This is a genomic window from Paenibacillus sp. FSL H7-0942, from assembly GCF_045040715.1.
GTDB classification, from domain to species: Bacteria; Bacillota; Bacilli; order Paenibacillales; family Paenibacillaceae; genus Paenibacillus; species Paenibacillus amylolyticus.
Genome location: NZ_CP150279.1, coordinates 807,398 through 922,740, shown reverse-complemented (window position 1 = coordinate 922,740; position 115,343 = coordinate 807,398). Strand labels below are relative to the sequence as shown.

96 protein-coding genes, 3 rRNA genes and 2 riboswitches (1 of these 101 cut by a window edge) are annotated in these 115,343 nt (G+C 46.5%); of the genes, 26 read left to right on the top strand and 73 right to left on the bottom strand.

The features are described from left to right. The first annotated feature begins 270 nt into the window (after window positions 1-270). Together MHI48_RS04230 and MHI48_RS04225 are read left to right on the top strand one after the other, a co-directional pair. Window positions 271-1,434 carry a glycoside hydrolase family 27 protein gene (locus MHI48_RS04230; protein ID WP_036606020.1) on the top strand — a complete coding sequence of 388 codons (1,164 nt, stop codon included), beginning with the start codon at window positions 271-273 and terminating at the stop codon, window positions 1,432-1,434. Continuing rightward, complete coding sequence (locus MHI48_RS04225; protein WP_074093540.1) at window positions 1,435-1,638, top strand: hypothetical protein; 204 nt, start codon at window positions 1,435-1,437, stop codon at window positions 1,636-1,638. It begins immediately after the preceding gene. Window positions 1,639-1,640: 2 nt separating this feature from the next. Here the strand turns inward: MHI48_RS04225 and MHI48_RS04220 are convergent, their stop codons facing one another. Next, complete coding sequence (locus MHI48_RS04220; RefSeq protein ID WP_405143135.1) at window positions 1,641-2,450, bottom strand: AraC family transcriptional regulator; 810 nt, start codon at window positions 2,448-2,450, stop codon at window positions 1,641-1,643. Window positions 2,451-2,531: 81 nt separating this feature from the next. Between MHI48_RS04220 and MHI48_RS04215 the strand changes: the two genes are divergently transcribed. Next, complete coding sequence (locus MHI48_RS04215) at window positions 2,532-4,067, top strand: carboxylesterase/lipase family protein (RefSeq protein WP_405143133.1); 1,536 nt, start codon at window positions 2,532-2,534, stop codon at window positions 4,065-4,067. 194 nt (window positions 4,068-4,261) lie between these two features. Here MHI48_RS04215 and MHI48_RS04210 read toward each other — a convergent pair whose 3' ends face one another. Continuing rightward, window positions 4,262-5,605 (bottom strand): histidine kinase dimerization/phospho-acceptor domain-containing protein, encoded by a 1,344-nt coding sequence (locus MHI48_RS04210; RefSeq protein WP_405143131.1) that lies wholly within the window; start codon window positions 5,603-5,605, stop codon window positions 4,262-4,264. After that, on the bottom strand, window positions 5,598-6,290 hold the full coding sequence (locus MHI48_RS04205; protein ID WP_017690627.1) for a response regulator transcription factor: 693 nt from the start codon (window positions 6,288-6,290) through the stop codon (window positions 5,598-5,600). The genes MHI48_RS04210 and MHI48_RS04205 overlap by 8 nt, the downstream gene beginning before the upstream one ends. 183 nt (window positions 6,291-6,473) lie before the next feature. Between MHI48_RS04205 and MHI48_RS04200 the strand changes: the two genes are divergently transcribed. Continuing rightward, entirely contained in the window at window positions 6,474-7,217 is a 744-nt protein-coding gene (locus MHI48_RS04200) for a TVP38/TMEM64 family protein (RefSeq protein WP_405143129.1), read from the top strand. 44 nt (window positions 7,218-7,261) lie between these two features. Continuing rightward, window positions 7,262-7,840 (top strand): GNAT family N-acetyltransferase, encoded by a 579-nt coding sequence (locus tag MHI48_RS04195; RefSeq protein WP_405143127.1) that lies wholly within the window; start codon window positions 7,262-7,264, stop codon window positions 7,838-7,840. A gap of 197 nt (window positions 7,841-8,037) precedes the next feature. On the opposite strand, the gene MHI48_RS04190 is transcribed toward MHI48_RS04195, so the two are convergent. Together MHI48_RS04190 and MHI48_RS04185 are read right to left on the bottom strand one after the other, a co-directional pair. Then, complete coding sequence (locus tag MHI48_RS04190; protein ID WP_076253801.1) at window positions 8,038-9,204, bottom strand: cobalamin-independent methionine synthase II family protein; 1,167 nt, start codon at window positions 9,202-9,204, stop codon at window positions 8,038-8,040. A gap of 170 nt (window positions 9,205-9,374) precedes the next feature. Continuing rightward, complete coding sequence (locus MHI48_RS04185; RefSeq protein ID WP_076329552.1) at window positions 9,375-9,944, bottom strand: hypothetical protein; 570 nt, start codon at window positions 9,942-9,944, stop codon at window positions 9,375-9,377. Window positions 9,945-10,196: 252 nt separating this feature from the next. Here MHI48_RS04185 and MHI48_RS04180 point away from each other — a divergent pair, with 252 nt between their 5' ends. Then, a complete protein-coding gene (locus MHI48_RS04180) occupies window positions 10,197-11,252 on the top strand; it encodes an ankyrin repeat domain-containing protein (protein ID WP_405143124.1) in 1,056 nt (351 codons plus the stop codon). 95 nt (window positions 11,253-11,347) lie between these two features. Here MHI48_RS04180 and MHI48_RS04175 read toward each other — a convergent pair whose 3' ends face one another. Further along, the gene (locus MHI48_RS04175) at window positions 11,348-12,322 is read right to left on the bottom strand and encodes a tRNA-dihydrouridine synthase (RefSeq protein WP_076329554.1); all 975 of its coding nucleotides are present in this window, start codon (window positions 12,320-12,322) and stop codon (window positions 11,348-11,350) included. A 383-nt stretch (window positions 12,323-12,705) separates the two neighbouring features. On the opposite strand from MHI48_RS04175, the gene MHI48_RS04170 reads away from it, so the two are divergent. The 3 genes from MHI48_RS04170 (at window position 12,706) to MHI48_RS04160 (ending at window position 16,112) form a co-directional block, all read left to right on the top strand. Then, window positions 12,706-12,912 carry a DUF2536 family protein gene (locus tag MHI48_RS04170; protein ID WP_076329555.1) on the top strand — a complete coding sequence of 69 codons (207 nt, stop codon included), beginning with the start codon at window positions 12,706-12,708 and terminating at the stop codon, window positions 12,910-12,912. A 267-nt stretch (window positions 12,913-13,179) separates the two neighbouring features. Further along, complete coding sequence (locus MHI48_RS04165) at window positions 13,180-14,061, top strand: GNAT family N-acetyltransferase (RefSeq protein WP_405143121.1); 882 nt, start codon at window positions 13,180-13,182, stop codon at window positions 14,059-14,061. A gap of 284 nt (window positions 14,062-14,345) precedes the next feature. Further along, the gene (locus MHI48_RS04160) at window positions 14,346-16,112 is read left to right on the top strand and encodes a leucine-rich repeat domain-containing protein (protein WP_405143119.1); all 1,767 of its coding nucleotides are present in this window, start codon (window positions 14,346-14,348) and stop codon (window positions 16,110-16,112) included. A 109-nt stretch (window positions 16,113-16,221) separates the two neighbouring features. Here the strand turns inward: MHI48_RS04160 and MHI48_RS04155 are convergent, their stop codons facing one another. Then, window positions 16,222-16,803 carry a TetR/AcrR family transcriptional regulator gene (locus MHI48_RS04155; RefSeq protein WP_017690637.1) on the bottom strand — a complete coding sequence of 194 codons (582 nt, stop codon included), beginning with the start codon at window positions 16,801-16,803 and terminating at the stop codon, window positions 16,222-16,224. A gap of 149 nt (window positions 16,804-16,952) precedes the next feature. Here MHI48_RS04155 and MHI48_RS04150 point away from each other — a divergent pair, with 149 nt between their 5' ends. Then, entirely contained in the window at window positions 16,953-17,894 is a 942-nt protein-coding gene (locus tag MHI48_RS04150; protein ID WP_047840529.1) for a ketopantoate reductase family protein, read from the top strand. 317 nt (window positions 17,895-18,211) lie between these two features. Here MHI48_RS04150 and MHI48_RS04145 read toward each other — a convergent pair whose 3' ends face one another. The 17 genes from MHI48_RS04145 to MHI48_RS04065 form a co-directional block, all read right to left on the bottom strand. Then, a complete protein-coding gene (locus MHI48_RS04145; RefSeq protein ID WP_405143117.1) occupies window positions 18,212-19,246 on the bottom strand; it encodes a hypothetical protein in 1,035 nt (344 codons plus the stop codon). A gap of 46 nt (window positions 19,247-19,292) precedes the next feature. Next, a complete protein-coding gene (locus tag MHI48_RS04140) occupies window positions 19,293-20,246 on the bottom strand; it encodes a class I SAM-dependent methyltransferase (RefSeq protein WP_051446948.1) in 954 nt (317 codons plus the stop codon). Window positions 20,247-20,251: 5 nt separating this feature from the next. Then, window positions 20,252-21,100: an FkbM family methyltransferase gene (locus MHI48_RS04135; RefSeq protein ID WP_405143114.1), complete on the bottom strand. Its 849-nt coding sequence runs from the start codon at window positions 21,098-21,100 to the stop codon at window positions 20,252-20,254. A gap of 40 nt (window positions 21,101-21,140) precedes the next feature. Then, window positions 21,141-21,953, bottom strand: a complete 813-nt coding sequence (locus tag MHI48_RS04130) for an ABC transporter permease (RefSeq protein ID WP_017690645.1) — start codon at window positions 21,951-21,953, stop codon at window positions 21,141-21,143. A 4-nt stretch (window positions 21,954-21,957) separates the two neighbouring features. Beyond that, window positions 21,958-22,767 carry an ABC-2 family transporter protein gene (locus MHI48_RS04125; protein WP_017690646.1) on the bottom strand — a complete coding sequence of 270 codons (810 nt, stop codon included), beginning with the start codon at window positions 22,765-22,767 and terminating at the stop codon, window positions 21,958-21,960. Beyond that, window positions 22,745-23,749, bottom strand: a complete 1,005-nt coding sequence (locus tag MHI48_RS04120) for an ATP-binding cassette domain-containing protein (RefSeq protein WP_100526342.1) — start codon at window positions 23,747-23,749, stop codon at window positions 22,745-22,747. Before MHI48_RS04120 ends, MHI48_RS04125 begins: the two co-directional genes overlap by 23 nt. 32 nt (window positions 23,750-23,781) lie before the next feature. Continuing rightward, window positions 23,782-24,960, bottom strand: a complete 1,179-nt coding sequence (locus MHI48_RS04115) for a radical SAM/SPASM domain-containing protein (protein WP_036668361.1) — start codon at window positions 24,958-24,960, stop codon at window positions 23,782-23,784. A 42-nt stretch (window positions 24,961-25,002) separates the two neighbouring features. Then, complete coding sequence (locus MHI48_RS04110) at window positions 25,003-26,097, bottom strand: SPASM domain-containing protein (protein ID WP_405143111.1); 1,095 nt, start codon at window positions 26,095-26,097, stop codon at window positions 25,003-25,005. A gap of 27 nt (window positions 26,098-26,124) precedes the next feature. Further along, complete coding sequence (locus MHI48_RS04105; RefSeq protein ID WP_211083131.1) at window positions 26,125-27,240, bottom strand: UDP-glucuronosyltransferase; 1,116 nt, start codon at window positions 27,238-27,240, stop codon at window positions 26,125-26,127. A 44-nt stretch (window positions 27,241-27,284) separates the two neighbouring features. Next, window positions 27,285-28,643, bottom strand: coding sequence for a hypothetical protein (locus tag MHI48_RS04100; protein WP_405143109.1), 1,359 nt, complete (start codon window positions 28,641-28,643; stop codon window positions 27,285-27,287). Next, window positions 28,640-28,891 carry an acyl carrier protein gene (locus tag MHI48_RS04095; RefSeq protein WP_036668367.1) on the bottom strand — a complete coding sequence of 84 codons (252 nt, stop codon included), beginning with the start codon at window positions 28,889-28,891 and terminating at the stop codon, window positions 28,640-28,642. Before MHI48_RS04095 ends, MHI48_RS04100 begins: the two co-directional genes overlap by 4 nt. A gap of 21 nt (window positions 28,892-28,912) precedes the next feature. Further along, window positions 28,913-29,833, bottom strand: a complete 921-nt coding sequence (locus MHI48_RS04090; protein ID WP_340907622.1) for an NAD-dependent epimerase/dehydratase family protein — start codon at window positions 29,831-29,833, stop codon at window positions 28,913-28,915. A gap of 389 nt (window positions 29,834-30,222) precedes the next feature. Continuing rightward, a complete protein-coding gene (locus tag MHI48_RS04085) occupies window positions 30,223-31,278 on the bottom strand; it encodes a hypothetical protein (protein WP_405143107.1) in 1,056 nt (351 codons plus the stop codon). A 49-nt stretch (window positions 31,279-31,327) separates the two neighbouring features. Continuing rightward, window positions 31,328-32,818 carry a class I adenylate-forming enzyme family protein gene (locus MHI48_RS04080; RefSeq protein ID WP_405144579.1) on the bottom strand — a complete coding sequence of 497 codons (1,491 nt, stop codon included), beginning with the start codon at window positions 32,816-32,818 and terminating at the stop codon, window positions 31,328-31,330. Then, complete coding sequence (locus tag MHI48_RS04075) at window positions 32,818-33,033, bottom strand: phosphopantetheine-binding protein (RefSeq protein ID WP_405143105.1); 216 nt, start codon at window positions 33,031-33,033, stop codon at window positions 32,818-32,820. The genes MHI48_RS04080 and MHI48_RS04075 overlap by 1 nt, the downstream gene beginning before the upstream one ends. Window positions 33,034-34,424: 1,391 nt before the next feature. Beyond that, entirely contained in the window at window positions 34,425-36,206 is a 1,782-nt protein-coding gene (gene rlmD, locus MHI48_RS04070; protein ID WP_405143103.1) for a 23S rRNA (uracil(1939)-C(5))-methyltransferase RlmD, read from the bottom strand. Between the two features lie 541 nt (window positions 36,207-36,747). Further along, window positions 36,748-37,629, bottom strand: a complete 882-nt coding sequence (locus MHI48_RS04065) for a diacylglycerol kinase (RefSeq protein ID WP_353883967.1) — start codon at window positions 37,627-37,629, stop codon at window positions 36,748-36,750. Between the two features lie 525 nt (window positions 37,630-38,154). Here MHI48_RS04065 and MHI48_RS04060 point away from each other — a divergent pair. After that, complete coding sequence (locus MHI48_RS04060) at window positions 38,155-38,871, top strand: NPP1 family protein (protein ID WP_405143101.1); 717 nt, start codon at window positions 38,155-38,157, stop codon at window positions 38,869-38,871. Between the two features lie 94 nt (window positions 38,872-38,965). Here the strand turns inward: MHI48_RS04060 and MHI48_RS04055 are convergent, their stop codons facing one another. Continuing rightward, window positions 38,966-39,382, bottom strand: a complete 417-nt coding sequence (locus MHI48_RS04055) for a DUF4395 domain-containing protein (RefSeq protein ID WP_017690661.1) — start codon at window positions 39,380-39,382, stop codon at window positions 38,966-38,968. Between the two features lie 71 nt (window positions 39,383-39,453). Then, on the bottom strand, window positions 39,454-40,380 hold the full coding sequence (locus MHI48_RS04050) for a ketopantoate reductase family protein (RefSeq protein WP_405143098.1): 927 nt from the start codon (window positions 40,378-40,380) through the stop codon (window positions 39,454-39,456). Window positions 40,381-40,548: 168 nt separating this feature from the next. Between MHI48_RS04050 and MHI48_RS04045 the strand changes: the two genes are divergently transcribed. Next, complete coding sequence (locus MHI48_RS04045) at window positions 40,549-41,118, top strand: TetR/AcrR family transcriptional regulator (protein ID WP_100526328.1); 570 nt, start codon at window positions 40,549-40,551, stop codon at window positions 41,116-41,118. Window positions 41,119-41,263: 145 nt separating this feature from the next. On the opposite strand, the gene MHI48_RS04040 is transcribed toward MHI48_RS04045, so the two are convergent. Both MHI48_RS04040 and MHI48_RS04035 read right to left on the bottom strand, forming a co-directional pair. Further along, window positions 41,264-42,049, bottom strand: coding sequence for a CbiX/SirB N-terminal domain-containing protein (locus tag MHI48_RS04040; protein WP_341343782.1), 786 nt, complete (start codon window positions 42,047-42,049; stop codon window positions 41,264-41,266). 1 nt (window position 42,050) lies between these two features. Next, window positions 42,051-42,341 (bottom strand): YerC/YecD family TrpR-related protein, encoded by a 291-nt coding sequence (locus MHI48_RS04035; protein ID WP_017690665.1) that lies wholly within the window; start codon window positions 42,339-42,341, stop codon window positions 42,051-42,053. A 454-nt stretch (window positions 42,342-42,795) separates the two neighbouring features. Here MHI48_RS04035 and MHI48_RS04030 point away from each other — a divergent pair, with 454 nt between their 5' ends. Both MHI48_RS04030 and MHI48_RS04025 read left to right on the top strand, forming a co-directional pair. Further along, the gene (locus MHI48_RS04030) at window positions 42,796-43,434 is read left to right on the top strand and encodes a tyrosine protein kinase (protein WP_405143096.1); all 639 of its coding nucleotides are present in this window, start codon (window positions 42,796-42,798) and stop codon (window positions 43,432-43,434) included. Window positions 43,435-43,567: 133 nt separating this feature from the next. Further along, window positions 43,568-44,656 carry a DNA alkylation repair protein gene (locus MHI48_RS04025; protein WP_405143094.1) on the top strand — a complete coding sequence of 363 codons (1,089 nt, stop codon included), beginning with the start codon at window positions 43,568-43,570 and terminating at the stop codon, window positions 44,654-44,656. A 394-nt stretch (window positions 44,657-45,050) separates the two neighbouring features. On the opposite strand, the gene MHI48_RS04020 is transcribed toward MHI48_RS04025, so the two are convergent. The 5 genes from MHI48_RS04020 to MHI48_RS04000 form a co-directional block, all read right to left on the bottom strand. Continuing rightward, complete coding sequence (locus MHI48_RS04020; RefSeq protein ID WP_076329570.1) at window positions 45,051-45,512, bottom strand: DIP1984 family protein; 462 nt, start codon at window positions 45,510-45,512, stop codon at window positions 45,051-45,053. A gap of 128 nt (window positions 45,513-45,640) precedes the next feature. Further along, window positions 45,641-46,600: a magnesium/cobalt transporter CorA gene (gene corA, locus MHI48_RS04015; protein ID WP_036668386.1), complete on the bottom strand. Its 960-nt coding sequence runs from the start codon at window positions 46,598-46,600 to the stop codon at window positions 45,641-45,643. 349 nt (window positions 46,601-46,949) lie between these two features. Then, the gene (locus MHI48_RS04010) at window positions 46,950-47,939 is read right to left on the bottom strand and encodes an inorganic phosphate transporter (RefSeq protein ID WP_036606054.1); all 990 of its coding nucleotides are present in this window, start codon (window positions 47,937-47,939) and stop codon (window positions 46,950-46,952) included. A 14-nt stretch (window positions 47,940-47,953) separates the two neighbouring features. Further along, a complete protein-coding gene (locus tag MHI48_RS04005) occupies window positions 47,954-48,574 on the bottom strand; it encodes a DUF47 domain-containing protein (protein WP_017690670.1) in 621 nt (206 codons plus the stop codon). A 317-nt stretch (window positions 48,575-48,891) separates the two neighbouring features. Continuing rightward, complete coding sequence (locus MHI48_RS04000; RefSeq protein ID WP_405143091.1) at window positions 48,892-49,965, bottom strand: DUF3048 domain-containing protein; 1,074 nt, start codon at window positions 49,963-49,965, stop codon at window positions 48,892-48,894. Window positions 49,966-50,303: 338 nt separating this feature from the next. On the opposite strand from MHI48_RS04000, the gene MHI48_RS03995 reads away from it, so the two are divergent. Both MHI48_RS03995 and MHI48_RS03990 read left to right on the top strand, forming a co-directional pair. After that, window positions 50,304-50,846 (top strand): DoxX family protein, encoded by a 543-nt coding sequence (locus MHI48_RS03995; protein WP_036606056.1) that lies wholly within the window; start codon window positions 50,304-50,306, stop codon window positions 50,844-50,846. A 156-nt stretch (window positions 50,847-51,002) separates the two neighbouring features. Then, window positions 51,003-51,215 carry a hypothetical protein gene (locus tag MHI48_RS03990; RefSeq protein ID WP_017690673.1) on the top strand — a complete coding sequence of 71 codons (213 nt, stop codon included), beginning with the start codon at window positions 51,003-51,005 and terminating at the stop codon, window positions 51,213-51,215. A 173-nt stretch (window positions 51,216-51,388) separates the two neighbouring features. On the opposite strand, the gene MHI48_RS03985 is transcribed toward MHI48_RS03990, so the two are convergent. The 3 genes from MHI48_RS03985 to MHI48_RS03975 form a co-directional block, all read right to left on the bottom strand. Then, a complete protein-coding gene (locus tag MHI48_RS03985) occupies window positions 51,389-52,174 on the bottom strand; it encodes a class III extradiol ring-cleavage dioxygenase (RefSeq protein WP_100526323.1) in 786 nt (261 codons plus the stop codon). 103 nt (window positions 52,175-52,277) lie between these two features. Next, complete coding sequence (locus MHI48_RS03980; protein ID WP_405143088.1) at window positions 52,278-53,108, bottom strand: alpha/beta hydrolase; 831 nt, start codon at window positions 53,106-53,108, stop codon at window positions 52,278-52,280. A 254-nt stretch (window positions 53,109-53,362) separates the two neighbouring features. Further along, window positions 53,363-53,596, bottom strand: a complete 234-nt coding sequence (locus tag MHI48_RS03975) for a hypothetical protein (protein WP_405143086.1) — start codon at window positions 53,594-53,596, stop codon at window positions 53,363-53,365. Between the two features lie 412 nt (window positions 53,597-54,008). On the opposite strand from MHI48_RS03975, the gene MHI48_RS03970 reads away from it, so the two are divergent. Continuing rightward, window positions 54,009-54,821: a DUF1129 family protein gene (locus MHI48_RS03970; protein ID WP_405143084.1), complete on the top strand. Its 813-nt coding sequence runs from the start codon at window positions 54,009-54,011 to the stop codon at window positions 54,819-54,821. A gap of 25 nt (window positions 54,822-54,846) precedes the next feature. Here MHI48_RS03970 and MHI48_RS03965 read toward each other — a convergent pair whose 3' ends face one another. Both MHI48_RS03965 and MHI48_RS03960 read right to left on the bottom strand, forming a co-directional pair. Then, a complete protein-coding gene (locus MHI48_RS03965) occupies window positions 54,847-55,752 on the bottom strand; it encodes an AraC family transcriptional regulator (RefSeq protein ID WP_405143082.1) in 906 nt (301 codons plus the stop codon). Window positions 55,753-56,078: 326 nt separating this feature from the next. Continuing rightward, window positions 56,079-59,246, bottom strand: coding sequence for a stalk domain-containing protein (locus tag MHI48_RS03960; RefSeq protein WP_405143080.1), 3,168 nt, complete (start codon window positions 59,244-59,246; stop codon window positions 56,079-56,081). A 316-nt stretch (window positions 59,247-59,562) separates the two neighbouring features. Between MHI48_RS03960 and MHI48_RS03955 the strand changes: the two genes are divergently transcribed. After that, window positions 59,563-60,531, top strand: a complete 969-nt coding sequence (locus MHI48_RS03955) for a hypothetical protein (RefSeq protein ID WP_405143078.1) — start codon at window positions 59,563-59,565, stop codon at window positions 60,529-60,531. Between the two features lie 155 nt (window positions 60,532-60,686). On the opposite strand, the gene MHI48_RS03950 is transcribed toward MHI48_RS03955, so the two are convergent. From MHI48_RS03950 to MHI48_RS03835, 24 genes are all read right to left on the bottom strand, one after another. Further along, entirely contained in the window at window positions 60,687-61,289 is a 603-nt protein-coding gene (locus MHI48_RS03950; RefSeq protein ID WP_339189872.1) for a GNAT family N-acetyltransferase, read from the bottom strand. Beyond that, complete coding sequence (gene ilvA / locus MHI48_RS03945) at window positions 61,289-62,581, bottom strand: threonine ammonia-lyase IlvA (protein WP_036606060.1); 1,293 nt, start codon at window positions 62,579-62,581, stop codon at window positions 61,289-61,291. The genes MHI48_RS03950 and ilvA overlap by 1 nt, the downstream gene beginning before the upstream one ends. 63 nt (window positions 62,582-62,644) lie before the next feature. Beyond that, window positions 62,645-63,535, bottom strand: coding sequence for an alpha/beta fold hydrolase (locus MHI48_RS03940; RefSeq protein ID WP_405143076.1), 891 nt, complete (start codon window positions 63,533-63,535; stop codon window positions 62,645-62,647). Between the two features lie 364 nt (window positions 63,536-63,899). Beyond that, window positions 63,900-66,191 carry a beta-glucosidase gene (locus tag MHI48_RS03935; RefSeq protein ID WP_076329574.1) on the bottom strand — a complete coding sequence of 764 codons (2,292 nt, stop codon included), beginning with the start codon at window positions 66,189-66,191 and terminating at the stop codon, window positions 63,900-63,902. Window positions 66,192-66,408: 217 nt separating this feature from the next. Beyond that, the gene (locus MHI48_RS03930) at window positions 66,409-67,014 is read right to left on the bottom strand and encodes an alpha/beta hydrolase (RefSeq protein WP_047840587.1); all 606 of its coding nucleotides are present in this window, start codon (window positions 67,012-67,014) and stop codon (window positions 66,409-66,411) included. Between the two features lie 14 nt (window positions 67,015-67,028). Then, the gene (locus tag MHI48_RS03925; RefSeq protein WP_036668391.1) at window positions 67,029-67,979 is read right to left on the bottom strand and encodes a ring-cleaving dioxygenase; all 951 of its coding nucleotides are present in this window, start codon (window positions 67,977-67,979) and stop codon (window positions 67,029-67,031) included. Between the two features lie 398 nt (window positions 67,980-68,377). Continuing rightward, a complete protein-coding gene (locus MHI48_RS03920) occupies window positions 68,378-69,460 on the bottom strand; it encodes a hemolysin family protein (RefSeq protein WP_036606063.1) in 1,083 nt (360 codons plus the stop codon). Window positions 69,461-69,744: 284 nt separating this feature from the next. Further along, window positions 69,745-71,082, bottom strand: coding sequence for a hemolysin family protein (locus MHI48_RS03915; RefSeq protein WP_100526316.1), 1,338 nt, complete (start codon window positions 71,080-71,082; stop codon window positions 69,745-69,747). Window positions 71,083-71,801: 719 nt separating this feature from the next. Continuing rightward, window positions 71,802-73,067: a phosphoribosylamine--glycine ligase gene (gene purD, locus MHI48_RS03910; protein ID WP_405143072.1), complete on the bottom strand. Its 1,266-nt coding sequence runs from the start codon at window positions 73,065-73,067 to the stop codon at window positions 71,802-71,804. A 128-nt stretch (window positions 73,068-73,195) separates the two neighbouring features. Further along, window positions 73,196-74,743: a bifunctional phosphoribosylaminoimidazolecarboxamide formyltransferase/IMP cyclohydrolase gene (purH, locus tag MHI48_RS03905; RefSeq protein ID WP_036606066.1), complete on the bottom strand. Its 1,548-nt coding sequence runs from the start codon at window positions 74,741-74,743 to the stop codon at window positions 73,196-73,198. A 294-nt stretch (window positions 74,744-75,037) separates the two neighbouring features. Continuing rightward, window positions 75,038-75,655 (bottom strand): phosphoribosylglycinamide formyltransferase, encoded by a 618-nt coding sequence (gene purN / locus MHI48_RS03900; protein ID WP_405143070.1) that lies wholly within the window; start codon window positions 75,653-75,655, stop codon window positions 75,038-75,040. Continuing rightward, window positions 75,655-76,695: a phosphoribosylformylglycinamidine cyclo-ligase gene (gene purM, locus MHI48_RS03895; RefSeq protein WP_405143068.1), complete on the bottom strand. Its 1,041-nt coding sequence runs from the start codon at window positions 76,693-76,695 to the stop codon at window positions 75,655-75,657. Before purM ends, purN begins: the two co-directional genes overlap by 1 nt. A 517-nt stretch (window positions 76,696-77,212) precedes the next feature. After that, window positions 77,213-78,691, bottom strand: coding sequence for an amidophosphoribosyltransferase (purF, locus tag MHI48_RS03890; RefSeq protein ID WP_036606069.1), 1,479 nt, complete (start codon window positions 78,689-78,691; stop codon window positions 77,213-77,215). Continuing rightward, complete coding sequence (gene purL, locus MHI48_RS03885) at window positions 78,676-80,919, bottom strand: phosphoribosylformylglycinamidine synthase subunit PurL (protein ID WP_036668395.1); 2,244 nt, start codon at window positions 80,917-80,919, stop codon at window positions 78,676-78,678. The genes purF and purL overlap by 16 nt, the downstream gene beginning before the upstream one ends. After that, a complete protein-coding gene (purQ, locus tag MHI48_RS03880; RefSeq protein WP_036606071.1) occupies window positions 80,897-81,586 on the bottom strand; it encodes a phosphoribosylformylglycinamidine synthase subunit PurQ in 690 nt (229 codons plus the stop codon). The genes purL and purQ overlap by 23 nt, the downstream gene beginning before the upstream one ends. Window positions 81,587-81,590: 4 nt before the next feature. Beyond that, complete coding sequence (purS, locus tag MHI48_RS03875; protein WP_017690695.1) at window positions 81,591-81,836, bottom strand: phosphoribosylformylglycinamidine synthase subunit PurS; 246 nt, start codon at window positions 81,834-81,836, stop codon at window positions 81,591-81,593. 587 nt (window positions 81,837-82,423) lie between these two features. After that, complete coding sequence (locus tag MHI48_RS03870) at window positions 82,424-83,296, bottom strand: phosphoribosylaminoimidazolesuccinocarboxamide synthase (protein WP_340388949.1); 873 nt, start codon at window positions 83,294-83,296, stop codon at window positions 82,424-82,426. 253 nt (window positions 83,297-83,549) lie between these two features. Then, a complete protein-coding gene (gene purB / locus MHI48_RS03865) occupies window positions 83,550-84,848 on the bottom strand; it encodes an adenylosuccinate lyase (protein WP_047840491.1) in 1,299 nt (432 codons plus the stop codon). Further along, window positions 84,845-86,047, bottom strand: coding sequence for a 5-(carboxyamino)imidazole ribonucleotide synthase (purK, locus tag MHI48_RS03860; protein ID WP_405143065.1), 1,203 nt, complete (start codon window positions 86,045-86,047; stop codon window positions 84,845-84,847). The genes purB and purK overlap by 4 nt, the downstream gene beginning before the upstream one ends. Then, complete coding sequence (gene purE / locus MHI48_RS03855; protein ID WP_076320045.1) at window positions 86,044-86,529, bottom strand: 5-(carboxyamino)imidazole ribonucleotide mutase; 486 nt, start codon at window positions 86,527-86,529, stop codon at window positions 86,044-86,046. Before purE ends, purK begins: the two co-directional genes overlap by 4 nt. A 194-nt stretch (window positions 86,530-86,723) precedes the next feature. Next, window positions 86,724-86,825: riboswitch (purine riboswitch) on the bottom strand. A 270-nt stretch (window positions 86,826-87,095) separates the two neighbouring features. Further along, window positions 87,096-87,530, bottom strand: a complete 435-nt coding sequence (locus MHI48_RS03850; protein WP_047840488.1) for a universal stress protein — start codon at window positions 87,528-87,530, stop codon at window positions 87,096-87,098. Between the two features lie 222 nt (window positions 87,531-87,752). Continuing rightward, on the bottom strand, window positions 87,753-88,016 hold the full coding sequence (locus MHI48_RS03845) for a DUF1294 domain-containing protein (RefSeq protein WP_017690702.1): 264 nt from the start codon (window positions 88,014-88,016) through the stop codon (window positions 87,753-87,755). A 126-nt stretch (window positions 88,017-88,142) separates the two neighbouring features. Continuing rightward, window positions 88,143-88,280, bottom strand: a complete 138-nt coding sequence (locus tag MHI48_RS03840; protein ID WP_340019206.1) for a hypothetical protein — start codon at window positions 88,278-88,280, stop codon at window positions 88,143-88,145. Between the two features lie 74 nt (window positions 88,281-88,354). Then, complete coding sequence (locus MHI48_RS03835) at window positions 88,355-90,484, bottom strand: DNA topoisomerase III (protein WP_405143062.1); 2,130 nt, start codon at window positions 90,482-90,484, stop codon at window positions 88,355-88,357. Between the two features lie 370 nt (window positions 90,485-90,854). On the opposite strand from MHI48_RS03835, the gene MHI48_RS03830 reads away from it, so the two are divergent. Next, the gene (locus MHI48_RS03830; protein ID WP_405143060.1) at window positions 90,855-92,789 is read left to right on the top strand and encodes an amidase family protein; all 1,935 of its coding nucleotides are present in this window, start codon (window positions 90,855-90,857) and stop codon (window positions 92,787-92,789) included. Between the two features lie 174 nt (window positions 92,790-92,963). On the opposite strand, the gene MHI48_RS03825 is transcribed toward MHI48_RS03830, so the two are convergent. Beyond that, complete coding sequence (locus MHI48_RS03825) at window positions 92,964-93,971, bottom strand: ketoacyl-ACP synthase III (protein ID WP_405143058.1); 1,008 nt, start codon at window positions 93,969-93,971, stop codon at window positions 92,964-92,966. A gap of 302 nt (window positions 93,972-94,273) precedes the next feature. On the opposite strand from MHI48_RS03825, the gene MHI48_RS03820 reads away from it, so the two are divergent. After that, entirely contained in the window at window positions 94,274-94,828 is a 555-nt protein-coding gene (locus MHI48_RS03820) for an NADPH-dependent FMN reductase (protein ID WP_036668406.1), read from the top strand. A gap of 183 nt (window positions 94,829-95,011) precedes the next feature. On the opposite strand, the gene rrf is transcribed toward MHI48_RS03820, so the two are convergent. From rrf to guaA, 6 genes are all read right to left on the bottom strand, one after another. Beyond that, window positions 95,012-95,127: ribosomal RNA gene (gene rrf, locus MHI48_RS03815) — 5S ribosomal RNA — on the bottom strand. A gap of 78 nt (window positions 95,128-95,205) precedes the next feature. Then, window positions 95,206-98,131: ribosomal RNA gene (locus MHI48_RS03810) — 23S ribosomal RNA — on the bottom strand. A 369-nt stretch (window positions 98,132-98,500) separates the two neighbouring features. Then, window positions 98,501-100,053: ribosomal RNA gene (locus MHI48_RS03805) — 16S ribosomal RNA — on the bottom strand. The 16S, 23S and 5S rRNA genes sit together here, the layout of an rRNA operon. Before the next feature lie 760 nt (window positions 100,054-100,813). After that, complete coding sequence (locus tag MHI48_RS03800) at window positions 100,814-102,190, bottom strand: NCS2 family permease (protein ID WP_076320372.1); 1,377 nt, start codon at window positions 102,188-102,190, stop codon at window positions 100,814-100,816. Between the two features lie 170 nt (window positions 102,191-102,360). Continuing rightward, a riboswitch (purine riboswitch) is annotated at window positions 102,361-102,460 on the bottom strand. Window positions 102,461-102,861: 401 nt separating this feature from the next. After that, window positions 102,862-103,113, bottom strand: coding sequence for a hypothetical protein (locus MHI48_RS03795; RefSeq protein WP_133387496.1), 252 nt, complete (start codon window positions 103,111-103,113; stop codon window positions 102,862-102,864). Window positions 103,114-103,356: 243 nt separating this feature from the next. Continuing rightward, window positions 103,357-104,895, bottom strand: a complete 1,539-nt coding sequence (gene guaA, locus MHI48_RS03790) for a glutamine-hydrolyzing GMP synthase (RefSeq protein WP_036668199.1) — start codon at window positions 104,893-104,895, stop codon at window positions 103,357-103,359. 174 nt (window positions 104,896-105,069) lie between these two features. Here guaA and MHI48_RS03785 point away from each other — a divergent pair, with 174 nt between their 5' ends. Next, window positions 105,070-105,264, top strand: a complete 195-nt coding sequence (locus MHI48_RS03785; protein ID WP_405143055.1) for a hypothetical protein — start codon at window positions 105,070-105,072, stop codon at window positions 105,262-105,264. Window positions 105,265-105,274: 10 nt separating this feature from the next. On the opposite strand, the gene MHI48_RS03780 is transcribed toward MHI48_RS03785, so the two are convergent. The 4 genes from MHI48_RS03780 to MHI48_RS03765 all read right to left on the bottom strand — a co-directional run bounded on the left by MHI48_RS03780 (window position 105,275) and on the right by MHI48_RS03765 (window position 111,280). After that, window positions 105,275-107,638: a transglutaminase family protein gene (locus MHI48_RS03780; protein WP_076320369.1), complete on the bottom strand. Its 2,364-nt coding sequence runs from the start codon at window positions 107,636-107,638 to the stop codon at window positions 105,275-105,277. Further along, window positions 107,625-108,890, bottom strand: a complete 1,266-nt coding sequence (locus MHI48_RS03775) for a DUF58 domain-containing protein (RefSeq protein WP_076320368.1) — start codon at window positions 108,888-108,890, stop codon at window positions 107,625-107,627. The genes MHI48_RS03780 and MHI48_RS03775 overlap by 14 nt, the downstream gene beginning before the upstream one ends. Further along, window positions 108,887-109,876 carry a MoxR family ATPase gene (locus MHI48_RS03770; protein ID WP_076320367.1) on the bottom strand — a complete coding sequence of 330 codons (990 nt, stop codon included), beginning with the start codon at window positions 109,874-109,876 and terminating at the stop codon, window positions 108,887-108,889. The genes MHI48_RS03775 and MHI48_RS03770 overlap by 4 nt, the downstream gene beginning before the upstream one ends. 102 nt (window positions 109,877-109,978) lie before the next feature. Beyond that, window positions 109,979-111,280 (bottom strand): polysaccharide deacetylase, encoded by a 1,302-nt coding sequence (locus tag MHI48_RS03765; protein ID WP_076320366.1) that lies wholly within the window; start codon window positions 111,278-111,280, stop codon window positions 109,979-109,981. 240 nt (window positions 111,281-111,520) lie between these two features. Here MHI48_RS03765 and MHI48_RS03760 point away from each other — a divergent pair, with 240 nt between their 5' ends. The 5 genes from MHI48_RS03760 to MHI48_RS03740 form a co-directional block, all read left to right on the top strand. Beyond that, complete coding sequence (locus MHI48_RS03760; RefSeq protein ID WP_100526765.1) at window positions 111,521-112,168, top strand: DedA family protein; 648 nt, start codon at window positions 111,521-111,523, stop codon at window positions 112,166-112,168. A 133-nt stretch (window positions 112,169-112,301) separates the two neighbouring features. Then, the gene (locus MHI48_RS03755; RefSeq protein WP_405143052.1) at window positions 112,302-113,816 is read left to right on the top strand and encodes a spore germination protein; all 1,515 of its coding nucleotides are present in this window, start codon (window positions 112,302-112,304) and stop codon (window positions 113,814-113,816) included. 20 nt (window positions 113,817-113,836) lie between these two features. Further along, entirely contained in the window at window positions 113,837-115,039 is a 1,203-nt protein-coding gene (locus MHI48_RS03750) for a Ger(x)C family spore germination protein (RefSeq protein WP_127550914.1), read from the top strand. A gap of 6 nt (window positions 115,040-115,045) precedes the next feature. Then, on the top strand, window positions 115,046-115,282 hold the full coding sequence (locus MHI48_RS03745) for a hypothetical protein (protein ID WP_047841432.1): 237 nt from the start codon (window positions 115,046-115,048) through the stop codon (window positions 115,280-115,282). Window positions 115,283-115,300: 18 nt separating this feature from the next. Beyond that, window positions 115,301-115,343: the 5' portion of an endospore germination permease gene (locus MHI48_RS03740; RefSeq protein ID WP_340019195.1), read on the top strand. Its footprint extends 1,082 nt past the window's final position; only the first 43 of its 1,125 coding nucleotides appear in the window; it begins with the start codon at window positions 115,301-115,303; its stop codon lies off the right edge, out of view.

The window sequence follows — 115,343 nt, the reverse complement described above, 5'->3', positions numbered from 1 at the left end:
TCATAACTTCTATACCATTGTTTTGCACAGATCCCTGAAAAGATAGATATAACTTCTTCGCAGACAGACATTTCTCCTTTCTTATGCTTCTACTGGCAACTTCTGAATACCTGCCGAGGGCCTGATTGGAAAGAGCTGATTCCCCCAGCACAAGCAGAGCAACATATGTCCATGTCCAAGCAACGTTAAGCTATGGCAGGAAACGTCGCTCATCGTTTATGTTCAGTTTAGTGTTGTTAACAAAACCGAGATGAGGAAGGATGCGAGAGCATGAGCAACAATCAAGTGTTAGGCTTTGCCCCTGCCCTAGGCTGGAATTCGTGGAATACCTTTACGTGGGATATTAACGAACAATTAATTCGGGATGTCGCTGATGTGTTTGTATCGGAAGGTTATCTGGCCGCTGGTTACGAGTATATTGTCATTGATGATTGCTGGAGCCTGAAGGAACGGGATGCGAGCGGTAATCTAGTGGCTGACCCGGATAAATTCCCGAGTGGAATGAGAGCGCTTTCTGATTATATCCATAGCAAAGGACTAAAATTCGGCATGTATTCATGCGTGGGTACGCATACATGTGCCGGGTATCCAGGCAGCTTCGAGCATGAATTCCAGGATGCTGCCCTTTTTGCCGAATGGGGCGTTGATTATTTGAAGTATGATTACTGCTTCAAGCCGCGCCATATCTCAGGAGAGCTGCTGTACAAACGGATGAGTCTTGCGCTCAAAAACTGCGGACGCGATATCCTGTTCTCCGCCTGCAACTGGGGAGCCGACGACGTATACGATTGGATTCGGGAATCGGGCGCTCATATGTACCGTTCTACCGGCGATATCCGTGACAATTGGGATTCAGTGAAGGAACTTGCCCTGTCTCAATTGGGCAAACAAAGCTACACCGGCTCCTTCTGCCATAACGACATGGATATGCTGATTGTAGGTATGTACGGTGGAAGCAACAATGATTATATTGGTAGCATCGGCGGATGCAACGACATCGAATATAAAACCCACTTCTCTCTCTGGTCCATGATGGGTTCCCCATTAATGATCGGATGTGACGTGCGCAAGGCTAACCAGATCACAAAAGATATTCTCCTGAATCCTGACCTGATCGCTATCAATCAGGATGTAGAAGCGCGCGGAGCTTACCGCATCAAACCAGAACCGCAATGGTTTCACACAGACGATGTATTTATGCTGGTGAAGGTACTCACAGATGGTGATCTAGCTATTGGTTTCTTCAACCTGAGTGACAGCCAGCGGGAATTGTCTTTGCAGTTTTGGGATATGGGTCTGCCTTACGCTGCCGGTTATGCGCTGTCCCTGTATGACTGCTGGGAACATCAAGAGCTTGGCGTATTCCGTGAACGCTTCGCTCCCGTTGTCGCAGCACATGATTGCCTCGTCGTCCGGGCCAAACTGGTGAAATAGATGGCTCAACATCGCCTGTGCACCTCCTGTCAGGTCCCGCTATCTTCAGACGATGTGGGCATCTACCTCAAATTGATCTCGCGCTCTGCCCAGCAATTTCTGTGCATTGATTGTATAGGAGTGAAGCTGAACTGTGGACGTGAGCCTATTGAGAAGCTGATCCGTTATTTCCGAGAGTCCGGGAACTGCGCCCTGTTCCGTTAACGTTATGCCTTGGTCCCGTACAGCATCATGTACGATGTTGGCGTGTGTGAAGTTGCTTTCTTAAATACTTTGGAAAAATATAACGGATCATTGTAGCCGACAGAATAAGCTACCGATTGAATCGGCAGGCCCGACGTTTTCAACAGTTCACAGGCGCGCTCGATTCGGCAGGATGTAATATACTCCAAAACAGACTTGCCGGTTGCTGCCTTAAACAGACGAAACAAATAACTGCGCTCCAGATTAACTGCCTTTACGATCTCGGTGACGGTCAATGTTGGCTTCCAGTAGTTCTGCTCGATGTACTTTCTCGCCAGCCAGACATAATCCTTGGCGTCCACCTGCGGCTCTTTCGGATAATGCTCCATATAGTAGGAGAGCAGCAGACGCAAACGTGCATCCGCCCGCAGTAATTCATAAGATGATGCACCCGCGTTCCAGGCAAGGTGGAAAAAAGGCTGCAATGTCTCCGGCGAGACCGTCACCACGGGTTGTACCTCTGAGAGCTGTGTCAGCCCCAGCAACCGCCCGGCATCCTCACCGCTAAACTCCACCCAGACGTACTCCCATGGATCTTGCGGGTCTGGATAATAGTAAATCTCCTTTTGCGGAAATATGATAAAGCTTTCCCCCATAACGAGCCGAAAAACGCGGCCGCCCGTCTCCAGCGTCCCTTGGCCGCGGATAATATAGTGCAGCGCATAAACGTCACGCACGCCTGGCCCCCATTGGTGAGGGTTAGCTGGCTTGTGACCACCGCTGATAAAATACAAATTACTGGCTCTACTGCTCTCATGCCAAATCGGATTCAACCTTGATTCCCCCTTTCTAATGCCACGTTGATCAGATGCTCGGTAACGCTTACATGCTAAATTCAGAGAGGAGAATGTTGTATGCTTAGAATGGTTACGGTAGAACATGGACAAGTGCAAGGACTGCCCGCGGCGGACCCGCGGATTACCAGCTTCAAGGGAATTCCTTTTGCCGCACCTCCTGTAGGTGAGAACCGCTGGCGCGCTCCGCAGCCGCAGTCGAACTGGGAAGGTGTACTGCAAGCTTTTGATTTTGCCCCCATCTCCATGCAAGCCCCAACAGTCATCGATGATAACAATATCTATACCCGCGAATGGGCCGTTGATCCCGACCTGCCCATGGACGAGGATTGTCTGTATCTGAATGTCTGGACACCCGCCAAGCGTACGGACGAGAAGTTGCCTGTTTTTGTCTGGTATTTTGGCGGGGGCCTGCAAGTCGGCCATACGGCCGAAATGGAATTTGATGGCGAGCGAATCGCTCGTAGAGGTATTGTCGTTGTGACGATTAATTATCGGCTGAATGCCTTTGGCTTCCTGTGCCATCCTGAGATTAGTGCCGAATCCCCACATGCACCCGCCAACTTTGGTCATCTTGATCAGCAAGCAGGTACACAGTGGGTCAAACGTAACATTGCCGCCTTTGGCGGTGATCCAGAACAGATCACCATCGGCGGACAGTCGGCAGGCGGAGGAAGTGTACTCAGCCAGATGACCTCTCCTCAAAATAAAGGCTTGTTCCAGCGAGCCGTCATCATGAGCGGTATAGCTACCGAGTTGTACCCGAAGGTCCGCGTGCCTTCTGTCCGCTCCACACTAAGGGATGCAGAGCAAGCAGGGGTTGAATTTTTCGGCTTCCTGGGCGTATCTTCCCTGGCTGAGGCGAGACAACTGGATGCTGAATATCTCCGTGACAAAGCACTCGAATACAAAAGCTTCTGGGGAACCGTCATCGACGAACAATTCTGCGCAGGCGATCCGTTTACTCGTTTTGTTCAGCAGGAGCGCGAGGCGATCCCCGTAATGCTGGGGCATACGTCTTCCGAATTTTGGACTCGTCCCGCCGCAGCCAATCTGGAAGAACTGAAGCAGATGGCTGTGGAGCTATTTGGCGAGGATGCTCCTGCCTTTTTGCAACTATGTGAGGCTGATTCCGGCCAAATCGAACATGCTCTGCAACAAGCATCGGTCCGCATGATCCAACATGCCATTCTGCTCGCCATCCGCGCGAACAGCGGTCATCCGTCTGAAACGCCTCTCTACTATTATAACTTCGACGCCGAGATTCCGGGCTGGGATCAGCCAGGTACTTTTCACTCCGTTGATCTGTGGTTTTTCTTCGAAACACTTGCCAAATGCTGGCGGCCTTTCACAGGCAAGCATTATGATCTGGCTCGCCAGATGTGTAATTACTTATCCAACTTTATTGCTACAGGTGACCCAAACGGTTCGGACTCCACCGGAAAGCTGATGCCTCATTGGACTCCTTGTACTACAGAACAGCCGTATCTCATGGAATTTGGCGATCAGGCTCAATTACAGCAGGCTGAGCCCGGACCGATGCTCGCGTTTCTAATTGAACAATATTTCAAGAAACAGAATGCACCTGTTGTTTAAAACATAAGGCTTCCCCTCTCGCGATATATGTAAGAGCCATGCTGTCGCATGGCTCTTTTTGTATAGTGTGAATGGTAGAGCGATGTTCTTTCGCCTATGCCTATTTAGCCAGTTGCCCCACTACAGAAGCCTAAGGTAACAATCAGGCAGCCAAAGGAATCCCACGAACATTCAGCATCATTCCAAGAGATTCGTTATATATGAGTCTGTGTTGGTTTGTTGATGATGACAGGTAGCATAATCTGTAGTGAAAAGGTATCTTCTTCCTGCGACACCGTCAACGTCCCGTTATGCTGCTGGATCATTTTCTGACAACTAACGAGCCCAATTTCGTTGCTATCTTTCTTTTTACCAACATGTTTAATCTTATTCTCCACCGCAAGAATGACCCATTGTTGCTTCAAAGAAATCTGGATATGAACGGGATGCCCTGGATCGGCGTATTTTCGAATATTTGAAAATATGTTATCCATTACGCGACGCATAGCGACCAGATTGATTTCCAGCAAAAACTCCTCATGATGTGCATCTGTCTGAACCTGCACGTCTATATCGTCCAAAACCACTAATTGCTCATCTATAAGTTGATCGATAAGTGCTCTGCCCTCATACATTTCAAATTCTACTTCCTCTTCTTCAGCGGCAGAGGATACCGTAAAATATTCGAATAGTTTGTCTGACAGCACTTTGATCTGATAGGCCTTCTCCCGGCTATTATGAATATACTGCAACAGATCCTCATGTGTCTTATATTTGTTAAGCTCTATGATATCCATATATCCTAATAGAATCGTGAGTGGCGTTCGCAAATCATGGGAAATCGCCGTGATCAATTCACGGTTGGCCATCCTGACCCTCTCCTCGCTGCCCAGCCGCTCCACAAATGATTTTCTCATCTCGTCAATACTCTGGGCCAGAGATGACAGTTCATCCTTTCCCGATATCGTAATCGAATAATCCAAATTTCCACCTTCGAGTATTTTGATCTCTTGTTCAAGCACGCCAATATAAGACGTTTTCTTATTAATCATCAGTAGAAAGGAAACAATGAACACAATTGCTGCTATGAAAACACCAATAATCAGAATGAGGTTGTAATATTGATACTCATAAAAGCTAACCAAGTATATCTGGGCATCCTGATCCGCAAAATGGATGGTGGTGATGGGTATTTTCGATGGCACGAATTGAGTTAACAACTCTTCATTGATGGCAGGATCAATCTCCGTGTTGGAGGAAAATATCAATTTGTCTTTTGCAAAAATATACAGATTTAAGTAGCGCTCATGTCTTATCCAAGCAGACAATTGCTCATGATCACGGGTTGACACGTTCTGGTTATCCACAAATGCTTCGAATCGATCAAGCGCATCTTGCTGCCTGTTCTCTACAAAAGTGGATTTGCTTAAATAACTATCCAATAGAGTCTCGCCAACAACTTGTAAAATAACGAGTGCACTTATGGAAATAACCAAAGAAATGACAACCGCCAGAACCAGTTTAATCTTCAGCTTTTTTCCGATTAATAATCTATTCAATTTTGTACCCCTTCCCCCAAACGGTCTTCACATATTTAGGGTTCTGCGGGTCATCCTCCAGTTTGCCTCTCAAATTACGAATATGAACCATGACCGTGTTATTACACGTATAAAAGTAGGGTTGCCCCCAAACACTCTCATATATATTTTCTGCCGAGAATACCTTTCGTCGCTTCTTAGCCAACAGCAGCAAGATCTGGTATTCAATTTCAGTTAGAGCAATCTCCTTCTCTCCAACAAACACAGCTTTTGAATCCTGATGGACGGTAAGATCCTTAACGATAATTTGGTCCTGTTCTTCGGTCTTCTCCTTGCCCCGATAAACATAATACCTTCGCAGTAAAGCCTTCACCCTCGAAACGAGTTCTGTATAGGAAAAGGGTTTGGACAAAAAGTCATCACTGCCTGAGGAAAAGGCCAATTGTTTGTCAGAATCCTGCGTTTTCGCTGTGAGAAACAGGATCGGTGCACTTGTTTTTTCACGAATCTCCAGACAAGCCTTCAGCCCCGATTTATTGGGCATCATCATATCCAAAATAATGAGATCCGTCTCTTCGTTCACTTTATCAATCGCATCTTGACCATCTATCGCTTCAATCACTTCATAATTCTCACTCTCTAACAAAATTCTTACAATTTCACGAATTTCACTGTTATCATCAGCAATTAGAATTTTCTTGCTCATCTGATCCCTCCGTCTAATTTCAGTATAATATGCGCTATTAGCGACTACCAGCAAATACAATCGACTTAAGAATTCTTCAGAAGTTATGTAGGTATCTCTTAATAATTTCGTCTTATACTGTAAATATGTAGAAGTTATTAGACAAAGGGGTCGTCAGGTATGCCACAAACTTCGAAAAAAGTAATGATTAACATATTGTTGGGTCTGTTCATCATGTTGTCCATTGGTCTACTGGTGTATTATTCTCCTGCCCTTATTAAAATCATGTCTTCCATGGACAACTTCAGAGCGTATATTCATTCAACAGGCCATTGGGGTCCGGTCATGTTTATTTTATTCCAGATTCTTCAGATCGTGGTTGCACCCATTCCAGGAGAAGTGGTACAGATTGCAGGCGGTTATATCTATGGGGTTACACTTGGGTCCTTGTATACTACAATAGGTTTGATTATAGGCTCAGCGATTGCTTTTTATTTTACTCGTTTTATCGGTCGCGCTTATATTTCACGGCTAATGCAAAAGAAAAATAATAAGTGGATGTCGTTAATTCATGATGAGAAGAAGTTCTCCGCTTTTTTATTCATCTTTTTCGTAATTCCCGGCTTGCCCAAAGACATGCTTGTATTTGTCGCCGCACTTACATCGATTAGTTCGTTTAGATTCTTCACGATCCTTATCGTCGGTCGTCTGCCGTGGATCATCGCATCTACCGTTGTAGGGTCCACAATTCATATGCAACAATACACAATCGCCATTATTATTTCTGTTATCGCTGTAATCGGGTTTGTACTCGGTTATATCTATAGGGAGAAATTGGTGGGATTGTTCTCCCGGTCAGACAGTACCAAAGCCAAAACCAAACCCAAGGCTATACCCAGTTATAGTACGAATAGGGAGTCTCGTAAAATAAAAAGAGATACAACATGAACAAAGCCAATCTATTGATATGAAAACCGGAGGTATATCATCTTATGCAAATACTTAAAACCAATCGATTAATCCTGAGAAATTTCACCGTAACGGACGCAGCCGGACTGTTGGAATACACAGCAAATCCCAGAGTGAATTGTTTTATGGATCAACGAATTTCAACGTTGGAAGACGCTGCGGCAGAGGTCGCAAAAAGAAGCAGTGACGATTCCCACATCGCAGTCTGTCTGAAAGACAGTAACGAGTTGATCGGTGAGCTGTTTGGTATGAGGGAAGATCGGGATTCCGATACGGATAAAGATTCGAATTCAGATACGTATAGTATTGGTTGGAACTTTAATGGCAGCTATGAAGGGAAAGGGTACGCCAGTGAGAGCGCCAATGCCTTCATCGAAAATCTCTTTATGGAACAGGGAATTAGAAGACTGTACGCCTATGTCGAGGATGATAACTTCCGTTCTCAGAAACTGTGTGAGAAGCTGGGCATGCGCCGGGAAGGTCTTTTTTTGGAGTTCATTTCATTTGTCAAAAATGAGGACGGCACACCGAAATACGAGAATACGTATCAATATGCTTTGTTGAAAAAGGAATGGCTGGCACAGCGTGAATCGCAGAAATAAAGAATGACAAGCCCCATCATTAGTTTAAAAAAGTTATAGAAATGAGAACGTACCTATACGTATACGTACGTTCCACAACAAATACGGCGGCTTCTCACTGGATAGATTCCAGAGGAAAAGTCGCCGTTTCATTATCGCACAGAACACTATTGATCGAGCAATGTATTTATAAGGTCACAATACATTTAGCTTGAATTCTAGACGGTGCTGCCCCAATATTGCTTGGCGATCTTCTGACCTTGGTCAATCTTCGCCCATTGCTGAGCTTCACTTAATTCGTTACCGCCATCGCAGGATGCAAAGCCGCATTGGTGAGACAGCAGCAGCCGATCCTTATCGATAATTTTGGATGCTTCGTCCAACAAACGGACAACGCGTGCTTCATCATCGAGTGTACTCGTTTTGGATGACAACAGACCCAGTACAATTTCCGTTTCAGGTCTATCCTTGAACACTTCCAGAGCTTCAATTGAACCCGCACGATCATCATCCCACTCCAGGAAGAAACGGTCATACTTCAATTGCTTCAGGAACAGATTCGCAATTTTGGCATACGATCCACCACCCATGTTGCGGGAATCATAATTGCCGCGGCAGTTATGTGTCCACATTTTCAAGCCAAGGCTATGACCAAAGTCAATCACGGTATTATTAATATCAATGAATTCGGTAGCAAGTCCCTTTACTTCATCTTGATTAATATTTTCCCCTGTAAAAGGAGAGTTCGGGTTGTCGTCTGCAAACAATTCCCACAAACAATCATCGAATTGCAGAATTTTACCGCCCACTGCAGCGAATTCCTCCACGAATTCCTTATACGCGATCACAAGACCCTCTTTGAGTTCCTGTATGTTTTGATATACAGCATCCGTTCCACCAATGTTATCTGACCAGGAAAGCTCACCGAAAATATGGGAAGGAGACGGTACGCAAAGTTTCGTTTGTTGCTCGCCAGCCGTGTCTTGCAGTTGTTGGAACAGTTGAATGAAATGATGGTTCTTTCCACTCAATTTATCAGTGATGCGCAATCCAATATCTTTGCGTGTTTCATATTTCGAAGTTCCGTCCACATCTCTGAAAAAATAGCCGTGATCCGCGATGTAACGCTTCACTCCGCCAAATCCCCATACAAAGTCCAGATGCCACATCGATTTGGAGAATTCGCCATCGGTAACCACGGACAAGTTATGTTCGATTTCCTTTGCGACAACTTGTTTGATTGCCTCTGTCTCACACTTCTCATATCCTTCGTAGTTTTCATAGAACGGATATTGGATATCATCATTATGTTCAATTTGTGTTTTATATTTCAGCAGCTCATCCGGCCGCAATAAACTTCCTACGATCTGGAACTTATCAGTCATGTAAAAAACCCCCTTGTTGTATACAATGATCATATCACGCTGAGAGCAGTTAGAAGGGATACTAAAAAACCATAACTGGTTATAGTTAAAAGCTATATCCACTTATTAGACAGATTTCAGTGAAACCGTCACCGACACAGTGTACCTCTATCCGTGAACGTTATTCAATTTCACACCGTACGACGACGCAGTTCATAAAAATACTGAACGGCTGGATGCTTTAATTTGACCTGCTCCGACATGTTTAGAATTCGCTTTTTGCCAACTCGTCTGTCCATTAAAGCCAGAATATTAAACAAGATATCCTTGCTCTCCAGATTATCCTCTATAGAAGTGGATAAATACGTCGTAGCTGCAACGGTAAAATTCGATTTACTGAGTGCGGTCTGAGTCAACAAAAGCTCTTTGGCATGTACGGAGATTTTTCTACTTCTTGCCATGACTTGAAGACGATCCTCGGGAATGGGTCCTTTGGAATCTTTTCTGATAGCTTCAATCTCTTCATCGCTCACAGGAATCATGATCTCCGGGTCGCTCTTGATCTCCTGCTCTGACTGATACCATCGGATTGGGGTTGTAGTATCACTCATGTTGAGTACATTCTTTTTATCTACAGTAATATAACAATTGCCTGATTTATCAGGTGAATAGCTATAGCTGGTAGCACGGTACTCCACCCTTCCAACTAACGCAGGACTAAGAAAACTCTCCAGTTGTTGCTTCAATTTACTCCAGGACATAGATCCTCCTATTATCAAAAGCCTACCGCATGAATTGCGGCGATCATTTCAAATATTTTTCAATCCGTCTCCAGTATCAACATTCATCTAAATTATAACATAGCAAACCAAATGGATGATGGAAGAAACCCAGTTATTGGTTTTAAAATCCCCTATGTGATAAAATTGCAGAAAATTATCTACTTACTATTGAATCGTCATAGCCTACCATTGGAACATACGGTGTTATTCACAAAGGAGAGGAAGAGTGTAATGGCTACGAAGAAAGCAACCTTACCTGCTCATATGGAAAAACTCGTTAAAGATAATGATATCGCTACCGTAAAAGAGGTTTTCGAGCAATACGAATGGGATGCACGTGGGGGTTATAGCAAAGGTACGGCCCTCAGCTTTCGGCATATTTCGGATGAATTGGTCCGCTGGCTGGTAGCGCAAGGAGCAGACATTAATGCACGCGACAAATATCAACGCACTCCTTTACATGCCCATGCCTCACACTGGTCAGGAAATGTACCCCTGTTCCTTGAATTAGGTGCGGATCTGGACGCTGTGGATTACCAAAATGAAACACCGTTACATGCAGCGGTCAATGGGTATCGAACCAAAGTGGTTCAAGAGTTGGTAAACCAAGGCGCTACTATTAACGTAGAAAATAAACAGGGAAATACGCCATTAGCTAAGGGGTTAGCCAATTGCAGGAATAGCGATATAGTCAGTATGTCGAAAATTTCAGCAATTCTGCTGGATGCTGGTGCAGCAGTCACCTCGGAAATGAAAGAGTCTGTGAAGCGGATCGGTAAGGATTTTGAATTCGTCCGTGAGAAGTTCAATAAGGACAAGGTCGATGAAGTTTCAGACGCGCTGATCAAACTGTACCCGTTATTTGATGTCGAGCCGGTAGCGAATCGGATCATGCACGATGGGACTACCCCCATTCAGGTAAAGACAACCACTTGGACCAAACAGCACCAAGAGCTGTGGGAATATCTCATTCCGGCCCAAGGCCACGCTCAAACGGTGCAGGGAGAGGTCATCCGCATAACAGGACGTGTATCCCATGAAGTATTGGATAATGGCGGTGGAAACTGGGATGCGGAGTATCGCAAGATGCTGGATGCACTGATTCGTCACCTGGGCTCTGGTGCGCCACTCGCCCCCGCACTTCTCCAAGAGGCAGCAGACTTGGTCAGCAGACTTCACAATGGATACGATTTTGATGCGCCTGCCAGATTATCCGAGTTGGCTGTGTTATGGGTACTTGCCAATCCTCAGCCGGTCGCTATGGAGAAGCCTGTGTATACGCGTTAAACAGCAAAGCAAAAAAAGAAGCGGGAGAGTTACCGCTTCTTTTTTTGCTATTAATCTACCTGAATCATACTCCGTATCCATGATTACGTCTTACTCTACTCCACCTGTTCATTACTTTCAAACTCATTGAGCAATTCGCGTACTTTAGAAGTGGTTTTGGCGTTCATCAAGCTGTTTCTCAGCTCACTAGCACCGCGGAAGCCACGAACATAGATTTTGAAAAACCGGGCCAGCGGGCTGAACGAACGCGGTTCAAGCTCGGAATATTGATCATGTAGATCCAAATGCAGCCTTAGCAGATCAAGCAATTCCTTACTGCTGTGTTCCTTCGGCTCCTTCTCAAAAGCAAACGGATTCTGGAAAATACCGCGTCCAATCATAATGCCATCCACGCCATATTGCTCAGCTAGTCTCAGGCCTGTCTCACGGTCAGGAATATCCCCGTTAATCGTCAGCAGTGTATTAGGAGCTATCTCATCCCGCAGTTTTTTAATCTCTGGAATCAGTTCCCAGTGAGCGTCTACTTTGCTCATTTCTTCTCTCGTACGCAGGTGAATGGACAGATTCACGATGTCTTGCTGCAAAATATGAGTTAACCAGTCGCGCCATTCATCGACCTCAGTAAATCCGAGACGCGTTTTTACACTGACCGGCAGCCCCCCGGCTTTCGCCGCCTGAATGATCTCCGCCGCAAGGGCTGGCCGGCAGATCAATCCACTTCCTTTTCCATTCTCGGCTACATTCGCTACCGGACAACCCATATTGATATCGATGCCTTTAAAGCCTTCTTTCGCCATACCGATACTCATCTCACGAAAGAATTCCGGTTTATCTCCCCAGATATGAGCCACAATCGGCTGTTCGTCCGCTGTAAAAGTCAGACGCCCGCGCACACTATGGTGCCCCTCCGGGTGACAATAACTCTCTGTATTCGCAAACTCCGTAAAAAACACATCCGGTCTGCCCGCTTCACTTACGACGTGCCGAAACACAACATCCGTCACATCTTCCATAGGTGCCAGTATAAAAAATGGTCGTGGCAATTCACGCCAAAAGTTTTCCTTTGTCATCTCAAAAGCTCCTCTATACCTTCCAGGACGGTCTCTGTCCTCATTAATAGTTAAATAGTAAAACTCGTAACTCATGCATCTGCTTGCCTATCATTTACATGATCATTCGCAGTTTCGTTGCAATTCACATTATGCTGTCCTTGCTTCTTCACTTATACCATGCAAATGAACTTCCTTCAAACAGCAGTATCTGTTATTACTTCCATTAGATCTTCAGATTAATGGAAGTTCGATGATCTCAAAATTGCCCTTTCCCGATTTTATCACGTCTTTATTAGCTTTTCAGCCCGATTGCACTTGCCGAACTGGAAAAGCTCCTCTAAAATGAAGCTCGACAGGCTTTTAACCTGCAAATCGAGATTTTAAGGAGGCCTGAATGATATATGGAAATTTCACTGGATATGATCAAAGACAAAGTCGAATGCTTGCAGGCTTATGACTTCCGTGAACTGGAACGAGCGATCGAAGAACGAATCGGAATGAACAAAGCATTAATGCTGCGCGTGAAACAAGTTCAACATCAAGTAACGTTTGACCCTTTTCGCAACAAGATGTTATATAGTGCAATCGTGCATTTTGCCGTAAATTAATGGACCAAGATTTTCAATAGTGAAAAACAGTTCACTGACGCAATTGCATTTAAGCATATCCTATAAAGCATGCAAAAAAGAAGACGCGAATTCGCTCGCGTCTCTTTCCATATCAAACTCCACTTTCTCTTGTTACAAATCTTGCTTAACCAACAACAACTTATAAGCAGAATTTCACCTGTAATCATACTTTACATAGTTAAATACGGGATCGTACCACTTTCCACTATACAAACAGTCACTTTTGAGGATTAAGGGGGTAATACCATGCAAGAATTAATATTTATGAAGAATTATAAAAACAATGAAGTACTGCGCAAGAGTTTTTTCGAGCTTGCTATCAACACGTTTGAGATCAATTTTGAAGATTGGTATCAACAAGGATACTGGGGCGAGCGTTACATCCCTTATTCATATGTCGATGGAGACCAGGTTATTGCCAACGTTTCTGTTAACATCCTTGAGCTCATCATTCACGGTGAGAAGAAAAAAGCGATTCAAATCGGCACGGTGATGACACATCCTGATTATCGGGGGAAAGGACTCTCTACACGTTTAATGAATAAAGTTTTAGAGGAGTACGAGAACATGTACGATTACATGTACCTTTTTGCCAATGAATCGGTGCTTGATTTTTACCCCAAATTCGGGTTTAAGCCTGTGGAAGAACACCTTTTTTCAATGAATTATACGGTAAAAAAATCACCTGAGCCTGCGAACATCCGAAAACTAAATGTAACTAACGCGGAGGATTTACGTCTTATTCAAAAATTGGCATCGGAAAGATTGCCTGTTTCTCAGCATTTCGCAACCCATCATGCTCAAGGAATACTCATGTTTTATTGCCTGAATGTCTTTAGTGATGACATTTATTACTTGGAAAACGAAAACGTCATTGTTATTTATCAGAAAGAAGACAATCATATTGAGCTCTTCGACGTTGTTAGCTTAAACGAAATGAATATGAAAGATATCTTGGATAAGATTGCAGATGAAGATACAGAGAAAGTAACCTTTCATTTCACTCCAGATGCAACAGATGATATCGTTCTAAAAAGTTCGATCACCAATGAAGGTTTATTTGTAAGAACTCATGGTGAACATCTCTACCCTGTGCACGTTAAACATCCGATTACATCTATTGCTTGATGATTTATTTAATAAGACCTACCACCTGACCATATTAAAAAAAGATCAAAAAGGAGCAGGATTCCCCTGCTCCTTCGTTATGTGAAACTTCTTTCTCTCATCAAACGTAAATTCACAAGGTATAATGAAATCAAATGACCGTTCAGCATGATCTTATGACCATCATAATGAAGGAGGGGACATTCGTGGCGTTTATCCCGCTAAACTGCCCCAATTGCAACGGAAGAATTGAATACAAGAAGGATGAGGTTTTAAAGTGTCCCTATTGTGAAACAGAACTTTTATTGAAGCAAAATCATGTCTATTACGTAGACCAGACCATTAATCATTACCACGGAACACCCCCTAAAGCACCGCTGAAGCAGACTGCCTACGTAAAGGTAATGCTGATACTGATGTTAGTCCTAACTGGCGCGATCGGTACATATTTTTATTATAGTAATAGCCCCACCCATCCAAAAACAGAAGCCAATCTGTCTGTGCGAAAGATGCCCGAAAGCGAGGTTCTGCTCTCATTTTTGCGAGATATCTTCGATAAAGGGTCCGCCTTGCCAACAGAGGAGGAATTGGCTCGTATTCGCTATTTAACCGTAGAGCATTCGGAGAATGATCAGTGGAAGTTTACATATAGCCTCTCCGATCCCTTCAGCGATGAACAGGCCGAGAAGATCACTTATATTACTCAGGACAAGAAACTGAATAGCCAGCGGATTGATCAGCGAGATTTTGAAGCTTTTAAGGGACTGACGGCATTGGACCTGACGAATACCTATGAAATATCCCAGACGGACCAAACCACTCTGGCCCATATGCCGGGATTAAAAAGTTATGCTGGCGCTTTTAACGAATCCTTCAGTACATTTTCGGGCTACTTTGGCGACAAGTCTAAAATTACGGAGCTTACCACTCAGCTTCGCAGCAATCAGGAATTGGCTATGTTGCTGGAATTCCCCAATCTGAACTCTTTATCCATTACCTATGTGGATGAGTCCGTAACAGATTTTCACTTGTTAAACCAATTGCCAATCAAGTCCCTGTCGCTCACCTTTGTCGATGAACTCGGATGGTTGTCGTCCATGACCGGGTTATCATCCTTGTCTATACAGTACAGTGAAACCACAGACCTGCAGCCGCTGTATGCCTTGACCCAGCTTCAGGAGCTTCAGTTGTCCTATTTAACGAATGTAAAGTCCATCGACTTTGTGCAAAATATGCCTGCTCTACAAACGTTAGATATTGAAAATGTAAACTTCTCCAGTCTGGAGCGCTTGACCGGCAAAAACTCTATTACTACACTACGCCTGGCTTCTCTAAGTGAGCTTGGCTCCGTAAAGGCCATAAACAGTCTGCCCTCTTTGCGGGAATTAACGTTGTCCGGCTACTACGAGAATGCGGAAGCGCTGACACTGCCTAAAGTAGAGCGAGTGGAAATTCCAAGCTCCTTTCTCCCCGGGCTAAAGGCCCCGGCTACAACCAGTCTGACACTCCGTGGCGGAAGTGGGGAATTGAACTTGGCTGCGCTGGGGAAATTCCCGAAACTGGAGCAACTCTCGCTCTGGGAGATCGATGAAATAACCCGTCTTGCCACCCTGGACGGCTTGTCCCGCCTAGAGACTTTAAACATTTACGACTCGTCACTGTTCAAGGAAAGCGATGCCCTATTTCGTTTGAAGCAAGTGAAATCTTTGGTGTGCTCCGAGTGTAGGCTGAACTTTGAACAAAAGGCGGCCGCGGAGAACAGCGTACTTGAACATTTGATCTTAAACCAGTCATATTTTAGCATGAACAATACCTCTGTTACTGAAATTGATCAAATGATGCCTTACTTTGCCAAAATGTCCGCTCTACGTTCCTTCACTCTGCAAGACAGCAACTTGGCTTCTCTCGAATTCATGAGTAACTGGCAGGCCATAGAAGAGCTTCATCTCGAGAACAATGCCATTTCCAATATCGAGACCCTAAGCCAGCTGCCTGATCTGAAAAAGGTATATCTATCCGGTAATTCCGTACAAAACAAATCCGTGCTTGGTGCGGGTGTGCATGTGTATTAGACTACTATAATTAATGGATGATATTGAAACAAAGACAAGAAGGGGTTCGAGAATTATGTATAAATTCTCGAACCCCTTCTGTTTATGTTTAGCTTTCTAACCATCATCGCTACACTCCAGAACGCTGCGGATTGACCGTGCCAAAGATATGATACGGTGTTATCCCCTTTGAAAATAGACTATCGATCAGTTTGATCAATTCCTCCGACGATAGATCTTTGTCGTTGCGTATCCAAAGACGAAACATAGATATTAATGTTGAAATGTAAAACTCAATGATATATGGTGCCAAGACATCATCTGTTGGAAAATCCACAATCAATCGCTCAAAGGGAATTTCTCTTTTCAAGCGTTCCACAAAATGAACAGAACCATAGTCGCCCAATATAGCTTTAAGAACTGAAATCTCCTCTGCATTTTCTAAGCATTGAAGTGCATCTTGAATAGTATGTGTAGAAAACTCTCTGCCTGCCATTTCCTCCTTAATGGATTTCAAAATACGCTCTTCAACGCAGTCCAACAACTCATAGATATCTGTAAAGTATTGATAAAATGTACTCCGATTATATCCTGATTGGTTAGCAATCTCTTGAATAGATATTTTTTCGATGGGTTTTTGGCTATATAAATCGCAGAATACATTTATGAATGTCTGCCTTGTTTTGTCCGTAATTTCAGGTTGCTTTTTCATTATTTGCCTCCGTTTGCTGTTCGATCAATTATCCGACAGATATTAAAAATCTGATGGTTGATGACCGTATAGTGAATCAATACAATAATATTATACAACACGTTGTTGGATCATCAACAAGGATGAATATTGATTATTAGGAGGCTAAGATGAGAATTTTATTTTTCGGTAGAGGTGTAATATCAACCCAATACGCGTGGGCTTTCGAAAAGGCAGGCCACACCGTTGAGTTTTACGTTAGAAAAGGGAGAAAAGAAACCTTCGGAAGTCATATAGCGCTTGAAATGTGGGACGCACGAAGAGCGAAACGGTTAATCAAGGAAAACTGGAAAGTCAAGCTGCATGAGGAGATAAGCCCAAATTACGATCTTATTATTGCGAGTGTCAACACGAAACAACTTCCCGAAGCAGCACAATTACTATCGACTACCGCGGGTAACACCCCGATCCTTATTTTCAATAATATTTGGCAGGATTTAAAATCATCGATCTTGCCCTTGTCTATGAACAATGTTGTCTTTGGTTTCCCAGGAGCAGGAGGCGGCATTGAGGACAATAAGCTTAGGGGCGGCTTCTTAAAAACGATATTTCTGGAAAAACCACGTGTAGGCACGGAACAGATAAACAACAAGGTCAAAGAACTATTTGAAAGCGCCCATTTTAAAATCAATTGGATAAAGGATATGCAAAGCTGGCTATGGAATCACTTTGCCGTGAATGCGGCGATGGAGACCGAGGTGTTAAAACGGGGAAGTTTTCCAGCACTTATGAATCATCGTGACTCATTCGCAAATGTTGGTAAGAATATGCGGGAAATGGCACCTGTACTTAAAGCAAGAGGCGCAAAGATGGACGCGATTACTCTACTGTTGACCAAAATTCCATCAGCACTTCTCGGCACGCTGTTTAACAAGGTTATTTTTGCAAAGGGTAACTTACCGCGACTTTTCATTGAATACAACAATAGTAAAGCCGGTTTTGCAGTACTTGAAGTTGTGAGAGAAGCAAAAAAGTTAGGTATACCTTCACCACGTCTTACTGCGGCATTTGCAAACACTGAGCAACAACACAAAGCTATTGAAAAAGGATAAACTGGAAAACTTGATATTGTTCAGACCAACATCAACTCTACTAATGGTTATAACAACTATAGCCCGAGCTTTAGAAGCTTCGGGCAAAGTAATTTATTAAAACAGGTAAATGTAGCTTCAAAACACTACACCCTAACCAACATCGCTACACTCTCCACATGACTAGTGTGCTGTAACAAAATCAAAACAAAAAACGGCATCTCTGCCGTTTGTGTTTAAAGTGTTGATGCAGACGGCGGCGGTTTTCATACGATGAAAAGACACTTGCACAGTATGCCTGTTGATGTGGCTCAGTTCTAGCAATATTAGATGTGATTTTACCTGAAAGCCTTTAACATTAAAAATAATTGATTATGAAAATGTACTTCATTCGTATATATTTTTGTAAATAAACCAATGCACTTGTCTATGATTTCCCCAGTGAACTTTTGGGACATGATGGCTTTATTCGAATAGATCCTTACTGTCTTCCAGTCATGAATAATTTGGTCCAATAACGGGTCAAGCGTATGTTTTGCATTGATATGATCAATGTTGTACTTATAGAGAGTATTTAACCTGTATTTCTCAGAACATTTTCTATAAATAGTACTGCTCAGTGTTTCTATAATCGTTTCATTTTTTATAATGAGCTCGTAATTTTCTGCCAACAACAGTATATTATTCAAACTTTCCGTTATTTCATTTTGATACCTGCACATATTTTCTACGAATGTATTGATGGTTGTGTGTGCTAAATTCTTATTGTTCAAGATCTCATGATTACCGTGGGACACTAGCGCATATTCCCAAAAGTAGTCTGGCATCTTTACGTGTTCCGAAGTCATACATGACCATTTAAATTCTGAAAATGGCAGAGAATATTGTCTGTATTCTGTGATATCATCAACCGTATATATTTCCTCGTTCGTAAGATTGAAGCCATAGACAAAAACAGGGTGCAGTCCATGTTTTTTGTTATAGTAAAAGTCTCTCCCGCGTTGATAAAATAAATCAATAAATATGGAAATCGGATGACCACTTGAAATAGAGTTTATGATCTCATCTTGTAACGTATCTAGTTCAGGGGATTTTTTACGAATAGAGATCCCCATTTCCTCAAGGATCTGATCTCCCTCCTCAAGATCCAACACCTCTAACTTGAAATATCCTCTTGTTTGTATTTTTTGTTTATCAAATCTATAAATACTAATAACATTATTCAAAATCGGCAACTCATCTTTTTTAAAATATCTGGCAAGCGTTAACAACAAATTGTAGCCGCAATTAAAATAAGGAAAATTATGATGAGGATACATTTTTGTCATGCCGTCGAAGGGCTGAAAGGTGTCCAGGGAAATAATTTCTTCCATAAAATATTTCTCCTATACTAAAATTATTGTTGATATTACGGCTATATTACCTCTTAACAAGGTTCATCATACGGTATTGCCGCGTTCCAGCCTTCATCTCTTCATATTTCTTTGAGCCGGGCAATGCGATGAATTCATTGATATCTCCAATATTCGTGCTCGCTTTGGCGTTGCTCGCAATCCCTTGTGTACCAGTACGCTGCTTCGCACTCTCATCACATGATAGAAGAACATTCGAAGTCACATCCTGATTGCGGATTACAGACAGGCCTGCTTCCTCTAACAGCCTGATGTTCTGCGCTACCTGATCTCCCAGCATCAGCTCCGTATACAGAAATACGCCGCCAACTCTCATTATCCGGTACACCTCTTCATAGAATCGTGATCGGTTCGGATAGGCATGTGCGGATTCTATATTTAACACCACATCGAAACTCTCGTCTGCAAACGGTATATTCTCCGCATCGCCGACGAGGTACAAAGATTCACCCCCTCGGGATTTGGCATTGCAATAGGCAATATTCGCCGGGCAGATGTCGAGACCGACAATAGACAGCGGCTTGAAATATTTAGACAGAGCTGCTATGTTCCCTCCCCTGCCGCATCCGATGTCGATCACCTGCCGCTCCCGAATCGCCGTCCTGCCCACTGTCTCAAGCAGCAGCTTGACCGAGTTTCTATTCCATGCATCGTCGGGCTCGATCACCGCATGTTGCTCATTCCCGTGCGGGACGTAACCATAATTTAAGAAGGTGGCGAATCGGCCTATACCGGACAGCGCAAGAGAGTGCGAAATCTCGCTATAATCCCGAATTTCAGCCTCTTTCCGGTTCCATTCGGAAGGGTGGACAAACTGCTCACGCCGGTCGAGCATCGATACATAACGGTCATCGTTCGTATATACCGCATCGCAGCTGCAGCATTGCAGCAATGCCTCCGACTGGACCAGCACGCCCTTGCAGCTGGAGCATACCAACCTTGCATGTAGGTGTTGTAGCATGACTATCACCCAGCCGACGTATGCATTTGATTCAACGCGTACACATTATAGTAATTTGGGATATTCAAATCTTCGTAGTAATCAATCACGGCATAGAAGCCGTTGGTTTGGAAGATGTTCTCGAGCCTGCTGATCTGCTCTCCGTCCAGTCCGTGTACCTCCATTACAATTTGCCTGATTTTGCTCCAATCTTCCGGTTCGATTCCTTCCAGCACCTCGAACTCACTTTTTTCCACGTCGATTTTGAGAAGATCAATTTGGTTCAGATCATAAAAACGGATCATTTCGGAGATCGTAGTTAGCTTGCAACGATAGATTTGTTCATTCAGAAGCTTCGGCGACATAAGATGATCGACAAAGCGGTTTAGCATTCGCCGGTCAGCGAAATTATCTTCGTAATGGTTGATTAACCCGTATCGGAGATCTTGATCGTGGTTCTCCCTGTATTTGATCTGGACAGAGTCCGTGGACATCGTAGGAAAATAGGCAAACTCCGCTTCCTTGATCTCATTGGAAAGCCCGACGTTAACCGTCGTTACGCGAGGCAGCGAGCTCGTATTCATCTTCAAGAGTTTAAACGTCGGAGGCAGTGGCTCAAAGGCATACACCCTGCAGTCGCTCTTGCTGCTGACATATAGGCTGAACATGCCGATATTAGCCCCGACGTCCAGGACCGTGCCATGATCCGGAAGCGTAATACCGTGCTTGAAATACATCTCCTTGTGGAAAATCTCGTTGTAGAGAAACTCGGTCTCGCCATCGTTATTTTGATAGATTTCAATCCCGTTGTGTAGCTGTTTCTTTGTAATGGCCTCTATCTGCAATGGATGACGCTCATGCTCCGTCCTGCTCATTCAATTCACCTTCTCAACAATTTGTTTGTAGGGCATTTCTCTAACTGCTGGCGCTTTCATAGCGTTTGACGGCCAGCTTCCAGAACAGCCTGACCACTAGAAGCGATATAACGGGAGCTACAAAAATCCATATCCCAAGGAACAAGTCCAATCGATCAATCAAATAAACCGACGGCATGTTGGTGATGAACAAGATCGGCACGACATACAGCCCAATTCTCCGCAGCCATTTGGGGTATATGTACATCGGCATATTGTTTAAATCCCAACATTTGTCGAGTATTTCGAAGATCGAACCGGACTTCACCGTCCAGAAGGCAAGGATTTGCGGAAGTAGAAGCACCGAATAAGTCACGATCGTGCTACTCAAGATCACGCCGATATATCCGGCCACGTGGATCAAGCTTGGCTCGATGTCAAGACGCCGCCAAGCCAGTACGATCATCGTGATCCCGGCGATCAGGTTCGGGATCGGAAACGCGAAGTTAACGTGCCGGAATGAAATCATGAACTGCAGCGAAAGCGGCTTCGTCATATACAAGTCCAGCGTCCCGTTGCGGATATGGCCGGCGAATCTATAAAAGTTATCCATAAACAGTCCTGTATAGATTGCGATCATAATCGTATAGGTCCCCGTGAAGATCAACATCTGGTCAGGAGAAATGCCATTGATTTCGATCCCGAGCTGGAAAACGAACAAGATATAGATCAGCTTGGAAAACAGAAATACGGTCTCCATGATCAAACCGGAGTAGAAATTTGCTTTATATTCCATGTAACCGACCAAGCTGTTTTTTGCAAAAATAAAGAACATACGTACATGCTTCCGAAACTCCGTCAAGCTGATACTCACAGATCTAACCTCCAACGGCTACATATTTCCTCATCCCGGAATCCCACGACAACTTCGAAATCATCATAAGCACAATTACCCAGACCGCTTGTAAGAGGAGTCCGCGCACGATTTCATGAATCGCCATGCTCCCATTGATGATGTTAACCGGGAAGAATACGACATATTGAAACGGTAAATAGCTGGAGATTCTGGCAAACGTATCTCCGAAAATATTAAGCGGAAAGATGGCACCACTTAGCAGATAGACGCCTTGATTGAACGCGATATAAACGCCCCAAACCTCGGTAATGATGAACGCGAGAGCACTAATCGAATAAAAAAGCAGGAAGTTGATGAGCAGTCCGAATAGAATGCTGACCAGGAACATAACAATCTGCACCCCTCTAAGCTGAAACCCCCAAATCTGAGTAAAAACGATCATCAGTATGACGAATAAGACAAGGACGACCCCGATCTGAACCGTTTTCCCACCGAAAAAATTGCATATCCGATAGCTGAAATAATGAATGGGCTGAGCGATAAATTTGCTCAGTCCACCCGTCTTGATATCATTCGCGATTTCCCCTTCAAAGCCGGCAGAAACCAGCTTGGAGACGACGCCGGACAACACGGAATAAATGATGATCTGTGAATAAGTATAGCCATTAATAATCTCTTGCGGCGAACTGCGAAACACGGCCGTCCAGAGGAAGCATTGGACGAGAATGATGAAGCCGCCGCTGATGATACTCATAAAGAAATCGGTCCGATACTCCATCGCATTCTGAAGCGCAAGGATGTACGTCCTTTTATACTTCTGTAAGGCTTTCATGTCTGACCCCATCTTTCTGATACAAGCTTTCGATGCCTCGCTCGACAGGTATATCTTCAACTGTGAAATCGAGGATCGGGAACCGGTCCAGCATCATCTTGGAAAGCCGCTGAAGGTCATGCTTATCGATCTCCATGACGGCATTCATGCCGTCATGTTGCATGATAGCGCCATAGTCGCTTAGCGCTTGCCTCGGCACTTCGTCCGTAAATTGCAGCTTGATGATCTTTTTTGCATGAAACAGCTCGTTCACACGCCGAAGATCGCCGTCGTATACGATCTTCCCTTGATTGATGATGATTGTTCGTTTGCATAAATCCTCAATATCCGCCATATAGTGGCTTGTCAGAATGACCGTTGCTTTCGTCTGCTGGTTATAATACTTCAGGAACTCCCGAATGCGCTTCTGCGAAATCAGATCGAGTCCGATTGTAGGCTCATCCAGAAAAATCACCTTAGGCCGGTGGATGAGCGACGCAATTAGCTCCATCTTCATCCGTTCCCCCAGCGAAAGCCTACGTACCTGAATATTGAGCAGATCTTTAACATCAAGTATCTCCGTAAGCTCATCCAGGACAAGGTTGTAGGGCTTATCCTCGACCTCATAAATGCATTTGTTCAGGTACAACGATTCGTTCGCCGGTAAATCCCACCACAACTGCGATTTCTGCCCCATCACGATCGAGAACTGCATCTTGAATTCTTTTTTTCGCTCCCAAGGGACATAGCCTAATACCGTCGCTTGCCCGCTTGTCGGATACAAGATGCCGGACAGCATCTTAAGCGTAGTTGTTTTGCCGGAACCATTCGGGCCTAAGAACCCGACCATCTCGCCTTGCTCGATTAAAAGTGATATCTCGCTAACCGCTTCTTTGATCAGTGATTTCCGCTTCACTAAATTTTTTAGCGATTTTTTGAACCCCAATTCTTTTTCGTAGTAATTGAAGCTTTTGGATAAGCGTTCCACTTGGATAATGCTCACTGGTTCACCTCATTTATGCTCATGTAGAATAGTTAAACACCGTGCAAATGCAAGACACTGCACTTGGAACATGCCGGTGTCAGTCGTTCATCCATCATTTCCCTTATCCTTCTGTAGGTCATGCCGTGCCATAATTCCTGTACGGACGCTTCATTTAATTTGCCGATCTCAAACTCCTTGAAAAATTTGCATGCAACAATCGTTCCATCGGGCGTAATATCCATCCGGTTCGAGAGAGCCAGACACTTCTTGTTCATCGTGCCTTTACTCTTCACCTCTTTGCCGAGCACGAAATCTTCGATCTGGTCATAATCCAGATTCGGCTGGTAGCGTAAACGCATTTTCCAGACCCGATTATTCACCCGGTCCAACTCGCTCATCAAAGCAGGGATACGCTCCGGATCGAGCTTGTAGTTAAAGGCGTGCCAGCTTCGTTCGCCCTTGTGCTCGCTCGCCGGAAGGAAGTCGAACTTCTGGTCAAAGTAATCGTCCATTCCCTGCGTGCATTCGTCCGAGATGTACCACGGGAAGCAGACCATGACCATATCTACACCGACGTCCTCCAGAAATTCCAGCAGATCGTAAAGCTTGTCGGTCATAGCATCGTTAACGACGGTATGGATCGTAATTTTGCCCCTGAATCGGTTTTCCTTGCGCAGCTGGACTAGCATCCGAATAGCATCTATCGCCTTGTTGAATACCCCTTTGCCGCGAAGCGCATCATTCTCTTCTTCGAATCCATCAAGTGCAATGAGCAGCTCCAGATTGTCGGAGATTCTCAGCAAGGCGTCCAGCTTTCGCTCGATCAGCATCGCGTTCGTGCAGATCGTCGTCTCGCGAGGATGGGCTTCAAGTAAATCGGCCAAACGGTCGAAATGGCTGTATACGAGCGGCTCGCCGCCCCAGATATAGAGTCTCGACTTGGCTGGTTCCGTCTCAAGGATCAGCTTCTCCAGCAGCCCGTAGTCGAGCTGTTCCCGCTGCTGCTCCGGTGTCATAAAGTGATGGTATCCGGTGTCGTTCCATTGATAGCAATGCTTGCAGCGCAAGTTGCATTGGTTCGTGAGTTTAATCCCGACCGACTCTGGCAACGGTGTCGCGTAACCCGCTATTTTCTCCATGTTCCGCTTTGTTTCCACCGTATTCTTGATAGTACGTTTCAATATTTGCAAATCCTTTGGGGAATGTTTAATCTCTGATTTTGGATTCATATCAACACACCCTTCTTAAACTTATTAGGTTATTCACATGAATCAATAGATATAATACCTTGAACAAGCCGTACAAATCGGAAGCATATTTTTTTTCATATACGCGCGATAATCTTTGTACTTGTCACTACTCCAGATATCCAGCAAACTCTCTTCGTTCACGTTGCCGAAGGTCAAATCATAGAAGGCATGGCAGGGCGAAACGTCGCCCCTTGCCGTAATCTCCGCATAAACCCATGGAAGGGAGCACCGATTTCGTTTATCAGCCATCTGATGGAATTGCCCCGAGAAATAGTTACTCAAATTTTGTTCATCTATCGTCTTCGGATAGGTGATCACATGGATGCGGTTTTTCAAGCAATACGCTTTAACATTATTGAGCTGTCTCGTCAATTCCGGAATATCGATCTGGCTGAACGAACTGGTGTCCCGCCAGACCATCCCCTTGGCATAAGGAGCTTCATGCACGTCGAATTTGTCACTAAGAACCTCCACATATTGGGCATACTGCTCTTCCGTTGCATAGAGCTGCACTTCCATGCTGATATGGTCCAACATCGACAAGTCGATATGCTTAAAGAAAAATTCCTCAACGTACATATAGTTCAAGGGCGTAATGATAAAGGATACACCCATTTTCGGAAATTGCTTGCCCTTGCTTTCCCGAAGCTCATAAAGCTTCTCGATCCCCTTGATTACTTTCTTGAATACGCCTTTGCCTCTCTGCCTATCGTTGATTTCCTCAGGGCCGTCGAGCGACATCCAGATCTTATTTGGAGCAGTCTCGACAAGCATCTCGGCATGCTGCTCAAGCAATGTGCCGTTCGTGGGGAAGTCCGCTTTACTTCCATAGTGATTGATCATGGCGAGAATGTCGCTCAGCCAAGGGTACATCAGCGGCTCGCCGCCGAAGAAATCGTAATACGGCTTGCCCGGGCTGCACTCGACGATGATCTTTTTAATGAGATCCGGATCCAGATGCGCTAACGTTTTTTTGCTTTTGTAGGGCCCTTCGAGTCCCCACTCATAGCACATCTTGCATCGTAAATTACACTCCTCCAACAGCTGCATGACGATCCATCTCGGATAGCTTGTCTTTGTCTTATCTTGGACGACACTCAATTTGTTTACACTCATCGCATAACCCCCTCTGCCATTGGAATCTTACCCCTTCGTTAACGCGACTCTCGCACAATAATGATCCACATAATTCGTCCGTTCTCCGGGTCTGTTCATGATCGCTTGATGCATCTCCCTAAGGACCTCTACGGAAAAATCCATCTCCCGCCACTTCTCGTAGCGTATTCCGAACCCCAGTGATTCCCACAATTCCAAATTGCTAAGCTCGTGACTTCCGAACGGCTCCAGCAGAATAAGAGGGGTTTCGGATGCAAGCGAGTCGATTAATGTGCCCGCTCCCGGCTTGGCCACGATAGCCATCGCCTCCGAAGCGATATCGAATAACCAATGATGATCAACCTCAGCGGCGTATGACTTCGTGTCTTCTCCCGTTATTTCGATGTATGGCGGAAACTCGTGCAGGCCGTTCGCACTCTTCACCCATGCACACCATTCCGGATCATTCATCCAATATCGGTGATCGGGATCGGGCTTCGCTTCCTTCCAATCGTAAGCTACGATATCAAGCCCATAGTTATGGCCGGCAAGCTCTGGAATTGTACTTTGATAAGTGCCCATCCCCCAGCCGCCGCCATGAACAACAAGCCGCCGCTTCCTTGAGTCGAAGGGCAGTGGCGTACGATGAAGAACTGGGATTTCGCATCGAATCTCCATCTTGTCAGTGTCATAGAGACAAGCATTGTAATAATACTCGTCATAGCGAGAGTGAAACTTCTTCAAGCTCTTCCAAGACGGGGCCAGATCTGAATCGACGTAGAGCAGGTCTACATGAATTCGATTCGGCAGCATCTTCTCCCTATACAAATCCAGAATATAGATCCAGTGTCCGGATAACGATATGAATTCGTACCGGTCTTCCGCTTTCCACGCCTCCAGCAATAGCTCGACCTGGGCATAATCAATGCTGTTGCGTATATCCATCGGCATTCGGGCCGATAAATTGGCAAGTGCGAAATTATTGTGGTAAGCCTTTCTGCTGTCTACAATATGTTCCATCTTGTCTTGCTCCAAATAGCTTTCGAACACGAGCACTTCCGTCGCGATATCCCTTTTCTCGAAATCACTTGCAGCTAACAGACCGGGAATATAGAAACCCAGACCGAAACCCGAGCATAGAATCGTCACTTTCCGCTTACCCATAAAATTTCTTCCTCCATTCATGGCTTTAAGCGCTTCGGACTGCATCAGCGGGCGATCTTGAAGGATAACGACGACAGCACCTCCTTAACCTTAGCGGTCAATCGTTCGTTATCCCATTCCCCCTGGATCAACGAATAATATAATCTGCCTTTCACCTGCTTATTCCGGATCCCCTTGCACTCGCTGACGACTTTGTTAATAAGGAGCGTATTCGCGCTTAACGGTAAAATACCGAATCCTCGATCAGGCTTATATAGAACACCCTCGCGGTCCAGCGATTCAAGCAATTGATCGAATGATACATCGCATGCAAACTGTAAAGTCGCATGCGTCATGCTCCCGGCCGTGTCGTGCTTCTTCAGGTAGCGGTCAACGTAATGCTTGATCAGACTCATCGATCTTCTTGCATTCACCTCAACAATCGGAACGATGCGGCCGTCTGTCAACAGCATAGAATCGACGCATACGTCGCCGTGATAACCCGACAGATAAAGCTCGCGAGCCGCCCGTTTCATTACATCAAAATACTTCGCTTCCTGCAGCATATGAAGCAACCTATCGTCTGCTGTATAGGAGCCTTGGTAAGCGAAATTGTGATTGACCAACTGCTGCACTGAGATATGTCGGTAAGTACCGTCCGAATCGATGTGGAATTGGCAAGAAAAATCCAATTCCTTGCGGAGGAACGGCTCAATAATAAACCGAACCGTTTTTCCCTTGCTGCACTGATCGGCGACATAGGATGTGACTCGCTGCAAAATCGCTTCCGACTCGATCAGCAAATTCCCTTTCCCGGATACCCCAAACTCATCTTTGATCAGGAAGGGTCCTTGATTCAGCAAAGTCAAGCCGCTTGCCAGCAGCTCTTCGGGAGAATAGACCGTCTGGCTGTCACACCGAAGATCAAGGCGACGGTTCAATTCGGTTGAATACAGCTTCGAATTGACAGTCTGAACCGTTTCGATAGCTGGAAAATCCTGTTCCAGCCCGTAACGCGCTGCAGTACGATCTACCCCCGGAATGACGGCAAAGGGCGACAACCGGGCGCCGTCCAGCAAGTAGAGATCCATGTCACCCATTCGATCGGCTGATGTGAGCAGGTCGAATATATTGGCGGTTCTGCCTACGCTTCCTACATCAGGACTCTCGAGATCGGTTGAATTGGAAAGAAATTTAAATCCGATCTCATGCAAATACTCTTTATGGCAAACGTTCATTCGATAGCGAGTAATGAGCTTATCCTGCGCCTCGCAAAATGGGAAGAGCAGCTCATCCATGGCCATCACGATATTCTCCATTTCAGGATCGTGAAACGACGGCAGTTTGGCTAGATTAGGGTCGCGCCAGAAGCGTTCCGCGTCAAATGTCCCGATAATGAGCTCGAACTTGCGTCTATCGTTCATACAGGCGCTGTTTTCTGCAGCTCCGAGATATAATTGCAGAAGGTCGTTACCGACTCCATAAGATTGAAGTCGAATTGTTCAAAATCGATTTCAATACCGAAACGCTCTTCCACCTGTAGTACAAAAGTAATTAGCTGTAAAGAGTCCAATCCCCCGTCTTCCATGATGTTCGAATGCTCGTTCAAACTGTTTGCCAGTTGGGCGTCTTCCTTGATTTCGCATATCATCGCTATGATCTGTTCTTGCATAGGTACCTCCCGTTTAATGGATTATTGACCCTGGTAATAGTGGATCGTTCTAGTGAGTGCATCATGCAAACTGATCGCCGGTTCCCAGTCCATAATCGTCCTTGAAATGGTAATATCCGGCTTCCTTCTCCTTGGATCGTCTTCCGGCAGCGGGAGAAACTCTAACTGCGCGTTGGACTTCATTAGCTCCTTCAATATTTGGGCGACTTCAAGTATGGTGACTTCCTCCGGATTCCCCAAATTGACTGGCTGTTCATACGTGGTGCTCAGCAGTCTCACAATCCCTTCCAGCAAATCGTCGATATACTGAAAGCTCCTCGTCTGTCTGCCGTCGCCATAAATCGTAAGGTTTTGCTTGGACATGATTTCATTAATGAAATTGGTAATCACGCGTCCGTCATGTAAATCCATCTTCGGACCGAATGTATTGAAGATCCGAATGACCCTTACCGGTATACCGTATTTCCTGTTCATCCAGTAGGTGATCGCCTCTGCATACCGCTTCGCTTCGTTGTAGCAGCTTCTTGCTCCAACCGAATTCACGTTGCCATAGTAGCTTTCCGGCTGAGGATGAACAGTGGGGTTACCGTAAATCTCGCTTGTTGAAGCCAAGAAGAACGCAGCCTGCTTTTCTTTGGCCAGATACAGCAGATGCATCGTCCCTTCGCTGTTGACCCTCATCGTTTCGATCGGATAGGACAGATATTTGGGCGGACTGGCAGGACTGGCAAAATGCATCACCCAATCGACAGGGCCTTCAATTGCGAGCGGATAAATGACGTCATGCTCGATAAACTTGAAATTTGGCGACCGTAAGAGATTGTCTATGTTGACAGTAGACCCGGTCAGAAAATTATCGACGCCGATAACGGTATGGCCTTCCCGCAGCAGCCTCTCGGCGAGGTTGGAACCGATGAAGCCTGCGACTCCTGTTAATACAATGAATATTATGATCCCCCCCCTTGCTTAAGGTTTGTGAAACCACTATTAATTCAATCGAACAGATATGGTTCTATGCATGAGTCACAAGATGTTGGGTTAAATACTAGGAGAGATTCTTGAGGTGAGTGGATCCGTTGTGGTTGTGCCGGAAAAAGCGCTTAAAGCAATGCGGATCGTTGAAAGACAAGAAAGCAATAGGCTGTCAGCAAACGGAATCTTTAAGACAAGAGCAACGGTTTGGCTTACTCAACACGCTGTCTCCCAACGATTATAATCCCGGCATCACTCCTTCCATAAATATGCCCGGATCACCACGGGCTTCGCGCTAAAGCTTCTATTCGGGTGCAAGGAAGAGATATCCACAACTGACATCATCTGCTCCCTCAACATTACTGAATAACTACCTTCTTCAGCCATCGTTCAAGGAATATGGATTCTTCATTTTCTATATTCGTAATCAGCGTTTGTAAACTTTCGGAAATACTCGTATCCTTTGTCAAATTATATTTAATCGCTAGATTCACAAGGATTTTTGCTTTAAGTTCAATAGCTGTGAATTCATCTATATGCTCTTGATTTAATTCAATTAAATGCTGATTATCGTACAAGTACTTGAATCTTAGCGTCATTATCTTCTTATGATCATAAATTAAATGAAAGGGTCTTATATCAAGCATAACCTTATGTTCCAATGTCTCTTTCGCATAATTTAATAGAGTTGTGTATATTTGCATGCCGAAGTCAAGATTATCCCTGTCGCCCCCGTAGTTAAACATCTCCCAATACTCCGGCGTTTTGTTAGTGAAATAATTTCTTATCGAATTCACTAGGGTATCTGCACTGAATTTATCCTGATTTTGATCATTGAATGTATACAGATAAACCATTTCTCTAAGGTAATCATGATTGGTTGTTAGATGATTTTTGTCGAACGCAAGATTGAAATCATTAAATGATATCTCAGCCTGACTATACACCCCGTTCTTAAAAAAATCGGAAACATACAACATCTCTCTATCCAAATCATAGCCGTAAACAAATATGTCATGATGCAATTGAAGTTTATTGTAGCGATCGCTTAGGGGCACGTAGAAATAATTGATCATGGTGTGGACATAGTTATTAGCATTAATATTTTCTACAATAAAATGAATAACAGAGTCCCATTTAGTTGTTACAGTATCTCTATGTATCTTTTGAGTAGTAATCCATTTGCACGCATCCGAAGGCCGCAGCTCATAAGTCAGAGGGAAATAAAAATCTCCCCAATGATGTTTATAATCTTTGTTAATAAACAATTGGATATAATTGCTAAATATCCATGGGTGTGCGCACTCGTAATGGGTAAGTATGGACAAGAGATGAGCATGTTGCGTATAGGTTGTAATCATCGGATAACTGACCGGCAATATTTTTCTGCCTAACGTTTGAGTTGAATTCTTCAACCTTTCGTTCACCCCTGGTTATCTGGTTAAATAGCTTAAGGATTTCGAATCAGTATATCTCATTTAGCAATAAGCGCTTCGTGCTTGCCCTGTCCAGTTTTCCTGTTTTTGTTTTTGGAATGTTATCGATAATCCTCCATTGTCTAGGCACTTTATACGTTGACAAATGCAAGTTGCAATGTCGTGTCAGTGCATCTATATCAATCAGGAATTCATTAAAAACTTTCAGAAATGCGATAGGCACTTCGCCTAACAGATCATCGTGTACACCAACAACCATGACCTCCTCCACTTCTTTCAAGCCGTACAAAAATTCCTCGATTTCTTCCGGATAGATATTGATACCGCCGGATATAATGATATTCTTCTTTCGGCCTGTGAGTATAAGACACCCTGATTCATTCCAATATCCCAAATCTCCTGTCTTTAACCAACCCTCAACAATGGTAGCGTTCGTTAACTCCGGGTTTTTGTAATAACCGAGCATCACATTCGGGCCCTTTACCCAAATTTCTCCGATAGCAGCTCCTTCTACCTCATTCTCTTCTTCGTCAACAAGACGAATAGAAACGTCATTTATGGGTGATCCACAGGATAAGTAGCGCTCTCCCCGTTCCATCATGCTTACCCGCGGAGAAGCTTCGGTCAATCCATAGGTTTGAATAATGTCCGCATGAGGAAATACAGTCTGAAGATGGTCTACTAATTTCGCGGGAGTCGCCGCACCGCTAATTACAATAAATTCAATGGAATCAAAGGCACTCCAGTTCTTTGTCTGATGGAAATCGGAAACAAAGTGCATCAATTGCGTAGGCACCGCTGAGAATGCCGTGACCGCCTTATTCTGAAACAGTTTAAACGCGGTGCGCGGCAGAAAGGGCAAGCTGATAAGTTTAATTCGGGTTCCATATAACATACAAGAAATCAATTGCGTGACAATCGTAGAACTGAAATGAACGGGCATCGTTACAAGAAACGAATCTTGTTCTGTATACCCCACCTTTCCGCCATGTGCCAACGCATTCGTTAATACATTCCAATGGGATAACATAACGATTTTAGATTTTCCGGTTGTGCCCGATGTAGGAAGGAGAATCGCACATTGATTGGGATCGGACTGATTGGTTAACGAGATCGATTCGAACGAAGGCATTGGTTCTTGCGATAAATCCTGAGCGGTAACCCAAGGTATGTCGCAATTTAAATGCGCTGGCTGTGCAGATTTGCTGATAACCAATTTGGCGTCACTGGCATTTAAAATATTTTCAATTTCAGTATTGGACGCCGAATAAGGAACCGGTACTAACACATAACCGCAGAATTGAATGCCCAGCGCCGCAAAAATGAACAAGGGCTCATTATTTGTGTATAATGCAAGATGGCTTCCGGACTCAAGCTCAAAATTCTTGTGGATATATAGAGCAATCAAGTAAGCTTCTGTCATCACCTCTGCGTAAGTCCATTGCTGCTTTAGATCTTCAAGGATAATATGATCTTGGCGATCAGAGGCCTCCAGAAATAGACGCTGAATGATCGTCATCATAGCGTTCTCACAGTCAAATAATTAAGGATTAATCCAGCCGTGGAGAACTTCTCAAATAACAGATCTTCATCAGGGATCGAGATGTTAAACTTCGATTCCATTAAAACAATAAGCTTGATGAAGCCTACTGAATCGATCCCTTGGTCCAACAAACGGGTATCGTGGTCTTCCGGATACTCGATGTCCAGTTCAGCAAAAATTTCATCTCTCAAGATAGATTCTATTGATTTAGACATCATATTCCCCCGTTAGATAATCTTTAGAAAGGCTGATTAAAGAGGATAGTATACGTGATGAGCAAGTGAAAGTGATTTTGAAGAAGAATAAGTTCATAACGATGGAAAAGGTGAATTTGCACTGAAAGAGTTGTTTGCAGAGATGCTGCAATTCATGCTGGAGGTGGAATATGACATGGTTCATGTCATAAAAAGCTTGACGCGAAGAGTACAACGACGGAAATACTTGAGGGTTCCCTCGTCAACATCGCAAAGCCTAAAGAAAAAAGCATTTTCCCAAGCAATGAAGCGTTGCTGAAAATGCTCTACAAAACTACGATGAATGTCACTCGTAAATGGACAGAGTGTATATACAACTGGGAGTAAGCCCCCAATCAACTCTCCATTTTCTTCCTCGACGGGATCAAACTATACTGCGTAAAGTTTTTCTTGGTAGCGTTTACACTAGTAGATTTACGGCACCAAACGCCCGATATATTAAATATAATTACATATATGCCAATTGTCAACAGTTTTGAAAAAGCCCGTTGATGCCCTCTGGAATTCCATTCGTCATCTGGTTGTTTCTCTCATTTGTGATTGTTTCAAAATGTGTATGGTAAAGGGAAAATATAGTTAACGCAACCATTCCAGTCATAAAGAACAATAAACATTGTCAGAATGCTTCATAACCACAATGTCGAAGTGTTTTCGTCTAGGGACTGTTAAGCTTACGAGGAAACAGACGAGCGGAGATATTGATAAGGAGAACGGCTCGACTTCAAACTGGAATCGCTCATGAACACGATAGAATCACGTGTATCAGCGTCCAAAGCTGAGTTAATGAAGTTTGCCTCGCTTTGACGTCCAATCGAAATCAGTTATAACTCTAGCACATGGGTAAACACGGTTTCCAGTAACCTCTTTCATCTGTTCGGAAAGAAAGAGGTTACTGGTACGAAAGTCTGGCTGTTGGCCAGCGGCGATCCACATGAAGATGATATTTTCACGAACCGCCCTACAAGGCTTCTCTACCCACATTTGGCTACAAGCGTGATGATAAGAAGCTTCTACTTGATGAGATCTATGCCCCTATAGTTCAAGAAATTTCACCTCTATCTGTATTAGGTTTAGGGTGTGTACAAAATCAGTAATTACTTCATTATTACAGGTACAAAAAAAGACACGGAAGAACAACTCCGTGCCTATATAAAGCAATTATCCCGCTTCACCAAACTTCAAATTGAAGGTCAACAAGTCTTTAAGCAGGCACTTCAAAGACTTATTCAAAAAATTGAAGTTATTAAAGACGGTTCAATCAAAGCCATACATTACATATTTCCCGTCCTCAATCCATAAGGAAGTTGGAACAACGAGAGGCGTAGGAATTAATCCTGCCCCTTCCATTTTAACATCGCCACCGATTCCACATGCACCGTATGCGGGAACATATCCACCGGCGTTACCTCCACGGTGCGATAGCCGCCATCTTCCAACACACGAAGATCACGTGCCAAGGTACTCGGATTACAACTCACGTAAACCACGCGTTCCGGCTTCATCTCCAGGATGGTATCGAGCAAACGTGGATCACAGCCCTTGCGCGGTGGATCGACAACGATCACATCTGCTTCGATGCCTTGTTCTTTCCAGCGTGGAATAACGTCCTCTGAGGCACCAACTTCGAACTTGACGTTGCGCATCTCGTTCAATAGAGCATTGCTCCGCGCATCCTCGATCGCTTCAGGCACGATCTCTACCCCGTACACCTGATCCGCATGTTGCGCGAGGAAAAGAGAGATCGTTCCGATGCCGCAATAGGCATCAATGACAGTCTCTTTGCCACTCAGTCCTGCGTACTCTACCGTTTTGCCATACAGTACTTCCGTTTGCACCGGATTCACCTGATAGAACGAACGCGCAGAGATCGCAAACTGCACATCACCGATATAATCATAGATTACATCACGGCCCCACAGGACGCGGGTCTCATCGCCAAAGATGACGTTGGTCTGTTTCTTGTTCACGTTCTGGCAGATGCTTGCCACATGCGGAATCGCTTCACGGATACTGCCAATCCATTCGTCTTTGTACGGAATGTCTCGACCATTCGTGACCAGTACGAGCATCATCTCGCCAGTACGGAATGCCTTCTTCACAACCACATGGCGCAATAAGCCGCGACCTGTCTCTTCGTTGTAGGCGCTAATTCCAAAATGACTGCCGATCTCTTTAACCTTTGCGACCACTTCGTCATTGTGCTCATGCTGAATGAGGCAACTCTCCATATCGATGATGCGATGGCTTCCTTTAGCGTAAAAACCACCTACCAGACCACCCTCGGCAGCTCCAATTGGCACCTGTGCTTTATTCCGATAGCGCCATGGCTCGTCCATACCCATCGTAGGTAGTACACGAATGCCCTGCTCCGTATCCTCTTCGTTCATGACACCTTCAAGCCGCAAACGAATGCGATTACTTCCAATCATTTGTGCTTCAGAAGATGTTTGTCCAGGTTCAGTTGTCTGATTCGCATCATGTTCCAACCGTTCTGCCAGCTTAGCCTCATCAACTGAGGTGTCATCCTGCGCGTTGGATGCCAACGTCTCTGCATCCTCCACCATCACGTTCAGCTTGCCAATACGTTGCAAATTATCTACGACCAACTGGCGTTTCCACGCAAGCTGTCCGGCATAGCTCATATGCTGGATCTGGCAGCCGCCACACTGATCGTAAATCGGGCAAGGCGCGGACACTCGATCCGGGCTTGCTTTCACGATTTCCAGCAGTTTGGCGTAGCCGTACTGCTTCTTGGTTTTCATCACACGCACATGCACGGTTTCACCTGGAAGCGCACCCTGCACAAAGAGCGTGTATCCATTCGCACGACCTACACCCTCACCGTCATGGTTCATGCCAATGATGTCGATGACGGTCTCTTCATTTTTGCTAACGGGCAGTCCTTCGATTGGTGCAGATTCACGCGTTCTCCCCTTTGGACGAACGGCAGAAAGAGATGCGCCTTGTGGTCGCACCTCTTTTCCCTGCTGACGTGTAGATGGACGAGATGATTGACTTGGCTGACGGGACGCTGAAGCGTTCCCTTGCCCCTGAGAGGCAGCCGAATTCCGGCGGTTTTTTCCACGACCGCTGCGGTTCGTATTAGACAACGTACATTCACTTCTTTCTTCTTATATAGTATCACATCAAAAAATAACGTTCCGAATTTCTAATGAACTTCAGAAAACGTTATATCATCATCCGATGGTGTTTCCCGACCTTTTTCGGTCATTTTCTCCAAAATAACGACACTGAGATTCGTTAGATTCGCAGCTTCGGCGATTTAGCCACATTAAGGCTTTCTGAGTTCGTTAGCCGCCAGCCGGCACTCGACCAAACTGTTACATTCAGTACGGTGTACTACATCGCAGTACCATCGAACTAGACCAGCACTTTTAACCTTCACTGTTCAATGTTCACTGTTTCACGTTCACTCAATCACCACAATGTGCCCTGTATCAGCTCAACGTTTGGTGACAACATGAGATTATACGCGATCCCACCGTACACAGCAACTGGAAAATGCACTTCCATCACACCTTACGGTCGAGCTGAATCCAACTCTCCTCACCACTTGTGCGATGCTATACAACAACCACTGCGGCATTAACGCTTTCCGCAAGCGACCACATTCTCCGCCAAGTGCCAAGTTTAACGATACAACATCAGATGATGACGCAAATTCGTAAACGTAGCTGGCAATGTGCCGCCCAACTCTCCATCGAGATTCAATTGTACATATCCCGGGGACGTAACTTCCATATGACTCGTCTGGAAATGAACCACTTTCTTGTCGTTCAGATGCTCCCCACGCAGCGCAAGCGTTACGAGGCGGATCATATCAGCCAGATTACATTTGCGGACACCGATCACATCGAACAGACCATCATCAATGCTTGCACCTGGAGCCAACTTCTCAAATCCCCCGACCGAATTGGTATTGGCGATGAGGAATAACATGAATTCATCATGGATTTCTTCCTGACCGTCGGCGCGAATAATCAGCTCCTGAGGAGACAGGCTCGCCATTTTCTCAATACCCTTCATGTAATAGGCCAGTTGCCCAATCATCGTTTTCAGACGACTCGGTACTTCATAGGTCAGTTCAGTCAGTGATCCACCGCCGGCGATGTTGATAAAATATTTATCATTCGCTTTGCCCAGATCGAGCGGACGAAGTTGCTGGTTAATGACCAGATCCACGTAATCTTCCCACTGTCTCGGAATGCCGAGTGCACGTGCAAAATCGTTCGTCGTTCCCAAAGGAAACACACCCAGCGGAGGACGGTTCTCCCGCTCGGCCATACCATTGATAACTTCATACAACGTGCCATCGCCACCAGCAGCAATAATCATGTCATATCCGCGTTCAATTGCCAGTTCAGCTTCCCGGGTTGCGTCACCTTCACCCGTTGTTGCGTGACATGAAGCTTCAATACCACCTTGATCCAAACGCTGCAAAATATCAGCCAGACGTTTCTTCATTTCTTCCCGGCCTGAGGTCGGATTATATATTAAGCGAGCTTTTTTCATCTCATACGCCACCTATTCCACATTATCCATGAGTCTAAACGACCTCATATTCTTACGTTGCATCAGTCCACAAAAGGGCATATTTTTTACACAATAATGAACTTGCGTTAATATTGCTCTAATCATTCGTATTACCTATATCTATGCATCAGGAATTCCGTCTCATGCCAAAGCCTTTAACTCCTATCATATCATCAAATGTAAAGATGTCCTAGCCTGTAATACATAAGTATATTTTAACATATCCGTACCCACTAATCTGCCTATTACCCAATAAACCTCACGCACCGATCCTGAATCTTCCCCACTACCTTTTATGTAAAATAGTCTCATTAATCAACCATTCTGCCCGCTTGGATAGGAATTAGTCTTCGATTTCGATGATCTTCATATGATTATGACATAAATATGCTACAAATTTACAAATCTTAAGATGAAAAGATAAATAACATAAACCTTTTTCCAATATAGTTTTAGTGAACCCTCCACTTAGCACTACATCATACCCTTGAAGGAGATGTGTAAATGAAAAAAATCATGTTAATGCTCCTGGTCTTTCTTATGGCATGTATTCCTTGGGTCACCGTTGTTGAAGCAGCAGAAATCAATCATGATCAGGTTGTCGGATTTCAGGAAGTCTCCCCAGTCACCGTAATGCAACAAGCAGCCAAGCGTTTTCAGCCATTTCTAAAAGTCTATCATGGTTGTGTACCTTTTCCCGCAGTGGATCAACAGGGCAATACCAGCGCTGGCTTGAATACGTCCGGGTCATCGAATGGGAACTGTAGCTCAAACACAGGGCAGATCTACTCCCGCTCCGCATGGCACAATGGGGTGTGGGCTATCATGTATTCGTGGTATTTCCCCAAAGACTCCCCTTCCTCTGGACTCGGCCATCGTCATGATTGGGAAGGAATCGTCGTGTGGGTCGATAATCCGGCAGCTCCCAATTCCAAAATCCTCTCTATCGCATATTCCGGTCACGGCCAGTTTACAAAAGTTACACCGAGCAATAACAATACACAAGGTAACCATCCGTTGATTTCCTATAATAGTACCTGGCCGCTGAACCATGAGCTCGGCGTTACTAATGCTGTTGGCGGAACTCAGCCTTTAATCGGATGGGACGATCTGACTTCTGCGGCACGAAATGCACTCAACACGACAAACTTCGGTAGCGCCAACGTGCCTTTCAACGATAACAATTTCACCAACAATTTAAATAAGGCCTGGTTCAGATAAAAAAATCCCCTTCAAGTGGCAGCTCACTTGAGGGGGATTTCGTTATGAAGTTATCCTAGTATCCCGGATACCTGTATCACTTCTTCAGCCAACCTCAAAATCCGATTTTTCTACCTGCACGCAGCTGTTTATACCAGAAATAGACGGTGCAGCCTACACAATAACCCAGCAGCGCCGCGCTTGCAGCCGCGAGAAGCATGACGGAGAATACATAACCTGCGGCTACCCAGCCAAGCGAGAACGAGATGAGTGCCAGAGACAGGAAGAGCACGGCCAGAATATTGTTGAATCGCTGCAGCTCCACCGCCTGCGTCTCTGTACCTTTACCAGTCAACACAGCTTTCCCAATCTGCACAAACAGATTAAGCTTGCCACTGGAAGCCAGACCAACCACCTGAATGACCCACAGCGCTCCCAGAACTACAATTGGATTGAACACAAACGAGAGTAAAACAAACAATACAATACCGACCTGATTTGCTTTCACATAACGCATGGGCACTTCCCGCATCTATATACCTCCTTATTCCCATTTTATTAGTTGGTTTTATTGTAGTCGGTATTGGGTTAATGAGCAACACTTCATTTAAGGATAGTAAAATCTCTTTTCAGCACGTCCCAATGGGGAGTCGGGATGCCTGTTGTCTTTTTCCAATCGGTAAATGCATTATTTAACGCCTCAATCTCTCCAAAAGAACCCGCGACCAGCTTATGAACCGGAAGCATGCTATAGATCTTCAACAGAAGGTACAACATCCGTTGATGCTTGCGGATCATTTTAGCCTGAATCTCCGGTATAATCGTTATGCCCATAGCTTCAAGAACGCTAAAGCCTTCATCCATCGCCCCAATCATATGTTGGATTTGCTTTCTGTTCCCGTCCAACTTGATCAACTCACGCTCCTCATTAAAGCTCACCGCATTAAGCATCAGAATGGGGATGATATGGCTTTTCAGCCAGGCATCAATATCGCTCAGAACATTTAACTTGTATTTCACATGTTGGAAAGCTTGATCCAGCAAAGGTTTAAAGCCTATTTCACCGTCCAGACTTCCAATTACCATTTGTCCGCTGCCTCCACCGACCGATAACATGCGGTCCTTTTCCCGCTTCCCTGCACTCACATGGAATCCAAACGCGACCTGTTTTGCTACCCTGCTGTTTTCCTCCAAAAAGTTTTGCATGCTTCGTGCATCTGCGTTGTTTCCCACAATCACAATATTGCTGCTCTGATTGTCTGCCAGGATAGGTAACACTGAAGGAAAATCGTTATATTTCATGACAACAAAAATCAGATCATATTGGTCATCCACTTCCAACGTTCTGGCTACCCGAACCTGATCAACTGTCGTTTTGAATTGAAAAATATGCCGGATGACGATTCCATCCTTCTCCAGCTCCTCTGCCCGCTTCCCTCTAGCCAGAATAGTAACATCATTCCCGCCACGTACCAGAACTTGTGCCAGTTGACTGCCCAAAACACCTGCACCATACACTAATATTTTCATTGGTTATCCCTCTATTTCATATTTTATCAATATTCGTTGCTTTATGAACATTTGTTGATAAAATAAGATTAACAAAGCACCTACTGTGCTTCAATCGTTAAAATATCTGTTTTTGTTGAATAATCAACGAATGATTCCTTATTGTTGAAAACCATCATAGGAGGGGCCATGGACAGACGAGTACTCAAGACACGAAAGGCGATAATTGAAGCTTTTGTGGGGTTACTGGAGGAACAGGAATTCGAGCAAATTACGATAAACGATATTGCAGATCGGGCTAATGTAAACCGAGGAACCATCTATTTGCATTACGCTGACAAGTTCGACCTGTTGGATCAATGCATTGAGACCTATTTGCAGCGGTTGTTGGATGCCTGTATGATCGAAAGCCCTACTACAACACCCGTTACGGCCAAGGATGCGCTGCTCCGAACCTTCAGTTATCTGGAACAGCATGCCTCTACCTATACCACACTTCTAACTAAAAAAGGTATTCCAGCGTTCCGTAGTAAGTTGATGACATTGTTGGTCCAGGGAGTGGAGGAACAGATGGATGCCTGTGGCATCCAGGAAGGTATGAAAAAAGAGATCACCATACAGTTTCTTGCTTCCGCTGCTGTGGGCCTCCTGGAGTGGTGGATTATGAATTCCATGCCTTATCCGGCCGAGGAGATCGTTGACCAATTAATAAATTTACTGGAGCTACATCTGCAATTGCACGCACCCATTAATGGATAGCCCAATCTCTTTCAAGTGATCTACAACAAACAAAAACCACGTCCTTCGACGTGGTTTGATTGTTTATGAAGCTATGGAGTTCAAATCAATTGATGCGACATTACTGCGAGCGATGCAATCACACACCTATGCCAAAGCAATCACTTCAAGAAGAAGCTTTAACTTCATTACATCTCTCCAGCAAAATCTGGATCTGACGCTCCAGCCACTGTCCAAGCAATGGATGTGGTAATAGTGTCTCACCGCTGTACACATAGTTCAGTTCTTGCAACCGACCCGGGATAACGTTCCTCGTGAAATAACCGGCACTCAAAAACAGCGGCGCCACAATGACTCGGTTCCCCCGCTCTTCGCTCCAGTACTTCACTTTGTCGTACACACTCTCCGGATTCAGCAATGCATAATCCGTATGGGCTACACCACTAACTTCCTGCACACGCTCTGCAAGGGAAGAAATTCCGGCTTCCCAACGCTCGCGAAAACCATCATGAATACTCCCATGGCCTACCAGCAGAATCGTTTCTTCCTCCGGTTGCTGCGACAGTAATCGGACTTTGTCCCACACCATCACGGCAATATCCGGATCGTTATCCACCGGATAACCAAAGTGAACCCGAGCCTTCACATCGAACGGTTCCAGATCCGTTTCGCGATCAGGTGTTTCCTTTGCACCGATGGCATATTCAATTTCATCCACATGTGTACTCCCGGACGAAACAAATAGAGGTACGACCAGAATATCGGTTACGCCTTGTGCTTCCAGTCGGTCGATACCGTCCTGGATCAGGCGTCCTTCCACAAGTTCCAGAAAACCGGCTTCAACCGGTAATGGAACAGGCAGATTCAACCGGGAGATCGCGTCATCGACAGATTCCACCCAGGTCTGCTCCTGTGAACCGTGACTGATGATGAGTACACCCGGCTTCTTCATGTTAGCGTCCCAGGCGTTCCAGCGTCATTTTATAACCATCATTGCCGTAATTCAGGCAGCGTTTCACACGTGAAATTGTAGCTGTACTCGCACCTGTCTCTGCTTCAATCTGGTTATACGTATTGCCTTTACCCAACATACGAGCCACTTCCAGCCGCTGTGACATGGATTGGATCTCGTTAACTGTGCAGAGGTCATCAAAGAAAACATAACACTCTTCAATATCTTTTAGCGTCAAAATAGCCTCGAATAGTTGTTCAATGCTTTTATCATTTAGCTTTTTCAGCTGCATTTCATCATCATCCCCTAGCGGTTACTGTGTACCTACATTGTACTCACCCTGAGTTGGTATTTCAAGCGTTACCGATTTCACGCACTACAGAATAAAAATACATGTTACCGCTTACAAAAGGTACTATTGTCCTCCGCTCACGCACATCGGGCGAAATTTCCGCGCTTTTTCCCAGTTTTCACCTGTATATATCCGATTACTTATGTAGGATTTCAATCCTCCTAAATGTTACAATTTTGTGTCTAAACTGCATTTTACTCTTCGTGAACCTGCCATCATACATGCGCCCAAATCCGCAAATATCCCGTTTTCCGGGATACCCGCCTACGCCGTCTCTCCGCGAATGACATACAGTATAACAAAAGGGAGTTCCACAAGGGTCTATGATGTACATCTGTCATGCAACTCATGGAACGCAATTCCGAAATCCAACATAGAAGGAACGTGATCGTTCATGCCACAGCATTATTATCACCGCCAGCCAGCACCAGGGCAGCGTCCGTCTTCTCATGCTCATCGGCAGGCGCATACTTCTGCCTATATGCCGCCCGGTGTGGTTCCGCGGTCTTTGAATGAAACCCAGATCCAACCGATGTACCCTGGCGTAGAACCACACTACCCGGGCTTTGGTGAAGTCGAAGCATCTGCAATCGTACCGTATGGGCAAGGTGCTCCAGGCGGGAACTTTTATGGAGGTGCAGCTCAGATTGTTCCCCCAGCTCCGGTACAGGCGCCTGCTGCTACAGGCAGTTCCGGGTTTTCGTTAGCCAACATCGGTGAGTTAAAAGGAATGATCGACCGCTTCGGCGGTATTGATGGGATCATGAGTGGAATAGGCAAAATGCAAAAGGTCGTCGGTGGGATCCAGCAGATGGCTCCGATGATGAAACTCGTTATGGGCATTCTGCCTTTTGGAAAAGGAAAAACGGATAACAGCGCGGCCGATGCAGACTATGAAGAATATAAGCCGTCCCGCAAACGCAAAAGTAAACGTCGGAACAAAGCAACGAATGTTCCACGTCGCCGTAATACGACTCCACCCCGTCGCAAATCCAATTCCACGAAGCGCCGTCCCAAAAGTCGCAAAGGTTAAAAAAATTCAGGCACCCCCATACAGAAGGTGGGTGCCTTAACACTGTTCATCCGAATACAAATAAATTTCAGGAACTCACGTTCTTATTTCTGTAATTTGAGGTATACTGGATAGTAACTAAAGGAGGCGGACCATGGAACTTTTCAAAGACAAATACACTCCCGCATTAATCGATCGGACCGGCGAACAGATGCGTCAATTCTACCCTAAGCTGGATACACAGCAATTTCATGAATTGGTTTTCGCTGAAGGCTGGGAAAAGTTGGAATTTAAAGCGCGCATTCGCAGAATCACACTGGCTTTGACCCAGGTACTGCCGGACAATTATGAGGAAGCATTACATATTATCGAACAAGCCGCCCCGACGATGAGAGGCGTTGAATATCTGTTTGTACCGGATTTTATCGAAGTGAACGGACTTGACCCAGAGGATTACGAGTTATCCATGAAGTATCTGACCCTCTTCACACCTTATTCCAGCTCGGAGTTCGCGGTACGCCCGTTTATTGAACATTATCCAATCCAAACGATGAAACATATGATGGCGTGGGCAGAGAGCAACAACGAGCATATCCGCAGACTTGCCAGTGAGGGCAGCCGGCCACGTTTGCCATGGGGTGCGAAACTCCAGAACTTTATCACTGATCCAACACCTGTACTTCCGATTCTGCATGCATTGAAACAGGACGAGTCCCTCTATGTTCGCAAAAGTGTCGCCAATCATCTGAATGACATCTCCAAGGACCACCCTGAACTGGTTATGGATCTGGCCACGACCTGGTACGGACAACATGCACACACAGACTGGATTGTCCGGCATGCCAGCAGGTCATTACTGAAGAAAGGACATAGCAAAGCACTGAGTCTTTTTGGTTATAACGAGCAGGATTCGATTCACATTGAGCAGCTTCAGCTTGTCCAGGATACGATTAGCATTGGCGAGGATCTCCATTTTTCGTTCGATGTCGTTAATGAGAGCGGCGAGTCCCAGATGCTGCGAATTGAATATGAGATGGGTTATATGAAGGCAAACGGCAAGCAGGCCCCCAAACGGTTCAAATGCTCCGATAAAATGTACCCGACAGGCAGAACCAAGGTAGCCACCAAACAATCCTTCAAAGTCATCACAACGAGAAAATATTATGCCGGTCTGCATACGCTTACCATTCTTGTGAATGGCAAAGAAGCAGCTACAACTACTTTTGTTCTTGAAATGGAGTAAAAGGAAGTCATCATAAGTTATACACAGCTTGTTGAAGCGGAATAGTTATTCACATGTGGATACATTTTTTCAAAACTTCTAATAGAAGAATCAGAAAGGCCACCTGGCAAACATCATCTCCCGACATTTATTACTGCCCGAGATCATGGCCCAGTGGCCTTCTTCATATGTAGTTCAAACTGCAATTCCCCTTACCCACCCTCACCGCTATCCAAAGACCTGCATATGGTCGTAACAATTAGAAAGATACACGATACATCCATGCTGCGCATTCTTGTAACAATATTGGGCTAAATGATGATATGGGTTAGACATGGCCCAGCGTCTACCAGGTTTCCAACTTCCCGTTGGTGGGTTATGCTCGCTTCATTTGGATAGGGTTACCGACGCAGTTTTATTCCTCGATTAAGTCTATGGTCCAGTTCTTCTCCTGAATTTTAAAATCCAGTTCCCGGTAGGATTTCGAAAGGCTATCCACTTTTTGTTGAATATCTGCTATGTTCACGGTTCGCTCATACTTCACTTCAGAACGACTGTACCGATCCTGGCGAATGGACGCATGCTGCAAAACCTCGTTAAACGATGCTCTTTCTTGCATGATTCCATCCCGCTCTGCAAGGGCATCAGCAAGCGTAACTCCAGCTGTGAAGTCAGTCTGTGCATTGGTCTTATTAATTTTCTTAACCAATACCGTCAGGCTCCGGATCGTATTCTCCAGGTCAATCATAAGCAACTGTGGGTCCTCTGCTGGCTGTTCACCTTCCTGAACTTTAACTACGCGTTCCAGACGTTGCTTGAGCTGAGCTATCTTCTTCTGCTCATCTGCACGCAGTACAAGAGCCTCTGCCAATCTCATCGTATCCCATCCTTCCACAATGATATGTATGGATAATTCATCCAGAATCTATTCACATATCGTTATATTTTACCTGTGGATACACGTTATTACAAGTTTTTGTTACTAACATCTGATTACACTGGTTCTCACTTAAACCAGCCCCGTTTTACAAACCAGGCGACCATGCTTCCGCCAAGCACAAACATCAACAGTAGCACCGCACCATACCCAAACTTCCATTGAAGCTCAGGCATATAGGCAAAGTTCATGCCATAAATACCCGCGATCAGTGTAAGCGGCATAAATACAGTCGTAATCACCGTGAGTGTCTTCATGATCTGATTCATCCGGTTGGAGTTCAGGGAAATATAACTATCGCGCAGGTCAGCGGTCATCTCCCGATCGGCTTCAATCATATCCGTCAGCTTCAATAAATGGTCATAGATATCGGTAAAATAAGCCGTATGTTCGCCTGTTCGTTGTACATGCTGGGAATTGACCACCCGATAGAGCAGATCCCGCATCGGTACTACCGTTCGTCTTAGCTTCAGCAATCGAGTCCGCAGATCAAACACCTGGTTCATCAAGTCTTCAACTGACTCCTGTCCACCCCGGTTCTCCAGTTCGGCCAGTTCATCCTCAATCGCAAATAGAGACGGAAAATAATGATCGACCAGCTTGTCCATCACCGTATAGGCTGCAGCCACCGGACCTCGTGCCCAGATGGTTCGTTCATGTGCATGGTGCAACAAGCGTTCCCACGCTTCATCTACTTCCTCCAAAACTCCATGATGAAAAGACACTAGGAAGTTTGATCCGAGAAACAAGTCAACCTCCTCGGCTTCCAGTGTGGACGGGTTCAGTGCATGTAGTACAAGAAACTGCAGATTATCATAATAATCAAGCTTTGGCCGCTGCAATACATGCAGACAGTCCTCAATAGCTAAAGGGTGAAAATGAAAATATGTATCCAGCAAACGACTTTCCTCTTCCGTTGGCTGGTTAAAATCGGCCCATACCCAGGCGTAATCGTTCAGATCCAGCTGTGTAAGTGGTACGTTAACGGAGACTTGATGTTCTCGTGTAATGGCGAGTGTACGAATCATAAATTAGACCACGTCCTTGTCCTGTATCTTTACGTCATTGTACAACTTTAACCATAGGTACGTCTCCCACGTGTCCAAAATATCCACAGACGCATTCAAACTCGACAACAAAAAAAGCCAACCCTGTTGGCTTCTCTCATTTCCCTATCCACAGTTCCCTGTATCCACAGGAATATCTTCTTTTGGTTTATCATTCCACGGATGGCTATCCACATATCCAGCCTGTCCACACGTTCATGCACAGGCGTCTCTTGATTTTGGTTGTATAATTGTCCACATATCCCGATATTCACACAGTTATGAACAGATGGTCTGGTAACCCCGAATTCGTTCGGGATAACTTCTCTTTTTAGAAAATAATCCAGTAGAGCAATCCTGCCAGTCCCGCAGTAATCGGAATCGTAATGAACCACGTAATAATGATACGTCCAGCAAGTCCCCATTTCACAGCAGAGAAACGTTTCGCGGAACCCACACCCAGAATAGCTGAGGTGATCGCGTGCGTTGTACTAACTGGAAGGTGAAGCAACGTTGCTGTGAAAATAACGGAAGCAGCTGAAATATCCGCGGCAAAACCATTAATCGGTTCAATTTTAAAGATTTTGGTACCCATCGTTTTGATGATTTTCCAACCACCGATGGACGTACCCAGAGCCATCGCTGTTGCCGCTGAAATTTTAACCCACAGCGGAACATCCAGATTATCCTGCACACCTGCTGCAACCAAAGCAAACGTAATAATACCCATCGCTTTCTGTGCATCATTCGTACCATGCGTGAATGCTTGCAGTGCTGCCGTGAAAATCTGTACCGTACGGAAACCTTTGTTCACGTTATGCGGACTGCGTTTGGCGAAAATATATTTGAGAATCGTCATGACCACATAACCGATGGCAAATGCGATCAGAGGTGATAATAGCAAACCTCCGACGATATCAATGAATCCGCTCCATTTCACTTTATCAGATCCTGCGCCAACGAGTACGGCACCTGCAAGGGCTCCAATAAGTGCATGTGAGGAAGAAGACGGAATACCAAACCACCATGTAACCAGGTTCCAGATAATCGCTGATATCAAGGTGACTATGACGACCTCTATCCCGTTATCCAGCGTGGTGGGGTCGGTCACACTCCCCCCAATCGTCTTCGCAACACCTGTGAACATCATCGCACCGACAAAGTTCATCACCGCTGCCATAAGAATAGCTCGACGCGGCGTCAGTGCTCGGGTTGAGACCGAAGTCGCAATGGCATTGGCCGTGTCGTGAAAACCGTTGATGAAGTCAAACGCCAGTGCAAGGAAGACGACTATACCCAATACCCAAATCGTTGTTTCCATTATTCTCTGGCTCCTTAAGAATTACGCATAATGATGGATTCAAGCACGTTCGCCACGTCTTCACAAGCATCCGTTGTTGTCTCAAGACGTTCGTAAATTTCCTTACGCTTGATCAGTTCAATCGGATCAGACACGGTAGCGAAGAGATGTTTGATACACATGCGCAGCACTTCGTCGCCTTGGTTTTCCAGATCATTCAAACGAATGGTATACTCACGGATCGCGAGCAATTTTTTCTGGGACAGCAGATGGATCGCCTTCTGAATTTCGTAAGCCGATTGGCGCAAAATTTCAGCAAACTGTATGACGAACTCATCATCTGGATCTGTCAGTTGGTACATATAGAAACGGGAAGCCGTTGCTTCGAGTCCGTCCAATACGTCATCAAGTGTTGTTGTCAGCTCCATAATATCATCGCGTTCGATCGGTGTGATAAATGTTTTGTTGAGTTCTGTAATGATCGTATGCACGTAATCATCACATTTCGACTCGTACTTCTTCATTTCATTAGCAAAAAGAGTCACATCCTGAAGGTTGGAAACATGCTGGGAGAAATAATCTGCCGCTTGAACAACCGTATCTGCCATATTCTCCAGTGTCTCAAAAAATATATCCTTCTTCTTCTTAAGCTTCATAGCTCTATCCCCTTTACGAGAAAAATTGCCGACAACCGATGAAACATGAAATGACAACCTTTGATATCTTATCATATTTGTTTCATGGTTTGTACAAAAGGTGTGATCCTTTTTTATATTCTTATCACATTAATCTGAAATGAATCTTAATTATTTGGAATAATGGTAAATTCAAGTCAAGATTTTACACTGCGTTTACAATTCGACATCAAAATTCAGAATCGACAAGATTCTACTTTTCACGCTAAGAACAATTATAATGCCTTTTCGACGACAAAATGAATACATGTTTCATTGTTTTCTTTCATTACATCCTTTTATTGCTGCACAGCCAGCTTCACGTGACTGGAAAATTCAGGTTGATTCGGAACAATGCTGATAAAGGTTTTGCCCGGCACAAGAGCTACTTCACTGCCACCCTGAACAAAACGGATAATATCCCCCTGCTTCTTCACCCACTGCCCACGAATCATCTTGCCCTTCTGAAACAGCATGGCCTCACCACCCTGTTCCAGATTGACAGACAACCGGCCTACACTATCGAGCACCTTGTGATCTGCACCTGCCACAATGATGTTTGCTGCACCAAGTTGAGTCCCATTATCCAGATCCTGATCTGCCTTGCCATTCACCATTCTCATATATCGTCCGCTAACTTCATCATAATCATACGTCACCCGGTAACTATCCAATAAATAATGGATATCAAATTGCTTCAATGCCTCTCCTGCGGATGTCGCGCCTTCTTCGTTATAATTGTATACCGGCGACTTGAAATCATGGCTGTAACCCTTGATGTCTGCCCCTTCTCTCAGCTTGTCCGCTGAAGTATACAGATTATGTGGGGCTTTACGATCCGAGGAACGCCAGAAGTAAGGTCCACCATTCGAGATTTCATCCATATGCTGTTTCTGCTGCCTTTGCAAAATGGAATACGCCTCCGGACTACCTCCTGCGTGAACAAGTACCCCATCATAACTCTCGCCGAGCTCAATGAGATATGGACGTATACTGCGAACGGGTCCAACCGTCTCCGCACCGCCTCCACTCTGGAAGATGGCTATGAAACGGGTAATGCCTCCCTCAGCGAGAACTTCAAGAATGATATCGGCTGAACTTAGACCCGATTGGGGCCGAGCTGCGGGTGCATTATTAATCATTACGGCGAGTGGTCGACGCGTAATCGCTTCATCTACAGGCAGACCCGTCAGAGGTGCTGTATAGAGAGACGTGTTGGATTCCTCCACGTGTTCTTCTTGTACAGGTGCAGGTGTCGGTTCTGGCTGAACTGGCATCTGCGCCACCTCCTGGTTTTGGCAAGCAACAAGACTTAATGAGAGAATAAACAGAGATGCAGCCCATGCTGCTTTGTTCCATTTAAAAAACTTCAATATAGGACCTCCTGAACGATATGGCCTGGTTCTAAGTTGTGATATATGTCTCATGTGGGCAACCATTTCACGTATTTCTTTCCATTTAATCACACCCTATCCGATTTGTCTGCGCCTAGAAGGCCTTGATACTGCGTGAAATTCACATTTGAAACAGCATATAGCCAGAAAAATATGTCCTAAATGTGAACTTCTCAAACCTTACTTAAAATTTGAACTAGATTGTGATTTTAATCACAAACAAAACAATTTTTGAACTATACAATAAAGACATCAAAGGTGATCACTTAGAAAAAACAAAAACAACACACACTAGATTCCATGAAGGAGTGGTTCATATGTTCAGCACAAACCAATGGCTTAGAGAAAACAAAGTAGCAATGTGGATTTTGACAGTACTTCGGGTGTATATCGGTTATGATTGGATGACTCACGGATGGAGCAAATTGACTGGCGGATTCCAAGCTGGCGGGTTCTTGGCCGGTGCGGTAGAAAAAGCAACAGGTGATCACCCGGCTGTCCAAGCTTGGTGGGCAACGTTCCTTGAGAAATTCGCAGTACCAAACGCAGGACTGTTCGACTTCGTTATCCCATTGGGTGAATTCCTTGTAGGTTTGGGTCTCATCCTCGGTTGCTTCACTACACTAGCAGCACTGATGGCTATGGTCATGAACTTCGCGTTCCTCTTCTCGGGAACAGTAAGCACGAATGCTCAACTGGTTGTAATGGAAATCTTCCTTGTCGTTGCTGGTGCAAATGCAGGTAAAATCGGGCTGGATCACTGGGTACTGCCTTACCTTCGCGGATTGTTCACTCGTAACAACAAAGGCAATCTTCCTAAAGACACACCAACAATTAGCCCTACTCAAAAAACAGCTTAAGCAATCATTCATAGAATTCTTGGCCCTGCTCCCAATCCCCCTGGAGAGCAGGGCTTTTTACTTTTCAAAAATAGCCTGGATACTCTGTCTGACTTGCTCAGGCACAGAAAATCGTATTATGATGAAATAAAGTTGAATTTCAAAGGAGTACACGATATGCCGACCCAGCGACGTCTTGAGACCGATGCGGACTTCCAGGAAGCCATGAATATGAAGTATAAGGTTCGAGTTTTTAAAGATAATCACCAGATTGACTCTGGTGGCATCATTATCCGTTTTGACAGCAACACCGTAGTAGTACAATCCAGTGTCAGTGAGCTCGCTTATCATTCGCGTACAGACTGTGAATTGTTCGAAATCCGCAAATAAAGATCTATTGCATGAATAAAGTCCTCATATTGAAAAAAGGTTACTGTAGCCCTTCAAGGGTGTACAATAACCTTCTTTTGTTTATATATTGTAATTGTATGCATTAATACACGTTATGTTATCCGTACGAAACTGGCTTCAAGCACCATAATCAGGCTGTTGTCTGTTCCAAGTTACACGCCGTCTCCAAACTGCCAGCAGTTCAAACTGAGCGTTCCGTAAGGGTAAGACTGGAATAGACGCTTCGCTGATCGGGACATATCCGCTGTACCCATGGCGTAGAACAAAGGTGCAATGTGTTCTGTACCATACGACGGAACCGCCGTACGTGCATGAGGGGCTTTTTTCTCATATTGAAACAGTTCTCTTGTGTTCCACTGCTGCAAGCGCTCCCCAATCCAGTTATCAAATTCCACCGCCCACTCTTGTGGTTCATCCGTATTGCCCAGCAATCGCAAATTGTGAACCGTTCCTCCGCTGCCAATGATTAACACATCATCATGACGCAGCTGTTCCAGCATTCGGCCAATATCATACTGTTCCTGCGGCGTACGCAACGAGTCTACAGATACAGCAATCACAGGTATGTTAGCCTCGGGATACATATGGAGCAACGGTACCCATACGCCATGATCCAGCCCTCGGCCTCGAATCGGCTGATGTGCCAGATTGCTGCGGGTGAACAAAGCACATATCTCGTTCGCTAAATCTGGCTGCCCAGATGCAGGGTATTCCATCGTATACATCGTAGAAGGAAATCCGTAAAAATCATGCAAGGTCTGATGTGTATCATCCATCGTCACGGACGGCTTAGGACAATCCCAATGCGCCGTAAATACGACAATGGCTTTCGGAGCCGGCAGCCTGTCTCCAAGCTGGTTCAAGAAGTGAGTGTAGTCATTGCTCTCCACCGCCAGAGCGGGAGAACCATGCGCAATGAAAAGTGCGGGTAATGTCATTGCTGCCAACCTCCAGACACGGATAGAATGCTTACTCCTCTATTTTACCCTTAAGAAGGCGCTTTTCCAAGCTGACATCCCCAAACAGTTGTAATCCTGCCACTTATATCATCCAGTGCTGCCAATCCTGCTCGATCTTCTGACGTTCGCCCAGCCACTCTCTGGTACGCGTAATTAGCTGTTCCCGCTCTTTACCTGAAGAGAAGGTGTGATCGCCCTGGAAGATGATCTCCTTGTCACAGCGGCCCTCTTGGCGCATCCAGAATACCTTTTGATACAGGAATGCGTAGTCTACAGGAATAATCTCATCTGACGTGCCATGCACGACGAGTACATCTCCGCTAAACTTAGCTGCTTCCTGGAATGGCTGTTGTTCAGCAAGAGACTCGAAGAACGTCGGTGTGAATTTGTATCCGAGATAATCAGCCGCACCCTGTTTGACGCCTTCATCGTATACTTTCCGTCCCGTAATCTTCACGATATCATTAAATGGATAACCCACGGAGGACCACATGACCAGGTTCTTGACACGTTTGTCACGTACAGCAGTTAGTAATGCAACGGCACCACCCAGACTATGACCAATCAGCGTAACACGCGTAGGATCTACATCACTGCAATTCACCGCGTAGTCCAGCACCGAACGGGTCTGCAGCACCATGGACTCCAGTCCCTCCGCTCCGTACTCCCCGCTGCTCTCTCCGCAACCGATATAATCGAAACGCAAGACCAGATAACCGTCTTCAGCCAGCTCCCGTGCAGTCTTTACAAATAAACGATCCACGCCGATCCGGCTACCAACGAAGCCGTGGCAGATGACCGCCAGAGGGACTCGCTGCTGACTCTTCTCCTCCTTGATATCTTTCACGACCGGATAATGAATCGTGGCTGTTAATTCTTCCTGTCCATGACGGATACTGATCTGACGTTCCATACCGATTTCCCCTTTCCACGCTTAGCCTTTAGAGTTCCATTTATTAAATATATATAATCCGATAAGTTTAGTGTGTATTAAGATGTTATTCATATATTATCATCCCGTAACCTTCAAGTCAACGTAAGTAAGAACCCTTTCTACGTCGACTACCAATCTACATTTTATCGGATAATAAGCGCAAAAAAATGAGCCACGCTGATGACAGCTGGCCCGGATATCATTTGGAATTCAAACCAAGTGTTGCAGGATCGTTATTCGTAGCTTCTACGGAACATCTCGTGGGTCTCCACCCGTCCATTCCACTCATGCTCATAACCCGAATCAGTATTGTCCCAGAAACTTCTTCCCTTCAAATTGCCATCTGTCAGTTCTTCTGCATACTCCGTATCCTCCAGATTTTCCTCAAAGGATACAACCTCGTCCACGACTCCACGGGAGTTGCTGTTCAGTAGCAGCTTCCGCGTCAATTCTGTTTGTTTATCCATAACAAGCACACTCCAATCTTGGATTTCTGTTGGAAATGCTACTATTGTGATGGAATCGGCTGCTCTTTATGCATACTTCACACAATCGTTAAATCTGGGAGGCGTGAGGGTATTTTTTCACATGAACGGGGGAAAATAAACGAACAAACATAGGCAACATATGCCTCGGAATCCTTCTGCCGAAAGGAATGAATTCATGGAACATCTACTGGAATGGATTCAACATCACGGTAAACTGGTGCTGTTATCCACCTGTGTTATACTGGCCTGTGTATGGATATGGGTCCACCATGAGCAGCTTTTTTATAAGGAATGACTTTGCGAAACGAGAGCCCTTCCCGTATACTAAAATACCGTCAGGGTCTTCAGTCAATTGGAAGATCAGAACGTGTGTAGACAGGGGGAGCAATCATTGGGGATTTCCTATAAGAAGCTTAAAGAAATACAGAATCGGCAAATAACTGAGATGAGTCGAATGACACCGGAACATGTGAAACTGTATGACGAGATCAGCACAATTGCGCGTCATGCGCCAGCGGACGAGAGAACACAGGAAGAGTGGATACTCTCCGCAGGAAAAGCGATCGTACAGGCTCAGGGGGACAACAAACCCGCTCGCGAGTTATACGGACCTGATCTGGAACAAGACATCCATGCACAGCTCGGGATTACAGATACAGCACCGGAGAAGACGGCTGCCGTTGAGGTGGGTAAATCCAGCCCAACCCGTGATAATAGTTCAACAGCTTCATCGAAAAAGAATGCCAACGCTGTAGAACCACAGCCAACTGAGAATCCAGAGCGTGTGAAACGGACACCAATGTGGTATGCCATGATCGCTTGGGCGGCTTTGTCTTTTGTCATGTTGATTCAAGGATGTGTGGGATTGTTCGTGGGTTGGACTGGCGGAGATACGGAGCCGTTCCAACACATCAGTCTGTTCTCTCTGATCGTTGCGGCAGTTGGCGGTATTGCATTGGTGGAGATGCTTCGCCGTCTTGCTGAACGACCGGACGATGAAGGAGCGGACAAGAACACCGTACCTAAGGTTAACCTTAAGGGAATCATCATTTACATCGTCATCGTGGTCCTTGTGCTCTTTGTAGGGTATCCACTGCGTGATAAACTTCCGGTATTTGCACTGGCTCCGTGGGTGAGTGCAGTGATCGGAGTTGTGGGACTTGCAACGGTAAGGCCTTTATTTGGACAAAAGAAAACAGCATAACACGTATATAAGCGATTAAGGGACTTCACGAACTCGTGAGGTCTTTTTCCATTTGGAGCTGGTTCCGATGTTTGATTCCTTTGCCCGGTGTTTCTCCAAACTCCCGCTTGAACATCCTGATAAAATAGTTCACTTCCATCCCTACGGTCTCTGCCGCCTCTCGTACACTTGCTCTTGGATGCTTGTCCAGCCATTCCGAAGCCTTCTGCAAACGTAATCGTTGCATATATTGATGTCCTGTCACGTCATAATGCTGGTGAAATAATCGGTTGAGATGCTGCACCGAATAACCAACTGCGTCAGCGATGTGCTTCAATAACAGGTCATCCTGGTAGTGCGTATGCATCAATGCTACTGCTCGGATGAGTGCATCCTTGCTCGGATCGGTCTCCCGATTAGAGTGTTTTACAGCTACGTCACGGGCCATCGATGATCCAACACCTCCAATACCGACATCAGATGGAATTTTCGATTGTGCTATATCTAAAATAAGCTGGTAGATAAGGGCTGATGTGTTCCACATCTCCGTTGCTCCTCGATCCAGCCCATGCCAGAGATTGGTCATCCGTGACCAGATGATTTCAAAACCAGAGATATGGCACGGCTCGTTCTGAAGCAAACCCGTGGATTGTAGTACCGATCCAGCCGATGTACCGCCAATACCGATATAACCCAGTTCCCCTTTGGATTTGTAATGAGGCACATACTCATGCGCAACCTCGGGTTCCACGATGAATAACTGCCCTGCTCCTATCGTCCATGTCCCTTTTCCCGTTATCTTGAACTGCCCTTCACCACCGCGTGACAAAAACAACTGATACACCGGAAATCCATCCGGTCTATGCAGAACTTTCTCTTCCTGCGTCCCCACACAATACAGGTACAGCGGCAACCGGGAATCCGGCAGGCCCGTCAAACGAAATGCAAGCATTCCATCATTCCTTTCGGCTCATTAGGCTTATACATAAGTGAACTAAAGATATTTACACTGGCCACTCCGTTTCATGTTAAATGTTAGTTCAATCTATATAGCCAACTTCCCTTTATTATCCATTATTTGTTCCCGATGTAACAATGGTCTTAGGCACCTTTTTGACGACAATTTTTTTTATCAAGTGAATTGCCGCGAGGATGTTAAGCGGTGTCTACGCGGGAATATTAAAAACTCCCTTTCCGGTTGGAAAGGGAGTTAATGGCTTTAAATTCCTAAAAATTAATTACCCAGTATGCGTTTCAACCGCATTTGTCTATCCGGATTCATGAACCTGGCGTAGAGAGGTCTGCAGCAGATGATTGAGTGCCATTACCACCTGAATTTCCCGCGCCCGGATTGTCAGTTCCCTGACCATTGCCAGAAGAAGCTGGCGGAATATCAAATGTTCTTTCTGCACTGACAGATGTATATTTCGTCGGCTCACTCACCACTGAGACTACCAAAACTTTGTATTTACCCGCTCCAAAAGCCATATTATTTGAATCATTGGCGGAATTTCCAATATCCACTATTGCTGTCCCTGAAGATGTACCACCCGTTTCAACAGTTTGTAAAGCTTTCCCAGCAGTTCCTGAACCGCTTCCTTCTTTAACAATGTACACATCGTAACGAGTAATCCCTAATTCATTTGGCTTATCGAAACTTACACTGATTAAATTATCAGTTACTTTTGCATCTAAAGCAGTTACCGTTTGCACTGGTGTTACTGTCTGTTTCTTCGCATTAATCGTGAATGTAGATGAAGCCAAACTTGATTCACGATTATTGTCGTTTGATTCAGATAAAATATACACCGTGTATGATTTGCCTGCTTCAATTTTTTGACCATTGATATCAGACAGTACACCCGGAAGTATGGCATTTCCACCAGATGTTTCCACATATTTTATTGTAGTGGAATTGTTTTCTTTCACTATATTCTTCGCTACATTGAGCCCAAATGCGCTTCCTGTCGGAGCAACCATAACAACATAACGTCCAATGCCTGCTTTGGAAGCTGGTTCCGTATATCTCAAAGTCACATCCGTTACATCACCAGCTGCTTGCTCTTCTTTCTTAACTTCAACGTTAGTAATTGTAACTACTCCTACTGCACTAGTTACGGACAATTTAACATCTGCATAGGCCGTTGACAGCACATTGGATGAATTACCTGTATTACTTACCGCAAGTACAAATATGCGATAGTTCTCATCATTGCGAATAGTTGTACTATCTGTTGCCTTGGTATCGTCTAAAGTCACCGTGTAATCTCCGCTTCCTCCAGCTTTATTTACCACCTTAAAGTTGGAGTTCCGATTAGCTTCCGACAAATCAAATCCACTCAAGTTGGAAGTTTTGACTACAAATACACGGTAATGGTACACGTTCGTCTCATTCGACGATCGATTAAATGTCACACGCAAATCACGTCCATCTCCGTTATCCGCGATGTCCTTCGCAGTCACACTGGTCGGAGCGGTAACAGCCGTGTTCGCAGTCAGTGTGATCTGAGAAGAATACGAAGACAACGCATTTTGACTTGAGTTTCCGCTATTGCTTACTGACATAACGAATACACGATAGGAAACATTATTGGAAATAAGGGAACCGCTTGTATCATATGCATTCGGAAGCGTAACTGACAAGTTACCACCCGTTTTGTTCACCTGCGTATAGTAGTTCGACGCATTAGCTGCACTTAGTGTGAAGTTGCCCGCATTACCGGAGCGAACAACGTATACTCGATATCCAGAGATTCTGGACTCATCCGCGGCCTTGTTGAACGAAACCCGTAGATCACGCCCATCACCGTTGTCACCAATATCCGCAACAGCCAGGTTGCTAATGACTCCCGCGTTACCGGTCGTTGTCAGTCTCAGAGCTGTGGAGGAAGCTGACAGCGCATTGGTGTATCCATTTTGCTGATTGCCCACCGCCATCACAAAGATGCGATAATCTTGCAGATTCGTTACGTTATAACCACTTGTGTCCTTCATGGATGAAGGCAAAGTCGTTGTAATGTTGTTACCTGTTTTATTCACCGTATAGTACAGACTGGAGGATAGGTTACTCGCCGTTGTCAGATTAAAGCTGCTGGCAACCGAGTTGCGTACCACAAAGACGCGATAATTCGCAACCTTGGACTCATCCGATGAACGGTTGAAGCTCACCTGAATATCACGACCATCTCCATAATCCGAGTTATCCTTCACCTGCGTAATTACTGGAGACGTTGCTGTGTTCACGGACAACGTAAGTGAAGATGATGCTGCGGACAGCTTGCTGTCTGTTGTTGTATTAGTGCTTACCGACAAGATGTAGACCACATACGCTGTGCCACTTTTAATCATTTCGCCAGACGTATCCCGTGTCGAAGAAGTCAGCTGGCTTTTCACTGCGGTACTGTTTCCTTTGTATATGATCGTGGAGTTTGCACTGGACACTTTATTCGCTGCAGCCAGATTGAACGCAGAAGAGTCCTTCGCTTTGACTACAAAAGCACGATAATACGTAATGTTCGATGTCGTGCTCGGCTGCGTGAAGTTAATCTCCAGATCGCGGCCATCGCCATAGTCACTAATATCTGCGGCACGCAGACTTGTAACCGCCTGTACTGTGGATTTCACATTATTGAGCTTCAATGCTTGGGAAGACCAGTTCAATGCATTTTTATAATTATTGCTGCTGTTACCAACAGTCAGTACATACAGACGATAAGTTTCATTACTATTGAGCAAATCCCCGTTTACGTCACGCGTCTGTGCATTAAGTGTCAGTTTCGGGTTGTTGCCATTCGGTGTAACAGATGTATAGTTTGCAGAAGGTACGGCAGTTGCTGAGGACTCCGTAAAGCTATTCACATCGCGAGTTTTCACCAGCATAATCCGGTAAGCAGATACCGCCTTCTCTGAAGTTGGACGTGTGAAGCTCACGGTCAGGTCACGACCATCTCCGTTACTTCCAGATACCGACCCGTAGATGTTCCATGCAGCATATTGTGTCTCATCCACTGGAGGTGTTGCCGTTGTCTTGATATCTACACGCTGATTGCGTGAGTTCCAGAATACTTTTTCTCCAAAAGCTTCACTGACAAAACGAATCGGAACCATCGTGTTGCCCTTAATCGTGTTTGCAGGTACATCCAGCGATATCGCTTCCCCGTTGATGTATGCCGTTTTGGAACCAAGTGTCAATTTAACTTCCTGATCGTCGCGAGTTGCAACAATCGTTTTGGTTCTGTTCGTGTACTGTACCTTCGCATCCAATCCTTCAAAAATCGACCGTAGCGGAACCAGTACGCGTCCACCTTTCATGACAGGTGCCTGAGCAGATGATAACTCTGCATCATTAATATATATACTGATCCTCGCAGCTGCATCCATAACCGACGTTGGAAGTGCGGACATCAGCATGGCCGATACAGCCAGCGCTGACATTACCTTCTTCACTTGTTTTCCTCCCGCTTTCCTCATATCCCATATCCCCATTCTCACATTTAGTTAACATCGAAATAGATTCGCTGTTCATTTCATTAATTCCTGTATTTACCTATGCACAACTAAGACGTTCCGATCGGCTCAAAAGTTTCCAGTTGTACAAAAAATATTTTCTCAGAAATCTTCCTCTATCTTCCACCCTCCAAAAGTTAAAAATAACAGAAGAATTTGTCACCATTCCGCAACCACATCCTGCACCAATTGGGTTAATGTATAGTGACTAGTGAACAACACCTATCATTTTCTCAACTACGGGAGGTTCATATCTATGACATCATCGTTCCAATCTGCCAAACGTAAAGGCATGCGCACCTTCATTACAGCCACCGCCATCCTCATGCTGCTCCAAACGGCTGTCGCTCCATTATCCGGAGTCGCTGCTGCCGCTTCTTCCAGTACAGATACCAAAGTCACAACTGCCAGTTCAACAACGATATATAAAACATTTCGGTCCATGCTCTACAAAAAGAACGGCTTGCCTGCCGCTGATATTTATCTCGAATCTCATATCGATCAAGTTACGACTCATCATGCAACCCTGATGGTCTTACAGCTGGAGAATGCCCGCAACAAGGCGTTAACAGCCATGACGGACCGTCTACTGGTGCCTAATGTTCAAGACAAGATGATCAAAGCCTACAAGTGGAATGATAGCTTCACCCAACTGATGAGCCGCACCAACGACACCAGTCTGCGTGCGCTGCTCCAGCAGGCACGGGATAGCGGTTATCGCCTGGTTATGCTGGAAGGTTCCCTCTATCCGATCATGAATTATATGGCTTTTCAGAAATATATCTCGTACGTGAAACCAGACATCAAACAATACATTAATATTATGGCAGTTGAAACCAGCAACCTTGCCGCCGATGATGGTGCACTGGTCATTGGCTATCAGGAGATACTCAATCGCGCTTTGAATCAGGAACGATTCCTGAACGAATATCCGAAGTCCAATCGGGTACAACAGGTGAAGAACCTGATGAATAACTATACCTTGTATACCTTTTATGGCCTGAATAATACGCCTTTATTTGACTATGAAACGAACAAAATGACAGCCAATGCCCAGAAAGGTTACAAAGCTGTCTTACAACGTAACTCATCCGAAGACAGTTCCTTCCTGACCAAACTTGAAAAGTTCATGGACATCGTAACCGAAGCCAAATTCGAGAAAACGACTGCTGTCGAGAAATGGCTGGAGCAGAATGTGCCGGTCAGCGACTACGCGAATTATTGAGTTAATCCGCTTCCATGGTTAACACCCGGTTCAAGCCAAAACTTGGGCTAAATCCTAACAGATAACCACGACAAAAACCGCCACAGGATTTTCTCCTGTGGCGGTTTCTTCTTGCTTCTATAATCAAAACTGACTTAATCCGTGAGCTCCCTGCACTATTGAATCGGTTTGACCATATGATTATACTCATGTCCTGCGATGACAATCACATCGTCTTTGACATATCCCTGCCGTTCGTACAGCATTAGTGCACGGCCGTTGTCCCGTTCTACAATCAAGGATACCTGCGAGTGACCCAGATCTCTGCCCTGCTGCTCAAAAGCAGCCATCAGTGCCCGGCCGATGCCCTGCCCCTGATAAGCTTCACTTACCGAGAGAGTATCCAGATAATACTCCCCCGGACGGGTTTCTTTGACCAATGCATACTTCTCTTCCTGGCTTCGTCCAGGGCGGTTCAAAATCGGCTGGTCCAGACGATCTGCGTCTCCGCCATCATAGGCTACCAGAATCCCCGCAATCAGCCCATCCCGCTCCATCACTGTCACATGACGATAGCTAATCCGGTTGTTTTCCTGTACATAGAACTCCTGCAAAATCTGCATCGCCTTCTCATGATCCGCCTCACCCGCAAGCGCGTATGCAATGTCTCCTATCGCCTGATACAGCAAAGGAATAACCTGATCAGCATCTTCTATGCGTGCAGGTCTGATCAGAGGAGATGTTTCGTGGTGATCTGACGGCATACTGGTATGTTTCATCAGATTAACATGTTGAACAGATTTAGATTTTTGTTCAGTTCGGTATAGGCGATACCTTTGCGGTTCATGCGTTCAATGAGCGGGTGGTAATCTTCCTTGTACATCAGCTCGATGCCCACCAAGGCAGGGCCATTTTCCTTATCATGCTTTTTCGTATATTCAAACCGGGTGATATCATCATTTTTCCCTAGAACTTCCTCCAGGAATTCACGTAAAGCTCCTGCACGCTGCGGGAAATTCACCATGAAATAATACTTCAGACCTTCATAGATCAGGGAACGTTCCTTGATCTCCTGCATCCGGTCGATATCGTTGTTCCCGCCACTAATAACACAGACCACCGTCTTGCCCACGATTTGCTCACGATATTGCTCAAGCGCCGCAACAGCCAAGGAACCGGCAGGCTCGACAACGATCGCATTTTCATTATATAGTTCCAGAATAGTTGTGCACGCTTTGCCTTCCGGCACTTTCACAATGTCATCAAGTATACTATTGCAGATATCAAAGGTGAGGTCGCCAACCCGTTTCACCGCTGCGCCATCCACGAATTTATCTATATCATCCAACGTCACAACCTGTTTGCGGAACATCGCTTCACTCATGGAAGCTGCCCCAAGTGGCTCAACTCCAATGATGCGTGTCTCTGGACTCACGGTCTTCATGTAGGTTCCCACGCCGGCTGCCAGCCCTCCGCCACCAATCGTCACGAATACATAGTCGGCATTCTCATCGAGACTTTCCATGATTTCCATCGCTACCGTACCATTACCTGCAATAATCTTCGGTTGATCAAAAGGATGGATAAACGTCATGCCCTGTTCGTCACATGCACGCATTGCTTCTGCGTATGCATCGTCATACGTATCCCCGATCAGCACCACTTCAACGTTGTTTCCACCAAAGCGACGCACCTGCTTCACCTTCTGGTTCGGTGTTGTACTCGGCATAAAGATTTTGCCGTTAATTCCAAGGGCATTACAGCTAAAAGCAACACCCTGAGCATGGTTGCCCGCACTTGCACAGACAATACCCTTCTCCATCTCGGCTGGTGTCAGACTGCGAATCATATTATAGGCACCCCGAATTTTGAACGAACGTACCACTTGAAGGTCTTCCCTTTTCAGATACACATTACAGTTATATTTGGCCGACAATACAGCATCCCGCTGTAACGGCGTTCTTACAATGACCTCACGCAGCACATGATGTGCGCGTACGATATCTTCCATGCCAACACTGGCACGACCGGGACTTGTGGTTCCCGTTGGTTCTTGTTCAACTGGTTTCATGTTGTCTCCACACTCCGCTTTTATGGTCTAGCAATGTCGCGCACTGCTTTTCTTTGTATTGTATCACTTTTGTTCTGTTCTTGCGCCTGAGCTCACATCATTTATCATTCGTACAATTTCATCAATAATGACCTGAGGGTCTGTATACATAACCATATGTCCCGATTGATCGGCCCCAATCCATCTCGCATTGGATAGCTGGCTCACCGTCTGGCGATGCGCCGTGATGAGGGCAGGTCTGATTTTCCCCTCTCCCTTGCCCGGGTTCGTACCCGAGATCACGCTAACTTCCAGATTACCCAGAGCCGGAGGATGTTCCAGCAACGCTGCCATGTCATCCAGAAACGTTTTGCCTTCCGCAAGCATCGTGCTGGCTGCCCGTACAGTGAAATCCTCCTTGAGGTGATCCGCTGCCACATCGTCAGGCTGAACACTTCCAGCTTTGCTGCCAAGCATCTTATATAAGCCAGTTCGCGCCATGATTGGAATAATAAAACCATTGATGGCAAAGCTCTTTTTAGTAAGCTTGGAAAAATACATTTCGCAATGCTCGTCTGATGGATCTACCAGAATAATGCCACGTAATCGAGATAGATGTGCAGCTGCCGCAGCCCGTACAATCGGACCGCCCCAGCTATGTCCAACCAGAATGAATGGGCCCGGGCCCAGAGCTGTCAGCAGTTCTCCAAGATCCCCTGCAATGCGTTCAAGGCTGCGGGGAGCCGAGTCGACATCACTTCGTCCCGCCCCTGCCCTGTCATACACAACTGCACGTGCATGCTCAGCAATGGCTGGTGCAACCAGTCCCCAGTTTGATCTGGAGGCGCCCATACCGGACTCAAATACAACCGTCAGTTCTCCTGTTCCCCTGGACATATAATGTAGTTTGCGACCATCGCGGGTCTGAACAAACGCACTTGAACCAAATGTATGTAAGCTAGGGTTAGGATTCATATTCCCCTCCTGATTACGTGCATAATCATCTATCACCGAATCTAATTGAAAATGATTATCAATTACTTCATTATAGATTAATCCATCCTTTACGACAACCATGTTGCTTCAGCAAGTTACAGCAGCCCTGTCACCTCTGTCACGTTGCAAGGATCATCCTCCATACACCGTTCCTTTCCCCCTCCTTTTTCCTTATGCAAAAAGAAAACCCGATCCATGATCGGATCGGGTAACTGTCCTAGCCACTATGCGGCTGGCCCTCATGCACATTCTTATGGCTTCGTGCGCAGTTCCTGCACGTATCGCATAATCGTAATCGCTTAATCCAAGGATGGACGAATACTCGGTTTAAGAGCACAGCCCCTTATCCCCTAATACCATGATCCTTGTTGTTCAGCTGCTCCAGAAGTTCATTCATCGCTTCTTCCGTCATGGCCCCACCGCTAAACGCAACTAGTGCTCGCAGCGGCATATATTTCATCATCGCATCCATCATATCTGCATGATCCCCGGCATCATCACCGCCGAACCCACTGGCTTCCTGGAATTGTTGCAAAGCCTGGTCCAGTAGCTGTTTATGGGCCGGATCACGCTGGATATCACCCAATGTACTATTACGCGTATAGGTTGGAAGGAATGTCGCTGTAGACTCTACGTTCACACGTGTGTGCACATGAATGTCCCGTGAGGAACTGCCTACCTGAATCTCGAACTCTCCGGTCTCCACATGCCAGTCCTTCATATCTACGTTGTAATAGGCGAATGAACGTTTGTTTAGTGTGAAGCTCACCACTTTGGACTCTCCAGGTTCAAGGGCCACCTTCGCAAATCCTTTCAATTCTCTTACAGGACGAATAACTGTGCACTCTACATCGCTGACATACAACTGTACAATCTCCTTGCCTGCTCTGTCACCGGTATTGGTGACCCTTACTTGCACATTCACCTCATCCTGATCGGTCAATTCTGTGCGATCTACCTTCAGGTCAGCATATTCAAATGTCGTATAACTTAGTCCATAACCGAACGGAAACAGTGGCTCCAGCTCTTTTTTATCATAATAGCGGTAACCAACAAAGATGCCTTCCCGGTAATCAACTCGATCCCCTTCGCCCGGGAAATTCAAGTAGGATGGATTATGGCTGAGCTTGGCAGGGAACGTCTCCGCCAGTTTACCGGACGGATTCACCTCACCATACAGCAGATCAGCTATCGCTCCACCAACCGCCTGCCCGCCAAGATAAGCTTCAAGTACCGCCTGCACCTGCGGTAGCCATGGCATCTCCACTGGAGATCCGTTACTCAGCACCACAACCACACGTGATTGTACTTTTGCAATCTCTTCAATCAGACGAATATGATTGTCAGGCAGACGCAAATGGGCACGATCATACCCTTCGGATTCATAACGATCCGGCAATCCAACGAACACAACAGCGGTATCCGCTGACTGTGCTGCCTGAACAGCCTCATGCATCAATGTCTCATCCACATCATCCGCTTCAATCCGATAACCTGGGGCATACGAGAAGGTTACACTTTCGCCAGCCACCTGTGTCATCTCTTCCACAATATCATCCACTTTGGTCGGATTAATGTGGGAACTTCCCCCGCCCTGGAAGCGAGGTTTACGCGCAAATGCCCCGATTATCGCCACATCGCCTTCACGCCCAAGCGGCAGGATACCTTCTTCATTTTTCAGCAAAACCATACTCTCGGCTGCCACCTTACGCGCAAGTTGGTGATGCTCATACTTGTTATATGTAGCCCCATCTTGCTTTTGATCAACGGCATTAAAGATCAGCGTAAGCAGACGCTCCACCGCCCGATCCAGCTTGTCCAGCGGCAGTTGTCCGCTTTCTACGGCATCGATCACTTTACGCTCACCGATTCCACCACTTGTTGGCATCTCCAGTTCCAGTCCTGCTGCAAGGGCATCTGCACGTTCATTGACCGCACCCCAGTCTGATACCACAAGACCTTCGTGACCCCATTCGTCTTTCAGAATATCCGTAAGCAACCATTCATTCTCACCTGCATACGTACCGTTCACCTTATTATAAGAACACATCACCGTCCACGGCTGTCCATCCTTCACCGCACCTTCGAAGCTTGCCAGATAAATCTCGCGCAGCGTCCGTTCATCTACTACCGCATCAATCGACATACGCCGTTCTTCCTGATTATTAACTGCAAAGTGTTTGAGAGACGTACCCACACCCTGGCTCTGCACACCTTGAATATGACCGGTAGCCATCTGCGTAGATAACAACGGATCTTCGGAAAAGTATTCAAAGTTACGCCCGCCCAGCGGGGATCGTTTAATATTTACACCCGGTCCAAGCAGTACCGCTACATCCTCGGCCTGACATTCCTCTCCCAAAGCCACCCCGACCTGACGCGCCAGCTCCTTGTCCCATGAACTAGCCAATCCTGCCGCAGACGGGAAACAGGTTGCAGGCACACTCGACGTTAGCCCAAGATGATCCGCACTCCCATCCTGCTTGCGAAGCCCATGAGGTCCGTCCGTCACCATGATGGATGGAATGCCAAGACGCTCCACCCCTTTCAGATGCCAAAAGTCCAGGCCCGAGCACATACCCGCTTTTTCTTCCAGTGTCATCCGCTGTACCAGTTCCTTGATGTTACGTTCCACATTAACCCCTCCAGTTCATGATGTTGATACATAGCTATATCACTAAGCATACAAGGTTATCTACCACACATTCAAATGTTTACCCGGTTCGTAACGGTTACATAACACCAGTCAATCATTTCCTCTTCCTGACGATGATCAAAATAAAAAGGAAAAACAGCCCGATCTTCACGATCAGGCTGTCTCTATACGTTTCATAACCGTCTATCCACCCAATTTACGCCTGAGTCTTAAACCAAGCTGCCGCAGCTTCTGCCTCGGTACGAGTTAACTGATGACCCTGACGCTCCCAATGCGTGTTTACATCGGCACCTGCACCGCTGAGCAGCGAAGCAAGTTCCTCGGTTTCACGTCTTGGTACAATCGGATCGTTCTCGCCCGCACCAATGAACACAGGCAGACCTTTCAGATCCGGCAGTTCCAGTCCGCGCAGCGGTACCATTGGGTGATGCAAGATTGCACCTTTGAATACATCTGCTTGATGGAAGATCAAGCTTGCCGCAATGTTGGCACCGTTAGAGTAACCCAGTGCATACACGTTGGACCGATCGAAACCGTATTCCACCGCAGCTGCATCTACAAAAGATCCCAGCTCTGCCGTACGAGCAATCAGATCTTCTTCATCAAAAATACCTTCGGCCAGGCGGCGGAAGAAACGGGGCATCCCGTTCTCCGATACATTCCCCCGCACCCCAAGTATGCCAGCTCCTGGTGCGATCATCTCCGCCAGACCGATCAGATCATTCTCGGTTCCGCCTGTGCCATGAAGCAACAGGATTGTTGGCGCATCCGTCTGAGCACCTGCTTTATAGATATGTTTCATTGTATTGGTTGTGGTCATGATTTGGACTCTCCTTTCCATTCACGTACTTCAATTCGTGGCAACAATTGTTCAATCTGCTCACGCTGTGGTTCATACCATTCAGGCAACATCAGTTTCTCACCCATGCTCTCTGCTGGTTCATCCCGTGCAAATCCCGGAGGATCTGTAGCCAGTTCGAACAGTATACCACCCGGCTCCCGGAAATACACAGCGTTGAAGTATTGACGGTCAATGACTGGCGTTGGATGATATCCGGATTGTTCAAGATCCTGCTGAATTTGTTCATGTTCCACGTAATCTTTGGCACGCCATGCAATATGGTGAACCGTTCCGGCTCCACCAATCCCGCGTTGGATACCTGTGGACTGAATATCGATGATCTGACCAATATCGCCGCTTGCCTGAAGACGAAGAAGTCCGTTCTCTTCACCTACTTGCTCCAGACCCAGTTTGCTCACCAAGACGTCCATGGTTTTCTCAGGAACGTGGCTGAACAATACGGCTCCGCCAAATCCTTTGATGGCATGCTCCGGTGTCACACCGTTGAAACTCCAGTTGCTTGGCTGACCACCTTCACGCTCAACCAGTTCAAGCAACAGACCGCCTTTGTCGAAGAAACGAATGTACTGCTCACCAAATCTGGTTTTATTTTCATATGGAATATCGAAGGAAGCAAGACGTTCTTTCCAGAAAGGCAGGCTTCCTACAGGAACCGCATATACGGTAACTCCAGTCTGACCTGACCCAATGACACCTCTTCTTGAATTCTGCTGTGGGAAAAAGGTAATGATTGTGCCCGGTGCACCCTGCTCATTCCCGTAATACAAGTGATACACGTCCGGTGCATCAAAGTTTATTGTTTTTTTCACCAGTCTGAGCGCCAACACAGCTGCATAAAAATCAACGTTTTTCTGCGCATCGTCAACAAAAGCTGTAATATGATGAATTCCTGAAGTTCTGAACATAATCTCCACTCCCTTGGTTTATTTACACAGACACTACGATGACAGAATAACCTTCCAATCGCTGTTATCCCCAGATTTTTTTGATTTCTTTTCCTAAGGGAAAATCCGGGGATAAAGGCGAACGCTTCGCTTTTTCAGGTTTTTTCTGTCCTCTTCGTTACGTGTAAGTTATTAGTTCGACTTATTTTGCTTCTTTTATTTATTGCTTTTTGTTATTTATCTTTAAGTTAAGATTCTTTAAATTTATATTAATCCATTGGACCACATTATGCAAGCTTTTATTTTAAAATTAAGATTTATTACAAAAAGCAGGCCCCGATCACTCCGGGAACCTGCTTAGCGTATAACGATTGATTAGGTTGCTTCGTATTCCTGTATTACTTTTCCATTACTGCTTCTTAAACCAGTTTCATTCTTTTTGGTGGATTCACCAAATCTTTATGCTCGTATTCATCCTTGATATCTCCGACAATCTCTTCAAGGATATCCTCCATCGTAACCATACCTACCGTAGCACCTGCCTCGTTTTTCACGGTTGCAATGTGTACACGGCTTTGTTGCATCTGGATCAGTACATCCTTGATTGGAGAACGCTCGGAGAAACTCGGCGTATTGTGAACAAATGTCTCCATATTGAAATCTCTACCCGCAGCCACACTCGTCAGCATTTCTTTTGTATTAATAAAGCCAACAAAATGAGCCTGATCCCCATTTGCAATAACAGGGTATCGCGTGTATTCATGTCGATTTAGCGTCTCAATGATCTGATCAATCGGCATTTCCTTATTCAGAGTAACAATTTTATCTCGTGGAATCATAATCTCCTGAAGCAGACGCTCATCAAAAGCAAAAATGTTTTTGAGATAGTCCAGCTCCGTCTGGTTGATCTCGCCACTCTCGTAGCTCTGTGCCATAATCAGCTTCAGCTCTTCTTCGGAGTGAACGGTATCATGCCCGGCAGGTTTTACACCAAATATGCCAAGCAACAGACGAGCAGCTCCATTTAGCGCGTAGATGAATGGATTCATGATTTTACCGAACCAGTACAGTGGTGGTGCCAGCAACAGCGTCATTCTCTCTGCAAACTGAATCGCCAGGGTTTTCGGTGCCAATTCACCAATAACCACGTGCAGGAACGTAATGATCGCCAGAGCGATACCGTAGGAAAGTACGGTAGATAAAGCCGCCGGCACTTCCATTCGTTCAAAGAGCGGATGCAGCATTTTCTCAACAGTAGGTTCACCCAAGGCTCCCAATACCAGCGCCGTGATGGTAATCCCCAATTGACACGCCGACAGATAATAATCCAGGTTGTGAGCCACTTTTTTGGCCAGTACTGCCTTTTTGTTCCCTTCCGAGATCAATTGATCGATTCGGGACATCCGTACTTTAAGAATTGCAAATTCGGCTCCAACGAAAAAGGCTGTCAGACCTATAAATACGGCTACTAAAAATAAATTCAAGGCTATTATTCCGTCCAATGATTTCCCTCAGGTTGAGGGATTCACCTCCATTAAAATTTAAAATAAGGTTGCACGAGTGACGTTCCGGTGATGGATCGTTCTTCCGATCGCCATTGCCTCCAAATTTTCCTGATTGTTGTTTTCAAAGGTTTAAAATTGGTTTGCAAACGCGAACGCTACGCTTCTTCAGAATCGATTCCGTCCCCTACACTGTTACGTTGCCAAAACGTTTTGAATTCTGAGGGCAGAAGCCAAATAGACAGTCAAACCCTAGATTACAGTCATGATCGAACCAACCAAGATCAAGCCAGGTCGCTAGTAGCTTCCTCAACCTGTGCGCCGCTCACTCGTTCCAGAAGAACTTGTTTGATGTGATAGTTTTCGGTATCCACAACGGTCCAGACATAATCACCGTGTTCTACCGTGTCTCCTTTCTCCACACCTACACCCTTCTGGTATTGAATCCATCCAGCAACGGTATCCATCTCTTCATTACCTTCAAAGCTAAGTCCGAACTGTCGCTCCACTTCATCCAAAAGTACCCGACCATTAATGAGATATTGATTCTCTCCGGTTTCCTGGATATCAGCCACCTCATCGGCATCGAATTCATCGCGAATCTCACCGACAAGTTCCTCCAGAATATCCTCCATTGTAATGATACCCGAGGTACCCCCATATTCATCCACGACCACGGCCATGTGTACACGTTCCTGCTGCATTTTAATCATCGCATCCTGGATACTTGTAACTTCGGAAACAAATGGGATCTCACGAACGAACTCACTTAGTTGATATGTTCTTGCGGCTACCATGTCAGGCAAAATCTTTTTCACATTCACAACGCCGATAATGCGGTCCTTGTCCCCATCCTCGATGACAGGGTAACGTGAGTAGTTATGTTCATCCAATATAGGAATAATATCGTCATAGGTCATATCCTGATCTAATGTCACCAGTTCCGTACGTGGTACCATGATGTCTTTGGCATCACGTTCGTCGAACACAAATACATTTTCCAGATATGAAAGCTTGGTCTTGTTGTTCTCGTCACCTTCATAACTCTGGTTCATGATGATTTTGATCTCGTCCTCCGAGTAGGCTTGATCATGTTTGGCAGGCTTCACACCGAATCCGCGCAGAAGAACACGTGATGTTCCATTAAGCGCCCAGATGAACGGATACATGATTTTACCAAACCAGTATAGCGATGGGGCGAGCATTAATGTCAGTTTTTCTGAAAATTGAATCGCCAACGTTTTCGGTGCCATCTCACCAACTACCACGTGCAAGAACGTGACGAGGATAAAGGCGATCGCATAGGAAGCAATCGACGAGATTGAAGCAGGTACATCTAAATAATTGAATACCGGATATAACAATCTCTCAACCGTCGGTTTTCCGAGCGCTCCCAGTCCCAGTGCAGTGACCGTAATACCGAGCTGACAGGCTGACAGATAATAATCCAGGTCCGAGACAACTTTTTTGGCGAGTACAGCCTTTTTATTGCCCTCCGCGACCAGTTGATCCACTCTTGATGTACGAATTTTGACTACAGCAAATTCCGATGCTACGAAAAATGCAGTCAATGCAATCAAGATAATAAGTAAAACGATATTCAATATGGTAATTATGTCCAATGATTTCCCCGGTTCTCAGGGATTCACCTCCAGAGATAGTTACAGCGTGATCCGTTAACTGTGTTAACCATTCATCAACTGTTAGTCTTTCAACACGACGTCTGCCTTATATAAAATTGATTTCAATGATATCTTTTGTATAAGTCTTACGTTTGACCTTGTAAAATTACAAAACAGGAATTCAAGATGAAGTCAATGACTTGCAGAAACTTCTTCATTCAAATCGGGTTACCCCTCATGCTGTCAATTGTTCCTCGCTTAACTCCACCTAGATTCGCCATTTGGACAATTTACAATATCGCCTACCCAATAGATATCCACCTCCCCTCGTACTCATTCCTGTTTCCGAAAAGTATACCATGTTTCCCGCTCAACCATCCAGTTGCACGTTATGGTTTGCCACAAGCTTACAGTTTAATGTTCTCAAATTAGTCTCTATGTATGTTACGTACTTTATATAATATGATTGATATTACCTCATAATGTGATATTGTTCACATGTTTAGTATAGTTCAATTTATAAAAATACTACCCCTTACTTTAGGGCATTAAACATGCCGGATCTCCCTGATTTAATCCCGTTTTGAATCTTCCCCATATTCTTTCCCGTATAAAACAAGTCCGGCCGTATGCACAAGATACATCTATATACGTAGCAAAGAGCCCGCAAGATGCAAATACCTTTCCGGTATACATCTTTACGGGCTCTTATATTCATTCTATACGAGTGCTTTGGCAGCAATATCCGTTCGCTGATGTTTACCATCAAAATGGATACGCTCCACCTGTTCATAAGCTTTGTTTCTAGCTTCGGCAATATCCGCACCAAGGCCAACTACACCCAGGATCCGTCCACCATTCGTAACCCAGTCTCCTGCTTCACTACGTGCTGTACCTGCGTGGAATACCACGGCATCTTGCACTTGATCCAGTCCTTCTATGACTACACCTTTGGCATAAGGACCCGGATAACCTCCTGAAGCAAGCACCACACATACTGCGGCTTCATCACTCCATTCAATCTCAATATCAGCCAGCTTGCCATGAACGGTTGCCCAGAAGATATCAAACAAGTCGCTTTTCAGACGTGGCAATACAACCTGTGTTTCCGGATCACCAAAACGTGCGTTGAACTCAATCGTTTTGGGTTTGCCATCTGGTGAAATCATCAGCCCGGCAAACAATACACCCTGGAATGGGCGTCCCTCGGAAACCATCGCTTTGGCAGTTGGTTTGATGATCGTCTCCACGGCTTCCTCAATAATAGAAACAGGGATATGTGGCAAAGGTGAGTATGTACCCATACCGCCTGTGTTTGGCCCTTGGTCATTGTCGAATACAGGTTTGTGATCCTGTGCCGCCGCCATCGGGCGAACCGTCTCCCCATCAACAAATGCCAGAATGGACATTTCCTGCCCTGCGAGGAATTCCTCGATAATTACTTTGGCTCCTGCTTCACCAAATACTTTGTCCACCATGATACTGCGAAGTGCCTGATCAGCCTCTTCACGCGAATAAGCTACGGTCACACCTTTGCCCGCTGCAAGTCCATCTGCCTTGATGACAACCGGAATTGCTTGCTCATTCAGGTATGCTTGAGCTTGTTCGTAATTGTCGAATTTCTCATAGGCTGCAGTTGGAATGTTGTATTTGTGCAGCAGGTCCTTCATGAACGTTTTACTTCCTTCGATCTCTGCTGCATTACGACGAGGTCCGAATACCGGAATACCTGTCGAATCAAATGCATCCACGATTCCATCCGCCAACGGATCATCCGGACCAATAACCACTAATCCCACTTTAAGCTCTACAGCAAGAGCCGTTAGTTTATCGAATTCATTTACCGCAATGGCATGACACTCAGCCAGCTGAGCAATGCCTGCATTTCCCGGTGCACAGTGAATCTTGTCTACCTTTGGACTCTTCGCCAGTGCCCAGATGATTGCATGTTCCCGGCCACCGCCGCCTACTACCAGAATATCCATTCGCTCTGTTCCCCTCCGTGCATAACTGAATTTGTTACGCTATTGCGTGTTGAAAAAACTAAAAAATAGGGGGTGTACCATAAGTCATTAGCATGACAGGCGACACCCCTTATTAAACCTTTTTCGTTCTAGTGTTTGAAGTGACGAACGCCTGTGAAGACCATGGCAATTCCGTATTCATTCGCTACTTTGATGGATTCTTCATCTTTGATCGAACCACCCGGTTGAATTACCGCTGTAATTCCGGCTTTTGCTGCCAGTTCCAGCGTATCACCCATTGGGAAGAACGCATCAGATGCCAGAATAGCACCTTTTGCTTGCTCGCCCGCTTGTTCAATCGCAATTTTGGCTGCACCCACACGATTCATTTGTCCAGCGCCCACACCCACCGTCATGTCATTCGCAGCAAGTACAATCGCGTTGGATTTCACGTGTTTAACTACTTTCCAGCCAAACAACAGCTGTTTCAATTCTTCTTCCGATGGCGCCCGATCGGTTACCACGTTCAGCTCGCTCGCTTCGATGGAGTGTACATCGGACTGTTGCACGATCATACCACCGTCGATGGACGTTACCACGAATTGGCTCTCCCGTTTACGAGCAGCATTCAGTTCACCCGTTTTGAGCAAACGAATGTTTTTCTTCTTCGTCAGGATATCGAGAGCTTCTTGCGTAAAGTCAGGAGCAAGTACGATCTCCAGGAAAATCTCGCTTAATTTGCCTGCTGTATCGCTGTCGATAATGCGGTTCGCTGCCACAATGCCACCAAAGATAGACGTTGGATCTGCAGCATATGCTTTGCCGTAAGCTTCATAGATACTTGCGCCAATACCTACGCCACATGGGTTCATATGTTTAACCGCAACAACGGCTGGTTCTTCAAACTCTTTGACAATCTGCAATGCTGCGTTAGCATCGTTGATGTTATTATAAGACAACTCTTTGCCATGCAATTGCTCTGCTGTTGTCAACGTATCTTGAGCAGCCAGCGGTTTGCGGTAGAATGCCGCCTGCTGGTGTGGATTTTCGCCATAACGCAAATCCTGGAGTTTTTCGTAAGTAACCGTCAGACGCTCTGGCAGTGGATCGCCATTTACGTTGGACAGGTAGTCGGAGATGAGTGCATCGTAAGCCGCCGTATGACGGAACACTTTTGCCGCAAGCCGTTTGCGAGTTTCGAGAGTGGTATCTCCATCGTTGCGCACTTCCTCCAACACTTGGCTGTAATCAGATGCGTCTACAACGACACTGACAAAGGCATGGTTTTTGGCTGCCGAGCGAAGCATCGTTGGACCGCCAATATCGATGTTCTCGATGGCATCTTCGTATGCTACGTCCGGTTTTGCAATAGTCTCTTGGAATGGATACAGGTTCACGACAACCAGATCGATATAGCCGAGACCGAGTTCTTCCATCTGGCGTGTGTGCTCTTCGTTATCACGCACAGCCAACAACCCACTATGAACTGCCGGATGCAATGTTTTGACACGTCCGTCCATGATTTCCGGGAATCCGGTCACATCCGAAATTCCGATGACAGGTACGCCTTCCTTCGACAACAGGCTGCTTGTACCTCCTGTCGAAATAATCTCCACACCCATTTGCGACAGCTCGCGGCAAAAGTCCACGATGCCCGTTTTATCCGATACGCTAACCAGCGCTCTTTTGATACTCACAATATGCTCCTCCTTTAATGTCCCATGGCTTCGCGTTTCCTGACGAAACACAGCCGATTTATTTCCCGAGAAATATCACAAAATGCGTACCAATATTCGACTTCTGTTATATAAGTGGAACTAAGATGTTTACACGGGACACTCCGATGACAGAACAACCTTCTAATCGCTGTTATCCCCAGATTTTTTGATTCCCTTTTCTTAAAGGGAAAATCCGGTGATAAAGGCGAACGCTTCGCTTTTTTAGGTTTTTTCTGTCCTCTCCGTTAATGTGTAAAAAAATTTCAACTTATATTAAACCGGTTTGATAACAGTAACATGACGTCCGTCTAATTGAACCAGACCTTGAGCGAACCAGGATACCACTTCAGGGTATAACTGCTGTTCGGCTGCATGGATGGAACGGCTGACTGACTCAAGTGTATCCTCTGGCAAAATGGGAACGGGATGCTGGGCAATAATCGGCCCTGTATCCATGCCACCGTCCACAAAGTGCACCGTCACGCCTGTAACTTTCACGCCATATTCGAGAGCCTGTCCAATCGCATCCTTGCCTGCAAATGCTGGTAGCAAGGAGGGATGAATATTAATCAACCGCCCTGCGTAACGATCCACTACAACGGAAGTCAGCAATCTCATATATCCAGCAAGAACGACCAAGTCGATCTTTTTGGATTCAAGCACTTCCACGATCTCTGCCTCATAGGCTTCACGGGAAGCATAATTTTTCGGAGTAAACAGATGACATTCCACGCCTGCGTCCTGTGCCCGCTGCACAACACGTGCAGCCGGTTTATCACACACGAGCAGATCTACGGATGCATCCAGCCCACCGTTTCGTACTGCATCTACCAATGACTGAAAGTTAGACCCTTCACCCGAGGCAAATACAGCTATTCGGTAGTTCGCCATTAAACATCCGCTCCCGTGAAGGTTACTCGCGCATCTCCTTCAGTAACACGGCCAATGATGTACGCCTCTTCACCAGATGCTTTCAATTGTTGCAGTGCTTCCGTTGCATCTGCTTCATTAACGACCAGTACAAGCCCAACACCCATGTTAAATGTGGTGAACATGTCACGGTTCGAGACAGCACCCTTTTCCTGTAACAGGTTGAAGATTGGCAGGATCGGCCAAGATCCGTAGTCAATATCCACGTTCACGTTGCTAGGCAACATACGTGGGATATTCTCGATGAAACCACCACCTGTAATGTGAGCCATGCCTTTTACTTTTATCTTTTCCAGCAGGGACAACAGGGGTTTAACATAGATCTTTGTAGGTTCCAGCAGGGAATCACCCAGCTTACCGCCCAGTTCCGCTACTTCATCATGCAGATCAAGACCCGCATCTTCCAACAAAAGTCTGCGTACCAGCGAGAATCCGTTACTATGCACACCGCTGGAAGCAAGTCCAATCACTGTGTCGCCAGGGGCGATGGTTGTACCATTGATGATCTTCGCTTTGTCCACGATCCCCACCGTGAATCCGGCAATATCGTATTCGCCTTCACTGTACATGCCCGGCATCTCCGCAGTCTCGCCACCGATCAGCGCACAACCAGATTGATGACAGCCTTCAGCGATACCCGCAACAATAGCTTCGATCTTCTCAGGAATGACTTTGTCACATGCCAGATAGTCAAGGAAGAAGAGTGGTTCTGCACCCTGTACCACAATGTCGTTCACACACATCGCTACCGCGTCGATTCCGATGGTATCGTGACGGTCCATGGCAAATGCAATTTTGAGCTTGGTGCCTACGCCATCCGTACCAGATACAAGCACTGGCTCATCGTATTTATCTTTGTTCAAACCGAACAGGGCACCGAATCCACCCAGATCTGTCATCACTTCCGGACGGAAGGTACGCTTCACGTGTTTTTTCATCCGTTCAACCGCTTCATTACCTGCCGCGATATCAACGCCGGCCTTTTTATATGCTTCGGACAAGTGGAATCATCTCCTTTTTTTTCGCCCCACCTAAATCCTCCCGCCCGGGAGGACCCCATAGGACCTTGGCAGGCCCTCTGGACACCCGCCAAAAAAGCGGTGCAGAGGTGGCTGGTGTGATCTTGCTATGGTTGATTCGTACGTGATCTCGCGGGGTTGTTCGCCGATTCCGTTGGCTGCAAGCCATCGGTCGGCGAACCCCGCTCAGCTACGCTGCGGGGCAAGCCCGCTGGGCAGCTGCTTCGCTCGGCTGCCTGGCCCCTATTGCTCCGCAAAGCGGGGCTTAAGGGCGCGGGCCAGGCCCGGTGGCAGCTGCTTCGCCTGGCTGCCCTGGCCCCTGTTGCTCCGCAAGGCGGGGCTTGAGGGCTCGGGCTAGGCCCGGGGGCAGCTGCTTCGCCTGGCTGCCTGAGCCCCTGTTGCTCCGCAAGGCGGGGCTAAAGGGCGCGGGCTAGGCCCGGGGGCAGCTGCTTCGCCTGGCTGCCTAGCCCCTGTCGCTCCGCAAAGCGGGGCTATAAGGCTAACAGCTGCAGCCGAATTTTTCCTCGCCGCCAAAATCGAGGCGGGTTGGGTAATCATGATCAAAACATGCGAGACATAGTCCGCCTTTAGGATCATCCTGATTATCTCCCTGAATCGATGCAATCAGTCCATCGGGACTGAGGAACTCCAGGGAGTCCGCATTAATTTCACGGCAGATTTCTTCCACCGACAACTGTGAAGCAATTAATTCACGGCTGTCAGGCGTATCAATACCGTAGAAACACGGGTTTTTGAAAGGTGGTGATGTAATGCGCACATGAACCTCGGTAGCTCCTGCATCACGCAGCATGTTCACGATCCGGCGGGAGGTTGTTCCCCGTACGATAGAGTCATCAATCATGACCACACGTTTGCCTTCCACAACGCGACGCACAGCGCTCAGCTTCATCTTCACGCCCTGCTCCCGCAGTTCCTGGCTTGGCTGGATAAACGTACGTCCGGTGTATTTGTTCTTGATCATACCCATCTCATACGGAATACCTGTCTGTTCAGCGTATCCAATGGCCGCCGAGATGCTGGAATCTGGTACCCCCGTAACCAAGTCCGCATCCACAAACGACTCAATCGCCATCCGGCTTCCCATCCGTTTACGGGCCGCATGCTGGTTCGTACCATTCATATCACTATCCGGACGAGCAAAATAAATATATTCCATCGCGCATAATGCCTTGCGGTGTTTGTGATGATCAAAGCGATCCTCGTGTAGACCATCTGCATCCAACACAAGCAGTTCACCCGGTTCAATGTCACGGATTAACTCTGCGCCAATTGTTTCCAGTGCACACGTCTCAGACGCAAACAGATATGCATCTCCCAGCTTACCCATCGTCAATGGACGAAGTCCGTGCGGATCGGAAGCAACCAGCAACTTGTCGTTGGTCATGATCAGAAATGCATAACCACCCACAATCCGCTGGAACGCCTCTTTTGCAGCTTCGACAAGCCCTTTGGAGGATCGTGCAATCAGATGTGCAATAACCTCGGTATCACTCGTTGTTTGGAAGATGGAACCACTCTGCTCCAGCTCACGCCGGATCGTTGGTGCATTTACAATGTTTCCGTTGGTTGCTACTGCCAGATCACCATCACGGTATTTGAATACCAATGGCTGTGCGTTCGTCAGTTTACTGTCACCACTTGTTGAATAACGGACATGTCCAATGGAAATATCCCCGGTCAACGTCTGCATCAGGTCTTTGGTGAACACTTCTTTCACCAGACCCATGCCACGATGATAGTTAAACTGGCTGCCATCACTCACACACATGCCTGCACTTTCTTCGCCCCGATGTTGCAGCGCATGCAGTCCATAATAGGAGAGCGAAGCCGCGTCAGGGTGTCTGAACACCCCGAACACGCCGCATTCTTCCTTCAATTTGTCGAGTCCTTCCTTGCCGGACCCTTCATTATAATAATCGCCTGTCCACAACGGTCCTGTCGTCAGTTCATGAGACATGGAATCGCATCCTCCCAGACCTGAGCCAAACCTCCTACAGGTTCGCTCACGGCTGATGTTCCGTTCAATTCAATCGTCAGGTTACTTCCTTCTACACGTCCAATCACAGCTACAGGTACACCGCGCTCACGTACAAATGCTTCGAGTTTACCCGCTTGCTCAGGCGTAGCCGACAACAAGATACGGGATTGGCTCTCACTGAACAGAGCGTGATCTGCACGCAGTGCAGTCTCTACATTCACCTGTGCTCCTACGTTACCGCTGATACAAGACTCAGCGAGTGCAACAGCCAAGCCGCCTTCAGACAAGTCATGTGCCGAACGAACAAGACCGGATTGAATCGCTTCCAGCACCGTGCTGAGCAGCGCTTTTTCCGTTTGCAAGTTCAGTTCTGGTGGACGACCTTCTGTCTGACCATGAACCGCGTATTGCAGCTCGCTGCCACCCAGTTCAGCTTTTGTTTCACCGAGGAGGATGATAACATCACCTTCGGACTTGAATGCTTGTGTCGTGATATGATCCGTATCATGAACGAGACCTACCATACCGACAACTGGCGTTGGATAGATAGAGCCTTTGGCGTTTTCGTTATACAGACTTACGTTACCACCGATGACCGGCGTATCCAGCACACGGCAAGCTTCCGCCATACCGTCTACCGCCTTCTCCATTTGCCAGAAAATATCCGGCTTCTCCGGGTTACCGAAGTTCAAGTTGTCCGTAATTGCCAGCGGCTCTGCACCGGAACATACAATGTTACGCGCTGCTTCACTTACGGCAATCCGTCCACCAACTTCAGGATCAAGGTACACATAACGTCCATTACAGTCCGTTGTCATCGCGAGACCTTTGCGTGTGCCACGAATCGTAACTACGGCTGCATCCGAACCCGGACGAACGGCAGTGCTTGTACGCACCATATAGTCGTATTGATCATAAATCCATTTTTTACTTGCTACTGTTGGTGATGCCAGCACTTGTTTCAATGCTCCGCCGAGATCCGACACTTCGTCATAACGAAGCGTGTCGATGGAAGCACTTTGCTCGTAGTAGGCAGGTACAGAAGAAGGTTTGTCATACACTGGACATTCGTCAACCAAAGCCGTTACCGGCATATCTCCGACCACTTCGCCGTGGTGGATCAATTTCAGACGACCATCATCCGTTACTTTACCAACTTTGGCACAGATTACGCCCCAACGTTCAAAGATCTCCATCGCCTGCGCCTCATCCTTCGGCTCAACGACGAACAACATCCGTTCTTGGGACTCGGACAACATCATCTCGTAAGGCGTCATGCCTTCTTCACGCTGTGGTACCTGATCCAGATACAGTTCCAGACCGTTACCCGCTTTACTTGCCATCTCTGCACTCGAACATGTCAGACCAGCGGCACCCATATCTTGAATTCCCAGCACGATTCCCGTGTCGATCAATTCCAGACAAGATTCCATCACCAGTTTCTCCATAAACGGGTCACCGACCTGAACGGCTGTCCGTTGGGACTCGGATTCTTCCGTCAATTCAACCGATGCAAAGGTTGCTCCATGAATTCCATCACGGCCTGTTGGCGGACCAACATAATACACAGGGTTACCTACACCTTTAGCTACGCCGCGCTGAATCTTGTCATGATCAATCAGACCCACACACATGGCGTTAACCAGTGGATTGCCTTCATAGCTCTCATCAAACATCACTTCGCCACCAACGGTAGGAATACCGATACAGTTACCGTATCCAGCAATACCCGCTACCACATGTTCGAACAAATATTTAACGCGATCGCTCTCCAGCTTACCGAAACGAAGGGAGTTCAGTATGGCTACCGGTCTTGCACCCATGGAGAAAATATCACGGATAATGCCGCCCACACCTGTTGCGGCACCTTGATAAGGCTCAACTGCGGAAGGATGGTTATGGCTTTCAATTTTGAATACAACGGCCTGGTTATCACCGATATCCACGATACCGGCACCTTCACCAGGTCCCATCAGGACACGTGGTCCAGTGGTTGGGAAACGGCGCAGTAATGGCTTGGAGTTTTTATAAGCACAGTGCTCGGACCACATTACACTGAACACACCAATTTCCGTGTAGTTTGGCTTGCGCCCCATGAACTCACAGATCAGCTCATACTCGCTGTCAGATACGCCCATTTGTGCGTAAAGTTTATGTTCTGCGACCTGTTCTGCTGTTGGTTCCTTAGCGGATAGCTGCTGCGTCATGCCGATCCCTCCATGCTTTCAAAATAGATGTAAACATACGTTTGCCGTCTTCCGAACCAAACAGTGAATCCACTGCACGCTCTGGATGCGGCATCATGCCGACCACGTTTCCAGCCTCGTTACAGACTCCTGCAATATCACCCAGGGAACCGTTCGGGTTGGTCCCGTACGTAAATACGATCTGGTTGTTCGCTTGCAGACTCGCGAGCGTCTCCTCGTCGCAATAATAGTTTCCTTCACCGTGAGCAATCGGGATGATAATCTCTTCGCCCGGTGCATAATCACGTGTAAATGGTGTATCTGCGTTTGCCACTTTCAATACCGTATCGTGACAACGGAATTTCAGGGAAGTGTTACGGATCAATGCACCTGGAAGCAATCCCGCTTCCGTCAGGATCTGGAATCCGTTGCAAATACCAAGAATATATTTACCTTGTTCAGCAGCCTTCGCTACCTCGTTCATTACCGGTGCAAAGCGGGAAATCGCTCCGCAACGCAAGTAGTCACCATAAGAGAAACCACCCGGAACTAAAATACAATCATAAGCCGATAGATCTGTAGCCGTGTGCCATACATAATCAACCTCTTGCCCAATGGCATCTTCCACTGCCTTATAACAGTCGATGTCGCAGTTGGAGCCAGGGAACACAAGAACTGCAAATTTCATGAGATTAACCCTCCAATTCGTAGCGGTAATCTTCAACAACGGTGTTGGCCAGCAACTTTTCACACATGACTTTCAATCGTTTCTCCGCTTCCGCACGATCTGTTGTATCCAGGTTCAATTCCATGACTTTACCGATCCGTACACTTTCCACTTCGTTGAATCCCATAGAATGCAGGGCTCCTTGAACAGCTACGCCTTGCGGGTCGAGTACGCTTTGCTTAATAGTGACATATACGGTTGCTTTGATCATGATCCTTATGTTCCTCCTCAGTAATGAACGGGATAAATGCTTTACGCTGTTAAAAAAGTTACTTTTGGTGCTTGCTCCGGGGCGGATTGTTCTTTCCGGTCGCTTGTTGTCCCCAGGTTTTTTGGATTGTTTTGGCCCGCTGTGCGGTCAAAACCCGGGGACAAAGGCGAACGCTATCGCTCCTTTAAGAACAATTCCGCCCCTCCGCTAGTCCATGCGACGTTTTTTAAAGGCATAAACCTTTTACGTTGCACGGTGTTTAATGGTCTAGCCTGACCATTCCTTCAAAACAGTGAATGGTGAATGGTCTTTAAGTTACTTTAGTAATTAGTGAATTTAATTCTCGTAATCTCTTCAGGCTTCCCCTACCTGTGGGAAGCCACCGCTCTTAATTGCCTCACCCACCAGTTTGAACACTGGCGGAGGGAAAGATTTGAGCTAGAGAAACGAAGTGCTCGCCTTTGCAAGCGGAATGTTTCCTTTTGAAAAAAGGATTCCAATCAAAACATTCCGGGGGCAACAGCGATCGAAAGCCAAACTTTCTCGTAGCCCGCTCAAACGTTAGTCTCCTCAAACGTTAAACTTTATTATCTCGTTAAACGGTTATAAATATCGACGTACCTTGCGGTTGTTGTCTCTACTACCTCTTGTGGGAGTGGATCAGGTTTGCTGTTCTTGTCCCAATCGGTTCCGGCGAGATAGGTGCGCACTGGCTCTTTATCCATACTGTCGATCTCGATGTCGAGTTCATAATTCTCTTTGGCCCAGAAACGTGAAGCATCTGGGGTGAAGATTTCGTCAATCAGGATGACCTTGCCATCCACGATGCCGAACTCGAATTTGCAATCTGCCAGAATGATGCCACGCTGATCACAGTAATCACGGGCGAATTCGTACAGGCGCAAGCTTTTTTCCTGAAGCTCAACTGCGAGTGCGTCTCCCACCAGTTCTTTCATGCGATCCATTGGGATGTCCTCATCGTGACCAACATCGTTTTTGGCTGCCGGTGTGAAAATAGGAACTTCGAGCTTGGCGTTTTTGCGAAGTCCATCAGGCAGTTTAATGCCATTCACTTCACCACTCGTCTCGTATTGTCTCCATCCCCCACCCGTGATGTATCCACGCACGACACATTCAATATCAATGCGTTCTGCTTTGCGGGTTACCATGATGCGGTCTTTGAGCAATTCAGGGTCTGTGATGAGATCACCCAGTTGATTCACATCGGTATGAACGACGTGATTCTCCATCATGTCACCCGTCAGTTCGAACCAAAAGCTGCTGAGTTTATTCAGTACGTTTCCTTTCTCGGGAACCGCCGGGTCCAGCACGTAATCAAATGCCGATATACGGTCCGTAACCACGATCAGAAAATGTTCACCCAGATCGTATAATTCACGTACTTTTCCTTTATATAACAGAGGTGCTTTAACGAGATCTGCCGCAGTGGACAGTGCCATGGGCTCACCTTCTTTCAGGAGATGTAAAGTATACGTCCAATTCCCCTCTTCACGCGGGGCCACTCCGAATGCAGAACAACCTTCCGATCGCTGTTATCCCCTGATTTTTCTGATCCCCTTTCTCAAGGGGAAAATCCTGTGATAAAGGCGAGCGCTTTGCTTCTTCAGGTTTTTTTCTGCCTTCTCCGTTCCAGCGTGAACACATAATCAACCTATACTTTTAGAGAGTAGAATAATTCAAAACCTTAATATATTAGTCGTTCAAACCGAGTTTTTTGAAGATGGTGTCTACGTGCTTCAGGTGCCATGATGGGTTGAACGCATCTGCAATTTCTTCTTCGTTCAGCACTTCCGTGATTTCCGGTGTGGATTTCACGATATCCTGGAACTGGCGTTGTTCTTCCCATGCTTGCATCGCACGTGGTTGAACGGTATCGTATGCTTGCTCGCGGCTGAAACCTTTGTCGATCAGCTTAGTCATGATACGACCGGAGAATGGTACCCCGTAGGTGCGCTCCATGTTGCGTTTCATGTTTTCAGGGAATACTGTCAGGTTCTTCACGATGTTACCAAAACGGTTCAGCATGTAGTTCAGCAGCATCGTTGCATCCGGCAGAATGATACGTTCTACGGAAGAATGTGAGATGTCGCGTTCATGCCAAAGTGTTACGTTCTCGTATGCCGATACCATATGTCCGCGAATGACGCGGGACAGACCGGAGATGTTTTCACTACCGATCGGGTTACGCTTGTGCGGCATCGCGGAAGATCCTTTTTGACCTTTTGCAAAAGCTTCTTCCACTTCACGGAATTCACTCTTCTGCAGTGCACGTACCTCTGTAGCGAACTTGTCCAGGGACGTTGCGATCAACGCCAGTGTAGCCATATATTCTGCGTGACGGTCACGTTGCAATGTTTGAGTTGAGATCGGCGCAGGCTTCGTGCCCAGCTTCTCGCAGACAAACTCTTCAACAAACGGATCGATGTTCGCGTACGTTCCAACTGCGCCTGAGATTTTGCCGTATTGTACATTGTCTGCTGCATGACGGAAACGCTCGAGGTTCCGTTTCATCTCTTCATGCCACAATGCCATTTTCAGTCCAAATGTCGTTGGCTCCGCATGCACCCCGTGCGTACGTCCCATCATTGGTGTGTGCTGATAAGCCAATGCTTTTTCACGAAGAATTTCAATGAAATTCACGATATCCTTTTCCAGAATCTCATTGGCTTGACGCAGTACATAACCCAGAGCCGTATCCACGACATCTGTGGAAGTCAGTCCGTAGTGCACCCATTTCCGCTCCGCACCCAGACTTTCAGATACCGTACGTGTAAATGCGATAACGTCATGACGTGTTTCCTGTTCAATCTCATAGATGCGGTCGATGTCAAAAGATGCGTTCTGGCGAAGCAATGCTGCTTCTTCCTTAGGGATAACACCCAGTTCGGCCCACGCCTCACATGCACAAATTTCAACTTCCAGCCACGATTGGAATTTGTTTTCTTCGGTCCAGATGGCTCTCATTTCGGGTCTGCTATAACGTTCAATCATGAATTTGTATTCCTCCAAAGGTTAGTTTGTTCAATCCATTGCAATCCTTCTTCAACATCCTGACAGAGCATATTCACATGCCCCATCTTACGTCCTGTTTTTGCTTCGGTTTTACCATATATGTGAAGCTTGGGAATCACACCGAGCTCTATCGCTTCTGCATCAGGTTGCCCTGTTCTGGCGATAATGCCTTCCAGATGTTCTCCAAGCACATTGACCATAACAACTGGACTCAATAACGAGGTGTCCCCGAGTGGTAATCCGCAGATCGCACGGATATGTTGTTCGAACTGAGAAGTCGCACAAGCTTCCATCGTATAGTGACCGGAATTATGCGGTCTTGGTGCCAGTTCGTTAACGTACAGTCTTCCATCCGCCGCTACAAACAGTTCCACAGCCAGCAACCCAACAGCCTTCATCGATTCTGCCACCGCTGCTGCCAGCTTTTGCGCTTCAATCTGGATGTCTGTGGCAACTCTAGCCGGTACAATTGAAGCATGCAAAATGTTATTCACATGAATGTTCTCCGCTGGCGGGAACGTTTTGATCTCCCCATTTGTACTACGCGCTACAACGACCGAAATCTCGCATTCAAACTTGATGAATTGTTCCAGCACCAGTTCCGCACCAGTAGCTGCAAGTTCTTCATATGCGGCAACAGCCTGACTTGCTTCCCGGATGACCCGTTGACCTTTGCCATCGTAGCCTCCAGTCACCGTCTTCAGTACACACGGCACTCCAAGTTCGCTAACAGCAGCAAGCATCGTATCCACACTTGTGATCTCACGATAAGGCGCGACTCTTACTCCAGCAGCTTCGATCGCACGTTTTTCACGCAACCGATGTTGTGTGGTGTACAGTAACGCACTTCCTTGTGGAACGTAAGACTCACGCTCGAGCAGCCCAGCGACTTCTGCATCCACATTTTCGAATTCATACGTAATGACATCGCATTGCCGAGCCAGTTCAAGTGCAGCTTTGGCATCGTCATAACCAGCTTCAATCTGACGAGCAACTTGACCACAAGGCGCATCCGCAGCGGGATCAAGAGTAACGAATCGATACCCCATTGCCGTTCCTGCGAGCGTCATCATACGTCCGAGCTGTCCGCCCCCTAGAATGCCGATGGTTGTCTTCCCCGGCAGCAGGACATTTTTCAGCTCTCCTGCTATACCGGATTGGTTCCCTGTACTACTCATAGTTCTTCACTGCTTTCGAGTACTTCTTGTTTGATGCGCTCTCGGCGAGCTTCAGAGCGACGTTGGACATCCGAGTCAAAAGCACCGATCATTTGAGCTGCCAGCAATCCTGCATTCGTTGCCCCCGCCTTGCCAATCGCCACAGTTGCGACAGGAATACCACCAGGCATCTGAACAATGGACAACAAGGAATCGAGACCGTTCAATGCTTTGGATTGAACCGGTACGCCAATGACTGGAAGCATCGTTTTGGCGGCAACCATACCGGGTAGATGTGCTGCCCCGCCTGCCCCTGCAATGATCACCTTAAATCCTCGATCAATCGCCTGCTCTGCGTATTCAAACATCAGATCCGGTGTACGATGGGCGGAGACCACCTTTTTCTCATACCCAATCTCCAGCTCGTCCAGCACCTCGCACGCATGTTTCATCGTTTCCCAATCCGACTTGCTGCCCATAATTACAGCGACTTGCAGTGACATGAATACATCCAACTCCCGTCTGCGCTTTTTTGATTACATCTGACTATTAAGGGACTCTTATTACGTGTGAAATGAAAAAATCCGCTACCCGCGAAAACATCACATTTTCTCCGGACACCGGACTCCAAGAAATACGTATCCCTCATTTGGGCATGCCAAAAGGGGGCTTGCTGTCCGCATCTGGTTGCATGCGACTCTCAGCCGTATCTCCTCGTAGTCCGGAAATTTACGGTTCCCGGGTAGATACTTCCGGGCCCTATTCCCGGCGTTATACGAGCAAATATCTATCAAACTATCTTCGTTCATTTTTGAAATCTCTTATTACATATTTCGTTCCTACTCGACCTTATTCTTACCTGATCGACACATCTAACATTCTAACAATCCCCTACAGCTAATGTCAACTTAAAGACGAACATTTAACATATTGACAAATATAATGTTCGGAAATTGCTTCTTTAAATTCGCTTAACCATCCATTTCATCCCATAAAAGAAAGCCGGCTCCTCTTCAATCTCTCGAAGACAACCGGCTTCCTGCTTTTCAGTGCGTACACACTTCATCCATTATTTTACGATCAGTACTGGAACCTGCGCATGCTGAACCACATTGTGACTGACACTACCCAGGACAAATTCCCGAATACCACCCAGTCCGCGGCTACCAATAATAATGATATCAGAATCATTTTCTTTGGCAAAATCAAGCAACACTTCCGCAGCTGCTCCTTGAATCAGGTCCACATTGGCCGTTACACCCGCAGCCTGAATTCGTTCTTTCGCTTCATCTGTTGTCTGCACAGCCAGATTGTAGTAGTCATTATTAAGTGAAGGTGGCAGTGGAGCCAACCCCTCACCGATGAATACACGCGGGAAATCAAAAGCATGAATGACATCCAGTACTGCATTTGGGGACACTTTAGCTAGCTCAATCGCACGATCAAGTGCTTTATTTGAAGCTTTGGAACCATCATAAGCCACTAATATTTTGGAAAATAACATGTGAATCCCGTCCCTTCCTTTATATGTAGAGCACGCGAAGCAAGCTTCGGTCTGACATGTAATAAACTAACAGTTAAATAACAGAACCATGTAACTCCTTAAACGTTCCAGAGCCACAATGAACCATTTATACGAATGAATTTACATATCAGACGAATTAATGATACACCTTTCACTTCAGCGTAAGTCTTGTTCGAATGGTTACGCATGTGTTCCATGTGTTCATTGAATAAAGTAACCATAGATTACCGCATTCAAGAATAACAACAATGGAATGCCAATGGTGAAGCTTGGATGTTTAGTCTTATGCCTTTTCCGATACATCGCGATCCAGACTCCCAAAGCACCGCCTATAAATGCTAATAAGAATAACGTCCGTTCGGGTGTACGGTCACGACGCTGTTGTGCACGCCTCTTATCATCCGACATCACCAGATAACCAACTACATTAATAAATAAAAACCACAATATAAGTCCGGTTTGCATATAATTCTAGCGATCCCCCTGTCCCGGGACATCTCCCTGTCTCCATTATAGTCCTCATCAGAGACATGTTCAACGCACCGGATAGGGAACCGCAATTTTGTGTAATAACGCTAACCTCGCTCTGACCTAGGACTCCTGCTTTGGAATACCGTTCAGGCTTGGTGTTCTTTTGGCTGCTTTGTCCGGGCGCACAGCGATACTCTCTTCCCGAATACTGTCTTTGTTTTGCTGGTTATGAATTTTCTCTGGTTTATTATGCGGCATGTAGGTATCACCTCCTTGGCTTACGTTGCCTGAAAACGGAGTATCTTATACGACTTCAACTACCCTTAAGCGTGTTACTCTCCCTTTTTCTCCATAGCCGCCTTCAGCAGATCTCCAAGGTTAGACCCAATGGACTCCTGCTTCGCATATTGTTTCACCAGCTTTTGCTGATCGCGTTTGTTCACATGCTGTTTGTCCTTATCCAACGTTTCTGTAATACCACAAGGTAGACATTGTACGTATAACCCCGCCTTACCTTCTTTGATTTCCATCTTTTTGTGGCACTGCGCACAACGACGATTGGAGAGTCTCTTTTCTGCCGAACGACGATACCCGCAGTCCTCGGTAGGACATACAAGAAACTTGCCGCGCTTGCCCTTCTTCTCCAGCAAACGTGCATTACAGTCCGGACAATGGCTATTGGACACATTATGCGGCTGGTACTCTGCTTTGCTGCCTTTTACCGTAGACACCAGCTCTTTCGCCATGGATCGGATACTATCCAGAAACGGCCCCGGTTTCCCTTGCCCACGAGCGATGCGTTCCAGTTCAGCTTCCCAGCGGGCAGTCAGATCTGGTGAACGAAGCTGCGGGGCAGCCAGTTCAATCAACTGTTTTCCTTTACCGGTTGGATGCATGCTGTTGCCTTGACGATCTATTGTATCGGAACTGACCAGCTTCTCGATAATATCCGCACGTGTAGCTGGAGTGCCGAGTCCATGCTTTTCCATCTGGGAAAGCAAAGCAGCTTCGGTATACCGTTTGGGCGGCATCGTCCGTCCACTTTTAATATGGCAACGCTGAACCGTCACGGACTGCCCTTGCTGCACATCTGGCAAAAGCGCACGCTCATGGTCTGCTGCATCATCAGTACGGTCATCGTCATCATCGCTGTAATCACCGCCGTATACTTCACGCCATCCACTTTCTTTCGCCGTTGTACCTTTAACATGGAAGGAGTCATTCCCCACCTGAACCGTGATTGCAACCGAATCGTACTTCGCTGCCGGATAGAACAGGCTGATAAAACGACGTACGATCAGATCGTACAGTTTGCGTTCCTCTGGATTCAATTGATTCAAAAGCACCGTCTGCTCCGTGGGGATAATCGCATGGTGATCCGTAACTTTGCTGTCATCCACAATACGTTTGGTGATATTCAGATTTTTGCGCAGCAAAGGACGTGCCAAAGACGCATAAGGTCCAATGGCTACACTGTCCAAACGTTCTTTCAATGTAGCTGTCATATCGGAAGTCAGGTACCGGCTGTCCGTACGTGGGTACGTTACGAGCTTGTGCTGTTCGTACAGACGTTGCAGGACATTTGATGTTTGCTTTGCAGAGAAACCATATTTCCGGTTGGCATCCCGTTGCAGTTCCGTCAGATCATATGCCAGTGGATGTGGCTCTACTTTCTCGCTTTTCTTCACTTGGGCAATCGTGCCCTTGCGTCCGTCTACCCGTTTCTTCAATTCTTGTGTTTCCTGAGGGTCAAAGATTCGCGAATCTCCCCCAGCTGCCCGCCAGACAGCCTGAAAACCTCCCATGTCTGCCGTTAACGTCTCATACTCCTGCGAGCGGAAACCGTTAATTTCATTTTCCCTGTCCATAATCATGCCCAAGGTCGGGGTTTGTACCCGTCCAGCAGACAACTGAGCATTAAAACGAACGGTTAGTGCACGGGTCACGTTAAGTCCAATCATCCAGTCGGCTTCCGCCCGGCAGCGTGCAGATTCATAAAGACGGTCGAACTGACTGCCTGGCTTCAGCGAAGCAAATCCGTCTTTGATCGCCTTATCTGTCTGGGATGAAATCCACAGGCGTTTAAAAGGTTTTTTCCACCCTGCCATCTGCATAATCCAACGGGCCAGCAATTCTCCCTCACGGGCTGCATCCGTCGCAATGACAAGCTCACCCACATCCTGACGTTTCATTAACTGCTGCACGGCTTTATATTGATGATTGGTCTCTTTAAGTACTTTCAATTTCGTACGATCTGGCAGAATGGGCAGGTCCTCCAGATTCCATGTTGCATATTTTTTGTCGTAATCCTCCGGTTCAGCTAATCCAACCAGATGTCCAAGCGCCCAGGTAACGATATATTTCGGACCTTCCATATAACTTTTATGTTTATCACGCGCACCCATAACTCTGGCTATTTCGCGTGCTACAGATGGTTTTTCTGCGAGTACCAATGTCTTCACTTCATATCTCTTCCTCTCTGGTAGAACGTTATGTCTCTTTTATCCCTATCTTTTCATTATATCATTTCACACTAAAGGTATGCTCTGTCATCTCTACTTCCTAACTACTCGCATCCTGTAACCTCATGTTTAATCAACTTATCAAAATGATGTTATATTTATTCACATTATATTATGTAATAGTTTTTCTGAGTACATGTAAACAGAAGCATGAATAAGTATTAACACTGTAAAGTATTGATGTATACGTTTTTTTGGATAAATATAAACATTGTAAGATTACCTGACATAACTATACAATGTGTCAAAAGCATAGAAACAGAATCGCTGCTACACACATCAATGAGACACAGGAAGGGAGCGTGGATGCATGACTTATCATGGATCTGTATTGAAAAAAAGTGGGGCTTTGTTACTGGCAGGTGCTGTTGTTGCCACAACATGGGGAGGAACGGTACCTTCGGCATCAGCCGCAACGGCAACGCCTACGAGTAAAACAACAGTAGCAGCTGTATCCAAAGGAAAAGCGCCAGCAACTCCGGTAGCATTTGTTCAGGCTATGGAAGAAGCGGCTACACTTGCAGGTGTTCCTTTTACCATGGACAAGCTCTCCGGCACAACCGTACAACGTAAAGATGCTGCGGTCGCCTTGCAACAATGGCTCAAGCTGGATTCGACTACCGTATCATTCAAAGATGTTCCGGATGAAGCCACTTTCGCAGGTGCTGTTGGTGCATTGAATACGGCAGGGCTAATGAAAGGTTATACCGATTCCCTCTTCCTTCCAAACGCTGTACTTACCGAGAATGACCTCTCCATACTGAAAGACCGCATTTATAACTACATAAAACCGTTTGTCCTGGAGGAAGCAACCATCATGGATCTCCAGACTGCAATGACGAAAGGAAAACTGACATCAAAAGAGCTGGTTCAGAAATATCTGGACCGCATTGAGAAATACGATGATCAAGGTGTAAGCATCAACGCCGTATTAACCCTGAACCCGGATGCACTCCAAATTGCGGAGCAATTGGATGAAGAACGTGCAGCCCAAGGTGCCCGCGGGCCTCTGCATGGCGTTCCGATTCTGGTGAAAGACAATTTCGATACCAATGACATGCCGACAACCGCAGGCTGTATCTGTCTGAAAGATTCCGTCCCTGCTCACGATGCTGAACAAGTGAAGAAACTCAAAGCAGCTGGCGCCATTATTTTGGGCAAAACAAACCTGCATGAATTCGCATTTGGCATCACGACATCCAGCTCATTGGGTGGACAAACACTGAACCCTTACGCCCTGGATCACTATCCAGGTGGCTCAAGCGGTGGAACAGGCGCAGCCATTGCATCAAACTTTGCTGCAGCCGGCATGGGTACAGACACTGGCGGTTCGATCCGAATCCCATCCAGCTTCAACAGCCTTGTGGGTATCCGCCCAACCATCGGACTGTCCAGCCGTGAAGGCATTATCCCACTGGCTTTGACACAGGATGTAGGTGGACCTATGGCTCGTACGGTTAGTGACGCTGCAATTATGCTGGATGCTACAGCCGGCTATGATAAAAAGGATGTCGCTACAGCCTACGCGGTTGGCAAAATTCCATCCAGCTATACAGACTTCTTGGATGTAAACGGACTGAAAGGTGCACGCATCGGTGTGGCCACAGAACTCATCCCAAGTACCAAAGCTGAAGAAAAAGCCGTTGCTGACGTGATCAATACCGCTGTGGAAGAACTGAAGACACTGGGCGCTACCGCAGTTCCCATTTCCATCCCGAACTTGACTGAGATCAACAAATACCCAAGTCTCAGCGGATATGAATTCAAGTTCCAACTGAATGACTATCTGGACTCATTGGGTGCAAACGCTCCATATCACAGTCTGTCCGAGATCATCGCTTCCGGAGAGTTTGATAAGTCACAAGAACAATCCATGAAGACTCGGGATGCACGCCAAACGTTGGAGACTACCGAATACAAGGACATCGTCCTGAAACGCACCCAAGTTACACGTGAGTCCCTGCTGAAAGTTATGGCAGACAACAACCTGGATGCCATCATCTATCCTACGTCCACACAAGCCGCTGGTGTTATTGGCGAAGGACAAAACTCCGGTGGTAACAACCGATTGAGTCCTTTCTCCGGCTTCCCGGCGATTACGGTCCCTGCTGGTTTCACAACTGATGGTTTGCCAGTAGGCATGGAATTCCTTGGTCGTGCCTTTGATGAAGGAACCTTGATCAAGCTGGCTTACAGCTACGAACAAGGTACACATCACCGCCAAGCGCCTAAGCTTACGCCGTAAAATATTTATGGGATTAAGCAATTCCGGTTAACACAAAAAATAGATGCAATCATATCACTTTTTTGAAACGAGTTAACCCACTAAAGAGACCACCCTCTTCATGACAGCATGAAGTTTGGGTGGTCTCTTTTATGTTCTCTATTTATTTTTGTGTTGCATACCGTCGGATGTTACTCATTCCTGAACCTTGTCTGGCACGCCCCATTTCAGCACCAGACCTGCGTACGTCAGACCACCGCCAAAGCCAAAGAGAGCTACGTTCTGTCCTTCTTTCAATTTCCCTTCATCCACTGCAAGCTGTAAAGCAAGCGGAATGGAAGCAGCAGATGTGTTCCCCCGATACTCGACACTGGTTAAAGTACGTTCCAAAGGAACCGGACCACGTTCGCAAACAGCTTCAATCATTCTCATGTTGGCACTATGCGGGACAAACCAGTCAATCTGGTCAGGGCTTAATTCAGCTTTCGTTATAAGTTTACCCAATTGCTCTGGAATCGTCCGTACAGCCCACTTATAAATCTCTCGCCCATTCTGAACTAAACAACCTTCGCCCTGTAAAGGCACACCATTCATCTCCGAAGACAGACCACTCTTATAGAGATGTACACCGCCTTCTCCATGTGTACCTGATATGGCTGCCATAAAGTCACCTTCAGCACCCGTTGATCTCTCCACCAAGAAGGCCCCCGCTCCATCACCAAACAGTACACAAGTCGTGCGGTCTGTGTAATCCGTAATTTTGGATAATGTCTCTGCTCCAATAACCAGTACTTTGCGGTACATTCCACTGGTTACCAGACTGTCGGCTAGCTGCAACCCATAGGTAAAACCTGCACATGCAGCATTTAAATCTAGTACGCCGGTGTTTGGGATCTTAAGATTAGCCTGTACTCTGGATGCCGTACTTGGGAAAGCATATTCAGGTGTACTTGTAGCCACTAGGATCATATCCACATCTTCTACACTTACATCATAACGACGTATCATATCTTCTACAGCCTTCGTAGCTAGGTCAGATACAAATTGGTCTTCAGCTGCAATTCGCCGTTCTCTCATGCCAGTACGCTGTACGATCCATTCGTCACTTGTCTCGACTAATTTCTCCAGATCAGCATTCGTTAATATTCGATCCGGTACATACGTCCCCATTGCCGTGATGGTTGCCTTTGATTGATGATTCATACCGGTAGTCACCTCACTTGTTTTTTATCATTATAGCACTAAGTCTTAGTACTTGGTACTAATTTTATAAAATATTTATTATGATTCTTTCGTTAGTTGTTTATTTTAAAGTGATCTCTTCATTCTATTACCCAGAGCAATACAAACGATGGCATGCATTTTTTGATGAAGAATTGTGGATATTCCCTGACTAACATGAAGAATGCCTTAATTATATGCGTTTTTTATAGACAGCTCATTCAAACAGGAGGAAAATAAACAAATTGCCCTACATTACTAAAGAATAGAGTTGATCTATATCCATGAAAAAAGAATTAAATATCCTTGCCATTTCCGGAAGTCTGCGCAATCAGTCCTCCAATACGTTACTAATGCACGCCATGATTAAACTGGCTCACACTAACCTTAAGTTTGAAGTATATGATGGATTAAATGATCTGCCGCATTTTAACCCTGACCTCGATGTCGAGGAGGGTCCAGTGTCCGTACAGAACTTGAGAGCCCAACTTAAGCATTCGGACGGTGTCCTTATCTGCACGCCAGAGTATGGAAACGGCGTTCCTGGGGTCTTAAAAAACGCACTAGATTGGGTTGTATCTTCTGGAGAATGGCTCAATAAACCCACCATTGTCATTGCTGCTTCCCCAAGCCCCATGGGAGGTGACAAAGCCCATGCTTCCTTATTGCTCACACTAAACATGATTAATGCACAAGTTCTACAGGAGGGCTGTTTAACCATTCCTCATATTACATTGAAAATGAACAAACAAGGCGTCATCATTGATTCGGAAACCCAGCATGCATTGCAGAACTCCCTTACAATCCTTGGGGAGGCTTGCAACCAAATGAAAGTATAGACAGATGTTGTACTTAAATCGATGATAGAGAAGAAATGATCCTTTTAAAGTTATTTAACATGCTCATAAATAATGAAATAGTAAACAGCCTTGGTTATTTACCAGGGCTGTTAAGGTTTATATAAGTATTTAGGATTAAAACAAAAAAGACACACTCGATATCATCAAGTGTGTCTTCCTATTGCTTGGCGGCGTCCTACTCTCCAGGACCCTGCGGTCCAAGTACCATCGGCGCTAGAGGGCTTAACGGTCGTGTTCGGGATGGGTACGTGTGGAACCCCTCCGCCATCGCCACCAAACGCATAGCTTAGCTTACATTCAGAGATCGTTCTCTGAAAACTAGATTCGAAACGAAACACGCGAATTACAACTTGCTATTGGATAAGCCCTCGACCGATTAGTACTGGTCAGCTCCATGCATTGCTGCACTTCCACCCCCAGCCTATCTACCTCGTCGTCTTCAAGGGGTCTTACATACTGGGAAATCTCATCTTGAGGGGGGCTTCACGCTTAGATGCTTTCAGCGTTTATCCCGTCCGTACATAGCTACCCAGCGGTGCTCCTGGCGGAACAACTGGTACACCAGCGGTACGTCCATCCCGGTCCTCTCGTACTAAGGACAGCTCCTCTCAAATTTCCTACGCCCACGACAGATAGGGACCGAACTGTCTCACGACGTTCTGAACCCAGCTCGCGTACCGCTTTAATGGGCGAACAGCCCAACCCTTGGGACCTACTTCAGCCCCAGGATGCGATGAGCCGACATCGAGGTGCCAAACCTCCCCGTCGATGTGGACTCTTGGGGGAGATAAGCCTGTTATCCCCAGGGTAGCTTTTATCCGTTGAGCGATGGCCCTTCCATGCGGTACCACCGGATCACTAAGCCCGACTTTCGTCCCTGCTCGACTTGTAGGTCTCGCAGTCAAGCTCCCTTATGCCTTTGCACTCTTCGAATGATTTCCAACCATTCTGAGGGAACCTTTGGGCGCCTCCGTTACTCTTTAGGAGGCGACCGCCCCAGTCAAACTGCCCACCTGACACTGTCCCCGCACCGGATTACGGTACCAGGTTAGAACCTAGATACGATCAGGGTGGTATCCCAACGTTGCCTCCACGCAAGCTGGCGCTCACGTTTCAAAGGCTCCCACCTATCCTGTACAGATCGTACCCAAATTCAATATCAAGCTGCAGTAAAGCTCCATGGGGTCTTTCCGTCTTGTCGCGGGTAACCTGCATCTTCACAGGTATTAAAATTTCACCGGATCTCTCGTTGAGACAGCGCCCAAGTCGTTACGCCATTCGTGCGGGTCAGAATTTACCTGACAAGGAATTTCGCTACCTTAGGACCGTTATAGTTACGGCCGCCGTTTACTGGGGCTTCGGTTCACAGCTTCGGATTGCTCCTAACCACTCCCCTTAACCTTCCAGCACCGGGCAGGCGTCAGCCCGTATACTTCGCCTTACGGCTTCGCACAGACCTGTGTTTTTGCTAAACAGTCGCTTGGGCCTTTTCACTGCGGCCCCCTCGTGCTATTCACACTACCGGGGCACCCCTTCTCCCGAAGTTACGGGGTCATTTTGCCGAGTTCCTTAACGAGAGTTCTTCCGCGCGCCTTAGAATACTCTTCTCGCCTACCTGTGTCGGTTTGCGGTACGGGCACCATCACCTGGCTAGAGGCTTTTCTTGGCAGTGTGAGATCATGACCTTCGCTACTATAATTTTCACTCCCCATCACAGCTCAGCCTTACAATGTGCGGATTTGCCTACACATCAGCCTTACTGCTTAGACGGACATCCATCAGTCCGCGTCACTACCCTACTGCGTCCCCCCATTGCTCATAACGGCTTACGGTGGTACAGGAATTTCGACCTGTTGTCCTTCGACTACGCCTTTCGGCCTCGCCTTAGGTCCCGACTTACCCTGAGCGGACGAGCCTTCCTCAGGAACCCTTAGGCTTTCGGCGGATCAGATTCTCACTGATCTTTTCGTTACTCATACCGGCATTCTCACTTGTATAATGTCCAGCGCTCCTTACGGTACACCTTCAACCCTTATACAACGCTCCCCTACCCCTGATGCAAAGCATCAAGCCATAGCTTCGGTGGTGTGTTTAGCCCCGTTACATTTTCGGCGCAGAGTCACTCGACCAGTGAGCTATTACGCACTCTTTCAATGATGGCTGCTTCTAAGCCAACATCCTGGTTGTCTGTGCAACTCCACATCCTTTCCCACTTAACACACACTTGGGGACCTTAGCTGATGGTCTGGGCTGTTTCCCTTTTGACAATGGATCTTAGCACTCACTGTCTGACTCCCGGAAGTAAGTCTATGGCATTCGGAGTTTGACTGAGCTTGGTAACCCTTGCGGGCCCCGCACCCAATCAGTGCTCTACCTCCACGACTCTGTTTTCCGAGGCTAGCCCTAAAGCTATTTCGGGGAGAACCAGCTATCTCCGAGTTCGATTGGAATTTCTCCGCTACCCCCACCTCATCCCCGCATTTTTCAACATGCGTGGGTTCGGGCCTCCAGTGCGTGTTACCGCACCTTCACCCTGGACAGGGGTAGATCACCCGGTTTCGGGTCTACGTCCACGTACTAAGTCGCCCTATTCAGACTCGCTTTCGCTGCGGCTCCGGCTCTTCACCTTAACCTTGCACGGGAACGTAACTCGCCGGTTCATTCTACAAAAGGCACGCCATCACCCCTAAAACGGGCTCTGACTTTTTGTAAGCACACGGTTTCAGGTTCTATTTCACTCCCCTTCCGGGGTGCTTTTCACCTTTCCCTCACGGTACTGCTTCACTATCGGTCGCTAGGAAGTATTTAGCCTTGGCAGATGGTCCTGCCGGATTCATACGGGGTTTCACGTGCCCCGCACTACTCGGGATCCGTCTCGGAGGGAACAGACTTTCAACTACAGGGCTTTTACCTTCTTTGGCGGGCCTTTCCAGACCTCTTCGCTTAACCGGTTCCTTTGTAACTCCATGTGAGACGTCCCACAACCCCAAAGAGCAAGCTCTTTGGTTTGGGCTTCTCCGCGTTCGCTCGCCGCTACTGACGGAATCACTATTGTTTTCTCTTCCTCAGGGTACTTAGATGTTTCAGTTCCCCTGGTATGCCTCTACACAACCTATGTATTCAGTTGTGAGTAACTGGAAATTACCCCAGCTGGGTTTCCCCATTCGGACACCCCCGGATCAAAGCTTGCTTACAGCTCCCCGAGGCAGTTTCGTTGTTCGCCACGTCCTTCATCGGCTCCTAGCGCCTAGGCATCCTCCGTGTGCTCTTAGTAGCTTAACCATTTTGTTCCGGTTTCGGTCGCTCGCTTCCCTTGTTTTGCTTGCGCAAAGCCAAAAGTCGCTCTCACCCGATACCATCACAAAAGCAATTTAACTACCTTTATAAACACTTCACTTGTTTACACAAGATCAGCTTAAAGGAATGTTCTAATTCGCGTTTGTTTCGTTTCGATATCTAGTTTTCAAAGAACAAGCTCCATGCAAAAGCAAGCTGTTTGAGAGTTTGAGCTCTCAAAACCGAACAACGAGTGAGTGTTTTGTGCTCTTCATTTCATCCACACCGAAGTGACGGACCGAAATGAATCGCTGTTGCAGGTTCTAAGAACCTGCTTATTTGAATGTTTCCGTTGCAGGAAACGATTCTCCATAGAAAGGAGGTGATCCAGCCGCACCTTCCGATACGGCTACCTTGTTACGACTTCACCCCAATCATCTATCCCACCTTCGGCGGCTGGCTCCTTGCGGTTACCCCACCGACTTCGGGTGTTATAAACTCTCGTGGTGTGACGGGCGGTGTGTACAAGACCCGGGAACGTATTCACCGCGGCATGCTGATCCGCGATTACTAGCAATTCCGACTTCATGCAGGCGAGTTGCAGCCTGCAATCCGAACTGAGACCGGCTTTGTTGGGATTGGCTCCATCTCGCGATTTCGCAGCCCGTTGTACCGGCCATTGTAGTACGTGTGTAGCCCAGGTCATAAGGGGCATGATGATTTGACGTCATCCCCACCTTCCTCCGGTTTGTCACCGGCAGTCTATCTAGAGTGCCCATCCGAAATGCTGGCAACTAAATATAAGGGTTGCGCTCGTTGCGGGACTTAACCCAACATCTCACGACACGAGCTGACGACAACCATGCACCACCTGTCTCCTCTGTCCCGAAGGAAAGATACATCTCTGCATCGATCAGAGGGATGTCAAGACCTGGTAAGGTTCTTCGCGTTGCTTCGAATTAAACCACATACTCCACTGCTTGTGCGGGTCCCCGTCAATTCCTTTGAGTTTCAGTCTTGCGACCGTACTCCCCAGGCGGAGTGCTTAATGTGTTAACTTCGGCACCAAGGGTATCGAAACCCCTAACACCTAGCACTCATCGTTTACGGCGTGGACTACCAGGGTATCTAATCCTGTTTGCTCCCCACGCTTTCGCGCCTCAGCGTCAGTTACAGCCCAGAGAGTCGCCTTCGCCACTGGTGTTCCTCCACATATCTACGCATTTCACCGCTACACGTGGAATTCCACTCTCCTCTTCTGCACTCAAGTCACCCAGTTTCCAGTGCGATCCGGGGTTGAGCCCCGGGATTAAACACCAGACTTAAATGACCGCCTGCGCGCGCTTTACGCCCAATAATTCCGGACAACGCTTGCCCCCTACGTATTACCGCGGCTGCTGGCACGTAGTTAGCCGGGGCTTTCTTCTCAGGTACCGTCACCTTGAGAGCAGTTACTCTCCCAAGCATTCTTCCCTGGCAACAGAGCTTTACGATCCGAAAACCTTCATCACTCACGCGGCATTGCTCCGTCAGGCTTTCGCCCATTGCGGAAGATTCCCTACTGCTGCCTCCCGTAGGAGTCTGGGCCGTGTCTCAGTCCCAGTGTGGCCGATCACCCTCTCAGGTCGGCTACGCATCGTCGCCTTGGTGAGCCGTTACCTCACCAACTAGCTAATGCGCCGCAGGCCCATCCCCAAGTGACAGATTGCTCCGTCTTTCCAGTTTCCTTCAGGCGAAGAAAACAATTATTCGGTATTAGCTACCGTTTCCGGTAGTTGTCCCAAACTTGAGGGCAGGTTGCCTACGTGTTACTCACCCGTCCGCCGCTAAGTATCAAGGAAGCAAGCTTCCTATCAACTCCGCTCGACTTGCATGTATTAGGCATGCCGCCAGCGTTCGTCCTGAGCCAGGATCAAACTCTCCAATAAAGTATTGAAAAGAGCGATAAGCTCATTTTGAATCTGACGAGATTAAAAATCTCATTTGTGCTCCAGTCGATTCAAGCCAAGGCTTGTTTCAAACTTTCGCGTTCATTCTGCAAGCAGAATATTTACTCACTCGTTGTTCAGTTTTCAAAGATCAAACTTGTTTCGTTACTAAATATTGTTCTCTTCAGCAACTCTTATATAGTATCATGTCCGAACCAACTTTGCAAGCTCTTTTTTTAAGTTTCTTTCGAAGCTTATTTCAATCGCTTGCCGCACCGTGTAAATCGTGTTTTTTTGGCCGGAAATAGAATATACCATGTACAGTTATGAAACGCAAGTCTTTTTTAGATAAACATTAAATTCTTATAAAATGAGTACCCTGTAGACCTTTTAACAAGTATCTCCTTATAACCAGCTAAATGATACATCTGCGCACTAACTTTAATGATCGGAGTAATTAAAAAAGGTTTTTCATATAATTCCTAATCCAATTATAGAGAAATTATGTTGTATACAGTACATACTCATCACGTTATAGAACTTATTAACCGCTGATTTCATTGGATAAACAACCAACAGATCTTAGAACATTATACTCATTCCTTCTATATAGAAGGAAAACATTTTTGTAATTCATTTTTGCTCAAGAAAAGAATGCAAAAAAAGCGAAAGCTCCGGGTTTAAATCCCGTGGCTTCCGCTTCTTTCATATATAAGGTATCAAACTTATCTCCGTATTCTTCATTAAACCTAATGTACGCTTACTCCCCGCCAATAAATACGTATCGGCAGACTACGATGAGCGCCAAGATCCACATAAGCCAGTGAATTTTCACTTTACGCTCTGTAACCAAGTTACTGAACACCGCCAGAATTACATAAGATACGATACCTGCGGAGATCCCGTTTGCGATTCCACCTGTGAAAGGCATCAATACAATGGTAAGGAACGCAGGGAAAGCTTGCAGGAAATCATCCCACTCAATGCTGCGCACTTGACTCATCATAAGTACACCCACGATGATCAATGCCGGAGCCGTCGCAGCGGATGGAACAACCAGCGCAAGCGGTGCGATAAACAGGGCCAAAATGAACAATAAACCTGTCGTTACCGAAGTCAGTCCTGTACGTCCACCTGCCTCAACACCTGAAGCACTTTCAACGTATGCCGTAATGGTACTTGTACCTAGTGCAGCACCTGCGCTGACACCAACTGCATCGACGAGCATCGCTTTACCGATCGTTTTCTCGCCTTTTTTCTTATCCTTCATAATCCCCATACGCGTTGCAGTACCTACCATCGTACCAAACGTGTCGAACAATTCAACGAAGGTAAAGATGAAGATGATCTCGAACAATCCGAGACTGATGGCACCTTTCAAATCCAGCTGTCCAACCGCCAGATCACTGAAGTTAGGCAACCAGCTTGCGCCTGAAAGACCACTCAGATTCGTAACTCCCATCGGAATACCAATCAGCGTTGTTGCTACGATCCCGATCAGCAGAGCGCCTTTGACGCGCATAACCATCAATATAGCAATAAGGAGCAAACCAATCAGTGCAAGCAAAGCATCGTGGTGCGTTATAAAGTTTCCCAATGACAAGTTAAAACTGCTACCTGGAATCGGCTGACTCAGATCTGCGTCTGGCGCAACATTAACTGTTACAGCCACGAGATTAGCAAGTTTGAAACCAATAATGGTAATAAAGAGACCGATACCAACCGTAATGGCCATTTTGATCGACTGCGGAACTGCAACAAGCAGCATTTGACGAATCTTCGTCACGGTCAAAATAATGAACACGATACCGGAAAGGAATACCGCTCCGAGAGCTGCTTGCCAAGTAATCGCTCCATTCGAACTTAGAACGACAGTCATGAAGTACGCATTCAGCCCCATACCTGGTGCAAGTGCGATCGGAATATTCACGAACAATCCCATAATAATAGTCATTAATCCGGCGCCGACGGCTGTTGCAAAGAATACTGCATTATCCGACATCCCCGCACCGGCTTGTCCCAAGAACAACGTATTTACAAAAAGAATGTAAGCCATTGTCATAAACGTAGTGAGACCCGCAACAATCTCCGTTCTAACGTTTGTTCCGTTTTCTTTTAATTTAAAGAAACGATCCATAATTACTAACTCCCCCTTAGAGATGTTGAAGCCATATTGAAAAACGACAAATGACCCTGATGAAGATTCTTCACCCAGGGTTCAGCTGACAAGGAGTGGCATGATGCCTTTACTAAGAACAAAAAAATTCTAATGTGCGTGATGTCCCCGCAATCATGTAGAATTCATGTGCTTAGCCTTCTCCTCTTCGTAGCCAGATCATTAGGGTGATCTCGTAGAGACTCCCGGGCCAATCCCCAGGATTATACGAATAAGTATGCGCTATTTGTTTGTTTCCCATCACTATTTTAGGAGGGCAGTATGTTTTTGTCAATGAGAAAAACGAATATTAATATCAAGCTTTTAGAATATCGTTCGTATTATTTAACAGATTGAACCAGTTCAGCGGTTTACAACCCAATTGAATACGCTTTTTTCAGTGTAATCTCAATGGGATATGTCCATTCTTTCAGACTGAAAGTTCCGCAGGATAACATAAAAAGCTAGCCTGATCAAAGAGCAGAAGCGCTCTAATCAGGCTAGCTTATATTTCTGATGCGTTTTAGCAATCAGGTGAATGATGATCTAGGAATAACGATATCTCGTATTCCGAAGACTTATACTCATTAGGTATATGGAGCAATTTGCGACATGTTCCGGAGCTATTTTTTACCGGATCAGTCCTATGTTAATTAAATCTCTGTCTGCGGAGTATCCTGTATATCTTGTTGTTCCTGATTTGTGTTCGTTGTTGTGTCAGAGGATAACTCCTGGTTTCTGGTCTGATCGGAAGAAGCATCCGCTGCCTCTAAGTTCACAAATGGAAAGTCCCCCGAACCGGAAGCCAGGTCTTGCATACCTGAACCGCATCCTGCCAGCATCACCATCAGAAACGCACTTCCAATGCCCATCTTCCATTTGCTCATATAGTCGGTTTTACGCATACATTCAATTCTCCTTTCAGTAGCCATATAGCTCTTAGTATGTACTTATTGTACAGGCCCGACCTGAAAGGATCATGAAGTCAACTTTAAAATGGGATTAATTTTGAGAGTTTATTACTTGTAATAAGTAGCCCTACAAAAATTTGATCACAATATTCTTCTTAATAAAAAAAACGCCCTTTTATTTGCGAAATACCGCAGATAAAAGAGCATTTTTTAAATCTATCGTTAAGAGTCTATATCCTATTCCCACTCGATTGTTGCAGGTGGTTTGGAAGTTACGTCATAGACGATACGGTTTACGTTATCAACTTCGTTAACGATCCGTACGGAGATTTTCTCCAGCACATCCCAAGGGATACGTGCCCAGTCCGCAGTCATACCGTCGATGGATGTTACTGCACGAATACCTACGGTGTAGGAATACGTACGTGCATCACCCATAACGCCGACACTCTTCATGTTAGGCAGGGCTGTGAAGTACTGCCAGATTTCGCGGTCGAGACCGGCTTTGGCAATCTCTTCACGCAGGATGTAGTCTGAATCACGAACGATGGTAAGTTTCTCTTCGGTAACCTCACCAAGAACACGGATCGCAAGACCCGGACCAGGGAACGGCTGACGGTGTACAATTTCGTCCGGCAAGCCACACTCGGTACCGACTTTACGTACTTCATCCTTGAACAACGTGCTCAGTGGCTCGATCAGTTTGAAGTTCATGTCCTCAGGCAGACCGCCCACGTTGTGGTGGGATTTGATGGTCTGTGCAGTCGCTGTACCACTTTCTACGATGTCCGTGTACAGTGTACCTTGTGCCAGGAATGCAAAGTCATCGAACTGCTTGGACTCTTCGTCAAATACGTAAATAAACTCGTTACCGATGATTTTACGTTTTTGTTCTGGATCATCCACGCCAGCCAGTTTGGACATGAAGCGCTCTTGTGCATCAATTTTGACAACTTTCATGTCGAATTTGCCGACAAACGTCTCCATTACACTTTCTGCTTCACCTTTACGCAACAGACCGTGGTCGATAAACATACATGTCAGTTGATCACCAATGGCTTTGTGAAGCAATGCAGCTACAACGGAAGAATCTACACCGCCGCTAAGCGCACACAGTACTTTACTGTCGCCAACTTTTTCACGAATGTCTTTGATCGTGTCATCGATGAATGTCTCCATCGTCCAGTTGCCTTCGCAACCACAAACTTCGAACAGGAAGTTACGAATCATGTCGTTACCGCGAACAGAGTGACGTACTTCCGGATGGAACTGAACAGCATACAATTTACGTTCATCGTCACTCATGGCAGCGATTGGCGCACTTTCCGTGCCTGCATCCAGTTTGAAACCTGGAGGAAGTGTAACCACGTGGTCACCGTGACTCATCCATACGGTATGTTCGCCTTCAATGCCTTTTGCCAGTGTAGATCCAGCGGCAAACTCAAGGTCTGCTTTACCGTACTCTCGCTTCTCGGAACGTTCTACTTTACCTTCGAGCTGCTGGGCCATAAGCTGCATCCCGTAGCAGATACCGAAGATCGGCAAGCCCAGGTCATAGACACCTGGGTCCACGTGTGGAGCATTCTCAGCGTATACGCTGGACGGACCACCTGAAAATACGATCCCTTTTGGTGCTATTTCTGCGATCTTTTCCGCCGGTGTATTATACGGCAAAAGCTCGCTGTATACGCCAAGATCCCGGATTCTTCTGGCGATTAACTGATTGTATTGCCCCCCGAAGTCAAGGACAACTACAATTTCATTCTGTTTATTCATAACCGTGCCTCCCTCAATTCAATGAAACTAATTATACGCAACGACAAAACATACCGTCAAGGAAAGGCGAAACTCCTTTTTTCGACATATCAAAACAGGATTACCAAATGCCTCTAAATATGAAATTTCGAACAGAAAAGCTTGGCAGCAAGATGCTGGTTCAAGTGTATGATCGTGGAAAGACGCCTCGTTCGCAGCGCAGCGCGAAAGGCGTCTTATGTATGGCATGCAGCGATGAACCAAACGCTTCATTTAGTTAACAATGCGCCAGCAATGGAGATCTTCATCTGCCCACAAGTGGCCAAGCTCTATTGGAAAGCGATAGCGACTGTATGGCAGCTGCTTCGCATCTTTGGTGTAACGTTGTAACATCCTTGTGTTACAACGTCTGCAACCGCCGGGCCAAACGAAGTGCCCGGCGCAGGAAGTCCAGGCTGTCCGCGCGCAGCGGACGGTCTGGCCCGTACAGCAGCCGTTCCCAGTCGGCTGCAAACCGCGCGATGTCCGCCCCGTCCGCGCCTGCGGCCAAAGCCGGTGACGCTGCATATTCACGCAGCGTCATACCCGGCGACCGCGGGCCGTACCGGCGCGCGAGCGCGGCCCAGACCGGAGCGGCGGCACGCAGCAGCCGCTCGCGGTCCGGAAAGCTGCTGCGCGGCCACGCCAGCAGCAGCCTTATCCGCAGCGCGGGGCGTAGCCGCCGCATGCGGACCAGAGCAGCGGCGCCCAGCAGGGCCGCTGCCACAAGGGCTGCCGCGAGCCATGGCTCCGCGGCAATGGCCCGTGCGCGGGCGAGCAACCATGCGCCCACATTAGCCAATCCGCCGCTCATATACGGCGGATTCTCCGCAACAGGCTGCGGCCCGGCAAGTGCTGCCACATCTTCGCCCGCGCCTTGCGCCATGGTGAAGCCTGGCGTGGCCTCAAACGGCATCCAGCCTGCACCCGGAAAATATACCTCTACCCAGGAATGTGCATCTCCCTGTGAAATCACATACTGACTGGGCACATCCGGGTCAGCAACTCCGGGGCCAAAACCTTTAACCCAGCGTGCGGGGATACCCTCTGCACGCAGCAACACAATCATAGCTGTAGAGAAATGATTGCAATACCCCTGCCGGGTGACGAATAGAAAATCATCCACAAAATCGGTTCCACGCGGTGGCATACGGGTATCCAACGTATACTCGGCATGAGCAGCCAGATAAGTCTTGACGGCCTGCACAGCGTCATACCGGGTCTCACTGCCTTGAATGATTTCCTTGGCAAGCGTCTTCACTCGACCAGGGAGTGATGCAGGCAATTGCAGATAATCCCTCCGAATGGCTGCCGGATCTTTCCCTTTATTCGTTTCCTCAAGAAGACGTAACTGTTCAGGTGTTGCGACAGGAACCATGACGTCTGCCGAATAATGTTTAACTATCTTATCGTTTCCGGAGCTCGCGAGCCACAATGTTGCCGAATCGCGATTAGACAGCAAAGAAAACATGTTTTCCTGATTATCCTTGTTCTTATCCTGGAACGTTACGTTGACCGGTGTGCCTCCGGTAAAGAGTGGATTTGGTCCTTTCCACTCTCGCTGCATCGTGACAGTTTGGCGAATGCGACTCCAATAGGTTGGATTCTCCCAACCATCAGCACGCAGCATTCCGGATGGACTTGCCGTTTCGAAGCTTTGACCCGGATCACTCCAAGTACTACCGTTATAATATGAACGGGTCTCCCCTCGCCAATACGTCACTTTTGGACTTTTTGCTATAAAAAAGATGGAGTTCCCCTGCACCAACGGTGCTCCCATAGGCGCGTCCGCTGTGCTATATCCCGTGACTGCCGTTGCAGCAGGGATACTACTGTGCTGTGTATAACCTGCCCAGCGAGCTATGCGTTCACCCATCTGTTCCAGAGATATGCGTTCAGGTTGAGGAATGGAAGCAAACTGGCCAGGTAACGCGGAGAGAAGTACCATACCTGCAGAAGCAACGATAGTTACTGCACTCCAACGGCCATAGGGGCTGCCGCGATAACTCGGAGTCGTGACTCCTCCATTGAGACGTAGTAGCTGAAGCAGAGCCTGAATAAGAAAAGTCCATAGGACAGACCGTATTACGGAAGCATACACATCCAGCCCCGCAAAGGATTCAAGCAAAAGCAAATAGAGCAGCGTTGCACTGCCAAACAGCATCACGCTTCGACGTAACAATACGAGGGATTGCACAGAAGCCATGAGCATACTCCAGCCGCACATCATGAACAAACCTCTCGTTTCTGTACTAATCGAGTGGAATCGCCAGTTATTTATAAACGTGTCCATATCCGCTGAAAGTATCCCAGGGTATGCAACGGCCCAACGGACAGGATCACTTCCTCCGTACATCAGACATAGCGCAGTGAGTGCAATGAATAATCGGATCAGTACTCCGGTGATCCATCCTGTACGAATTAACCCCGCGAGCAACAATGCTCCCGTTAATCCCGCCATTACGGACAAGAACCGTTCACTGCCCTGCTGATCTGTTGATGTAACAGGATATATCCACTCCAGAGACAGTATAAGTAAAATGGCCGAAATAAAAATTTTGTACAGGACAGGTACGCTAACATATCCCTCATCCTTTATGTCCGTCACAGAATTCTGGTTCACAGTTTTATATACAGAATAGGCCGATTCTATTCTCGTACGGTCCATTGACTCTAAGCCGACCACAGTGGAATTTGGTTGCTGGTTACCATTACGCTCCCACATCCGTTACCTCCACCTTTCCCAATGAAGATAACGCAACGTCTGTAACCGCATGGATCGGCACCCCGCTGTGACGAATCCGCTCCAAGCTTAAGCTGTCATATCCCAATCCATTCATCAATCTATCCGTTGATCCTAATTGGTCCTGGTTCGCTTCAGTCAATTGCACCTCTACACGATAACCCGACCCGATTGCAGTTATGATCCATTCGGCCAGAACCTGATCCATCTTACCTGTGAGAACCACAATTCGCGACCCACTCGTCAGTCCATCCAGCATCTCCGTTCGAAGCGAAATAGAGCCTGATTGTGCTTTGGATATTCGTGCCCCCGCTAACTTGTCCAGTCCATGATTCTCATCATCTGCATGAAACGGCCCATGTTGCCATTGATCTTGTGCAGCATAGCTCTTATCGCCGCCTTCCATCCACAGATGATAAGGAATGTCATCCCGCTCAGCGGTATGAATCCAGCGGGCAGCTGCACGAACCACTCGTTCAAAAGCAGGTGCATCCATGTTCTCCCGTTGTTTTACGTCATAACCCGACGCGCCTTCATACACAAGGATGCCGAGCGAGGCCAGATCCGTGGTATCAGGCAGAAAGGTCTGAAGTTTTCCCGTTTTAGCTGTACTTTTCCAATGAACTCGTCCCAGTGGGTCACCCTGCTGATATTCACGGAACTCAGGACTACGGTTACCCTGGCTATTTCTTCGCTCTGACAAAGTCCCTTCGATCATCGCTGTGAATTCTACCGAATCACCCTTCCCCCAAGCCGTTGCTTGAGGAACAACAATCAGGGGTGTACCTCCTGCGGTCTCTGCCGAGAGGGTATTCCAGCCAAACATATCACCCCAATACAATCTGCCCGTATCCCATCTGTAGACTCCTCTGCGTAACCCGGAACATTCATATTGATAGGAAAATTGTCGCCGTGTTCCCGGGAAAATCAATTTGCGATGAACACCTGCAGGTGTGTTCTCACACAGAACGATCCATAACAATGGAATACGGCAATTGAATTCCAGTTCGACCAGAACCCGTACCTGCTCGCCTGCCTCAATCCGGTTCGTGTGTATTTTCCGACGGATGTGAATACGCCGTGGTCCGAACCAATGGAAAAACAGACCTCCTGTGAACATCAAGAAAGCTATAACGGATAGAAACAACGCCGCTTTGCCCCCATGCCACTGATACAAGGAAGCAAAAGCCACCACCAAGACAGCACTCACAATCCGTTGTCCCAGCGCAGTCATTGCCTCCGTCCCCTTCCCTGTGATGCCATCTGTACAGGTACCGGGACCGATGACAATGCTTCTTCAATGACCTGTACTTGCCCCCAAACCTCCGCTCTGTTCTGGGCCTTCAATTGAATACGGTGGGAAAGGACAGGCACCGCTACCTCTTTCACATCATCCGGAATGACATAACTGCGCCCTTGAAGATAGGCAAATGACTGCGCCGCAGCCATCCAGGCCAGTGTTCCACGCGGACTGATGCCCAGTCTGACCGCCGGAAGGCTGCGAGAGGCTACAGCAACAGCCACCAGATACTGTTTAACGACCGGATCAACATGTACCTGTTTGACTTCACGCTGCATGGCTACGACCTCTTCAGCAAGCAGGACAGGGCGAAGTTCATCAATCGCTTCTCTACCTTGCATGCGGGTTAACAATTCCAATTCCTGTTCCGGATCGGGATACCCCAGTCCAATTCTCATGATAAATCGATCCAGCTGCGCTTCAGGCAGACGGTACGTACCTTCGAACTGTAACGGGTTCTGTGTCGCCAGCAGAAAGAACGGGCGTGGCAAGGCATAGGTTGTGCCATCAACCGTAATACGTCGTTCCTCCATTGCCTCCAGCAGGGCAGACTGAGTGCGTGGTGAAGCGCGATTTATTTCATCAGCCAGGACAACGTTGGACATGACGGGTCCGGGCCGAAACTTGAATTCAGCTGTATGTGGATGATAGATTGAAGTGCCCGTAACATCTGCCGGCATGACATCGGACGTGAATTGAATCCGGCCCATGGAGCAGTCCAGTGCAGAAGCAACGGCACGAACCAGCATCGTTTTCCCGGTACCCGGCACATCTTCCAGAAGTACATGACCTCCACTGAGCATTGCGGTAAGGACATAACGAATCTCTGTTTTTTTGCCAATAATCACACTCTCAACACGCTTCATGACCCTGTTTAACAATTCAACAGCATGTTCATGTTCCATTCGGATATAAGACATTTCTCTGATCTCCTTCCGTTCATCAGCATTCCTGAACCATAGTAATCTATGATTCAGTGTTGCCCGGAAGTAGAGAGAATAGTCCTGCAAGAATGACTTTCTTCAGATCATTTTATACATAAATATGTTGTTCATTGCCGAAATGGATCTGGAAGTGCCCGCCTTTACCGTCCACTCTGCTTCATTACTGGTTAAGGAATTCACCCTCAACCCCATCTGCTCCAGTAGCTCACGTAACGGAACCCAGATGGTTCCACCTTGACTCTGTACTGCTCCCGTTTCAATTGCCCCGGTTGTAGTCAGTGTTCCACTCACACTGTCTGCATGAATCGTTCTTTCCTTCCATACTGCTATGGCCGTCCTTGTTTCAGAGTCCCAGCGAGTGCTGCCCCCGAATTTTTTCATGAAAGTACGCAATGGCACCATGATTCGCTGCCCCTCCATGCGGAACTCGCCCGGTTGCAAGGTAGCTGCAACCAATCCCACCTCTACCTTCAACTTCTTGCTTGCAAGCCATAACGTCGCGTTCGCTTCTACATGCTCTGCGATCCAGGCCTTTCCTGGCGCCTTGCGGGCCTTATACTTACCATCTGGATGTACACGGAATTGAACTGGTTGATCCGTACTCTTTATGGTGTCAAAACGATATCCATGATCACGATAATATTTGATAATACCCGGAAGTGCTTTTACCGTTTCAGCATGTGCACCACCGTCATGCATCAGGACAATGACGGAACGTGCTCCCGCAGGTACTTTGGTGGAATTGCTGAGGATCTCTTTGGCCGGAACACCTCTACGCTTGGAATCTCCACTGTCGACGTTCCAGTCCATGACGGTGTATCCACCCAGTTGGAGCAAATCAAAATAACTCTGGTCAAAATGCCCGTAGGTACCGCCTGGTGCTCGCACCAGATTCGGACGGAAACCGGTTATACGCTCCAGCACTTCCTCTGTCTGCTTAATCTGTTTCCAGAACACTTTAAAATCACTGTACAGCTGTTCGTATTGATGATTAAACGTATGATTGCCCAAAGCATGTCCATCCTCCACAAGCCCACGGATTAACTCCGGATACCGCTCTGCCTGCTCACCCAGCACAAAAAATGTAGCCAAAACCTTCTCCTTACGCAAAATATCCAATACTTCACGGGTATGGTTACCCGGTCCATCGTCAAAACTCAGATAAACTACCTTGTCTTGAGTATTCTTATCTTCCGGGATTGGATCACCTGAGCCGGAAGCAGAAGATGCATAAGCCGTGCCTGCATATACAGCAAATGCACATAACAATATCGCAATACGCATGAGAATGACAGACCACTGTCCAGCTAAAAACATATGTATGGTTGTTGCAGAGTTTCCCCCTAATTTCTTGATTCTGAATTCCGGTCTCTGTACCATTTACGAATCGACCTCCACCGTCTCTAGTAATTTGCTGATAGACTTCAGCAGATTTGTTAGAATTATATGGAGGCTACATTGAAAAAAGACGTGATTTTGTTTAATATTTTTTCACAATTTGCTATGTAGCCTGATTGATTCTTCGCTTCAGATTAGGTAGCATAATGAACAGGCAGAACACATTAAAACACCTTGGAGAGTATTCATGCTCCCACCCCGTATTCAGGAGAGTGAAATCTATTGGAATTGCTTGAGAAGATCCAACATCTGTTTGGGTCCTACGGATACAGCGTTTTGTTTTTTGGCTTGTTGCTTGAATTCATCGCACTTCCCTTTCCTGGTGAAACAACGATGGCTTACGCAGGGTTTCTCTCCTACAAGGGGCATCTGGACTTCGGAATCCTCACCATACTGGCTTTTCTGGGAACAACGATTGGCATGACCATCACTTATTTTATTGGAGCCAAAGCAGGACTGCCCTTTATAACACGATACGGAAAATGGTTTCTGATGAAGCAGGACAAGCTCGATAAAACGCAAAAGTGGTTCGCCAAGTATGGTAATGCCTTAATCTTCATCGGTTATTTCATTCCGGGTGTAAGGCATTTCACCGGGTATTTCGCGGGCATAGCCGCTGTTCCCTTTCGCAAATTCGCTCTCTACGCCTATTCAGGCGCACTGTTCTGGGTTGTATTGTTTCTGGGCATTGGCAAAATATTTGGCCCTCAGTGGAACGCCGTATTCCATCTGGCTCATCAATATGCAGCATATATCGTGGGAGGAATCGGCCTATTGCTCATCGCAGCCGTGTTCTATCGTTACCGCAAAGCATGGGCAGCAAGATCCACCGTATCCAAGCCAGCCCCTGTTCGACAAAGACAAAAGTAAATTCGGACAAAAGTCCATCTATAATAAGCAGGCAAGGAGTTGCGAATAATCGCAGCTCCTTTTTTTTGTGATAATCCGAATTCATCCAGGTCATACTAACTTGAAAATATAGGGTGTATAGGGAGGTGAAGGCATGAGTGAATCGTCGCTGGAACGCCAAGATCAGAGGCATATCTCTCCGGATCTAAGCGAAAATATGGAATACTGCAAGCAAGTGATGGGGAACAGCAACGACTTGATGATGCGCACTCTCCAGTGTTTACATAAATGGCCTGCAGTCATGTTGTACATTGATGGATTAGTGGATGTGCAGATCCTGAATCACTCCATTATGGAATCATTATTGCAAAAGCGTGATCTCCCTGAATTCTCTGCAGACGATGAACATCTCAGCTACCTCCAGAATGATATCTTGATCGCCAGTGATGTATTGCTGGTTGATGATATGGATGAAGTAATGAATGCACTTCTTTCGGGATCAGCTATCTTACTGCTTGAAGGATCTGTACGAGGATTGAAGATTGGTGCAGCAGGCTGGGAAGATCGATCCGTTGGAGAACCTGTCTCCCAAACCGTCGTTAGGGGGCCTATGGAAGGCTTCAACGAAAACCTGCGTACCAACACATCATTGATCCGCAAACGAATCCGTAATCCTCATCTTTGGATCGAAGAAAGAGAAATAGGTCAGGTTACCAAAACCCGAGTGGCTGTGCTCTATCTGGAACATATCGTGGATCAGGAGATTGTAAAAGAACTGCGTCGAAGACTCGATGAGATCGATATCGACAGTATCCTTGAGAGTGGATATATCGAGGAACTTGTACAAGACGAAACCAGAACTTTATTCCCCACGGTTTACAATAGTGAACGTCCAGATACGGTTTGTGCTGCTTTGCTTGAGGGTAGAGTAGCCATCATCGTGGACGGTACGCCTTTTGTGCTGCTGGTTCCCGCCTTGTTCGTGCATTTCTTCCAATCGCCGGAGGATTACTATCAACGGGCCGATATCAGCACATTGATTCGCTTGATTCGTTATCTGTCCTTTTTTATCGCTTTACTAGCCCCATCCTTCTATATTGCCATCTCCACCTTTCACCAGGAAATGCTGCCGACCAACCTGCTCATCAGTCTGGCAGCCCAGCGTGAAGGCGTTCCTTTCCCCGCCTTCATTGAAGCCATACTGATGGAACTGACCTATGAAATTTTGCGAGAAGCAGGTATACGTATTCCGAAAACGGTCGGTCAGGCCGTTTCCATTGTCGGAACACTGGTCATTGGCCAAGCCGCCGTAGATGCAGGAGTTGTCTCCGCAGCAATGGTTATTATCGTTTCCATAACGGCCATATCCAGTTATGTCATTCCAGAGAATGGACTGTCTATCTCTGTCCGAATTTTGCGATTTGTATTGATGATACTCGCGGCAGCTTTTGGATTCTACGGTATTCTAATTGTTCTGCTCATTACGGTTACACACCTGTGCAGCTTGCGTTCTTTTGGCGTACCATATATGTCCCCCTTTGCACCTCTAATTCAGAAAGATCTGAAGGATACGCTGTTTCGTGTGCCCTGGTCCCGTATGAAAACACGGCCACTCTCTACGGGTACACCGAACAAAACCAGACAAACCACAAAAAAAACGAAGCGTTAATTCGGTAAGGAGAACAACGTATGAACAAGTGCTTCCGATTAATTGTATGCATTGCATTCCTACTCCCTCTCCTTACCGGATGCTGGGATCGCCAGGAGCTGAATGAACTTGGCATTATGCTGGGTCTTGGTGTAGACAAGGATGGCGATTTGATTAAAGTGAGCGCTCAGGTCGTTGTGCCAAATGAAGTTTCCTCCAAGTCAGGGGGAGGCAATGGCACTCCTGTCACGCTGTACGAAGCGTCTGCGCCCACGCTGTTTGAAGCAATTCAAAAGCTGACCGAGACAAGCCCACGCCGTATATTCATGGCACATATCCGTGTACTGGTGTTCAGTGAAGAATATGCCCGTAAAGAGGGCATCTACGATGTTATGGAAGCATTAATGCGAGAACCTACTGTCCGGCCCGATTATTACGTCATGGTTGCTCGAAATACTACAGCTTCCAAGGTATTGGACACACTTACTCCATTAGAGAATTTACCTGCAGAGAAGTTATTTAATTCTCTGGACGTATCTGCCAAGACCTGGTCTCCTACAACGACTGTAACCGGTGATCAGTTGATGGAATATATGCTTACTTCCGGAATACAACCCGTAATCACTGGTGTAGAGGTTTTTGGCAATTCAGAGAGAAGCGGAAGCAAAGACAATATTGCGACGATTAAGTCCAAAGCTCGTCTAGTTTCAACAGGATTGAGTGTATTCAAAAAAGACAAACTGATTGGCTGGTTAACGGAAGATGAATCCAAAGGGTACAACTATATCCGCGACAATGTCGTATCTACCATAGGTCACCTGCCTTGCCGAAAAGGAGGAAATGTGACTTTTAAAACCCTTCGCACCAAGACTCAACGAAAAGCAAAGGTCATTGATGACCAACCTGTGATCCACATCAAAATTAAAAATGTATCTTCCATTGGTGCAGTAGAGTGTGGAATCAAAATTGGTTCGATGAAAACACTCAAAGAGTTGGAAAAGGACAGTGAGGAGCGATTGATAGAACTGATGGAAAAATCCGTGAATTCAGTGCGGCGAAAGTTCCATATTGACATTTTTGGATTCGGTCAGGAAGTTTATCATGCCGATCCTAAATTTTTCAAAAAAATTGAGAAGGATTGGGATCAATATTTTGAGAATCTGGATGTTAAATATGAAGCCAATGCACAGATCAAACGTGTAGGTACACTGGATGATTCATTCAAGGAGGATTTGAAGGAGTGAGACCGGATGTTAATTACAATTACTGTCATTGTCATAGGGGGCCTCGTAGGTATGGTTGATCTTCCAGGTCTCATCCGCCGTAAGGAATGGAGGGAAACAGTTGTGTACAGCGGAATGCTCGTCATAGCCACAGGGTTCAGTGTGATTGCAGCCAACCTGTGGGATTTCCCCAGTCCGCTCTATATCATCATGTGGATCTATGAACCTGTTAATCAATTCCTGGCACATCTGACGGGAACCTAGAAAAAGGAGAGGACCATTATGCTGGAACAGGGGCGCCTTGGAACAAGACAATTGACCACTC

Bases quoted from the DNA above. Each gene is read 5' to 3' on its own strand.
- ilvA (WP_036606060.1), bottom strand. From the start codon at position 62,581: ATGAAACCAGTTGAACAAGAACCAACGGGAACCACAAGTCCCGGTCGT.
- MHI48_RS03850 (WP_047840488.1), bottom strand. From the start codon at position 87,530: ATGTTATTTTCCAAAATATTAGTGGCTTATGATGGTTCCAAAGCTTCA.
- MHI48_RS04180 (WP_405143124.1), top strand. From the start codon at position 10,197: ATGGCTACGAAGAAAGCAACCTTACCTGCTCATATGGAAAAACTCGTT.
- MHI48_RS03795 (WP_133387496.1), bottom strand. From the start codon at position 103,113: ATGCGTAAAACCGACTATATGAGCAAATGGAAGATGGGCATTGGAAGT.
- MHI48_RS04100 (WP_405143109.1), bottom strand. From the start codon at position 28,643: ATGAACGATAGACGCAAGTTCGAGCTCATTATCGGGACATTTGACGCG.
- MHI48_RS03755 (WP_405143052.1), top strand. From the start codon at position 112,302: ATGAGTGAATCGTCGCTGGAACGCCAAGATCAGAGGCATATCTCTCCG.
- MHI48_RS04200 (WP_405143129.1), top strand. From the start codon at position 6,474: ATGATTAACATATTGTTGGGTCTGTTCATCATGTTGTCCATTGGTCTA.
- purB (WP_047840491.1), bottom strand. From the start codon at position 84,848: ATGATTGAACGTTATAGCAGACCCGAAATGAGAGCCATCTGGACCGAA.
- purD (WP_405143072.1), bottom strand. From the start codon at position 73,067: ATGGATATTCTGGTAGTAGGCGGCGGTGGCCGGGAACATGCAATCATC.
- purK (WP_405143065.1), bottom strand. From the start codon at position 86,047: ATGAGTAGTACAGGGAACCAATCCGGTATAGCAGGAGAGCTGAAAAAT.
- MHI48_RS04145 (WP_405143117.1), bottom strand. From the start codon at position 19,246: ATGGAAGAAATTATTTCCCTGGACACCTTTCAGCCCTTCGACGGCATG.
- MHI48_RS04205 (WP_017690627.1), bottom strand. From the start codon at position 6,290: ATGAGCAAGAAAATTCTAATTGCTGATGATAACAGTGAAATTCGTGAA.
- MHI48_RS04030 (WP_405143096.1), top strand. From the start codon at position 42,796: ATGCCACAGCATTATTATCACCGCCAGCCAGCACCAGGGCAGCGTCCG.
- MHI48_RS04155 (WP_017690637.1), bottom strand. From the start codon at position 16,803: ATGAAAAAGCAACCTGAAATTACGGACAAAACAAGGCAGACATTCATA.
- MHI48_RS04195 (WP_405143127.1), top strand. From the start codon at position 7,262: ATGCAAATACTTAAAACCAATCGATTAATCCTGAGAAATTTCACCGTA.
- MHI48_RS03780 (WP_076320369.1), bottom strand. From the start codon at position 107,638: ATGTGGGAGCGTAATGGTAACCAGCAACCAAATTCCACTGTGGTCGGC.
- MHI48_RS04080 (WP_405144579.1), bottom strand. From the start codon at position 32,818: ATGACGATCATTCAGCGTCTATTTCTGGAGGCCTCTGATCGCCAAGAT.
- MHI48_RS03870 (WP_340388949.1), bottom strand. From the start codon at position 83,296: ATGGCACTGTCCACTGCGGCAGATCTCGTTAAAGCACCTCTGTTATAT.
- MHI48_RS03775 (WP_076320368.1), bottom strand. From the start codon at position 108,890: ATGACTGCGCTGGGACAACGGATTGTGAGTGCTGTCTTGGTGGTGGCT.
- MHI48_RS03975 (WP_405143086.1), bottom strand. From the start codon at position 53,596: ATGGATAAACAAACAGAATTGACGCGGAAGCTGCTACTGAACAGCAAC.
- MHI48_RS04215 (WP_405143133.1), top strand. From the start codon at position 2,532: ATGCTTAGAATGGTTACGGTAGAACATGGACAAGTGCAAGGACTGCCC.
- MHI48_RS04055 (WP_017690661.1), bottom strand. From the start codon at position 39,382: ATGCGGGAAGTGCCCATGCGTTATGTGAAAGCAAATCAGGTCGGTATT.
- purL (WP_036668395.1), bottom strand. From the start codon at position 80,919: ATGACGCAGCAGCTATCCGCTAAGGAACCAACAGCAGAACAGGTCGCA.
- MHI48_RS03950 (WP_339189872.1), bottom strand. From the start codon at position 61,289: ATGAAACATACCAGTATGCCGTCAGATCACCACGAAACATCTCCTCTG.
- MHI48_RS03840 (WP_340019206.1), bottom strand. From the start codon at position 88,280: ATGCCGCATAATAAACCAGAGAAAATTCATAACCAGCAAAACAAAGAC.
- MHI48_RS04115 (WP_036668361.1), bottom strand. From the start codon at position 24,960: ATGAATCCAAAATCAGAGATTAAACATTCCCCAAAGGATTTGCAAATA.
- MHI48_RS03930 (WP_047840587.1), bottom strand. From the start codon at position 67,014: ATGAAACATATCTATAAAGCAGGTGCTCAGACGGATGCGCCAACAATC.
- MHI48_RS03980 (WP_405143088.1), bottom strand. From the start codon at position 53,108: ATGGAACGTCAGATCAGTATCCGTCATGGACAGGAAGAATTAACAGCC.
- MHI48_RS03940 (WP_405143076.1), bottom strand. From the start codon at position 63,535: ATGAATCCTAACCCTAGCTTACATACATTTGGTTCAAGTGCGTTTGTT.
- MHI48_RS03925 (WP_036668391.1), bottom strand. From the start codon at position 67,979: ATGTTCAGAACTTCAGGAATTCATCATATTACAGCTTTTGTTGACGAT.
- MHI48_RS03745 (WP_047841432.1), top strand. From the start codon at position 115,046: ATGTTAATTACAATTACTGTCATTGTCATAGGGGGCCTCGTAGGTATG.
- MHI48_RS04040 (WP_341343782.1), bottom strand. From the start codon at position 42,049: ATGAAGAAGCCGGGTGTACTCATCATCAGTCACGGTTCACAGGAGCAG.
- MHI48_RS03965 (WP_405143082.1), bottom strand. From the start codon at position 55,752: ATGCTTGCATTTCGTTTGACGGGCCTGCCGGATTCCCGGTTGCCGCTG.
- MHI48_RS04035 (WP_017690665.1), bottom strand. From the start codon at position 42,341: ATGCAGCTGAAAAAGCTAAATGATAAAAGCATTGAACAACTATTCGAG.
- purQ (WP_036606071.1), bottom strand. From the start codon at position 81,586: ATGAAATTTGCAGTTCTTGTGTTCCCTGGCTCCAACTGCGACATCGAC.
- MHI48_RS04135 (WP_405143114.1), bottom strand. From the start codon at position 21,100: ATGAGCAGGACGGAGCATGAGCGTCATCCATTGCAGATAGAGGCCATT.
- purF (WP_036606069.1), bottom strand. From the start codon at position 78,691: ATGTCTCATGAACTGACGACAGGACCGTTGTGGACAGGCGATTATTAT.
- MHI48_RS04025 (WP_405143094.1), top strand. From the start codon at position 43,568: ATGGAACTTTTCAAAGACAAATACACTCCCGCATTAATCGATCGGACC.
- MHI48_RS04230 (WP_036606020.1), top strand. From the start codon at position 271: ATGAGCAACAATCAAGTGTTAGGCTTTGCCCCTGCCCTAGGCTGGAAT.
- MHI48_RS04225 (WP_074093540.1), top strand. From the start codon at position 1,435: ATGGCTCAACATCGCCTGTGCACCTCCTGTCAGGTCCCGCTATCTTCA.
- MHI48_RS04010 (WP_036606054.1), bottom strand. From the start codon at position 47,939: ATGGAAACAACGATTTGGGTATTGGGTATAGTCGTCTTCCTTGCACTG.
- MHI48_RS03800 (WP_076320372.1), bottom strand. From the start codon at position 102,190: ATGGATCGTTTCTTTAAATTAAAAGAAAACGGAACAAACGTTAGAACG.
- MHI48_RS03820 (WP_036668406.1), top strand. From the start codon at position 94,274: ATGAAAAAAGAATTAAATATCCTTGCCATTTCCGGAAGTCTGCGCAAT.
- guaA (WP_036668199.1), bottom strand. From the start codon at position 104,895: ATGAATAAACAGAATGAAATTGTAGTTGTCCTTGACTTCGGGGGGCAA.
- purN (WP_405143070.1), bottom strand. From the start codon at position 75,655: ATGGCGAACTACCGAATAGCTGTATTTGCCTCGGGTGAAGGGTCTAAC.
- MHI48_RS04190 (WP_076253801.1), bottom strand. From the start codon at position 9,204: ATGACTGATAAGTTCCAGATCGTAGGAAGTTTATTGCGGCCGGATGAG.
- MHI48_RS04150 (WP_047840529.1), top strand. From the start codon at position 16,953: ATGAGAATTTTATTTTTCGGTAGAGGTGTAATATCAACCCAATACGCG.
- MHI48_RS03845 (WP_017690702.1), bottom strand. From the start codon at position 88,016: ATGCAAACCGGACTTATATTGTGGTTTTTATTTATTAATGTAGTTGGT.
- purS (WP_017690695.1), bottom strand. From the start codon at position 81,836: ATGATCAAAGCAACCGTATATGTCACTATTAAGCAAAGCGTACTCGAC.
- MHI48_RS03830 (WP_405143060.1), top strand. From the start codon at position 90,855: ATGACTTATCATGGATCTGTATTGAAAAAAAGTGGGGCTTTGTTACTG.
- corA (WP_036668386.1), bottom strand. From the start codon at position 46,600: ATGATTCGTACACTCGCCATTACACGAGAACATCAAGTCTCCGTTAAC.
- MHI48_RS04095 (WP_036668367.1), bottom strand. From the start codon at position 28,891: ATGCAAGAACAGATCATAGCGATGATATGCGAAATCAAGGAAGACGCC.
- MHI48_RS04165 (WP_405143121.1), top strand. From the start codon at position 13,180: ATGCAAGAATTAATATTTATGAAGAATTATAAAAACAATGAAGTACTG.
- purE (WP_076320045.1), bottom strand. From the start codon at position 86,529: ATGTCACTGCAAGTCGCTGTAATTATGGGCAGCAAGTCGGATTGGGAA.
- MHI48_RS03955 (WP_405143078.1), top strand. From the start codon at position 59,563: ATGACATCATCGTTCCAATCTGCCAAACGTAAAGGCATGCGCACCTTC.
- MHI48_RS04050 (WP_405143098.1), bottom strand. From the start codon at position 40,380: ATGAAAATATTAGTGTATGGTGCAGGTGTTTTGGGCAGTCAACTGGCA.
- MHI48_RS03995 (WP_036606056.1), top strand. From the start codon at position 50,304: ATGTTCAGCACAAACCAATGGCTTAGAGAAAACAAAGTAGCAATGTGG.
- MHI48_RS03825 (WP_405143058.1), bottom strand. From the start codon at position 93,971: ATGAATCATCAATCAAAGGCAACCATCACGGCAATGGGGACGTATGTA.
- MHI48_RS03985 (WP_100526323.1), bottom strand. From the start codon at position 52,174: ATGACATTACCCGCACTTTTCATTGCGCATGGTTCTCCCGCTCTGGCG.
- MHI48_RS04175 (WP_076329554.1), bottom strand. From the start codon at position 12,322: ATGACAAAGGAAAACTTTTGGCGTGAATTGCCACGACCATTTTTTATA.
- MHI48_RS04065 (WP_353883967.1), bottom strand. From the start codon at position 37,629: ATGAAAAAAGCTCGCTTAATATATAATCCGACCTCAGGCCGGGAAGAA.
- MHI48_RS04005 (WP_017690670.1), bottom strand. From the start codon at position 48,574: ATGAAGCTTAAGAAGAAGAAGGATATATTTTTTGAGACACTGGAGAAT.
- MHI48_RS03770 (WP_076320367.1), bottom strand. From the start codon at position 109,876: ATGTCTTATATCCGAATGGAACATGAACATGCTGTTGAATTGTTAAAC.
- MHI48_RS04110 (WP_405143111.1), bottom strand. From the start codon at position 26,097: ATGAGTGTAAACAAATTGAGTGTCGTCCAAGATAAGACAAAGACAAGC.
- MHI48_RS04140 (WP_051446948.1), bottom strand. From the start codon at position 20,246: ATGCTACAACACCTACATGCAAGGTTGGTATGCTCCAGCTGCAAGGGC.
- MHI48_RS04170 (WP_076329555.1), top strand. From the start codon at position 12,706: ATGGAAATTTCACTGGATATGATCAAAGACAAAGTCGAATGCTTGCAG.
- MHI48_RS04020 (WP_076329570.1), bottom strand. From the start codon at position 45,512: ATGAGATTGGCAGAGGCTCTTGTACTGCGTGCAGATGAGCAGAAGAAG.
- MHI48_RS04060 (WP_405143101.1), top strand. From the start codon at position 38,155: ATGAAAAAAATCATGTTAATGCTCCTGGTCTTTCTTATGGCATGTATT.
- MHI48_RS03765 (WP_076320366.1), bottom strand. From the start codon at position 111,280: ATGGTACAGAGACCGGAATTCAGAATCAAGAAATTAGGGGGAAACTCT.
- MHI48_RS04105 (WP_211083131.1), bottom strand. From the start codon at position 27,240: ATGGGTAAGCGGAAAGTGACGATTCTATGCTCGGGTTTCGGTCTGGGT.
- MHI48_RS03990 (WP_017690673.1), top strand. From the start codon at position 51,003: ATGCCGACCCAGCGACGTCTTGAGACCGATGCGGACTTCCAGGAAGCC.
- MHI48_RS03750 (WP_127550914.1), top strand. From the start codon at position 113,837: ATGAACAAGTGCTTCCGATTAATTGTATGCATTGCATTCCTACTCCCT.
- MHI48_RS04125 (WP_017690646.1), bottom strand. From the start codon at position 22,767: ATGAAAGCCTTACAGAAGTATAAAAGGACGTACATCCTTGCGCTTCAG.
- MHI48_RS04045 (WP_100526328.1), top strand. From the start codon at position 40,549: ATGGACAGACGAGTACTCAAGACACGAAAGGCGATAATTGAAGCTTTT.
- MHI48_RS04185 (WP_076329552.1), bottom strand. From the start codon at position 9,944: ATGTCCTGGAGTAAATTGAAGCAACAACTGGAGAGTTTTCTTAGTCCT.